This is a genomic window from Serratia sp. 25CWL12 (assembly GCF_055790885.1).
The window spans coordinates 57,672-173,014 of sequence record NZ_CM147698.1; the positions used below are offsets into that span (position 1 = coordinate 57,672).

At 50.1% G+C, this 115,343-nt stretch carries 104 protein-coding genes, 1 other RNA gene and 5 pseudogenes (1 of these 110 only partly in view); 55 read left to right on the plus strand and 55 right to left on the minus strand.

Annotated features, from left to right (window positions below; genetic code table 11):
• A protein-coding gene (gene dusA, locus ACX9GV_RS00240; protein WP_072011650.1) for a tRNA dihydrouridine(20/20a) synthase DusA crosses the window boundary here: on the plus strand, positions 1-995 show its 3' portion. It extends 37 nt beyond the left edge of the window; only the last 995 of its 1,032 coding nucleotides appear in the window; its start codon lies off the left edge, out of view; it ends in the stop codon at positions 993-995.
• 277 nt (positions 996-1,272) lie between these two features.
• On the plus strand, positions 1,273-1,491 hold the full coding sequence (pspG, locus tag ACX9GV_RS00245; RefSeq protein WP_023490528.1) for an envelope stress response protein PspG: 219 nt from the start codon (positions 1,273-1,275) through the stop codon (positions 1,489-1,491).
• A gap of 166 nt (positions 1,492-1,657) precedes the next feature.
• On the opposite strand, the gene ACX9GV_RS00250 is transcribed toward pspG, so the two are convergent.
• Positions 1,658-2,647 (minus strand): NADPH:quinone reductase, encoded by a 990-nt coding sequence (locus ACX9GV_RS00250; protein ID WP_473196650.1) that lies wholly within the window; start codon positions 2,645-2,647, stop codon positions 1,658-1,660.
• Between the two features lie 200 nt (positions 2,648-2,847).
• Here ACX9GV_RS00250 and dnaB point away from each other — a divergent pair, with 200 nt between their 5' ends.
• The gene (gene dnaB, locus ACX9GV_RS00255) at positions 2,848-4,260 is read left to right on the plus strand and encodes a replicative DNA helicase (RefSeq protein WP_037384198.1); all 1,413 of its coding nucleotides are present in this window, start codon (positions 2,848-2,850) and stop codon (positions 4,258-4,260) included.
• A gap of 17 nt (positions 4,261-4,277) precedes the next feature.
• Positions 4,278-5,357 (plus strand): alanine racemase, encoded by a 1,080-nt coding sequence (gene alr / locus ACX9GV_RS00260; protein ID WP_473196651.1) that lies wholly within the window; start codon positions 4,278-4,280, stop codon positions 5,355-5,357.
• A 42-nt stretch (positions 5,358-5,399) separates the two neighbouring features.
• Here alr and ACX9GV_RS00265 read toward each other — a convergent pair whose 3' ends face one another.
• Positions 5,400-6,167 carry a transporter substrate-binding domain-containing protein gene (locus tag ACX9GV_RS00265; RefSeq protein WP_473196652.1) on the minus strand — a complete coding sequence of 256 codons (768 nt, stop codon included), beginning with the start codon at positions 6,165-6,167 and terminating at the stop codon, positions 5,400-5,402.
• Between the two features lie 314 nt (positions 6,168-6,481).
• On the opposite strand from ACX9GV_RS00265, the gene ACX9GV_RS00270 reads away from it, so the two are divergent.
• The 3 genes from ACX9GV_RS00270 (at position 6,482) to ACX9GV_RS00280 (ending at position 8,622) form a co-directional block, all read left to right on the plus strand.
• A complete protein-coding gene (locus tag ACX9GV_RS00270; RefSeq protein WP_023490533.1) occupies positions 6,482-6,949 on the plus strand; it encodes an Lrp/AsnC family transcriptional regulator in 468 nt (155 codons plus the stop codon).
• 83 nt (positions 6,950-7,032) lie between these two features.
• Positions 7,033-8,226: an amino acid aminotransferase gene (locus tag ACX9GV_RS00275; RefSeq protein WP_473196653.1), complete on the plus strand. Its 1,194-nt coding sequence runs from the start codon at positions 7,033-7,035 to the stop codon at positions 8,224-8,226.
• A gap of 33 nt (positions 8,227-8,259) precedes the next feature.
• On the plus strand, positions 8,260-8,622 hold the full coding sequence (locus ACX9GV_RS00280; protein ID WP_473196654.1) for an MmcQ/YjbR family DNA-binding protein: 363 nt from the start codon (positions 8,260-8,262) through the stop codon (positions 8,620-8,622).
• Between the two features lie 72 nt (positions 8,623-8,694).
• Here ACX9GV_RS00280 and uvrA read toward each other — a convergent pair whose 3' ends face one another.
• Positions 8,695-11,526 carry an excinuclease ABC subunit UvrA gene (uvrA, locus tag ACX9GV_RS00285; RefSeq protein ID WP_473196655.1) on the minus strand — a complete coding sequence of 944 codons (2,832 nt, stop codon included), beginning with the start codon at positions 11,524-11,526 and terminating at the stop codon, positions 8,695-8,697.
• A gap of 287 nt (positions 11,527-11,813) precedes the next feature.
• On the opposite strand from uvrA, the gene ssb1 reads away from it, so the two are divergent.
• The 7 genes and pseudogenes from ssb1 to ACX9GV_RS00320 all read left to right on the plus strand — a co-directional run bounded on the left by ssb1 (position 11,814) and on the right by ACX9GV_RS00320 (position 18,965).
• The gene (gene ssb1 / locus ACX9GV_RS00290; protein ID WP_473196656.1) at positions 11,814-12,350 is read left to right on the plus strand and encodes a single-stranded DNA-binding protein SSB1; all 537 of its coding nucleotides are present in this window, start codon (positions 11,814-11,816) and stop codon (positions 12,348-12,350) included.
• A gap of 286 nt (positions 12,351-12,636) precedes the next feature.
• Positions 12,637-12,876 carry an HTH-like domain-containing protein gene (locus tag ACX9GV_RS00295; RefSeq protein WP_473196657.1) on the plus strand — a complete coding sequence of 80 codons (240 nt, stop codon included), beginning with the start codon at positions 12,637-12,639 and terminating at the stop codon, positions 12,874-12,876.
• A 52-nt stretch (positions 12,877-12,928) separates the two neighbouring features.
• Positions 12,929-13,107, plus strand: a pseudogene (locus tag ACX9GV_RS00300) (type I restriction-modification system subunit M N-terminal domain-containing protein); the annotation flags it as partial.
• A 6-nt stretch (positions 13,108-13,113) separates the two neighbouring features.
• Entirely contained in the window at positions 13,114-13,383 is a 270-nt protein-coding gene (locus ACX9GV_RS00305; RefSeq protein ID WP_473197937.1) for a restriction endonuclease subunit S, read from the plus strand.
• Entirely contained in the window at positions 13,376-16,036 is a 2,661-nt protein-coding gene (locus ACX9GV_RS00310; protein WP_473196658.1) for a TrlF family AAA-like ATPase, read from the plus strand. The genes ACX9GV_RS00305 and ACX9GV_RS00310 overlap by 8 nt, the downstream gene beginning before the upstream one ends.
• Positions 16,037-16,062: 26 nt before the next feature.
• The gene (locus tag ACX9GV_RS00315; protein ID WP_473196659.1) at positions 16,063-17,283 is read left to right on the plus strand and encodes an RNA-binding domain-containing protein; all 1,221 of its coding nucleotides are present in this window, start codon (positions 16,063-16,065) and stop codon (positions 17,281-17,283) included.
• Positions 17,284-17,603: 320 nt separating this feature from the next.
• Positions 17,604-18,965, plus strand: a complete 1,362-nt coding sequence (locus tag ACX9GV_RS00320) for an NCS2 family permease (RefSeq protein WP_473196660.1) — start codon at positions 17,604-17,606, stop codon at positions 18,963-18,965.
• A 79-nt stretch (positions 18,966-19,044) separates the two neighbouring features.
• Here ACX9GV_RS00320 and ACX9GV_RS00325 read toward each other — a convergent pair whose 3' ends face one another.
• Together ACX9GV_RS00325 and yefM are read right to left on the minus strand one after the other, a co-directional pair.
• Positions 19,045-20,793 carry a SulP family inorganic anion transporter gene (locus ACX9GV_RS00325; protein ID WP_473196661.1) on the minus strand — a complete coding sequence of 583 codons (1,749 nt, stop codon included), beginning with the start codon at positions 20,791-20,793 and terminating at the stop codon, positions 19,045-19,047.
• A gap of 280 nt (positions 20,794-21,073) precedes the next feature.
• Positions 21,074-21,285, minus strand: a pseudogene (yefM, locus tag ACX9GV_RS00330) (YoeB-YefM toxin-antitoxin system antitoxin YefM); the annotation flags it as partial.
• A 26-nt stretch (positions 21,286-21,311) separates the two neighbouring features.
• Here yefM and ACX9GV_RS00335 point away from each other — a divergent pair.
• Both ACX9GV_RS00335 and ACX9GV_RS00340 read left to right on the plus strand, forming a co-directional pair.
• Positions 21,312-22,289, plus strand: coding sequence for a calcium/sodium antiporter (locus ACX9GV_RS00335; protein ID WP_473196662.1), 978 nt, complete (start codon positions 21,312-21,314; stop codon positions 22,287-22,289).
• Positions 22,290-22,780: 491 nt separating this feature from the next.
• The gene (locus tag ACX9GV_RS00340; protein WP_473196663.1) at positions 22,781-23,956 is read left to right on the plus strand and encodes an acyltransferase family protein; all 1,176 of its coding nucleotides are present in this window, start codon (positions 22,781-22,783) and stop codon (positions 23,954-23,956) included.
• A 240-nt stretch (positions 23,957-24,196) separates the two neighbouring features.
• On the opposite strand, the pseudogene ACX9GV_RS00345 reads toward ACX9GV_RS00340, so the two are convergent.
• Positions 24,197-24,563 (minus strand): annotated as a pseudogene (locus ACX9GV_RS00345) (LysR substrate-binding domain-containing protein); the annotation flags it as partial.
• Between the two features lie 38 nt (positions 24,564-24,601).
• Here ACX9GV_RS00345 and ACX9GV_RS00350 point away from each other — a divergent pair.
• Positions 24,602-24,865: pseudogene (locus tag ACX9GV_RS00350) on the plus strand (LrgB family protein); the annotation flags it as partial.
• A gap of 31 nt (positions 24,866-24,896) precedes the next feature.
• On the opposite strand, the gene ACX9GV_RS00355 reads toward ACX9GV_RS00350, so the two are convergent.
• The 13 genes from ACX9GV_RS00355 to acuI form a co-directional block, all read right to left on the minus strand.
• Entirely contained in the window at positions 24,897-25,589 is a 693-nt protein-coding gene (locus ACX9GV_RS00355) for a CTP synthase C-terminal region-related (seleno)protein (RefSeq protein ID WP_473196664.1), read from the minus strand.
• A gap of 200 nt (positions 25,590-25,789) precedes the next feature.
• A complete protein-coding gene (fis, locus tag ACX9GV_RS00360) occupies positions 25,790-26,086 on the minus strand; it encodes a DNA-binding transcriptional regulator Fis (RefSeq protein WP_023491481.1) in 297 nt (98 codons plus the stop codon).
• A gap of 7 nt (positions 26,087-26,093) precedes the next feature.
• Positions 26,094-27,071, minus strand: a complete 978-nt coding sequence (gene dusB, locus ACX9GV_RS00365) for a tRNA dihydrouridine synthase DusB (protein ID WP_037384187.1) — start codon at positions 27,069-27,071, stop codon at positions 26,094-26,096.
• Between the two features lie 336 nt (positions 27,072-27,407).
• A complete protein-coding gene (locus ACX9GV_RS00370) occupies positions 27,408-28,145 on the minus strand; it encodes a carbonic anhydrase (RefSeq protein ID WP_473196665.1) in 738 nt (245 codons plus the stop codon).
• A 191-nt stretch (positions 28,146-28,336) separates the two neighbouring features.
• Positions 28,337-29,218 (minus strand): 50S ribosomal protein L11 methyltransferase, encoded by an 882-nt coding sequence (gene prmA, locus ACX9GV_RS00375; RefSeq protein WP_473196666.1) that lies wholly within the window; start codon positions 29,216-29,218, stop codon positions 28,337-28,339.
• A gap of 12 nt (positions 29,219-29,230) precedes the next feature.
• Positions 29,231-30,676 carry a sodium/pantothenate symporter gene (gene panF, locus ACX9GV_RS00380; RefSeq protein ID WP_473196667.1) on the minus strand — a complete coding sequence of 482 codons (1,446 nt, stop codon included), beginning with the start codon at positions 30,674-30,676 and terminating at the stop codon, positions 29,231-29,233.
• A complete protein-coding gene (locus ACX9GV_RS00385) occupies positions 30,666-30,908 on the minus strand; it encodes a YhdT family protein (RefSeq protein ID WP_023491476.1) in 243 nt (80 codons plus the stop codon). Before ACX9GV_RS00385 ends, panF begins: the two co-directional genes overlap by 11 nt.
• A 215-nt stretch (positions 30,909-31,123) precedes the next feature.
• Positions 31,124-32,467, minus strand: coding sequence for an acetyl-CoA carboxylase biotin carboxylase subunit (gene accC / locus ACX9GV_RS00390; RefSeq protein WP_023491475.1), 1,344 nt, complete (start codon positions 32,465-32,467; stop codon positions 31,124-31,126).
• Positions 32,468-32,478: 11 nt separating this feature from the next.
• On the minus strand, positions 32,479-32,937 hold the full coding sequence (accB, locus tag ACX9GV_RS00395; RefSeq protein ID WP_023491473.1) for an acetyl-CoA carboxylase biotin carboxyl carrier protein: 459 nt from the start codon (positions 32,935-32,937) through the stop codon (positions 32,479-32,481).
• 155 nt (positions 32,938-33,092) lie between these two features.
• Positions 33,093-33,545, minus strand: coding sequence for a type II 3-dehydroquinate dehydratase (gene aroQ, locus ACX9GV_RS00400; protein ID WP_473196668.1), 453 nt, complete (start codon positions 33,543-33,545; stop codon positions 33,093-33,095).
• A gap of 277 nt (positions 33,546-33,822) precedes the next feature.
• Positions 33,823-34,431 (minus strand): protein-methionine-sulfoxide reductase heme-binding subunit MsrQ, encoded by a 609-nt coding sequence (gene msrQ, locus ACX9GV_RS00405; RefSeq protein ID WP_023491471.1) that lies wholly within the window; start codon positions 34,429-34,431, stop codon positions 33,823-33,825.
• Positions 34,432-35,433: a protein-methionine-sulfoxide reductase catalytic subunit MsrP gene (gene msrP, locus ACX9GV_RS00410; RefSeq protein ID WP_473196669.1), complete on the minus strand. Its 1,002-nt coding sequence runs from the start codon at positions 35,431-35,433 to the stop codon at positions 34,432-34,434. It abuts the gene before it with no gap.
• A 226-nt stretch (positions 35,434-35,659) separates the two neighbouring features.
• Positions 35,660-36,637 (minus strand): acrylyl-CoA reductase (NADPH), encoded by a 978-nt coding sequence (gene acuI / locus ACX9GV_RS00415; protein WP_023491466.1) that lies wholly within the window; start codon positions 36,635-36,637, stop codon positions 35,660-35,662.
• A 257-nt stretch (positions 36,638-36,894) separates the two neighbouring features.
• On the opposite strand from acuI, the gene csrD reads away from it, so the two are divergent.
• The 9 genes from csrD (at position 36,895) to tldD (ending at position 50,212) form a co-directional block, all read left to right on the plus strand.
• Positions 36,895-38,865: an RNase E specificity factor CsrD gene (gene csrD / locus ACX9GV_RS00420; RefSeq protein ID WP_037384181.1), complete on the plus strand. Its 1,971-nt coding sequence runs from the start codon at positions 36,895-36,897 to the stop codon at positions 38,863-38,865.
• Positions 38,866-39,192: 327 nt separating this feature from the next.
• Entirely contained in the window at positions 39,193-40,236 is a 1,044-nt protein-coding gene (gene mreB, locus ACX9GV_RS00425) for a rod shape-determining protein MreB (protein ID WP_023490121.1), read from the plus strand.
• A 90-nt stretch (positions 40,237-40,326) separates the two neighbouring features.
• Positions 40,327-41,337, plus strand: coding sequence for a rod shape-determining protein MreC (mreC, locus tag ACX9GV_RS00430; RefSeq protein WP_023490120.1), 1,011 nt, complete (start codon positions 40,327-40,329; stop codon positions 41,335-41,337).
• On the plus strand, positions 41,334-41,822 hold the full coding sequence (gene mreD, locus ACX9GV_RS00435) for a rod shape-determining protein MreD (protein ID WP_023490119.1): 489 nt from the start codon (positions 41,334-41,336) through the stop codon (positions 41,820-41,822). The genes mreC and mreD overlap by 4 nt, the downstream gene beginning before the upstream one ends.
• Positions 41,823-41,832: 10 nt before the next feature.
• On the plus strand, positions 41,833-42,417 hold the full coding sequence (locus tag ACX9GV_RS00440; protein WP_473196670.1) for a Maf family protein: 585 nt from the start codon (positions 41,833-41,835) through the stop codon (positions 42,415-42,417).
• Positions 42,418-42,516: 99 nt separating this feature from the next.
• Complete coding sequence (rng, locus tag ACX9GV_RS00445) at positions 42,517-43,986, plus strand: ribonuclease G (protein WP_023490117.1); 1,470 nt, start codon at positions 42,517-42,519, stop codon at positions 43,984-43,986.
• A 100-nt stretch (positions 43,987-44,086) separates the two neighbouring features.
• Entirely contained in the window at positions 44,087-47,902 is a 3,816-nt protein-coding gene (gene yhdP, locus ACX9GV_RS00450; protein ID WP_473196671.1) for an AsmA2 domain-containing protein YhdP, read from the plus strand.
• Positions 47,899-48,759, plus strand: coding sequence for a deaminated glutathione amidase (gene nit1 / locus ACX9GV_RS00455; protein WP_473196672.1), 861 nt, complete (start codon positions 47,899-47,901; stop codon positions 48,757-48,759). The genes yhdP and nit1 overlap by 4 nt, the downstream gene beginning before the upstream one ends.
• Positions 48,760-48,766: 7 nt before the next feature.
• Positions 48,767-50,212: a metalloprotease TldD gene (tldD, locus tag ACX9GV_RS00460; RefSeq protein WP_023490114.1), complete on the plus strand. Its 1,446-nt coding sequence runs from the start codon at positions 48,767-48,769 to the stop codon at positions 50,210-50,212.
• A 96-nt stretch (positions 50,213-50,308) separates the two neighbouring features.
• On the opposite strand, the gene ACX9GV_RS00465 is transcribed toward tldD, so the two are convergent.
• Together ACX9GV_RS00465 and ACX9GV_RS00470 are read right to left on the minus strand one after the other, a co-directional pair.
• Positions 50,309-51,652 carry an APC family permease gene (locus tag ACX9GV_RS00465; RefSeq protein ID WP_023490113.1) on the minus strand — a complete coding sequence of 448 codons (1,344 nt, stop codon included), beginning with the start codon at positions 51,650-51,652 and terminating at the stop codon, positions 50,309-50,311.
• 11 nt (positions 51,653-51,663) lie between these two features.
• Positions 51,664-52,566 carry an acetamidase/formamidase family protein gene (locus tag ACX9GV_RS00470; RefSeq protein WP_473196673.1) on the minus strand — a complete coding sequence of 301 codons (903 nt, stop codon included), beginning with the start codon at positions 52,564-52,566 and terminating at the stop codon, positions 51,664-51,666.
• A 541-nt stretch (positions 52,567-53,107) separates the two neighbouring features.
• Between ACX9GV_RS00470 and ACX9GV_RS00475 the strand changes: the two genes are divergently transcribed.
• Positions 53,108-53,560, plus strand: coding sequence for a ribonuclease domain-containing protein (locus ACX9GV_RS00475; RefSeq protein WP_023490111.1), 453 nt, complete (start codon positions 53,108-53,110; stop codon positions 53,558-53,560).
• Between the two features lie 4 nt (positions 53,561-53,564).
• Positions 53,565-53,870: a barstar family protein gene (locus ACX9GV_RS00480; protein ID WP_023490110.1), complete on the plus strand. Its 306-nt coding sequence runs from the start codon at positions 53,565-53,567 to the stop codon at positions 53,868-53,870.
• Positions 53,871-53,903: 33 nt separating this feature from the next.
• On the opposite strand, the gene yjgA is transcribed toward ACX9GV_RS00480, so the two are convergent.
• Positions 53,904-54,452, minus strand: a complete 549-nt coding sequence (gene yjgA, locus ACX9GV_RS00485; RefSeq protein WP_473196674.1) for a ribosome biogenesis factor YjgA — start codon at positions 54,450-54,452, stop codon at positions 53,904-53,906.
• A gap of 254 nt (positions 54,453-54,706) precedes the next feature.
• Between yjgA and pmbA the strand changes: the two genes are divergently transcribed.
• Positions 54,707-56,047, plus strand: coding sequence for a metalloprotease PmbA (gene pmbA, locus ACX9GV_RS00490; protein ID WP_473196675.1), 1,341 nt, complete (start codon positions 54,707-54,709; stop codon positions 56,045-56,047).
• A gap of 125 nt (positions 56,048-56,172) precedes the next feature.
• Here the strand turns inward: pmbA and mtgA are convergent, their stop codons facing one another.
• From mtgA to mnmL, 4 genes are all read right to left on the minus strand, one after another.
• Positions 56,173-56,904, minus strand: coding sequence for a monofunctional biosynthetic peptidoglycan transglycosylase (mtgA, locus tag ACX9GV_RS00495; RefSeq protein ID WP_037384254.1), 732 nt, complete (start codon positions 56,902-56,904; stop codon positions 56,173-56,175).
• Positions 56,905-57,012: 108 nt separating this feature from the next.
• Complete coding sequence (locus ACX9GV_RS00500) at positions 57,013-57,360, minus strand: hypothetical protein (RefSeq protein ID WP_473196676.1); 348 nt, start codon at positions 57,358-57,360, stop codon at positions 57,013-57,015.
• Between the two features lie 330 nt (positions 57,361-57,690).
• On the minus strand, positions 57,691-60,030 hold the full coding sequence (gene arcB, locus ACX9GV_RS00505; protein ID WP_473196677.1) for an aerobic respiration two-component sensor histidine kinase ArcB: 2,340 nt from the start codon (positions 60,028-60,030) through the stop codon (positions 57,691-57,693).
• A 157-nt stretch (positions 60,031-60,187) separates the two neighbouring features.
• The gene (mnmL, locus tag ACX9GV_RS00510) at positions 60,188-61,114 is read right to left on the minus strand and encodes a tRNA modification radical SAM protein MnmL/YtqA (RefSeq protein ID WP_473196678.1); all 927 of its coding nucleotides are present in this window, start codon (positions 61,112-61,114) and stop codon (positions 60,188-60,190) included.
• A 763-nt stretch (positions 61,115-61,877) separates the two neighbouring features.
• Between mnmL and gltB the strand changes: the two genes are divergently transcribed.
• Positions 61,878-66,338 (plus strand): glutamate synthase large subunit, encoded by a 4,461-nt coding sequence (gene gltB / locus ACX9GV_RS00515; RefSeq protein ID WP_473197938.1) that lies wholly within the window; start codon positions 61,878-61,880, stop codon positions 66,336-66,338.
• A gap of 13 nt (positions 66,339-66,351) precedes the next feature.
• Positions 66,352-67,770 (plus strand): glutamate synthase small subunit, encoded by a 1,419-nt coding sequence (locus ACX9GV_RS00520; RefSeq protein WP_473196679.1) that lies wholly within the window; start codon positions 66,352-66,354, stop codon positions 67,768-67,770.
• 101 nt (positions 67,771-67,871) lie between these two features.
• Here the strand turns inward: ACX9GV_RS00520 and ACX9GV_RS00525 are convergent, their stop codons facing one another.
• Positions 67,872-68,777 (minus strand): LysR family transcriptional regulator, encoded by a 906-nt coding sequence (locus tag ACX9GV_RS00525; RefSeq protein ID WP_473196680.1) that lies wholly within the window; start codon positions 68,775-68,777, stop codon positions 67,872-67,874.
• Positions 68,778-68,909: 132 nt separating this feature from the next.
• Between ACX9GV_RS00525 and ACX9GV_RS00530 the strand changes: the two genes are divergently transcribed.
• Genes ACX9GV_RS00530 through ACX9GV_RS00550 form a run of 5 tightly spaced genes read left to right on the plus strand, consistent with a single transcriptional unit; the run spans position 68,910 to position 76,325 of the window.
• The gene (locus tag ACX9GV_RS00530; RefSeq protein ID WP_473196681.1) at positions 68,910-70,610 is read left to right on the plus strand and encodes an L-lactate permease; all 1,701 of its coding nucleotides are present in this window, start codon (positions 68,910-68,912) and stop codon (positions 70,608-70,610) included.
• 12 nt (positions 70,611-70,622) lie between these two features.
• Positions 70,623-71,453, plus strand: a complete 831-nt coding sequence (locus ACX9GV_RS00535) for a (Fe-S)-binding protein (RefSeq protein WP_473196682.1) — start codon at positions 70,623-70,625, stop codon at positions 71,451-71,453.
• Positions 71,437-72,870, plus strand: a complete 1,434-nt coding sequence (locus ACX9GV_RS00540) for a LutB/LldF family L-lactate oxidation iron-sulfur protein (protein ID WP_473196683.1) — start codon at positions 71,437-71,439, stop codon at positions 72,868-72,870. Before ACX9GV_RS00535 ends, ACX9GV_RS00540 begins: the two co-directional genes overlap by 17 nt.
• A 3-nt stretch (positions 72,871-72,873) precedes the next feature.
• Positions 72,874-73,521, plus strand: a complete 648-nt coding sequence (locus ACX9GV_RS00545; protein WP_023489383.1) for a LutC/YkgG family protein — start codon at positions 72,874-72,876, stop codon at positions 73,519-73,521.
• Positions 73,521-76,325, plus strand: coding sequence for an FAD-binding and (Fe-S)-binding domain-containing protein (locus ACX9GV_RS00550; RefSeq protein WP_473196684.1), 2,805 nt, complete (start codon positions 73,521-73,523; stop codon positions 76,323-76,325). The genes ACX9GV_RS00545 and ACX9GV_RS00550 overlap by 1 nt, the downstream gene beginning before the upstream one ends.
• 120 nt (positions 76,326-76,445) lie before the next feature.
• Here ACX9GV_RS00550 and sspB read toward each other — a convergent pair whose 3' ends face one another.
• The 5 genes from sspB to zapE all read right to left on the minus strand — a co-directional run bounded on the left by sspB (position 76,446) and on the right by zapE (position 80,215).
• Positions 76,446-76,943 (minus strand): ClpXP protease specificity-enhancing factor, encoded by a 498-nt coding sequence (gene sspB, locus ACX9GV_RS00555; RefSeq protein ID WP_023489381.1) that lies wholly within the window; start codon positions 76,941-76,943, stop codon positions 76,446-76,448.
• A gap of 5 nt (positions 76,944-76,948) precedes the next feature.
• Entirely contained in the window at positions 76,949-77,590 is a 642-nt protein-coding gene (sspA, locus tag ACX9GV_RS00560) for a stringent starvation protein SspA (protein WP_023489380.1), read from the minus strand.
• 360 nt (positions 77,591-77,950) lie between these two features.
• Positions 77,951-78,343 carry a 30S ribosomal protein S9 gene (rpsI, locus tag ACX9GV_RS00565; RefSeq protein WP_023489379.1) on the minus strand — a complete coding sequence of 131 codons (393 nt, stop codon included), beginning with the start codon at positions 78,341-78,343 and terminating at the stop codon, positions 77,951-77,953.
• Positions 78,344-78,358: 15 nt separating this feature from the next.
• Complete coding sequence (rplM, locus tag ACX9GV_RS00570; RefSeq protein WP_023489378.1) at positions 78,359-78,787, minus strand: 50S ribosomal protein L13; 429 nt, start codon at positions 78,785-78,787, stop codon at positions 78,359-78,361.
• 300 nt (positions 78,788-79,087) lie between these two features.
• A complete protein-coding gene (zapE, locus tag ACX9GV_RS00575; protein ID WP_473196685.1) occupies positions 79,088-80,215 on the minus strand; it encodes a cell division protein ZapE in 1,128 nt (375 codons plus the stop codon).
• Positions 80,216-80,447: 232 nt separating this feature from the next.
• Here zapE and zapG point away from each other — a divergent pair, with 232 nt between their 5' ends.
• From zapG to degS, 3 genes are all read left to right on the plus strand, one after another.
• On the plus strand, positions 80,448-80,846 hold the full coding sequence (gene zapG / locus ACX9GV_RS00580; RefSeq protein ID WP_023489376.1) for a Z-ring associated protein ZapG: 399 nt from the start codon (positions 80,448-80,450) through the stop codon (positions 80,844-80,846).
• Between the two features lie 271 nt (positions 80,847-81,117).
• Positions 81,118-82,488, plus strand: a complete 1,371-nt coding sequence (gene degQ, locus ACX9GV_RS00585) for a serine endoprotease DegQ (protein WP_473197939.1) — start codon at positions 81,118-81,120, stop codon at positions 82,486-82,488.
• 89 nt (positions 82,489-82,577) lie between these two features.
• The gene (gene degS, locus ACX9GV_RS00590) at positions 82,578-83,633 is read left to right on the plus strand and encodes an outer membrane-stress sensor serine endopeptidase DegS (RefSeq protein WP_473196686.1); all 1,056 of its coding nucleotides are present in this window, start codon (positions 82,578-82,580) and stop codon (positions 83,631-83,633) included.
• A 52-nt stretch (positions 83,634-83,685) separates the two neighbouring features.
• Here degS and murA read toward each other — a convergent pair whose 3' ends face one another.
• From murA to mlaF, 7 genes are all read right to left on the minus strand, one after another.
• Positions 83,686-84,945, minus strand: coding sequence for a UDP-N-acetylglucosamine 1-carboxyvinyltransferase (gene murA / locus ACX9GV_RS00595; protein WP_473196687.1), 1,260 nt, complete (start codon positions 84,943-84,945; stop codon positions 83,686-83,688).
• 52 nt (positions 84,946-84,997) lie between these two features.
• Positions 84,998-85,252, minus strand: a complete 255-nt coding sequence (gene ibaG / locus ACX9GV_RS00600) for a BolA family iron metabolism protein IbaG (RefSeq protein WP_037384164.1) — start codon at positions 85,250-85,252, stop codon at positions 84,998-85,000.
• 241 nt (positions 85,253-85,493) lie between these two features.
• Positions 85,494-85,796 (minus strand): lipid asymmetry maintenance protein MlaB, encoded by a 303-nt coding sequence (gene mlaB, locus ACX9GV_RS00605; protein ID WP_473196688.1) that lies wholly within the window; start codon positions 85,794-85,796, stop codon positions 85,494-85,496.
• Positions 85,796-86,425, minus strand: coding sequence for a phospholipid-binding protein MlaC (gene mlaC / locus ACX9GV_RS00610; protein ID WP_023490502.1), 630 nt, complete (start codon positions 86,423-86,425; stop codon positions 85,796-85,798). The genes mlaB and mlaC overlap by 1 nt, the downstream gene beginning before the upstream one ends.
• 17 nt (positions 86,426-86,442) lie before the next feature.
• On the minus strand, positions 86,443-86,988 hold the full coding sequence (gene mlaD, locus ACX9GV_RS00615; RefSeq protein ID WP_023490501.1) for an outer membrane lipid asymmetry maintenance protein MlaD: 546 nt from the start codon (positions 86,986-86,988) through the stop codon (positions 86,443-86,445).
• Positions 86,989-86,992: 4 nt separating this feature from the next.
• A complete protein-coding gene (mlaE, locus tag ACX9GV_RS00620) occupies positions 86,993-87,775 on the minus strand; it encodes a lipid asymmetry maintenance ABC transporter permease subunit MlaE (RefSeq protein ID WP_023490500.1) in 783 nt (260 codons plus the stop codon).
• Positions 87,776-87,779: 4 nt separating this feature from the next.
• Positions 87,780-88,595 (minus strand): phospholipid ABC transporter ATP-binding protein MlaF, encoded by an 816-nt coding sequence (gene mlaF, locus ACX9GV_RS00625; RefSeq protein ID WP_473196689.1) that lies wholly within the window; start codon positions 88,593-88,595, stop codon positions 87,780-87,782.
• Between the two features lie 485 nt (positions 88,596-89,080).
• On the opposite strand from mlaF, the gene ACX9GV_RS00630 reads away from it, so the two are divergent.
• From ACX9GV_RS00630 to ACX9GV_RS00685, 12 genes are all read left to right on the plus strand, one after another.
• Positions 89,081-90,067: a calcium/sodium antiporter gene (locus ACX9GV_RS00630; RefSeq protein WP_473196690.1), complete on the plus strand. Its 987-nt coding sequence runs from the start codon at positions 89,081-89,083 to the stop codon at positions 90,065-90,067.
• A 64-nt stretch (positions 90,068-90,131) separates the two neighbouring features.
• Complete coding sequence (gene kdsD, locus ACX9GV_RS00635; protein WP_473196691.1) at positions 90,132-91,118, plus strand: arabinose-5-phosphate isomerase KdsD; 987 nt, start codon at positions 90,132-90,134, stop codon at positions 91,116-91,118.
• 17 nt (positions 91,119-91,135) lie between these two features.
• The gene (gene kdsC / locus ACX9GV_RS00640; RefSeq protein WP_023490496.1) at positions 91,136-91,690 is read left to right on the plus strand and encodes a 3-deoxy-manno-octulosonate-8-phosphatase KdsC; all 555 of its coding nucleotides are present in this window, start codon (positions 91,136-91,138) and stop codon (positions 91,688-91,690) included.
• Entirely contained in the window at positions 91,687-92,265 is a 579-nt protein-coding gene (gene lptC, locus ACX9GV_RS00645; RefSeq protein ID WP_473196692.1) for an LPS export ABC transporter periplasmic protein LptC, read from the plus strand. Before kdsC ends, lptC begins: the two co-directional genes overlap by 4 nt.
• On the plus strand, positions 92,234-92,773 hold the full coding sequence (gene lptA / locus ACX9GV_RS00650; RefSeq protein WP_023491990.1) for a lipopolysaccharide ABC transporter substrate-binding protein LptA: 540 nt from the start codon (positions 92,234-92,236) through the stop codon (positions 92,771-92,773). The genes lptC and lptA overlap by 32 nt, the downstream gene beginning before the upstream one ends.
• Positions 92,774-92,779: 6 nt before the next feature.
• Positions 92,780-93,505, plus strand: coding sequence for an LPS export ABC transporter ATP-binding protein (lptB, locus tag ACX9GV_RS00655; protein ID WP_473196693.1), 726 nt, complete (start codon positions 92,780-92,782; stop codon positions 93,503-93,505).
• A 51-nt stretch (positions 93,506-93,556) separates the two neighbouring features.
• Positions 93,557-94,993, plus strand: coding sequence for an RNA polymerase factor sigma-54 (gene rpoN / locus ACX9GV_RS00660; protein ID WP_473196694.1), 1,437 nt, complete (start codon positions 93,557-93,559; stop codon positions 94,991-94,993).
• A 23-nt stretch (positions 94,994-95,016) separates the two neighbouring features.
• On the plus strand, positions 95,017-95,304 hold the full coding sequence (hpf, locus tag ACX9GV_RS00665) for a ribosome hibernation promoting factor (protein ID WP_023489730.1): 288 nt from the start codon (positions 95,017-95,019) through the stop codon (positions 95,302-95,304).
• A gap of 207 nt (positions 95,305-95,511) precedes the next feature.
• Positions 95,512-95,973, plus strand: a complete 462-nt coding sequence (gene ptsN / locus ACX9GV_RS00670; RefSeq protein WP_152554902.1) for a PTS IIA-like nitrogen regulatory protein PtsN — start codon at positions 95,512-95,514, stop codon at positions 95,971-95,973.
• Positions 95,974-96,069: 96 nt separating this feature from the next.
• Positions 96,070-96,924, plus strand: coding sequence for an RNase adapter RapZ (rapZ, locus tag ACX9GV_RS00675; protein ID WP_023489728.1), 855 nt, complete (start codon positions 96,070-96,072; stop codon positions 96,922-96,924).
• The gene (npr, locus tag ACX9GV_RS00680; RefSeq protein WP_023489727.1) at positions 96,921-97,193 is read left to right on the plus strand and encodes a PTS phosphocarrier protein NPr; all 273 of its coding nucleotides are present in this window, start codon (positions 96,921-96,923) and stop codon (positions 97,191-97,193) included. The genes rapZ and npr overlap by 4 nt, the downstream gene beginning before the upstream one ends.
• 86 nt (positions 97,194-97,279) lie before the next feature.
• Entirely contained in the window at positions 97,280-98,407 is a 1,128-nt protein-coding gene (locus ACX9GV_RS00685; protein WP_473196695.1) for an iron-containing alcohol dehydrogenase, read from the plus strand.
• A gap of 164 nt (positions 98,408-98,571) precedes the next feature.
• On the opposite strand, the pseudogene ACX9GV_RS00690 reads toward ACX9GV_RS00685, so the two are convergent.
• From ACX9GV_RS00690 to ACX9GV_RS00730, 9 genes and pseudogenes are all read right to left on the minus strand, one after another.
• Positions 98,572-100,487, minus strand: a pseudogene (locus ACX9GV_RS00690) (BglG family transcription antiterminator).
• Between the two features lie 95 nt (positions 100,488-100,582).
• Complete coding sequence (dagF, locus tag ACX9GV_RS00695) at positions 100,583-101,323, minus strand: 2-dehydro-3-deoxy-phosphogluconate aldolase (RefSeq protein ID WP_473196696.1); 741 nt, start codon at positions 101,321-101,323, stop codon at positions 100,583-100,585.
• Positions 101,320-102,438, minus strand: coding sequence for a DgaE family pyridoxal phosphate-dependent ammonia lyase (locus tag ACX9GV_RS00700; RefSeq protein ID WP_473196697.1), 1,119 nt, complete (start codon positions 102,436-102,438; stop codon positions 101,320-101,322). The genes dagF and ACX9GV_RS00700 overlap by 4 nt, the downstream gene beginning before the upstream one ends.
• Entirely contained in the window at positions 102,422-103,561 is a 1,140-nt protein-coding gene (locus tag ACX9GV_RS00705) for an amidohydrolase/deacetylase family metallohydrolase (RefSeq protein WP_473196698.1), read from the minus strand. The genes ACX9GV_RS00700 and ACX9GV_RS00705 overlap by 17 nt, the downstream gene beginning before the upstream one ends.
• A gap of 48 nt (positions 103,562-103,609) precedes the next feature.
• A complete protein-coding gene (locus tag ACX9GV_RS00710; protein ID WP_023489801.1) occupies positions 103,610-104,260 on the minus strand; it encodes a DUF4310 family protein in 651 nt (216 codons plus the stop codon).
• Positions 104,261-104,271: 11 nt separating this feature from the next.
• A complete protein-coding gene (locus tag ACX9GV_RS00715) occupies positions 104,272-105,048 on the minus strand; it encodes a DUF4311 domain-containing protein (protein WP_037384152.1) in 777 nt (258 codons plus the stop codon).
• 362 nt (positions 105,049-105,410) lie between these two features.
• Positions 105,411-105,707, minus strand: a complete 297-nt coding sequence (locus ACX9GV_RS00720; protein WP_473197940.1) for a DUF4312 family protein — start codon at positions 105,705-105,707, stop codon at positions 105,411-105,413.
• Positions 105,707-106,072: a glycine-rich SFCGS family protein gene (locus ACX9GV_RS00725; protein ID WP_037384149.1), complete on the minus strand. Its 366-nt coding sequence runs from the start codon at positions 106,070-106,072 to the stop codon at positions 105,707-105,709. The genes ACX9GV_RS00720 and ACX9GV_RS00725 overlap by 1 nt, the downstream gene beginning before the upstream one ends.
• A 26-nt stretch (positions 106,073-106,098) precedes the next feature.
• The gene (locus tag ACX9GV_RS00730; protein WP_473197941.1) at positions 106,099-106,434 is read right to left on the minus strand and encodes a glycine dehydrogenase; all 336 of its coding nucleotides are present in this window, start codon (positions 106,432-106,434) and stop codon (positions 106,099-106,101) included.
• A 402-nt stretch (positions 106,435-106,836) separates the two neighbouring features.
• Here ACX9GV_RS00730 and rnk point away from each other — a divergent pair, with 402 nt between their 5' ends.
• Complete coding sequence (gene rnk / locus ACX9GV_RS00735; RefSeq protein ID WP_023489321.1) at positions 106,837-107,247, plus strand: nucleoside diphosphate kinase regulator; 411 nt, start codon at positions 106,837-106,839, stop codon at positions 107,245-107,247.
• Positions 107,248-107,421: 174 nt separating this feature from the next.
• Here rnk and cybC read toward each other — a convergent pair whose 3' ends face one another.
• The 5 genes from cybC to ACX9GV_RS00760 form a co-directional block, all read right to left on the minus strand.
• Complete coding sequence (gene cybC, locus ACX9GV_RS00740) at positions 107,422-107,808, minus strand: cytochrome b562 (protein ID WP_473196699.1); 387 nt, start codon at positions 107,806-107,808, stop codon at positions 107,422-107,424.
• 81 nt (positions 107,809-107,889) lie between these two features.
• On the minus strand, positions 107,890-108,465 hold the full coding sequence (gene dolP / locus ACX9GV_RS00745) for a division/outer membrane stress-associated lipid-binding lipoprotein (protein WP_023489319.1): 576 nt from the start codon (positions 108,463-108,465) through the stop codon (positions 107,890-107,892).
• Positions 108,466-108,474: 9 nt separating this feature from the next.
• Positions 108,475-109,065 carry a DnaA initiator-associating protein DiaA gene (gene diaA, locus ACX9GV_RS00750; RefSeq protein WP_473196700.1) on the minus strand — a complete coding sequence of 197 codons (591 nt, stop codon included), beginning with the start codon at positions 109,063-109,065 and terminating at the stop codon, positions 108,475-108,477.
• Positions 109,066-109,210: 145 nt separating this feature from the next.
• A complete protein-coding gene (locus ACX9GV_RS00755; RefSeq protein ID WP_473197942.1) occupies positions 109,211-109,564 on the minus strand; it encodes a YraN family protein in 354 nt (117 codons plus the stop codon).
• On the minus strand, positions 109,561-111,555 hold the full coding sequence (locus ACX9GV_RS00760; RefSeq protein ID WP_473196701.1) for a penicillin-binding protein activator: 1,995 nt from the start codon (positions 111,553-111,555) through the stop codon (positions 109,561-109,563). Before ACX9GV_RS00760 ends, ACX9GV_RS00755 begins: the two co-directional genes overlap by 4 nt.
• A gap of 62 nt (positions 111,556-111,617) precedes the next feature.
• On the opposite strand from ACX9GV_RS00760, the gene rsmI reads away from it, so the two are divergent.
• Positions 111,618-112,481: a 16S rRNA (cytidine(1402)-2'-O)-methyltransferase gene (gene rsmI / locus ACX9GV_RS00765; protein WP_023489306.1), complete on the plus strand. Its 864-nt coding sequence runs from the start codon at positions 111,618-111,620 to the stop codon at positions 112,479-112,481.
• Positions 112,482-112,522: 41 nt separating this feature from the next.
• An RNA gene (rnpB, locus tag ACX9GV_RS00770) (RNase P RNA component class A) lies at positions 112,523-112,900 on the plus strand.
• Between the two features lie 87 nt (positions 112,901-112,987).
• Here the strand turns inward: rnpB and ACX9GV_RS00775 are convergent.
• On the minus strand, positions 112,988-113,689 hold the full coding sequence (locus ACX9GV_RS00775; RefSeq protein WP_473196702.1) for a pirin family protein: 702 nt from the start codon (positions 113,687-113,689) through the stop codon (positions 112,988-112,990).
• 107 nt (positions 113,690-113,796) lie between these two features.
• Between ACX9GV_RS00775 and ACX9GV_RS00780 the strand changes: the two genes are divergently transcribed.
• Positions 113,797-114,702 carry a LysR family transcriptional regulator gene (locus ACX9GV_RS00780; protein WP_023489308.1) on the plus strand — a complete coding sequence of 302 codons (906 nt, stop codon included), beginning with the start codon at positions 113,797-113,799 and terminating at the stop codon, positions 114,700-114,702.
• Between the two features lie 201 nt (positions 114,703-114,903).
• Here ACX9GV_RS00780 and ACX9GV_RS00785 read toward each other — a convergent pair whose 3' ends face one another.
• The gene (locus tag ACX9GV_RS00785; RefSeq protein ID WP_473197943.1) at positions 114,904-115,299 is read right to left on the minus strand and encodes a DoxX family protein; all 396 of its coding nucleotides are present in this window, start codon (positions 115,297-115,299) and stop codon (positions 114,904-114,906) included.
• Positions 115,300-115,343: the final 44 nt, after the last annotated feature.

Genomic DNA, 115,343 nt, shown 5'->3' on the forward strand with positions numbered 1-115,343 from the left:
CTAGCGTAATAGCTGAAAAATCAGCTCAGTTTCCCTCTCACCGTTTCTCCATCGCGCCAATGCTCGATTGGACTGACCGCCATTGCCGTTACTTCCACCGTCTGTTGACTCAGCAAACTTTGCTGTACACCGAAATGGTGACCACCGGTGCGATTATCCACGGTAAAGGGGATTATCTGGCTTACAACCAGGAGGAGCATCCTGTTGCGTTGCAACTAGGCGGGAGTGATCCCAGCGCTCTGGCGCATTGTGCCAAACTGGCACAACAGCGTGGCTATGATGAGATCAATCTTAACGTGGGTTGCCCATCAGATCGGGTGCAGAATGGGATGTTTGGTGCCTGTTTGATGGGGCAGGCTGACTTGGTGGCTGACTGTGTTAAGGCAATGCGCGATGCAGTTTCAATCCCGGTGACGGTAAAGACCCGTATTGGTATTGATGAACAGGATAGTTATGAGTTCTTGTGCCACTTTATTTCTACGGTGGCGGGGCGCGGCGAGTGCGAGACGTTCACTATTCACGCCCGTAAAGCCTGGCTTTCCGGCCTGAGCCCGAAAGAAAACCGTGAAGTTCCCCCACTGGATTATCCCCGCGTCTATCAGTTAAAGCGTGATTTCCCGGCACTGAGCATTGCGATTAATGGTGGGGTAAAAACCCTGGAAGAAGCCAAACAGCATCTGCAACATCTGGATGGCGTGATGATGGGGCGCGAGGCGTATCAAAACCCTTCGATTTTGGCCGCTGTCGACCGTGAAATATTCGGTTCCCAGAGTGAAGTGAAGGATAGTATTGCGATTGTTGAAGCACTCTACCCCTATATTGAGCGTGAACTGGCGAACGGGACTTATCTGGGCCATATTACCCGCCATATTCTCGGCCTGTTCCAAGGGGTGCCCGGAGCCAGGCAGTGGCGTCGTCACCTGAGTGAAAATGCCCATAAACCGGGTGCAGATGTCAACACTGTTGAACAGGCATTAGCCTTGGTGCGTCGCTAGCGGGTGGGGAGTCGGTATCAAATAGCGTCTAATTCGCCAATATTTTTAACCAAAAGTTGGTTTTTTTGACCATGAGCCAATCCTAATTCATTTAATTTGACCGGCTGTGTTTATCTGGCAACCTGTAGATGGCGGGTATTACCGCCATAGCATGTGACTTTCGGCAAGTTGGCCTGTTTCTTGCTTGGTTAATAACAATATTAATAACAATGCTAATAGCAATATATTTGTTAATAACCATACAAACAGCACAACCTGATTTCCTGAGGAGCAACCTATGCTGGAACTATTTTTTCTAATTGGCTTTGTGGTCATGCTGGTGGTGACAGGTGTTTCATTGTTAGGCGTGATTCTTGCCCTGTTTGTGGCGATGGCTTTCATGCTGCTGGGGGGGATGGTTGCCATGGTGATTAAACTGTTGCCCTGGCTGATCCTGGCGGTGATTGTGGTATGGATATATCGTGCAATAAAGAAACCTCAGCCGCGCGGTTATTAATACTTTCCATATCATCAAAACCGTCTATTGCGCCAAGCGCCTGACCACTTTTGCTGTAAAGGTTCGTCATGCGTCAGTGCATCACGGGGCAGAGTTCGATATCTGCCCTTGGTGATGATGGGTTGCTGACGATTTGCCGGTAATTGACCAGACTAACCTTGCCGCATTAAAGCCCGGGAATTAACAGACTGGACCCACTGGTTTTGCGGCTTTCCAACACTTGGTGTGCCCGCTGGGTATCAGCTAGCGCGAATTTCTGCTCTGGTTTCACGTCAACTTTGATCACCCCGCTACCAATCAACGAGAACAACTCGTTACTGGCAAACTGTAATTCCTGGCGGTTGGTAATGTAGCCATTGAGCGATGGTCGAGTGACATACAGTGAACCTTTCTGATTAAGCAAACCGAGATTGACGCCAGTCACTGGCCCGGATGCATTGCCGAAACTCACCATCAACCCACGGCGTTTCAGGCTGTTGAGGGAAGCTTCCCAGGTATTCTTGCCTACAGAGTCATAGACGACATTGACCTTCTCGCCATGGGTCAACTCTGCAACGCGTTCAGCGATATCTTCCTGGTGATAATTGATGGTTGCCCAGGCTCCCGCATGTTTTGCCAGTTCGGCTTTTTCGTCGGAACCGACACTGCCGATCAGTTTGGCGCCTAATGCCTTGGCCCATTGGCAGGCGATTAACCCAACGCCACCCGCCGCGGCATGGAATAGAAAGATTTCCCCAGGTTTAATTTCATAGGTTTGACGTAACAGATAATGCACCGTTAACCCTTTGAGAAAACAGGCGGCACCTTGCTCAAAACTCAGGTTATCGGGCAGGATCACTACTTTTTCCAGTGGAACGTTGTGAATTTCGCTGTAGGCACCCAGCGATGATTGGGCATAAACCACCCGATCGCCGGGTTTGACGGCACTCACCCCCGGTCCCACTTTTAGCACCACACCTGCAGCTTCGGTACCTAGCCCACTGGGTAAGTGCGCCGGAGGATAGAGACCGCTACGGATATAAGTATCAATATAGTTGATACCAATGGCTTTGTTCTCAATCTGAACTTCGCCAGCAACGGGATCGACAGGTGTAAAATCAACTAACTGCAACACTTCCGGGCCACCGATGGTGGAGAACTCAATGCGCTTTGCCATGTTGTTACCTCGATTAATCCTCTGATTTTGTTCTATGCACGTCTTGCAGGTGATGCGCCTTAATTGTTTAATTCACCGTGGTGCCGTGAGTATGTCATTAAGGATATAGCCATAGGTGATGGCGCAAGAATCGTGGATAAAAATCACGTATACTCTCGCATCAGGATCCATTATTGGCAACGGGATAAAAAATAGCTTTCATGGCAGGTAAAAAACCCCCTTTTAAGACCAACACCAACGAACCCAGAGATCGCCAGATGGAAGGGCTGAAGATGCCGCCACATTCGTTGGAGGCTGAGCAGTCCGTATTGGGTGGGTTGATGCTGGATAATGAGCGCTGGGATAACGTCGCCGAGCGGGTCGTTGCCAATGATTTCTTTAGCCGCCCACACCGGTTGATCTTTACCGAGATGCAGCGTCTGCTGGAGATGGGGCGGCCCATCGATCTGATTACGCTGTCCGAATCATTAGAACAGAAAGGCGATCTGGATTCAGTAGGGGGCTTTGCCTACCTGGCTGAATTGTCGAAAAACACCCCTAGTGCGGCGAACATCGGTGCTTACGCGGATATTGTGCGTGAGCGTGCGGTAGTGCGTGAAATGATCTCCGTCGCCAATGAAATTGCCGATGCTGGTTACGATCCCCAGGGGCGTAGCAGTGAAGATCTGCTCGACCTGGCGGAATCCCGCGTCTTCCAGATTGCTGAAAATCGTGCCAGCAAAGATGAAGGGCCAAAAGGTATCGAGCGTATTTTGGAAGATACGGTTGCCCGCATCGAACAGCTCTACCAACGCCCCCATGATGGCGTTACCGGGGTATCCACCGGCTATGGTGACCTGGATAAGAAAACCGCCGGCCTGCAGAAGTCGGATCTGATTATTGTGGCTGCCCGTCCTTCGATGGGGAAAACCACTTTTGCCATGAACCTGTGTGAAAATGCGGCCATGATGCAGGATAAACCGGTGCTGATCTTCAGCCTGGAGATGCCTGGCAACCAGATTATGATGCGTATGCTGGCTTCTTTGTCGCGGGTGGATCAGACGCGTATTCGTACCGGTCAGTTGGATGATGAGGATTGGGCACGTATCTCCAGCACCATGGGGATCTTACTGGAGAAGCGCAATATGTATATTGACGACTCCTCTGGCCTGACCCCCACCGAAGTGCGCTCTCGTGCACGGCGTATTTTCCGTGAACATGACGGGCTTAGCCTGATCATGATCGACTATTTGCAGTTGATGCGTGTACCTTCACTGTCTGACAACCGTACGCTGGAAATTGCAGAAATCTCCCGCTCACTGAAAGCGTTGGCAAAAGAGTTGCAGGTACCTGTGGTGGCGCTGTCGCAGTTGAACCGTAGTCTGGAACAACGTGCGGATAAGCGCCCAGTTAACTCTGATCTGCGTGAGTCGGGTTCTATCGAGCAGGATGCCGACCTGATTATGTTCATCTACCGTGATGAGGTTTATCACGAAAACAGCGACCTGAAAGGGGTGGCAGAAATTATTTTGGGTAAGCAGCGTAATGGGCCTATCGGTTCGGTGCGTCTTACCTTTAACGGACAGTGGTCGCGCTTCGATAATTATGCGGGGCCGCAATATGATGATGAGTAATCAGCTAAGGAACTGAAATGAAAGCGGCAACCGCTGTAATCGACCGCCGTGCTCTGCGACATAATATGCAGCAGGTGCGTCGTCTGGCACCACAAAGTCGCTTGGTTGCTGTTGTCAAAGCAAACGCTTACGGACACGGTTTGCTGGAAACGGCCCACACGTTGCAGGATGCGGATTGTTATGGTGTGGCGCGCATTGACGAAGCCCTGATGCTGCGAGCGGGGGGGATAGTGAAGCCGATCCTGCTGCTGGAAGGCTTTTTTTGTGCCAGCGACCTGCCGATGCTGGTGGTGAACAATATCGAAACGGCGGTGCACAGCATTGAACAACTGGAAGCACTGGAGCAGTGTGAACTGGCTCAGCCGGTACGGGTATGGATGAAACTGGATACGGGCATGCACCGCTTAGGGGTGCGTCCGGAGCAAGCCGAGGCGTTTTATCAGCGGTTGAGTGTTTGCCACAATGTGGTGCATCCGGTGAATATCATGAGTCACTTCAGCCGCGCCGATGAACCGCAGGCGGGGGTGACGGAAAAGCAAATCGCCAGTTTTAACGCGTTTGTTGACGCTAAGCCGGGGCAAAAATCCATCGCTGCTTCCGGCGGGATCTTACTCTGGCCGCAGGCTCACCATGATTGGGTGCGTCCGGGTATTATTCTGTATGGCGTTTCTCCACTGGAGACACAGGATGCCAGCTGTTTTGGCTTGCAACCGGCGATGACGCTGAAGTCGAGTTTGATTGCGGTGCGTGAACATAAAGCCGGTGAACCGGTAGGCTATGGTGGCGCCTGGGTAAGTCCGCGCGATACGCGCCTGGCGGTGGTGGCCATGGGCTATGGCGATGGTTATCCGCGTAGCGCGCCTTCAGGTACGCCAGTATGGGTTAATGGGCGCGAGGTGCCGATCGTTGGCCGGGTCTCCATGGATATGATCTCGGTCGATCTGGGGCCAGATGCCAGCGATAAAGTAGGCGATGAAGCGGTATTTTGGGGCAATGAACTGCCGGTTGAGCGGGTTGCGGCTTGCAGCGGTGTCAGTGCCTATGAGTTGATCACCAAACTGACTCAGCGTGTGGCAATAGAATATCTTGGCGAGTGAGTCATTGCCCGCCGCTAATAAAGCGGCGGGGATAACCGCAGGTTATTTATTAACGGCCAGCCAGTTATCGATAATTTTCTGATACTCCCCGGTGGCTTTGCTCAGGTGTAGCCACTGATCAACATACAACTTCCAGCTCATATCATCACGTGGCAGCATGTATGCCTTCTCTCCATATTGCATTGGCTTGTCTGGATCGACAGCGCAGAGTTGCGGATAGCGTTTCTGCTGATACAACGCTTCGGAAGCGTCGGTGATCATCACATCGGCTTTATGGTCCACCAACTGTTGGAATATGCCCATATTGTCGTGGGAAAGTGTCAGCTTGGCATCAGGCAGATAGGCGTGGACAAAGGCTTCGTTGGTGCCCCCAGCGGGTTCGATCAATCGCACGGTTGGCTGATTAATTTGGGCGATAGTGCGGTATTTTTTTACATCGCTACAGCGTACCAGCGGGATCTTGCCATCTGTCCCGAGCTGTTCAGCGAAGAACGCCTGTTGTTGGCGTTTCAGCGTCACCGAAATGCCCCCCATGGCGATATCACATTTCCCCGATACAAAGTCTGGCATCAGAGTTTTCCAGGTGGTTTTTACCCATTGCACCTTGGCACCCAAGCTGTTGGCTAACGACTCCGCCATCGCGATATCAATACCTTCATAGCTGCCATCCTCTTTCAGGAAGGTATAAGGTTTGTAGTCACCAGTGGTGCAGACCGTCAGAACTTTTTGCTGCAATACCTTGTCAAGATTGGATTGCGCACTGGCTCCGCCAGCAGCAAGCAGTAAGAGTAAACAGAGTCTTTTCTTCATATCATATCCTTGTGGAGCCCATCCTGTTTCAAACTGCCATCTGCCTAGGTACTCCGGTACTTGATGGCAGTGGGGCGCTGCAAACACAGCCGACAGCTTAAAATCATAGGGCAAATACATTCGTGGTTTTATGCGCTACTTAGCCGTCAATTGTTGTTGGTTTGCGTGATTTACCCATTTTTTATGCCATAGCGGAGTTGAGATACTGACTTTACTGCTAAGTAACTCGCAACATGGCAATGGAGCTGGTTTCAAGGCCAAAAAAACTGATAGGCTGTAACGTCAATATTTATTAACACACTTTACAGATGGCTATGTACAACATTGACGATTTCGATATGAAAATCCTGACTTTGTTACAGGCTAATGGCCGTCTGACAAACCAGGAGTTGAGTGATTTAGTCGGGCTTTCCGCCTCCCAGTGTTCGCGGCGGCGTATCAGCCTGGAGCAGGCCGAACTGATCAAGGGCTACCATGCCCGGCTGGCACCAGAAGCTGTCGGCCTGGGATTAGTCGGCATGATAGAGGTCAGCCTGATCACCCATAGCCAGGAACAGATAGACAGTTTTCATCAAATGTTGGGGGAAGTGGAGGCGATTGTTGATGCTTACAAGATTGCCGGTGATGCCGATTATTTGCTAAAAGTAGCTGTGGCTGACTTGCCTGCATTGAGCGGCTTTATCAGCCAGACGCTTTCCCGCCACAAGAGTGTGGCCCATATAAAAACAGCGGTGGTACTTGAGCGGATCAAGGAAGGCGGTTTACTTCCAGTCGTGAGATAAACAGCTCGGAAAATTTACCCCCCAGTGAAATCAGGCTGAACTTTATTGAACGGCCAACTAACCCAAATCAGGAGAACCAACCCGTGTTCCAGAATGTTGATGCTTATGCCGGTGACCCGATCTTGTCGCTGATGGAAAAATTTAAAAAAGATCCCCGTGCGCACAAGGTGAACCTGAGTATCGGTCTTTATTATAACGAGCAGGGCATCATCCCGCAGATGAAGGCGGTTGCTGAGGCGGAAACCCAGTTGAACAGCGTTGAGCAGGGGGCATCTGTTTATTTACCCATGGAAGGTCTGCAACCTTACCGCAGCGCAATCCAGCAGTTACTATTCGGTGCTGAGCATCCCATGCTGCAACAAGGGCGTATCGCCACCATCCAAACCGTAGGCGGCTCAGGTGCATTAAAGGTGGGGGCCGACTTCCTGAAAAAGTATTTCCCGGACTCGCAGGTTTGGGTAAGCGACCCGACTTGGGAAAACCACGTAGCCATTTTTGCTGGTGCGGGTTTTGAGGTGAATACTTACCCCTATTTCGACAGCGAAAACCTGACTGTGAAGTTTACGGCGATGCTGAATGCCCTGAAGCAACTGCCTGCCAAGAGCATTGCACTGCTACACCCTTGTTGCCACAACCCGACGGGATCAGACCTCACGGCACAGCAGTGGGACCAAGTGGTTGATGTGATTAAAGAACGCGAATTAATACCGTTCCTCGATATCGCCTATCAAGGGTTCGGTGGTGGTATGGATCAGGATGCTTATGCTATCCGCGCGATTGCCGCCGCAGGTTTGCCATGCCTGGTGAGTAACTCGTTCTCGAAAATCTTCTCGCTTTACGGTGAGCGGGTAGGGGGGCTTTCTGTGGTGTGTGAAAGCAGTGAGGCCGCTGAACGTGTGCTGGGGCAACTGAAAGCGGCGGTGCGCCGTAACTACTCCAGCCCGCCGAATTTTGGTGCACAAGTGGTGGCAAAAGTGCTCAATGATCCGCAATTGAACAGCGAGTGGCTGGCAGAAGTGGAGTCTATGCGCCAGCGTATTTTAGAAATGCGTAAAGTGTTGGTCACTACGCTCAAGAGCGCGTTGCCACAACGTAATTTTGATTACCTGCTGGAGCAGCGTGGCATGTTCAGTTACACCGGCTTTAGCGCGGCACAGGTTGAACGCTTGCGTGAAGAGTTTGGTGTCTACTTGATCCACAGTGGCCGCATGTGTGTGGCAGGGCTGAATCATAATAACGTTCGTCAGGTGGCGGAGGCCTTTGCTGCGGTGCAGTAAAGGCGGCCCGGGCTGTTATCAAAGGAGATCACCTTGAACAAACAGCAATTGCTGGATTACTGCCTGACTAAACCGGGCAGTGAACAGGATTATCAGAGCGACTGGCAGGCCGATCGGGTCAGAGTCGCGGAGAAAATGTTTGCTCTTATTGGTGAAGCCTATGGGCGGCCCGTGATCTCATTAAAGTGCGACATAGAGCTGGCGGAACAGCTGCGTGAGCAACATGCTGAAATTATTCCTGGTTACTACTTAAATAAAGCGCATTGGAACAGTATCTACCTGGATAGCGCTTTGCCAGACTCACAGTTTTACCAACTGATTGATATGTCATATCAACTGGTGGTGGCGGGGTTATCGAAGAAGAAGCGCCAGGAACTGGGAATCTGTATATCCTGAATAATTCGCTTTGTATTTAAGTATTACGGGTATAACGAAAACCGCTCCTGCTTGATACAGGAGCGGTGACCATCACTTTTTATTCAGTATCGGCTTCAGGAAGCGCGCCGTATGGGATGCTTTGCAGTTCGCCACGGTTTCTGGCGTGCCAGCAACCAGAATTTCACCGCCGCCGCTGCCACCTTCCGGGCCCAGATCGACAATCCAGTCTGCGGTTTTAATCACATCCAGATTATGCTCAATCACCGCGATGGTATTGCCTTGATCGCGTAACTGATGCAGCACCGCCAGTAACTGCTGGATATCAGCAAAATGCAGGCCAGTGGTCGGTTCATCAAGGATGTATAGTGTCTGCCCGGTACCGCGTTTTGACAATTCACGCGCCAGTTTCACCCGTTGGGCTTCACCACCAGACAGAGTAGTGGCCGACTGACCCAAGCGGATATAGGACAGGCCCACTTCCATCAGTGTTTGCAGCTTACGCGCCAGTGCTGGCACCGCATCGAAGAAATCGCGTGCCTCTTCAATGGTCATTTCCAGCACTTCGTGGATATTCTTGCCTTTGTATTTCACTTCCAAGGTTTCGCGGTTATAGCGCTTACCTTTACATTGGTCACAAGGAACGTAGATATCCGGCAGAAAATGCATTTCTACCTTGATCACCCCATCCCCCTGGCAAGCTTCACAGCGACCACCTTTAACGTTAAAACTGAAACGGCCCGGCGTATAGCCACGGGTGCGTGATTCCGGCACACCGGCAAACAGTTCACGTACTGGTGTGAAGATACCGGTGTAAGTGGCTGGGTTAGAACGCGGTGTCCGGCCAATGGGGCTCTGGTCGATATCAATCACTTTATCGAAATGTTCCAACCCGCTGACTTCACGATAAGGGGCGGGTTCGGCAATCACCGCGCCATTGAGCTGGCGTTGGGCAATAGGGAACAGCGTATCGTTAATCAGCGTGGATTTCCCTGAGCCGGAAACCCCGGTAATGCAGGTAAACAGCCCAACCGGCAGGGTTAACGTCACATCTTTCAGGTTATTGCCGCGAGCACCGGTCAGCTTTAACACTTTGCTAGGGTCGGCAGGTACCCGTTGTGCTGGAATGGCGATTTCACGTTTGCCACTCAGGAACTGGCCAGTTAATGAGTCCGCTTGTGCCATGATATCGTCAACGCTGCCCTGAGCGACCACCTGCCCGCCGTGCACACCGGCACCGGGGCCGATATCGATCACATGGTCTGCGGCACGGATGGCATCTTCATCGTGTTCTACCACGATCACTGTGTTACCCAAATTACGCAGATGAATCAAGGTTTCCAACAGGCGTTCATTATCACGTTGGTGCAGGCCAATGGAGGGCTCATCTAACACATACATTACGCCCACCAGACCCGCACCAATTTGGCTGGCCAGACGGATACGTTGCGCCTCGCCACCGGACAAGGTTTCTGCAGAACGGGACAGTGACAGATAATTCAAGCCAACGTTAACCAGGAATTTCAGGCGGTCACCAATCTCTTTCAATACTTTTTCGGCGATCTGGGCGCGTTGGCCACTCAGCTTCATATTCTGGAAGAAGGTCATGGCATGGCCGATGCTGAGATCGGAGATCTCTGGCAAGGTGGTATCTTCCACAAACACATTACGTGCTTCTTCACGTAGGCGTGTACCGTGACAGGTAACACAAGGGCGGTTGCTGATAAACTTGGCCAGCTCTTCGCGCACCGCACTGGATTCGGTTTCTTTGTAGCGCCGTTCCATATTGTGCAGCACACCTTCAAACGGATGGCGTCGCACGGTGGTATCACCGCGATCATTGATATATTTGAATTCAATGGTTTCTTTGCCAGAACCATTCAGTACCGCTTGCTGAACCTGGCGACTCAGGCTGTTGAATGGCGCTTCCACATCAAAATCATAATGATCCGCCAGTGAGCGTAGCATCTGGAAATAGTAGAAATTGCGGCGATCCCATCCGCGAATCGCCCCACCCGCCAGTGACAGTTCCGGATTATGCACCACACGTTCAGGGTCGAAGAACTGTTGTACCCCAAGTCCATCACAAGTGGGACAAGCCCCTGCCGGGTTGTTAAATGAAAACAGACGGGGTTCCAGCTCACTCATACTGTAGCCGCAAATTGGGCAAGCAAAATTAGCGGAAAACAGCAACTCTTCGGCTTGTTCATCGTCCATATCGGCAACCACTGCCGTACCGCCAGAGAGCTCCAAGGTCGTCTCAAAGGATTCAGCCAGACGTTGCGCTAAATCGTCACGGACCTTGAAACGATCCACCACCACTTCAATGGTGTGCTTTTTTTGCAATTCCAGCTTGGGTGGATCAGAAAGGTCGCACACCTCACCGTCAATACGCGCCCGGATATAACCTTGGGCCGCCAGGTTTTCCAATGTTTTGGTATGCTCACCTTTACGATCTTTCACTATCGGTGCCAGCAACATCAGGCGTTTGCCTTCTGGCTGGCTGAGCACGTTATCCACCATTTGGCTAACGGTTTGTGCCGCCAGCGGAACCTGATGCTGTGGGCAGCGCGGCTCACCAACGCGGGCAAATAGCAGGCGCAGATAGTCGTGAATTTCGGTGATGGTGCCGACGGTAGAACGCGGATTATGTGAAGTGGACTTCTGTTCGATTGAAATCGCGGGCGAAAGCCCTTCAATATGATCGACATCCGGCTTTTCCATCAGCGACAGGAATTGGCGTGCATACGCGGAGAGTGATTCGACATAACGCCGTTGCCCTTCGGCATACAGGGTATCAAAGGCCAGTGATGACTTGCCCGAACCAGACAGGCCGGTAATGACGATCAGCTTGTCACGCGGGATAATCAGATTGATATTTTTGAGATTATGAGTACGAGCACCACGAACTTCGATATTGTCCATTTACACTTCCCGGCTTGATAATACACCGCACCCGATCAGGTTTTTTTGCCCGCTATTTTGTGGTTCAGGGAGCCAAAAAAACGGCACGGCCAGTACGAAACGCATAATTATGGCATAAAAAAGCCTGAATGAATATCCAGTATGTGAATGCAATAAAGTTGGTTACAGAGACAATAATGGAACATACTTCGCAGGTATAATCTAAGCATATGGCATGCTACAATTTGTAGCTTAGACTTAGCAAAACGTGGTTTAGAGCCACTTAATGACTCATCAGGAGATTCAACATGGCCAGCAGAGGCGTAAACAAAGTAATTCTGGTCGGGCATCTGGGCCAAGACCCTGAGGTTCGTTACATGCCTAATGGTGGCGCAGTGGCCAACATCACTTTGGCGACCTCTGAAAGCTGGCGTGACAAAACCACTGGCGAGCAGAAAGAGAAAACCGAATGGCACCGTGTGGTGTTGTTTGGCAAGCTGGCTGAAGTAGCGGGTGAATATCTGCGTAAAGGTTCTCAGGTTTATATCGAAGGTGCCCTGCAAACCCGTAAATGGACCGATCAGGCCGGTGTAGAAAAGTACACTACTGAAATTGTGGTCAATGTGGGTGGCACCATGCAAATGCTCGGTGGCCGCCAAGGTGGTGGTGCCGCACCTGCGGGTGGGCAGCAGCAAGGGAGTTGGGGGCAGCCTCAGCAACCACAAGGCAGCAACCAGTTCAGCGGTGGTCAGTCCGCTCCGGCTCCGGCGCGCCCTGCACCAAGCAGCCCGCCAGCCACCAGCAATGAACCGCCGATGGATTTTGACGACGATATTCCGTTTTAGGATGACATAAAGTAATTATTGTTAAGTAATTCTCGAGCTGGTTTTTTAACTGGTTGTTTTTAATGTAAATATTAAATTCTCAAGCCCTTTAGATGTGTAAGCATTTGAAGGGCTTTTTGTTTTTGTAATGGCCTACCGAAACTGCGCAAATCCTCCAGCCGTTTGATAAAGAGATACTGCCATCTGGGAGGAACTAAGGGCGTGATGAACAAAGGAATTGCGATCCTCTGGTTTTTTATATAAATTAGCTAAATTATCTAGCGCCTATAGTCGTGCAGGCTAAAAAATGAACGAAAACGAGATTTACGAGCACATTAAGAAAGTCCTAGCGGACGCTCCTCGCAATCAATATACCGCCGAACTTCATCTGCAAATGATCAAATATGCTGATGATCTGAAGCACATCACTGCCAAAGAGTTTTGTGAAGGGGTAGGCTTGCGAAGTAGCTTCGGCACGGAATTTAGCAAAATGCGCAATCTGACTCAGCGCCTGAAAGCTGCCGGGCTCGATACAGCCAAACTGTAACGACTCAAATTTAATTGTGCCGGGCCAATGCTCGGTACTGTAAGGAATAATCATGGCCATTAAGAAAACCGAACTTTACTCATGTCTTTGGGCTAGTTGCGACGAGTTGCGTGTTGGCATGGATAATGAGATGGACGCTCCTAGGTCAGTTAGTACAAAGACTACGTACTGACCATGGCGTTTATAAAATACGTTTCTGACAAATACAAAGGCGATCTGTTCTATTTGCTTGATAATATGACAGAGAGGTTGAAGCACAGCTCCTCTAGCGGAGGAACAAGGCTGCCTGTCACACAAGAAAAAATGGAATCTACCAAGGCCGTTTGCCCACCAGAAGAAGAACAAACTGCTATCGCCACTATTCTCTGCGATAGGGACGAAGAGATCCATGCACTGGAACAACGCATTGGCAAAAACCGACAAATCAAACAAGGCATGATGGAAGAGTTGCTGACAAGGAAGACGCGTTTGGTGCAACCACTAAATAAGGAGTCACAACATGACTGACCAACAGCAAAGTTATAAAAAAGCTCGCTTTTTTAAATGTGCGTTGCAGGTAAATCCAGCGGGTTACATTCAATACCGTGGTCAACAGCAGAGCCTGTCTGAATCTGACTATAACCAGCAGTTGTTAAATGCTGCACTCGAGGCTGGCATTGAGGTTATCGGTTTGGCTGATCATGGATCGATAAATGGATATGAAGAAATAAGAGATTTATTTCAATCGCATAACATCGTGGTGTTTCCCGGTTTTGAAATTGCCTCCAGTGAAAAAATTCACTTAGTCTGTTTGTTTAGCGAATCCACCACAGCAGATTTAATAAAAATGCATTTGGGCGCGCTAGGCGTAGATATTCATCAGCCTGCTGCGCCTGTACAGAAGTCTGCAATTGATATTATCAATTATGTCAATGAAAAAGACGGCTTCATATACGCTGCGCACTGTACCAATGACGACGGTGTATTAAAGCGTCGGATGAACCATGTTTGGCAACATAAAGGGCTACTGGCTGCTCAAATTCCAGGTTCGATCGAAGATTTGCGTGGTGTTGAAAGCGATTTTTACCGCAAAGTATTCCTGAACAAAGATGGTAGTTATAAGCGTGAGCGGGAAATGGCGGCGATTAACGCTGCTGACGTTGAGGCGCCTGAAAAAATTAAAGAAGCTGGGGCTTCCTGTTTAATCAAGATGACCAAGCCTTGTTTTTTTTCGTTTAAACAAGCATTTTTGGATGCAGGCTCAAGGGTTCGTTTAAATTCCGATAAGCCGGAAAACTATGCTTCTGCTATCGAGCGCATTCGCTTTGTTGGCGGTTATCTGGACGGCGTTGATATTGAATTGTCAGACCACCTTAATGCAGTCATTGGCGGGCGAGGTACGGGCAAATCAACCTTGTTAGAGTGTATTCGCTACGCATTCGCGTTGGAGCCTAAGACTCAAAACGCGTTAAGACAGCATAAGAGTGTGATCGATACCAACCTTGGCAAAGAGCGGGGGTTGGTTGAAATTACGCTACGCTCAGCCGTGCTGCATGGTCGTAAATTCACGGTGAGTCGAAAGTATGGCAATCAACCTGTGGTGGTGGATGAACAAGGCAATGTTTCACCTTACCACCCCACCGATCTGCTGCCGGGCATAGAGCTTTACGGGCAAAATGAAATCTATGAAATGACCCGCGATGAACATAGCCGTAATCAACTCATCGAACGCTTTTTGGAGGGGGAACACGAGCAATTTGATGCCGATATTGCCAAGGTGCTGGCGAAACTTAAAGAAAATCGTGAATCCATCAAGCGTGCCCTGAGTCAAAAAGACGATGTTGAAGCAGAGGTGGAACGCTTGCCCAAGCTGTTGGATCAAGCCAAGCAGTATCAAGCATTAGGGATTGAAGAAAAACTGAAAATTATTCCTAAGCTTGAAAAAGAAAAGCAGTTGAAAGCGCGCATTGATGAAGATGTGACTCGTGTAAAAGATGCCATTGAAGCCCTTAGAGACAGCTTGCCCGATACGGTATTTTTAAGTGATAGCGCATTGGATGGCTTGCATCATGCTGATTTATTTAGGCAGCAGCGAGTTGTGTTGGACGCCTTAAAAACAGCTGTACAGCAAGCGCTAGGGCAATTGGAACAACTTGCATTGAACGCAGATACACAGCTGGCACCGCTTAAGCAGTCATTGTTGGAAAAACAGCAGACTGAAGAGCAGAATTTAGAAAAAGCCTTTAAAGATATTCCCGCAAGCCAAGGTAAAACGGGGCGTCAAATTGGTGCAGAGTATCAGACGCTACTGAAGCAAATTGAGCAAATCCGGCCGAAGCAAACCACGTTGCAAAATCGACAATTACAAATTGACGAGTTATACGGCCAGCGCAAAAAGCTATTGCTAGAGTTGGATCAGCATACTAGCGCCAGAGCATCCAGTATTTTGAAGTCAGTAAACCGTTTAACGCAAAAGCTGGAGCAAAAGGTTCGGCTTACTTTGCAGCCGGAAGGGAACCGCCAAGCGTTTGTGGATTTTCTTAGCGAATGCAGTTTAGAGGGCGTAGGGCCTAGGCGCTTGGCTTGGGTGTTGGATGGCGATTTTTCACCCAGTAATCTCGCAGCCACTATTCGCCAGGGAGAAGCAGAATTAGCCAAGAACTTTAGCATCACCGGTACTGTTATTACAGCCTTAACCCGTCTGCCAGAAGTAAAGCTATTAGAGCTGGAAGAGCTCCAATTGCCCGATACTATGGCCATTGAACTGAATGTGACCCATGGCGAGCGAGAGGCAGTATTTCGGCCTATTGATGACTTATCGACGGGACAGCAGTGTACCGCTGTTTTGCATCTGTTGCTTTTGGATAATCTAGACCCTTTGATTTTGGATCAACCGGAAGACAATTTGGATAACGCATTTATTGCCGAACGCATTGTCGCAGAACTTCGCAGAGCAAAACTAAGCCGCCAATTTCTGTTTGCCACACATAATGCCAATATCCCAGTATTCGGTGATGCAGAATGGATAGGTGTGTTAAGTGTTGAAGATAACAAAGGGATGATTTTGCCAGAGCAGCAAGGTGCTATTGATGTACCCAAAGTTCAAGAGCTGGCAGCCGATATTTTGGAGGGTGGCAAAAGTGCGTTCAATCAGCGCCGTGAGAAATATGGTTTTAATTGAGCACTCAATCCACTTGGGAGAGAAGTATGTTAAAGACAGAATTATTAGAAATTATTGCCAATGGTGAAAACTCAGGTGTTGAGTTTAAGAGGGACGATATTCGCCCTGAACAACTGGCAAAAGAAGTGGTGGCTATGGCCAACTTCCAAGGTGGAAGAATTCTACTTGGCGTCGAAGACGACGGGGTGATAAGCGGTGTTCAAAGGGGGGATCTCGAAGAGTGGGTGATGAATGTTTTTCAGAACAAAATCCACCCTATGATTTTGCCCTTTTATGAAGAGGTAAAGTTGGACGAGGACAAAATAGTTGCGGTAGTGAGCTTTCCTATCGGTATTTCAAAGCCTTATGTCGTTCGTCACGGTGGTAAAGAAGAAATTTACATTCGTGTAGGAACGACGTCCAGACTGGCTACCAGAGAACAGCAAATGCGGTTGTTTGAATTGGGCGGTATGTTACACACTGAAGTGATGCCCGTACCTCGCACAGATATCAGTTGTTTGGATGATGCGCGGTTGATGAATTATGTTAGGGATATCTTGAGTGATCCCGATGTGCCGCAGTCTCCAGAGGAATGGCAAGCAAGGTTGCTTGGGCTTGGTTTTTTAACGGAGGCGGCAGGTAACATTTGCTGCACAATCGCTGGGTTGGTGTTGTTTGGCAAAAGCCCGCGCCGTTATTTAAAGCAAGCTGGGTTAAGAGTAATGGTATTTAGTGGCGAAGATAAGGAATATCAGGCAGCACTGGATGAAATTATTGATGGCCCAATGGTTGGTCGCTGGGATCTAGATAATGGAGATAAACATCTAGTTGATGGCGGAATTATTGAACGCTTCATGGAGGTGATGACACCCTTTATCTCTCAGGAGTCTAGTGAGATAAATGAAGAGCTAAGACGGGAAATAAAGTGGTTTTATCCACTTGAGGCTGTTAGAGAAGTATTGATTAACTCACTGGCGCACCGTGATTGGACGCGTTTTGTTGAGATTGAAGTGTCTGGATATTCGAATCGTCTTGAAGTGATCAGTCCGGGTGCTTTGCCTAATTCGATGACGGTGGAAAAAATGAAGGCTGGCCAGCGTTCGCCCAGAAATACAATTGTAATGGAAGTGTTACGTGATTACAGATATGTCGATTATCGCGGAATGGGCGTAAGAACAAAAATAATTCCGTTGACTAAAGCGTTAACAGGCAATGACCCCGGGTTTGAATTAACTGAGGATCATTTAAAAACGGTTTTATACCGTTAGCCAAGGATGAGAAATATTTGCTTGGTCGTTGTTTGATTGGCATGGGGAACAAGCATCTGATTGATAAGAGTTGAGGATGAGTAAGGTTGGTCAGCGTGAACGCGTTACCTAAAGTCGTATCGTTCAGTTTTTAGGTTATCGCTATTTAGGCGATTGGCAGGAGCGTGCCAATAATAAAAACATTGAAGTGGATGTCTTGGGTTGATTAGACACTATCTAAGGTTGGATAATCGTTTGCCTTAAAAGTACCTCTTGATAACCGCTGCCGTTTGAATGGCGACGGGTAGAGAGGTGGACAATAAAACACAGGGGATAACAACATGTCGAATTCTCAAGCGAATAACGCCGGGAAACCAAAGGGCGTGCTTGACGGATATTTTCAGCTTTCAGCACGTGGTACCAACGTGCGTCAAGAGGTGGTAGCAGGCCTGACCACCTTCTTGGCAATGGTTTATTCAGTAATCGTGGTCCCCAGTATGCTCGGTAAAGCCGGTTTTCCACCAACGGCCGTGTTTGTGGCGACCTGTCTGGTTGCAGGGCTGGGCTCATTGCTGATGGGGTTGTGGGCTAATTTGCCAATGGCGATTGGTTGTGCGATTTCATTGACCGCATTCACCGCCTTTAGCTTGGTCTTGGGTCAGCAGATCTCCATTCCTGTCGCGTTGGGGGCGGTATTTTTGATGGGGGTATTGTTTACCTTTATCTCGGTAACGGGTATCCGCACCTGGATTTTGCGTAATTTACCTATGGGGGTGGCTCACGGTACAGGGATTGGTATCGGGCTGTTCTTGTTGTTGATCGCTGCTAACGGTGTCGGTCTGGTGGTGAAGAACCCACTGGATGGTTTGCCGGTGACATTAGGGGCTTTCACCTCGTTTCCGGTGGTGATGACATTAGTGGGTTTGGCGGTTATTTTTGGCTTGGAAAAATTGCGTGTGCCAGGCGGGATCCTGCTGGTGATCGTGGTCATCTCGGTTGTTGGCCTGATTTTCGACCCGGCAGTGACATATCAGGGGCTGTTCGCTATGCCAAGTTTGGCAGATGCTGATGGTAATTCACTGATTTTTAGCCTGGATATCAAAGGGGCTTTGCAACCGATAGTATTGCCAAGCGTGTTGGCGTTGGTGATGACGGCGGTGTTTGATGCCACTGGGACCATCCGAGCGGTGGCTGGGCAGGCCAATCTGCTGGATAAAGATGGCCAGATTATCAACGGGGGTAAAGCATTGACCACTGACTCCCTGAGCAGCATTTTTTCCGGGTTGGTGGGTGCTTCACCTGCGGCGGTTTATATCGAATCTGCTGCAGGTACTGCCGCTGGTGGTAAAACTGGTTTGACAGCAACCGTGGTTGGGTTGTTGTTCTTGTTGATCCTGTTCTTGTCGCCACTCTCTTACCTGGTTCCGGTCTATGCCACAGCACCCGCATTGATGTATGTGGGGTTGTTGATGCTGAGTAACGTCACCAAACTGGATTTCAACGACTTTGTTGATGCGATGTCGGGTCTGTTGTGTGCAGTATTTATTGTGCTGACCTGTAATATCGTTACCGGCATTATGCTGGGCTTCAGCTCGCTGGTGATTGGCCGCATATTCTCAGGCGAGTGGCGTAAACTGAATATTGGTACTGTATTGATTGCCATTGCATTGGTGGCGTTTTATGCGGGTGGTCGGGCGATTTAAACCTGGTTTGCTGCAGGGCCGTTGTTCGGCCCTGCTGTTCTTTCTTCTCTACTGATATTTCCTCTGCCAAGGCGTGATATTACTCGCTAGCCACTGGTATCGGTGCGCTGGTTGTTGGGTGATGATCCCCTTTCGCTTTGTACTCTTTACTTTGAATCAAACGCAATGCCAGATACAGGTCGGGCACCAGAATCAGGTCCTGCTCTTTATTGTCAGAGTGTTTTATGCGGAACCAACGTGTCAGCTCGGTACGTCGGCCAGCCAGCACCAGAGTTATACCGCGCAATTTAAGTTCCCGTTTTAACTCATCGATAGCGGCGAGTACGCTGATATCTGGATGGGTGAAGCTGGCTACGGCGTCAATCACCACCCAACGGGATTGGAAAGGCGTGCCGTCCACCAGATTGGTGACTCGCCGTTTAAAGTAGGCCACATTAAAATAGGTCAGTGGCGAGTTAAAACGGTACATGATGACGCCATCCACCGGTTTAATACCATTATTGTTACCAATCGAATGGATCATTCCGTCATTATTGACCCCGAGCAACTGCTCGGTAGGGCGGAAAACGGTTTTTAAAAACTGTAATAACCCCAATAGTACAGCAAGACCAATACCGGGGATAATCCCCATCAGCAGTACGCTGATGAAGGTAAACAGGGCCAGATAAAACGCCGGACGGTTGCGTTTACGTAGCCGAGTAATGCTACGCATATCCAGCAACGACCAGGAGGCGTAAATCAGTATCACGCCCAGCACTGCTGTGGGGATAAACTGTAAAGGTTGGCGACAGAATATCACCACTAAGCCGATTGCCAGTGCAGCAATGATGGAGACCAATTGGCTTTTGCCACCATTGGCATCATTCACAGCGGTACGGGAGTTTGCCCCGCTGATGGCGAACCCTTGTGATAGCCCGGAGACGATATTAACTAACCCCAACGCACGGAACTCACTGTCGGCATCAACCTCGTACCCGTTTTTGGCGGCGAAACTGCGTGCGGTGAGCATCATACTGACAAAGCTGACTACCGCCAGGTTTAACGCCGGTAGCACCAGTTCACGCAGTAAACCTGGTTTAAAGTCAGGCCAGGTTACCATGGGCAATCCACCACCGCTAAAGCCTGCTGATACAGTTTCCACCCCAAAGCGTGGCAAATTAACCAGCCAGGTCAGCCCGGTGGTCAGGATGACGGCGAATAACGGAGCTGGCCAATTAGGCCGGGCGCGGTGTATCCCCAGCAGGATCAACAGTGTCAGTAGCGAGACACCGATGGTGGGCCAGTGACTGTTGAGTAAATTGCTTGGTAGAGCGTAAATGCGCTCAATCAGTTCACTGGATGGCGCGGAGAACCCAAATATCTTACTGATTTGATTGACAATAATTGTTAGTGCCACGCCATTGAGTAACCCATGCAATATCGGGTGTGACAAAAGGTCGGCAATAGCACCCAGCTTGAAACGGCTGGCGATAAGGCACCAGGTGCCCATCATCAAGGTCATAATGATGGTTAATTGCCAATGGAGTTCGCTATTGCCTGCCGCCAGGGGGGTGACGACGGCGGCAATGACTGCACAGGTTGCCGCATCAGGCCCGACGATCAATTGCCGTGATGAACCGAATATGGCGTAGGCAATCATCGGTAGAATACAGGAGTAAAGCCCAACGATGGCGCCGACACCGGCTAATTCGGCGTAGGCAATCGCTACCGGTAACGCCACGGCGGCAACAGAAAGGCCTGCTTGAATATCAGGTTTTAGCCAAGTGCGCTCATAAGCGAACAGGTTCACTAGCCCGGGGGCTACTTTTTGCAGAGATTTCCACCGCATAGATGCTCTATCTGACATAGTTAATAATGTTTTTCTCAGGCTGTTGACTCCACAGACGGACTATACCTGAGGGGCAATCAGCCGATTTTTAATCAAGTCCTGGTGAATATTTATCAAAATTATCACCAGTATAGCAGAGGTTTCGTCGTGTCATTACGGCATTGGGCCATGCACAAAGGGCAGCGTTGGGGCCATATTTTACTTTGGTGATGGCCAGTAGTCGCGGTAGCAAGCAACCCAGGCTTGGGCACAGTGGGAAAGATAGTTGCCATGGCACCATATCAATAATTTCACTTTCTACACCTCACCACTTTTGAGACTCTCGATGGAGTCCATCAATCTGCGAGCATTCTTGGGTGAACGCAGTAAATAAGCCGTTTCTTCCAGCGAGTTGTACTCTTCCAGTGACATCAACACACAAGATTCGCCATGCTGACGGGTGATCAACACCGGTGCTCTATCTTCAATCCGATCAAATTTCTCGCTTAACATTCTATAATTAGGTGTACCTAAAACTCGTGGATAAAAATATGCTACTAGCGACGTTTGCCATCATGGTTGGTTTTGCAGTGCTGGTTTGGAGTGCTGACAAATTTGTCGAAGGTGCAGCCGCCAGTGCCAACTATGCGGGAATGCCACCGTTATTGATTGGTATGATCGTTGTGGGATTTGGTACATCGGCTCCCGAGATGGTGGTATCAGCCATGGCTGCAATGGAAGGTAATCCTGCTCTTGCTCTTGGTAATGCACTTGGCTCAAATATTGCCAATATTACCTTGATATTGGGTATTACAGCGATTATCGCCCCTATCGCGGTTCATTCGAACATCATTCGTAAAGAGTTGCCCATTCTCTTGCTAGTCACAGCAGTGGTGGGAGCTATGTTATGGAACCAACAAATAGGCGTTGCGGAAGCGTGGGGACTGATCGGCGGGTTTGTATTGCTGATAGGTTGCTCAATCTGGTGCGCATTTCGTTCAAAAGGTGACCCTTTAGAACAAGAAGTCGAGCAAGAGATCTCAACAAATGTGACAACGCTCAAGGCGGCTATTTTTTGGCTGATCTTGGGTTTAGCACTATTAATCGTCAGTTCCAGAATTCTGGTTTGGGGTGCGGTTGAAATTGCCCAGCAACTCGGTGTCAGTGATCTGCTGATTGGATTAACTATTGTTGCTTTTGGGACGTCTCTTCCTGAGTTGGCAACATCAATTGTGGCTGCTCGGAAAGGTGAACATGACATCGTAGTCGGGAATATCGTTGGCTCCAATATGTTTAATTCATTAGCGGTCATTGGTATAGCAGGCACCATTGAACCAATTACCAATATTGGTGCTGAAGTTTTCTGGCGTGATTGGACATCAATGCTATTTGCCACTGCGCTCTTGATGTTAATAGTGCGTTCTGGTAAATCACAAAGCATCAAGCGTGGCGAAGGTGTCTTGCTTTTACTGTGTTATCTTGGCTACAACACTTATCTGCTCTACGGAGCACTGTAAATCCTACCAGACATAGGTTTTTTGCTCGTCAGTCTATTTGACAGCTAGCATCAAACCCGTTTCCTTCTCGCCTTAGGGCATCTAGCAAGAAAGCCCTTACATATCTCTGGGTGAATCATTAATTTAACTAATCATTTTTGGCTTTTTTTTTCTGAACTGTGATAAGAATAACATCAAGCAATTCTGTTTACAGGTACACATAGACCTAAAATGATTCGAGTTGCTTGTAGATGGCAAACACCAGAGTCCACAGGAGCATAGCCCGCTATGTGATATGGACCAGTCTGCTGGGATACATCGGTCAGGAAGCGATTTGAAGGCCGCTTAGCGGTAGCCCGTAGAGAAAATCACAGGGGCGTAATTTCGAGTATATTCAGTGTCATTAAAGCGAAAAGTGAAAGTATTCCAATAAGTTCAACTTGTTTTGGATGAGTTTGATTACGGTTCAAGTGCAGCATATATCCCCTTTTTTATCAGGACGATTCCATATAATGTCAAATAACTCCCATTCTCATCAGCGTCTGCTCTCTCTGGATGTTTTACGAGGCATGACAATCGCAGGTATGATCTTGGTCAATAATCCCGGTTCTTGGAGCTATGTTTATACTCCTCTCAACCATGCCCCCTGGAATGGATTGACACCAACCGATCTGGTTTTCCCTTTCTTTATGTTTATTATGGGGATATCTACCTATATTTCCCTGCAAAAAAGCCAGTTTTCCCTCGACTCATCTAATATAGTGAAAATTCTGACCCGTACCTTGGTTATTTTTATGATTGGGCTGTTGATTGCCTGGTTCGCACTTTTTCTCAGAACATCATACAAGCTAACTATTGAAGGGATCGGGTTCTGGCAACGTATGGGGCCATCACTGTGGAATTTTGAACACATCCGCATTTTAGGTGTGATGCAACGATTGGCTATCTGTTACGCCGTGACGGCAATGATCGCGCTCCTGGTTAATCACAAGTACATCCCGCATATTATTGTCACCCTGTTGCTGGGATATTTTGCTATTTTGTTCGCAGGGAATGGGTTCGAACAAAGTGAGCAGAATATTGTTTCGCGGCTCGACCAAGCGGTGCTTGGCGTTAATCATATGTACAAAGATGCCGGGCTAGCGATTGATCCTGAAGGGCTGCTAAGTACGCTTCCGGCCATCGCTCATGTTCTGTTGGGTTTTTACTGCGGTAAAATTCTTTCACAAGTTCAGGATATTCGGCAGAAGGTTCAAACACTGTTTATTATTGGTACCACTCTGACATTCATCGGTTTTTTACTCAGCTATGGTTGTCCGATTAATAAAAAAATTTGGTCGCCGACTTTTGTCTTGGTGACTTGTGGTTTGGCGGCCTCTTTACTCGCATTATTGATGTGGATTATTGATATCCAGGGTAAGACCACTTGGAGTCGCCCATTTGAGTCATTTGGCATCAATCCGTTATTTATTTACGTCAATGCGGCTTTTCTTTCTTTACTGTTAAACACCATTCCGTTTGGCCACTATGACTCGTTGAGCACCATTCATCTGTTTGTCTACGAAGGGATGTTAAGACCGGTATTAGGTGACTATCTGAGTTCATTAGCTTACGCTTTGTTATTTCTTGGCATCAACGGAGCCATAAGTTCGGTACTGTATCGCCGCCAAATCTATATCAAAATATAATCTTGCGATAGGTCTGAGCCTGTCCGTCATGAACAGGCTCAGACATGCATGACAGGATCACCGGTACTTTCATTGCCTGTGATTATCTGTCAGCTTATTGATATGGAAAATGCTTATGACATTTTTCAATCCGCTGTTTGTAGCAGTAATTCATAGACTGAAAGACTTATGTAGCCATTACTGGAGGGTGACCGCTCCAAACGGATTTATCTGTCATCCTAGTCACCAAGTTGGCTATGCTCCTAGGGCTTCCATCGCCGCCAAGAAATCCCACTGACCACTGCGTACAACAATATCAGGTTCGAAATCCGCCCGTTGGAACGCCGTCATCAACATTTTATACAGCGCGAAATCTTCGTTATAAATCAGAATCGGCCACTTAGCCAATTCGCTGATATTGATACAGGTTCGGTTGTGCCAGTGCCTAGATTTTGGCACTACCATACAAGTAGGGACAGGAAGATTAATGACGGATCTGCGCTGGTGGGCAAGATGGTCAGCGCCAGATCCAATTCACCGGACAGGACGGCTTGTTCAACTGACTGGCCCCTAGTTCACAGATCTCCCGTTGAATAGTCTGGCGAAATTGCCTGATTAAATCGGTAATTTATCATTTGTTGCCATTGGCTTTCTCTTAGCGTGGGGGGGCTCACAGCGGTGTTGGTGGCGCTGTTTGTGGTGATTACCGGTGTGTTTGGTATGGTTGTGAAGGACATTCTATTTTTGCGCCTGAGTGTGCGCAGTGGCCTGGCTAAAGGGGCGGGTCTGGGGGCGTCATCCCATGGTGCCGGAACCGCCCGAGCCTATGAAATGGGCCAGCAAGAAGGCATGGTATCCAGTTTAGTGATGATGTTGGCGGGGGTTATCACCGTTATTGCGGCACCACTCATTGGTCACCTTATGTGGTGAGGCGATGGGGGGCAGAATCCCCCCAAAAGATTTAGCGAGCAGCCTGGATCAGGGAGACAACCAAGGGAGATAACTCACCGCGTAGCGCCGCTCGCTCCGATTGGAACAGGGTGGCAGCATAAAAACGGTGCCCCGGTAGCTCTATGGAACGAACATCCCCTTGAGGATCATGACCACTGATGATCAACGGATGCTTTTCCAGGTCAGCAACAAACTCAGGGTTAACACCAAAGTTGCAGTGATAACCTTCGTGGATTTCCTGCTTGCCATAAGCGTTGGCGATTATCGTGTCAGGCTGGAGCAGAATAGTACCGCTCTTTTCCACCAGTGAACAACTCAACGGTGCGATCACCAAACGACCACCGTTATCGGTTTCTGCATGTCCGGCATCATGCCAACCCATCGCATTACGCGCATACTCAATCACCGCATACTGAAATCCGCCACATGACCCTAGAAAGGGGATGTCTTGCTCGCGGGCATAGCGGATGCTCATAAAAACCCCGTCATCATGGTGATAGGGGCTGCCGGGTACCACCCAGATAGCATCATAATCCTGCAAGACTGCGGTATTGTTCAGTGTTTCTGTGGGGATCCATTGGGCTTGAATATCAACATCAAGGTGGGAAGCGGTAAGTTGGATGGCGATGGGGATCGCCTGATGGGCAACAATAGTGGGTTGGTAATCACCAATCAGTGCGAGACGAACTTGAGATTTGCTCATTTCCTTTTTCCTACGCAGGTAAAAAAGGATGTTACAGCACTGTTAATTGTTAGTCTGCATCTTTTTTAGCAACAGAGCACAAAATGTGTTGAGGAATGCAATGTCTGCCCAAGTTCACGCAAATCACCGTGATAACAAACAAAAAGGCGCTTCACCCTATAAGGAAAAGCGCCTTTTATCAATAGGTTAACTGACTAGTATCAGTTCATACCATATTTTTTCAATTTCTTACGCAGTGTACCGCGGTTGATACCCATCATCAGGGCTGCACGAGTCTGGTTGCCACGGGTGTATTGCATCACCATGTCCAATAGTGGCTGCTCCACTTCAGCCAGTACCAGCTCATATAACTCATTAACATCTTGACCATTTAATTGAGCAAAATAGTTCTTCAGTGCTTGCTTAACCGAGTCACGCAGAGGCTTTTGAGTCACTTGATCCTGTGAATTTACAGTTGAAACGGTCAGTACGTCAGAATTTACGCGTTGTTCGAACATAGTTCTGTCAGCTCTTTGTTACGCTAAGATTTTCGAAATATGCCTCCAACGCCTCCAGCTGTTCGCTGGCATCCTCAATGGCGTTGAATGTGCGCCGAAACTGGTCATTCGGGGCATGCTCCTGTAAGTACCAAGAGACGTGCTTTCGAGCAATTCGGAATCCCTTGCCTTGGCCATAAAAGCCGTGCAATTCCCGAATATGCTCTAACAACAAGTGCTTCACGTTGCCAAGTGGCATCGGTGGTAGCAACTCCCCTGTGTCCAGATAATGCTGGATTTCCCGGAAGATCCAAGGTCTCCCCTGAGCAGCACGGCCTATCATCAGGGCATCGGCCCCAGTGTAGTCGAGTACTGCTCTGGCTTTATGCGGGTCAGTAATGTCGCCATTCGCGATAATCGGAATGGTGACACGCTGCTTAACTGCTCGAATGCTGTCATACTCCGCGCTGCCGTTAAACAGACAGGCACGGGTGCGGCCATGAATAGTCAGGGCCTGTATGCCACAATCCTCGGCCAGTTGGGCAATCTCTACACAGTTACGGTGTTCTGGCTCCCAGCCAGTACGGATCTTCAGTGTTACCGGCACATCCACCGCGCTAACTACCGCGAGGAGGATCTGTTTAACCCGTTCCGGGTACTGCAGTAATGCAGAGCCGGCAAGTTTACGGTTCACTTTCTTGGCTGGGCACCCCATATTGATGTCGATGATTTGGGCACCGCTGGCCACATTAATGCGCGCCGCCGCCGCCATATCATCAGGATCACATCCGGCTATCTGTACCGAGCGGATCCCGGGTTCATCACTATGTACCATACGCAAACGCGACTTATCTGTACGCCACACCTCTGGATTGGAGGAGAGCATTTCAGATACCGTCATCCCAGCCCCCATTGCATGACACAAGGTTCTGAATGGGCGATCTGTGATACCGGCCATCGGAGCCGCAATCAGGCAATTTGTTAACTGGTGGTGTCCAATGCGCATTGACAAAGAATAACCATACTGTGTCTGCAAGGGCGCGTATATTACGCATTTTTTCGCTGAGATGAAAGGCCAAACTTTGACCAATTTACTGCAATTTATCAATAAAAATGCGCAACACAGTGAACGATAGGGATATTGTTTTTATTTAACAATGAATTACGCAGTTTTGTTTGTTTTTTGCACAATAAAATATTCTCCACTCAACAAGATATTATCTTGGCATCCAGTAACGCGGCCCCAAGTTTATACAAGTTGCAGGGATGTTAGCAGCGTGAGTACATGTGGCCCATCCTTGGGCCCTGCCTGAGCAAAGGCAGGGCTAATCTCAGTCCACTATCAATCGACAATAACACGGCCATTCAGTGGTTGTACCGGGCGATTATTGGCATGGTGGATAACGCCACGGAACTGACTGATTTGCTCGGCAGAAGCGCTTACAGGCTGTTCCAGCACCAACCAACTAACACCTTCAGAACAAGGTGGCGTGGTCAGCGAACCACTGAAGCGATAGAATTTAAAGGTTTTAGGCAATAGGGCCTTGAGATCGACTGGTTTGTTTAACACAGCAGGTTGGTCAACCGCCGTTGGCATTTGTTGCCAGGCTTGCGCCAACTGCGGATTGGCTTTTCCTTCTTGGAACATCAGTGCCAATACAGCCAGAGCGCCTGCTTTATTTTTGTAAACAAAGTGACCTTCCAGCGGGAACTGCTTGCCATCGATTTCATTTTCGCTTGGTGCGTGGAAATGGAATTGCTGCAGCGTGAAGGTGTCGTTATCTAAACGTAACGTGTTCCCTTCACTGACATTGATCTGAATGGTATGGCCATTATTGACGATTTGCTGTTTACCTGGCCGAAAAGCCAGTTCAAGCTTACCGTGATGAGTTTTCAATGCGCCTTGAATATTGACCGGAGATTGATTCTTACCAGTTTCACACAGTGAAAAATCTGGCGAGAGTTTACCCCAATGAGCGGGGTCTTCCTGCCCTTCATAACTCCAATGTGCATGCTGCTCTGCGGCACAAATTGAGAAACTGGCCGCCAATAGGGCCGCTAACAATACTTTTCCTTTCATTGCGTTATCCTTTCTAACGAAAATGTCGATTACTCTGGTCAGATAGCCTCGCTGGGGCCGCTATCATTATGTCGTGAGGAAGAATACGCTTAGCGTGCTTAATAATAAATTGGCTGTTTGTCCTAAAATAGGAGAAAACCATCATAATTTATTGAAATTACGATGGTTTATTCTGATGGAAATAAGTGTAACTATTTGCGTTGGCCGGTAATCCGGCACCACTCTTCACGCTCGCTGACCGGATCAAGCTTGAATTGCTGTTGGTAGGCTTGTGCCACACTGTCCGCTTGAGTCGCCAGCACACCAGAGAGCCCAAGGTGGCCATTCGGTTTCACCAGTTCGCTAATAATGGGGGCCAATTCGCGCAGTGGGCCTGCTAGAATGTTGGCGACGACGACATCAGCCTGTAGATTGCTGGGTTGCTGTTGGGGTAAATAGAGCTCCAAACGTTCAGAGACGCCATTACGCTGGGCATTATCGCGACTGGCTTGAATCGCTTGGGGGTCGATATCAATGCCAATGGCGCGCGCGGCACCCAGTTTTAGTGCCGCAATTGCCAGGATGCCAGAACCGCAACCGAAGTCGATAACGGTTTTCCCGTTCAGGTCCAGGCCATCTAACCACTGTAGGCACAGCGCCGTCGTGGGGTGGGTACCGGTACCGAATGCCAACCCAGGGTCGAGCATCACATTCACCGCATTAGGGTCAGGGACTTCGCGCCAACTGGGGCAAATCCACAAGCGTTCACCGAAGCGCATCGGGTGGAAGTTATCCATCCATTCGCGCTCCCAATCTTTATCTTCCAATTGCTCGATTTTGTGCAGGAAACCGCTACCCAACAACGGGTGCTGTTCGAGCATCGCCACCACTTCACTCATATCGGTTGCTGCATCAAACAGACCGATGATATCTGTATCTCCCCACAGCAGGGTTTCACCGGGTAAAGGCTCAAATACCGGGTTATCGTGGGTGTCCTGAAAGGTTACCGATACGGCACCGCTTTCAACCAGCGCATCGCTCAGGTCTTCTGCCTGGCTGCCGCTGGTGTTCAGTTTTAGTTGGATCCAAGGCATAACAATCTCTCTTTAAGAGGGTAAGGATGACGCCATCTGGCGCTTTTCGCCGTAGGCGTTACCGAGATAAAACGCCAACAGACTCAGCAGCAGCGAAGGCACAATAGGGTGTAGTCCGGCCAGTTGCAGCTTGAAGCTGGCTAATAGCGTATAGCATAACGCACCAACGACCATTGAGCTAAGTGCTCCCTGTGCATTAGCCCGCTCCCAGTACAATCCCAATACCAGTGGCCACAGGAATACCGCTTCTAGCCCACCAAAGGCCAACAGGTTGAGCCAGATGATCATTTCAGGCGGTCGCCAGGCCGCCAGCAGCACCAGTAATCCCAGGACTAAGGTGGTAACACTGGAGAAGCGCTTGATCCTGGTCTCATTTTGCATCTGCTGTGGGCGGATCCCTAGATAGAGATCTTTGATAATCGTGGCGGATGATTGCAATAACTGCGCATTGATGGTCGACATGATGGCGGCCATCGGTGCCGCCAGGAAGATGCCAGCGGCGTAAGGAGGGAGCACCGTGATCATCAGTTTGGGGATCACCTGGTCAGGGATGGTCAGATCGGGAAGGACGGCACGCCCTAGCGCTCCCGCCAGATGCATACCCAACATCAGCACCGCCACCACGATAGTGCCGAGGATCATGCCACGGTGCACGGCTTTACTGTCGCGATAAGAAATGCAACGCACGGCGGTGTGTGGTAAGCCAATAACCCCGAAGCACACCAGGATCCAGAATGAAGCCATAAACGGCAGACTGAGGATCTGCTCAGCCCCTTGTGGGGTGACCAACGCCGGATCGATCTGTTGCAGTTTATCTACCGCACTGTGCAAACCCCCAGCGGCATGGATCACGGCAACCAGTAGCAAGATGGTGCCTAACAGCATCACCAGCCCTTGCATGGCGTCGTTGAGCACACTGGCACGGAAACCGCCCAGCGAGGTGTACAGCGCAATACTGACGCCAAAAATCAACAAGCCGGTATCGTAAGGAATACCCGCCGCAGTTTCCAACAGGCGCGCACCACCAATAAACTGTACGGTCATGGCCCCCAAGAAAGCGACCAGCAGGCTTAGGCTGGCCAGCCATACCAACAGACGACTTTGATAGCGGGCAAACAGCATATCGTTCAGTGTGATGGCCTGGTAACGCCTTGCCAGAATAGCAAACTTTTTACCGAGTACGCCGAGTGAAAGCCACACCGCAGGGAGTTGGATCATCGCCAGCAACACCCAGCCCAGACCGTATTTATAGGCAGCACCGGGTCCACCGATAAACGAACTGGCGCTGATATAGGTGGCGGTCAATGTCATTGCCAGAACAAAGCCCCCCATCGAGCGGCTGCCGAGAAAATACTCACTGAGGAAGTTACCTTTCTGGCGGCGATGATAGGCATAAAACGATAAGCCAAATACCAGTAACAGATAGGCGATTAGCGGCACAATGACTTCAATCTGCACGATTATCCTCCAGCGAGATATCGCGGAAGATGCCACGTACCATCAGCCAACACAGGCCGATAAACAGCAGTGGCAATAACAGACAAGCCATCTCGAACCAGTGCGGTAGACCGGTGATGCCAATGGCGTTGTCTGGCAGGTAAGCCGCCAGCGACCAGGCCAGCAGATAAAGTAGTGTCAAGCCCAGGGCCCAGCGTGCTTCACGGTGAGCTTGAACAAAGCGGGGTTCCATCCGTGCCTCCAAGGGTTTACGGTTATGGGTTGGCAAAGGAGGGGATTTTACGACAAGGGGCGCTTTTGCCAAGCTGTAATCTTATCAAGAGCGATAAAAAAACCGGTTAATGGTGGGCTGATTGAAGGGAAAACCGGGGGTATAGCGATAAATAAAAAAACACCGCCTCAAATTTGAGACGGTGTTTTTAATGACTGACTAACGGATTAGCCGATTTATTGCAGTCCGAGCTTCTTCTCCAGATAGTGGATGTTGGTGCCACCATGCTGGAAGTTTTCGTCACTCATGATCTTTTGCTGCAGTTCCACATTGGTCTTGATGCCATCAATGATCAACTCAGCCAGGGCGTTTTTCATCCGGGCAATAGCGACATCTCGGCTCTCACCGTAGGTGATCAGTTTGCCGATCATTGAGTCATAGTACGGCGGTACAGTATAACCGGCGTAAATATGAGATTCCCAACGAACGCCAAAACCACCAGGGGCGTGGAAACGGGTAATTTTACCTGGGCTTGGCAGGAAGGTATTCGGGTCTTCGGCATTGATACGACACTCTATCGCATGGCCATGAACCTTCACTTCTTTCTGCTTGATCGAAAGCGGCTGACCGGCAGCGATACGCAGTTGCTCTTTGATCAGGTCAACGCCAGTGATCATCTCAGTCACCGGGTGTTCCACCTGAATACGGGTGTTCATTTCAATAAAATAGAACTCGCCGTTTTCATACAGGAACTCAAAGGTACCTGCACCACGGTAACCGATCTCCATACAGGCTTTTGCACAGCGCTCACCGATATAACGGCGCAGTTCCGGGGTGATCCCGGGAGCTGGTGCTTCTTCGACCACTTTCTGGTGGCGGCGTTGCATAGAGCAGTCACGTTCAGCCAGATAGATAGCATTGCCCTGGCCGTCAGCCAATATCTGAATTTCGATATGGCGTGGGTTTTCCAGGTATTTTTCCATATAAACCATGTCGTTATTGAAAGCCGCTTTGGCCTCCGCTTTCGTCATGGAAATGGACTGCTCGAGATCTTTTTCACTGCGCACAACGCGCATACCACGGCCACCACCACCACCAGAAGCTTTGATGATCACCGGGTAACCAATGCGCTTGGCGAAGGCGCGGTTTTTATCCATGTCCTCAGTCAGTGGGCCATCAGAGCCGGGTACGCATGGAACACCTGATTTTTTCATCGCATTGATGGCGGAAACTTTATCCCCCATCAAACGGATGGTTTCAGCGCGAGGGCCGATGAAAATAAAGCCCGAGCGCTCAACTTGTTCAGCGAAGTCGGCATTTTCAGACAGAAAACCATAGCCTGGGTGGATAGCCACCGCACCGGTAATTTCAGCAGCCGAGATGATTGCTGGAATATTCAGATAGCTTTTGACCGATGGAGCCGGGCCAATACAGACGGTTTCATCCGCCAGCAGGACATGTTTTAGATCGCGATCTGCACTTGAGTGAATGGCAACAGTTTTGATACCAAGCTCTTTACAAGCACGCAGAATACGAAGCGCAATCTCGCCACGGTTGGCGATAACAATTTTATCAAGCATGGTGCGCCTCGTTATTCGATGACGACCAATGGCTCGTCATATTCAACCGGCTGGCCGTTTTCTACCAGGATAGCTTTGACCACACCGGATTTATCCGCTTCGATCTGGTTCATCATTTTCATTGCTTCAACGATGCACAGTGTATCCCCGGCGTTGACAGTCTGACCGACTTCTACAAACGCTTTGGCATCAGGGCTAGGCGTACGGTAGAACGTGCCGACCATTGGGGAACGAACGATATGACCACTCATGGCTGCTGGTGCTGCAGGCGTTTCTGCGGCAGCAGGTGCACTGATGGTGGCCGGGGCAGGTTGAGGGGCTGGCATGGCGTACTGTTGCATTGTCGGGAAAGCCTGCACAGGTGCAGCACGGCTAATGCGAACTGACTCTTCGCCTTCAGAAATTTCCAGTTCAGAAATGCCTGATTCTTCAACCAGCTCGATCAGTTTCTTGATTTTACGAATATCCATGAGTGTGATTCCGTACTCTTTTGGTGTCTACCCGTGGTTCTTCAAGCGGTAGCTGGCAACGTCCTTCACGCCCCTCCCTTACCGGATTGACCCGGTTACAGAAAATGGGCTCTGTTGCTGCCTACCTACCCTTTGAATCGACTTGGGTATAACAATTAATGGGTTTTTAACAAACGGTTAACCGCTGCCTGTAACGCAAACGTATAGCCCTCGGCACCGAGACCGCAAATCACCCCTACCGCGATATCGGACAGGTAAGAGTGATGACGGAATGGCTCGCGGGCATGCACATTGGACAGATGGATCTCGATAAACGGGATCTGTACCGCCAACAGTGCATCACGCAACGCCACGCTGGTATGCGTGAACGCCGCTGGGTTAATCAAAATAAAATCAGTATTACCCTGTGCCTGATGAATGCGATCAATTAATGCAAACTCGGCATTGGATTGCAGATGACTCAAGGTGATATCTAAAGCGAGTGCCTGGTTTTCCAATCCATTAACGATCTCTGTCAGTGTCGTGCTGCCGTACTTTTCCGGCTCACGCGTCCCCAGCAGATTCAGATTGGGGCCGTTTAGAAGCAAAATGTGAAACTTATCCGCCATTGTGCTGGTATCTCCGGCAATAAAACCATCATCGTAAAAAATAACCTGATGTCACCCATTTGTCACCTGTTACCGGGGGTTTTTATGCCAACGGTAGGGACAAGGTCAGGCATTATAATGATATCGTAGCAATTCGCAGCTAAATAGTGGTCTTATCAGCGAAGATATTCAACCCTAAATCAGCAAACAATGCATACTGCTACTGGATTATGAGGGGTAGAACACAGAAAAGTTCCGTATTTTAGCGGGGGATTGGGGCAAATAATCTTGTCGTTCTCTATGACTTAGGGCGCCACCATAAACGAAATTTCTTATAGCGCAACGCCAATAACAGTAGTGCCAATGTGGCATAGATCACCGGTGGTGGTGAGACGGTTTTCACCGACCATAAGTAATGAATGGGAGCGAGAATCGCCACCAGATAAACCAGGTTGTGCAGTTTTTGCCATTTTCCCGCTAATTGGCGTTGTGCCCATAATGTTGAGGTGGCGGCCAGCGCGAGCAGGATTAGCCAGCAGATCATCCCCAGGGTCAGATAGGGGCGGGTGACTAACTCATGCCCTAACAGGTTGATATTACTTAGCCCCAACTCCAGTGTCGAATAGCTCACCAGATGCAGGGTTGCCCAGGCAAAACACCACAAACCCAGCAGCCGGCGGGTACGCATTAACAACGGTTGCCGGGTGTAGCGGGCGAGTGGGGTCACCAGTAGTGTGGCCAGCAGCAATTTTAACGCCATCCTGCCAGTAAAGTGCTGAATGTCTTTGGCTGGATCAGCGCTTAACCCACCGTGCATGACTGCCAGGACCAGCCAAAGGAATGGCAGTAAGGCCGCCAACGTGATCAGCACCTTGAGTCCGGTAATCTGTTTGGCGGTTAAACGCATTTAGAAATTCTCCCGTAAATCGAGACCGCGATAGAGCGAAGCTACCTGGTCTGCATAGCCATTAAACAGTAACGTGGGTTGGCGCTGTACATCCAGAACGCCTCCAGCACCAATAAAACGTTCGGTTGCTTGTGACCAGCGCGGGTGGTCGACATGGGGATTCACATTGGCGTAAAAGCCATATTCATCGGGGGCAGACAGATTCCAAGTGGTGGGCGGCTGTTCACGTGTCAGGCTGATTTGCACAATGGACTTGATGCCTTTAAAGCCATACTTCCAGGGCGTAACCAGGCGCAGCGGGGCCCCATTTTGTGGTGGCAGTATCTTGCCATAAACGCCGACGGCTAACAGGGTAAGAGGATGCATCGCTTCATCAAGCCGTAAACCTTCAACATAGGGATACTGCAGGCCACCACCGATAAAGCGATCTTTCTGACCGGGCATCTGCTCTGGGTCATACAGGGTCTGAAAGGCGACATAGCGGGCGTGACTATTGGGTTCGGCCAGCTTGAGTAGCTTACCCAGTTCAAAACCGATCCAAGGTATTACCATCGACCAGGCTTCGACGCAGCGCATACGGTAAATACGCTGTTCCAAGGGAAAACGCTTGATCAGGTCATCAATATCTAGCGTGATGGGTTTACCCACTTCGCCATCGATCTTCACCTGCCAGTTGTCAGTTTTCAGCGAGCCGGCATTGGCCGCGGGATCGGCTTTATCCAGACCGAATTCATAGAAGTTATTGTAACCAGACACTTTGTCTTCCGGTGTCAGGGCCAGTTTGGCTTGCCAGACTTCAGGGGTGCTGAACGTCAGGGGTTTTCCCGGTGGCGCTTTAGGTCGATCGTTGCCTTTGAACCAAGATAATAAGTCGGCCCGACTCGGGGTGGGTAACGCCAGTGAGGCGGCGCTGAGCCCTAACGCCTGGAGTATTTTTCGCCGTTGGTAAAATACACTCTCTGGGGTGACGTCGGCTTCGGTCAGTTTTTGTGGTTGTTTCATGTTTGGTTTCATTTTTGGTTTCCCACCTGTCTTGTCCCGCAATGTATGGCTAAGTATAAAATCAAGTGGGGAAAGCAGGCGTGTCAGAAGCATAATGATTATATAAACATTATGTGAAGATTGGCTGTTTGCCTAAGAACTTGGTGCTTATACCCCTTGTTATGCAAGCTGCAGTAAACTTTGCAGCAGCTTGTATGACAAGGGGGTGTAGAGCGACTCGCAGCTGTCAGCGGACCTTTACCAAGGTACGGCCTGTCACCTGGTTATTGATCAGGGCGGCCGCGGTAGCAGGGACATCTTCCAGTTGAATTTCCTGAGTTGCCTGTTGGTAGAAACTCTCCGGCAGGAGGGTGGCCAGGCGTTCCCAGGCCATTTGGCGGCGATGTAACGGGGTTTGTACCGAATCCACCCCTTGCAGACGAACATTGCGCAGAATAAAGGGCATCACGGTGGTGGGCAGTTGGTAGCCCCCCGCTAGCCCACAGGCAGCAACGGTGCCGTTATAATTCATCTGTGCCAATACGCGAGCCAGTAATTTGTCGCCAACCGTATCAATGGCTCCCGCCCAGAGCTGTTTCTCCAATGGACGTGGTAATTCAAGATAGTCGCTGCGTGGCAAAACGGTTTTGGCTCCCAGTGAGTGTAAATAGTCGGTATTGCTACTGCGGCCACTGATCGCGGTGACGTTATAGCCCAGTGCAGCAAGCAGGGCGACAGCGGTACTCCCTACGCCACCACTGGCTCCGGTGACCAGAACATCACCATTGTTGGGGGTAACTCCCCCCTCTTCCAGCGCCATCACGCATAACATGGCGGTCAGACCCGCAGTGCCGAGGATCATCGCCTGGCGTTCACTCAGCCCTGATGGCAGTAGTGATAGCCATTCGGCGCAGACACGGGCCTGTTCTGCCAAGCCCCCCCAGTGATTTTCACCGACACCCCAGCCAGTGAGGATAACCTGCTGACCCGGTTTAAAACGTGGGTCTGTACTGCTGTGAACCTTTCCGGCAAAGTCGATACCCGGCACCATGGGAAAATGACGAATGACCTTTCCTTTGCCGGTAATGGCCAGCGCATCTTTATAGTTAAGGCTTGACCAGTTGATATCGACCAGCACCTCACCCTCTGGTAATTGAGCGCTGTCTATCTCTGTCACTTGCGCCAGGACTTGATTGTCTCGTTGTTCCAATAACAATGCACGCATGTCATTATTCCCCTTGTTTTTTATTCTCTATACTTAAAGTTACTGCAGGTGATAAGGGGCAGCAATGCCTTTGAGCAAGATCCGGCTTTTTACATTCAGGTTGATTGAAAGGGTCGGTAGGTAATCACGGGTGAGCAAAAAAAATAGTTTGCACAATTTTATTTGTTCGATTGGCGCAGGTAGTCAGCAACTCTTCATCTTGAAGGGTGGCGAGAAAAGCTGACTCTTTATTTAATCATCACGGGCAAGGTACAAGGATGAGATTCACCACCAAACTCTCTGCATTAATTACTCTGCTGGTGGTATTGGCGATGTTTTTAGTGTTGATTGGGTGTTCATACAGTTTCTTCTCTATCACGCAAGAACGTATGGAACGTCGCTTTGAAGCCTTGGCAACGTCTTTTGATCAGGCTATGTTGCTCGGCCAGATATCAGACTTGAACATCTGGGTACCGCAAGTGATGAAGCCGCTAGGGATAGCAACAATCGAAGTGGATAGCGAAAAACATCCCCTAGCAACAATCGAAGCGGATAGCGAAAATCACCCCCTTTTATCTTACAACGTACCTATGCCAACAACGCCATGGGGAACACTGATGGGCTATCGGCAAATTTCGTTGGAGTTGATGCATCATCCTGGTACCCAGTTGAAGATCACCTATCGTGATCCATTCGCGGTGAACGTATTCTCATTGCAATCCACCGGTGCGGTAACCCTGTCTATTATTGTCATGCTGATGATCCTGATGCTCAGTTTGCGCTGGTTACGTGAACAGGCGGAGGGTGAAGAGCGTCTTGAGCATCGAGCGCGACGCATTCTTAACGGTGAGCGGGAAGATGTATTGAAGGGCGATGTGCGTGAATGGCCCGCCAGTGTGAGTGGTGCACTAGACCGCCTACTAGCGGATTTGGCGGAAGCACGCGAGGAACGCAGCCGGGTTGATACCCTGATCCGCGCGTTTGCCGCACAAGATGCCAAGACGGGTCTGAATAACCGTTTGTTTTTTGATAATCAGCTCACGACGCTGTTGGAGGAGGAAGGGGCTCACGGGATTGTGATGATAGTGCGCTTGCCTGATTTCGATACCTTGCGTGAAGCTCATGGCAGCGCCGCAGTACAGGAGTTGATGTACTTGTTGGTGAACCTGCTTTCTACTTTTATCATGCGCTACCCTGCTGCACTGCTGGCCCGCTATTTTCACAGTGACTTTGCTGTTTTATTGCCGCATCGCACGCTAAAAGAGGCGGATGTGATCGCTGCCCAATTGATTAATGCTATCGATAGTTTACCACCAACGATGCAGATCGTTGATCGTGAAGCCTTCTTACATATTGGTATTGTCGCTTACCGTAGTGGGCAAACCACAGAGCAGATTATCGATCAGGCAGAACAGGCCAGCCGAAATGCCGTACTGCAAGGAGAGAATGGTTGGTATGTTTATGATAGTGATGTGCCTGAGAAAGGGCGTGGTAATGTTAAATGGCGCACTTTGCTCGAACAGGTACTGGCCCGTGGTGGGCCGCGTCTTTATTTGCAACCGGCGATCACCATCCAGGGAGATGTGCATCACCGTAAGGTGATGAGCCGTATCTATGATGGTACACAGGAGTTACTGCCTGCGGAGTATCTACCGCTGATCGAGCAGTTTGGCTTGGCAGAGAGTTATGACCGCCAGCATGTTAGTCGCATCATTCCGTTATTGGCGTTATGGCCGGAAGAGGATCTGGCATTTCCCCTGTGTGTTAGCTCATTATTGCAGCGTAGTTTTCAACGTTGTTTGCGCGATATGCTGTTACAGTGTGAAAAAAGTTACCGTAGGCGAATTCTGATTGAACTTGCTGAGGCAGATGTGTGTCAACATATCGACCGTTTGCGTCAGGTGTTACGATTGATTACGGGCTTGGGTTGTCGCTTGATTATTTCTCAGGCTGGATTAACGCTGGTCAGTATCTCTTATATCAAGTCGTTACCGGTGGAGATTGTTAAACTTCACCCGGGGTTGGTGAGGAGTATTGATCGGCGTGATGAGAACCAACTCTTTGTGCAGAGTTTGGCTGGGGCTTGTGAAGGTACTCAGACTAAGGTTTTTGCTGTGGGGGTTCGTTCGCGCAATGAGTGGCAGACGTTGAAAGCCTGTGGAGTTCACGGTGGACAGGGTGATTTTTTTGCTCTGGCGGAACCTATCGACGTGAGTTGTAAAAAATATTCACGTCATTATCGTGTTTAACCTGATGATCGGGTAAAAATTAACGTAGAATAGAGACTCTTTTCCCGTGAGTGTCAGTGGTTGCTTTTTTTACCGTTGGTTATCAGGAGAAATGTGAGATTTTATGCGCTGTGTTACCCCGTTGGGTACGTTTATCGGGTGGGGAGCTGGGCCTGTGTTGTTGGGTTTCAGTACTCGTTTGCTTTTCGTACATGCAGTCATAGGTCAGTAATGCAGACTATTTTTCACCGAAGTAGAACATTTTTGCGCCTTGTCGCTGCTTCGAGTGGTTGGTAAAGTAGGCGGATCTTATTTTCCGCCCTCAGATTGCAGGATTATCCTTTCGTTATGTTTAAGAAATTTCGTGGCATGTTTTCTAATGACTTGTCCATCGACTTGGGTACCGCCAATACCCTGATTTATGTTAAAGGACAAGGCATTGTATTGAATGAACCGTCTGTCGTGGCGATACGCCAGGATCGTGCAGGTTCACCCAAGAGCGTTGCAGCCGTAGGTCATGAAGCCAAGCAGATGCTGGGGCGTACCCCTGGTAATATCGCGGCTATCCGCCCGATGAAAGACGGTGTTATTGCCGACTTCTTCGTGACGGAAAAAATGTTGCAGCATTTTATTAAACAGGTTCATAGCAACAGTTTTATGCGCCCAAGCCCACGTGTGCTGGTTTGTGTACCGGTTGGTGCCACTCAGGTTGAACGTCGGGCAATCCGTGAGTCTGCTCAAGGCGCCGGTGCACGGGAAGTATTCCTGATTGAAGAACCCATGGCTGCTGCTATCGGTGCTGGCTTGCCTGTCTCTGAAGCGACTGGCTCCATGGTGGTGGATATTGGTGGTGGTACTACCGAAGTGGCGGTGATCTCGCTCAATGGCGTGGTGTATTCCTCTTCCGTGCGTATCGGCGGTGACCGTTTTGATGAGGCCATCATTAATTATGTGCGCCGCAACTACGGCTCATTGATCGGTGAAGCAACGGCAGAACGCATCAAGCACAGCATCGGTTCGGCTTACCCTGATGATGAAGTGCGTGAGATTGAGGTGCGTGGCCGTAACTTGGCAGAAGGTGTGCCGCGTGGCTTTACGATGAATTCCAATGAAATTCTTGAAGCACTGCAAGAGCCGCTGACGGGGATCGTCAGTGCGGTCATGGTTGCGCTGGAGCAGTGTCCGCCAGAATTGGCGTCTGACATTTCTGAGCGTGGTATGGTGCTGACCGGTGGTGGTGCATTGTTGCGTAATCTGGATCGTTTGCTGATGGAAGAGACCGGCATTCCGGTTGTGGTGGCAGAAGATCCATTGACTTGCGTGGCTCGCGGTGGTGGCAAGGCGTTGGAAATGATCGACATGCATGGCGGCGATTTGTTCAGCGAAGAATAGCTTGCAGCCCAGAGTGGAGGGAGTGTAACAGATGGCGTTAACGGCATCTGGTGCTCTCCTCTATCTGTTGTCGAGGAACGCGCATAATTTATGAAGCCAATTTTTAGCAGGGGACCTTCCCTGCAGTTACGCCTTTTTCTGGCAGTGATCGTGGCTCTGGTCCTGATCGTTGCTGACCGCCGACTCGGTACCTTCGGTAAAATACGTAATTACATGGATACCGCTGTCAGCCCTTTTTATTTTTTGGCCAATGGGCCGCGTAAGCTTTTGGACAGCATGTCTGAAACGTTGGCTACTCGCCAACAGTTGGAACTGGAAAATCGTGCTCTACGGCAGGAACTGTTACTGAAAAACAGCGATACCCTTCTTCTTGGTCAATTCACACAGGAAAATGCTCGTTTGCGTGAACTATTAGGTTCTCCTTTACGTCAGGATGAACAAAAAATGGTCGCGCAGGTGATATCTACTGACACTGATCCTTATACCGACCAAGTGGTGATCGACAAAGGTTCCGACAACGGGGTGTATGTCGGTCAGCCGGTTATCAGCGATAAAGGCGTGGTTGGGCAGGTGGTGGCCGTGGCGAAAATGACCAGTCGTGTCCTGCTGATTTGTGATGCTTCCCATGCTCTACCTATCCAGGTGTTGCGTAACGATATCCGCGTTATTGCTGCGGGTAGCGGTTGTACGGATGACTTGCAACTGGAACATTTACCGAGTAATACCGATATCCGTGTTGGCGATGTTTTGGTGACTTCCGGTTTAGGTGGTCGTTTCCCCGAGGGGTATCCGGTCGCGGTGGTTTCTTCGGTGAAGGTGGATAATGAACGTGCTTATACCGTGATTCAGGCACGACCTACGGCAGGCTTACAACGTTTGCGTTATTTATTGTTGCTGTGGGGGGCAGATCGTAATGGTGTGATGCCATTAGCGCCCGACGAAGTACATCGTGTTGCCAATGACCGTTTAATGCAAATGATGCCGCATGTATTACCCCCAGCGGATGCCATGGGGCCGCCAGCACCGCCGCCAGCGGCCGAAACCACGCAGCCCCAAAGTGTTCCTTCCAGCACGCCCACGGGCGCTGGAGCGCCTAGATGAACAGTTATCGCAGCCATGGGCGCTGGATAATCTGGCTGTCGTTTTTAATCGCATTAGTGCTGCAAATCATGCCATGGCCGGAGCAGATTTATATGTTCCGCCCCTCTTGGTTATTGCTGATCCTGACTTATTGGGTGATGGCTTTACCACATCGGGTTAATGTGGGGACGGGGTTTATTCTCGGGTTTATCATGGACCTGATCCTGGGGTCAACGCTCGGAGTGCGTGCGTTGGCGCTCGGGGTCATTGCCTACCTGGTAGCATTCAAATGTCAATTGTTCCGCAATATGGCCCTGTGGCAACAAGCGCTGGTGGTGGTGCTGTTATCATTGGCCATGGATGTGATTGTCTTCTGGGCTGAGTTTATGGTGATCAACGTTTCTTTCCGCCCGGAGATATTCTGGAGCAGTGTCGTCAATGGTGTGCTGTGGCCATGGCTATTCTTGCTGATGCGCAAGATTCGCCGTCAGTTTGCCGTACAATGAGGTGATATTGATGTCGTCGCTTTATCTTGCTTCCGCTTCACCGCGTCGGCGTGAGTTACTGACTCTGCTTGGCATTTCGTTTGACGTTATTTTGACGCATACGCAAGAGCAACGTCAGGAGAGTGAAACAGCGGAAAATTATGTTTGCCGTCTGGCGCAAGATAAGGCCCGTGCCGGTGTGCTTCTGGCACCACCAGATCGGCCTGTGTTGGGGGCGGATACCATTGTGGTGCTGGATGGCGAGATACTGGAAAAACCTCAGGATGAGCAACATGCGGCGCAAATGCTGGCGGCATTATCAGGTAGGCAACATCAGGTGATGACGGCAGTGGCGATTGCTGACCAGCGGGACGTGCTGTGCCAACGGGTGGTGACTGAGGTGACATTTCGTACTTTGTTGCCGCAAGATATTCGCGACTATATCGCCACCGGTGAGCCGATGGATAAAGCGGGTGCCTATGGGATCCAGGGCAAGGGCGGCTGTTTCGTCAGAACGATAACCGGGAGTTATCACGCAGTGGTGGGCTTACCCTTGGTGGAGACACAGGAACTGTTCAATCATTTTATTGCATTACAAAAAGCAAGGGCCGGTTGATGGTATTGCATCCCCATAGTTGTTCACACTGCATAAAGTTGGCGATGGTGAAGAATCAAAGGTTAATGGCAACCCATACCCAGGCTCCGAGGAGAGAACATGACAGCTGAGTTACTGGTTAATATCACACCGGCTGAAACGCGGGTTGCCTATATTGATGGCGGTATTCTGCAAGAGATCCATATTGAGCGCGAAGCTAAGCGCGGTATCGTGGGTAATATCTACAAAGGGCGCGTCAGCCGGGTATTGCCCGGTATGCAGGCGGCTTTTGTCGATATTGGCCTGGATAAGGCAGCATTCTTGCATGCTTCCGATATCATGCCGCACACCGAGTGTGTCGCGGGTGATGAACAAAAGAATTTCAATGTACGTGATATTGCCGAATTGGTTCGCCAAGGGCAGGATCTGATGGTTCAGGTGGTGAAAGATCCGCTGGGTACTAAAGGGGCTCGGCTGACAACGGATATTACCTTGCCTTCACGTTATCTGGTTTTTATGCCCGGAGCCGCCCATGTGGGCGTTTCTCAGCGGATTGAAAGTGAGGCCGAACGTGAACGACTCAAGGCGGCGGTAGCGGGATATTGCGACGATTTAGGTGGTTTTATCATCCGCACTGCGGCTGAAGGCGTGGGTGAAGAGGAGTTGGCACAGGATGCGGCTTTTCTCAAGCGTCTGTGGACCAAGGTGATGGAGCGCAAAAAGCGTAACCAGACCAAGTGCAAACTGTATGGTGAGTTAGCGCTGGCACACCGCATTCTGCGTGATTTTGCCGGAGCGGCGCTGGATCGGATCCGTATCGATTCACGGCTGACCCATGATCAACTGGTGGAGTTCACCAGCGAGTATATTCCGGATATTAGCCACAAACTTGAACTATATGCCGGTAGCCAACCGATTTTCGATTTGTACGATGTGGAAAACGAAATTCAACGGGCGCTGGAACGTAAGGTTGAGTTGAAGTCCGGTGGTTATTTGATTATTGATCAAACGGAAGCGATGACCACCGTGGATATCAATACGGGGGCTTTTGTTGGTCACCGTAATCTTGATGAAACCATCTTTAATACCAATATTGAAGCCACTCAGGCGATTGCCAGGCAGTTACGGTTACGTAATCTGGGCGGCATTATCATTATCGACTTTATTGATATGAGTAATGAAGAGCATCGTCGCCGGGTATTGCATTCTCTAGAACAGGCATTGAGTAAAGATCGGGTAAAAACCACGATCAACGGTTTCTCTCAGCTAGGATTAGTAGAGATGACGCGTAAACGGACGCGTGAAAGCATCGAACATGTGCTGTGCAACGATTGCCCGACCTGTCATGGCCGAGGAACGGTGAAAACGGTAGAAACCGTCTGTTATGAGATCATGCGTGAAATTGTGCGCGTTCACCATGCTTACGATTCTGATCGTTTCCTGGTCTATGCGTCAGCCGCCGTGGGTGATGCATTAAAAGGTGAAGAGTCCCATGCTCTGGCGGAGGTCGAAATCTTTGTGGGTAAACAGGTTAAGGTGCAGATCGAACCGTTGTACAGCCAGGAACAGTTTGATGTTGTGATGATGTAGCGGGTTGGTTGTGCTGAAACACCTACCTGGTAGGGGCAGTAGACTGACTCGCTGGTGCAGAGAATTCACGTTGCCAGTCAACGGAAACAAGGAGAAGTGCGTGAGGCGACTGCCCGGGATCCTGTTAGCCACAGGCACCATTTTAATTGTTGTGGTGGCATTGCTGATCAGCGGGTTGCGTTTGGTGCTGCCTGAGCTGGACCGCTATCGCCCGCAATTGCTGGAAAAAGTGCAGGCCATCTCTGGGGTGCCGGTTGAAGCAGACTTTGTTCAAGGCAGTTGGGAAACTTTTGGGCCGACACTGGAAGTCCGCAATATCCACCTGACGCTACCGCAAAGTTCCCTGCAGATAGCCCGGGTGACGTTGGCGTTGGATGTGTGGCAGTCTTTGTTGCACTGGCGTTGGCGTTTCCGCGATCTGACTTTCTATCAGCTACAACTCGATCTGAACACCCAGCTCACCACTAGTGATGAGAACAGCAATGGGCTCCAGCCGGGCAGAGTCACCGATCTGTTTCTCTATCAGTTGGACCATTTTGTTCTGCGTGACAGCCGGATCTCGTTTCTGGCACCCTCCGGCTCGCCAGTTCAATTCCATATCCCGCAACTCACTTGGCTAAATAATCATAACCGCCACCGCGCAGAGGGGCAGCTTAGCCTGTCGACGCTCAATGGTCAGCATGGTGAGCTACAGCTGCGCCTGGACCTGCGTGATGAGGAAGGCTTACTCAATACCGGCACTATTTATCTGCAGGCCGATGATATTGACATGAAACCCTGGTTTAGTCGCTGGTTGAAAACGAACACCGGTCTGGAAAGTGCCAACTTCAGCCTTGCCGCTTGGTTACATCTCAAGTCGGGTCAAATTCGCAGTGGTGATGCTTTACTCAAGCAGGGGACCGCCAGTTGGTTGGCAGGCAGTGATCGCCACCATTTAGCGGTGGATAATCTGGCGTTGATGCTCAGTAACCAAGACAGTGGCTGGCAGTTGCATGTGCCGGAACTGAAGCTGAAAACTGATGGCCAGGCTTGGCCTCCGGGGGCTTTTACCGCCCTATGGCTGCCAGAACGTCGCCAACCCATCGGATCAAATCAGCAGGAAGAGCTGCGTATCCGAGCCAGCAATATTCAGTTGGAACGCCTTGAAGGGTTGCTTCCGGCTTTCTCATTCCTCAGCCCAACGTTGATGTCATACTGGCAACACCTGCAACCACAAGGCAAGTTACCGGCGTTGGCACTGGATATTCCGCTGCAGCAGCCAGAAAAAATCCGTTTTCAGGCCTGGTGGCAGGATCTGAATTGGCAGCCTTGGCAAGGTTTACCGGGGGGAGACCACTTTTCTGGTGAATTACAGGGGAGCACGGAACATGCCCGCCTGACCTTAGCGTTAAACAATAGCACACTACCCTATGGCGATATGTTTCGTGCGCCATTGTTGATAAGCCGTGCGCGGGGCTCATTAACTTGGCAGCACAGTGACCAGGGCTGGGAACTGGCGGGGCAGGGGTTGGATGTGCAAGCCAAATCGCTGTGGGCTAATGGTGATTTCAGTTACCAGCAACCGGTGAACGGGGAACCCTGGCTGGCGATTCTCGCGGGGATCCGTCTGTATGATGGCGCTGATGCCTGGCGCTATTTCCCCGAACCCTTGATGGGTAAACATCTGGTGGACTACCTGAGCGCAGCTATTCAAGGGGGGCAGGTAGACAATGCTTCACTGATCTATGCCGGTAATCCACAAAACTTTCCCTATAGGCAAAACGAGGGCCATTTCCAGGTATCTGTCCCGTTGCGCCATGCCACTTTCCAGTTTCAGCCGGGTTGGCCAGCGTTGCATGATCTGGCTATTGATCTTGATTTCTCCAACCAGGGTTTGTGGATGCAGGCTCCGAAGACGCTGTTGGGTAATGTCGTGGGTAGCAATATCTCTGCGGTGATCTCTGATTACCTGATGCAACGGCTAGTTATTGATGCCGAAGTCGCGGGTACAGGGCAGGCTATCCATGACTATTTCCTACAGACGCCATTGGATGATTCAGTTGGAGCTGCTCTGGATGAATTGCAGGTAGGGGGGAATGTCAGTGGGCGCTTACATCTTGATATTCCACTTAATGGTGAGCAGGTGATTGCTAAAGGTGAAGTGACGCTCAATAACAACGCGTTATTGATTAACCCCCTAGGCAGTCAGTTAGAACAAGTCAGTGGTAAATTCCGTTTCAATAACGGTAACCTGGAGAGTGATACCCTGGCTGCTAATTGGTTCGGGCAACCGCTGGCGGTCAACTTTACTACTGAGGACGGGGCTCACAACTATAAAGTTAACGTTGCTATGAAAGGTAACTGGCAACTGGCCAAGCTTGAGGGGCTATCCCCTGAGCTGGCTAAATCGCTCGCCGGCAATGCCGGTTGGCAAGGGAAGGTAGCGATTAATCTGCCTCACCAAACAGGTCAGCCCAGTTATAATATTGATGTTAATGCCGACCTGAAAAAAGTAAGTAGTCACTTACCTGCTCCACTGAGTAAAGCAGCCGGCGAAGCATTACCGGTTAGTGTTAATGTTAATGGTGGCCTGAACGGGTTTATGCTCAAAGGGAATGTTGGTAAGCAGAATCATTTTAATAGTGAGTGGTTACTGTCAAAACAACAGGTGAACTTGACGCGCGCAGTGTGGGACGACAATACGACGGTGACGCCCGCCTTACCCAAGGATAAATCGTTAGTCCTTAATTTGCCGACAGTGGATGGTGAACCATGGTTAGCGTTAATGGCTCCGGCAAAAAAACAGCGCAGTGGCTCAGACAACATGGGGAGTTTTAATTTCCCGGCCATGCTGATACTCAATACCAGCCAATTACAGTTGGGTGGACAACTGTGGCGTGATATCCACCTCGCGGTGGAACAGCAACTGGCGGGTGTGATGGTAGTTGCTAAAGGCAAAGAGCTGGATGGCCGCTTGTCGATACCGGACAATGGCCCATGGCGTGCGGATTTCGCTTATCTTTATTATAACCCGCAGTTTTCCAATGATAACAACGGTACTGGCCCGAGTAACCTATTTGCCACCTCTGAGAAGATCTCGTTCCGCGGGTTGCCCTCTTTGATATTGCGCTGTAAATCCTGCTGGTTTATGGGGCAGAACCTGGGGATGGTAGAAGCTGATATTAAGCATCTGGATGACAAATTAGTATTGGAGCATGGCGTGGTGGATACCGGCTATGGTCGGATGAACGTCACAGGTTTGTGGAAACAGAGTAGCCAGGAGGAGCGAACTGCGCTGAAAGGTAAACTACAGGGCAGTAAAATTGATCAGACCGTCGGTTTCTTTGGCATAACCATTCCATTGAAGAATGCGCCTTACAATATTGATTTTGATCTGAATTGGCGTGGGCAACCCTGGAAGCCGCAGTTCAATACATTAAACGGCATGCTGGACATTGACTTGGGTAAAGGCCAGAGTGATGTTATTGAGACGGGGCGGGCTGGGCAGTTATTGCGTCTGGTCAGCTTTGATGCTTTGTTACGCAAATTGCAGTTCGATTTTAGCGATATCTTTGGTAGCGGGTTTTACTTTGACTCAATACGCGGCACGGCCAGTGTGAAAAATGGCATAATGCATACGGATAACTTGTTGATTGATGGCCTGTCCGCTGATATTGGCATGAGTGGGCATATTGATCTGGTCAATCGGCAGATTGCCATGCAAGCAGTGATTGCCCCAGAAATTTCTGCGACAGTGGGCGTGGCGACGGCCTTTGTGATTAACCCGATTGTTGGGGTCGCGGTATTTGCTGCTTCGAAAGTGTTGGGCCCCTTGTGGAGCAAGATTTCGTTTATTCGTTATGACATTACCGGTAGCCTCGATCAACCCAATATTAATGAGGTGTTACGGAAGCCAAGGGAGGAGAAGGCACAATGAAAAATACCAATGTTGCGTTGCTACAACTGTGTAGTGGTGAACAGGTACGAGATAACCTGGCCCAGATAGAGCAGCAGATTAAGCAACTCGGTACTGGGGTTAAACTGGTTATGACACCAGAGAATGCCTTACTGTTTGCCAACACCGCTGCTTATCGTGAGCATGCAGAACAGCAAGGGGATGGACCATTGCAGCAGGCCGTGCGTGAAATGGCCCGCCGTTATCGGGTGTGGTTGTTGGTAGGGTCGATGCCGCTAATTAGCCGCGAAGACCCACAGCGTATTACCTCCAGTAGCTTACTGTTTGATGATCAAGGTGAAATCCGTGGTCGTTACGATAAAATGCACATGTTTGATGTGGATATTAACGATGTGCATGCACATTACCGTGAATCTGACGCCTATCAGCATGGTCACCAATTGACGGTGGTTGACACCCCGGTGGGCCGTTTGGGCATGACAATCTGCTATGATCTCCGTTTCCCCGGTCTGTTTCAGGCATTGCGGGCACAAGGGGCTGAGTTAATCTCGGTGCCTGCGGCATTTACCCGTGTGACTGGTGAGGCGCATTGGGAGATCTTACTGCGTGCTCGTGCTATCGAGAACCAGTGTGTGATCCTGGCACCAGCTCAGGTTGGCCGCCACGGTACCACGCGCCGTACCTGGGGACATACCATGGCAGTCGATGGTTGGGGCAATGTGTTGGCAGAAAACGCCGATGGGGTCTGTGCGCTGAAGGTGCGTGTGGATCGCAGTAAGTTACAAACAATACGCAGCCAGATGCCCGTAATGCAACACAATAGATTCCAGCCAACGCTGATTGCACCGGCTGAATCCCTTTCCGCCAATAAAGAGTGAAAAAACTATGAGCCTGACGTTTGTCAGTGAGCAGTTACTCGCTGTGAATAAGCTGAGTCATCAAGACCTTTTCTCCGCATTGGGGCAACTGGCTGAACGCCGCCTTGATTACGCCGACCTCTATTTCCAATCCAGCTATCATGAAGCTTGGGGAATTGAAGATGGCATTATCAAAGAGGGCTCATACCATATAGATCAAGGTGTTGGTGTGCGTGCGGTGAGCGGTGAAAAGACCGGTTTTGCCTATGCCGACCAGCTAACGTTGAATGCGTTGAACCAAAGTGTTCAGGCGGCACGCAGCATTGTGCGTGACGGTGGCAACGGCAAAGTGCATACCCTGGGTGAAATCAGCCATCAGGCGCTGTATCCACTGCTTGATCCGCTACAAAGCCTGCCGCGTGAAGAGAAAATTGCCCTGCTGCATCGGGTGGATAAAGTGGCACGCGCGCAAGATAAACGGGTGCAGGAAGTTACGGCCAGTATTACGGGTGTTTATGAACAAGTGCTGGTGGCAGCAACCGATGGCACTTTGGCTGCGGACGTTCGGCCATTGGTGCGCTTTTCCGTTAGTGTGCTGGTGGAAGAGGATGGCAAGCGCGAACGTGGCTCCAGTGGCGGCGGTGGTCGTTTTGGTTATGACTATTTTCTGCAAAGCGTTGAGGGTGAAATCCGTGTTGACGCTTATGCCAAAGAAGCGGTGCGTATGGCCTTGCTCAACCTCTCCGCCGTGGCCGCGCCTGCTGGTACCATGCCGGTGGTCTTGGGGGCAGGTTGGCCTGGCGTGCTGTTGCATGAAGCTGTCGGGCATGGTTTGGAAGGTGATTTCAACCGCCGTGGTACTTCGGTATTCAGTGGGCAGATGGGCAAGCAGGTGGCTTCTGAACTCTGTACCGTGGTGGATGACGGCACGATTCAGGGGCGTCGAGGGTCGTTGTCTATTGATGATGAAGGGGTGCCAGGTCAGTACAATGTGTTGATCGAAAACGGTATTCTTAAAGGTTATATGCAGGACAAACTCAATGCGCGTTTGATGGGGGTGGCCCCTACTGGTAATGGTCGCCGTGAGTCTTATGCCCATTTACCGATGCCGCGCATGACCAATACTTATCTGTTGGCGGGGAAATCTACACCGGAAGAGATTATCGCCAGCGTCGATTATGGCTTATATGCGCCAAACTTTGGTGGAGGTCAGGTGGATATTACCTCTGGCAAGTTTGTGTTCTCCACGTCAGAGGCTTATTTGATCGAAAAGGGTCGCATTACCACCCCGGTGAAAGGGGCTACGCTGATTGGTGCGGGTATTGAGGCGATGCAACAGATTTCGATGGTAGGTAACGATTTGGCGCTGGATCAAGGCGTGGGTGTTTGCGGTAAAGAGGGGCAAAGTATACCGGTTGGCGTTGGGCAACCGACGTTGAAGCTTGATTCTTTAACCGTTGGTGGCACTGCGTAATAATCACCGGGCCTCGACACGACATGTCGAGGCCCGATGCAAGTACCGTTCAAAAACGTATTACCGCTTTGCCCGGCAATTTATCGTTATAGCGGGTTAATCTTCCAAATTTAGCACGGCTTTTCTCTTCAGAACCACCCGCAGCACAAAGTAGTAGACGATGCCCAAGCCCAGCCATTTCAGACCGAGGATTTTCGCTTCCATATCCATTTCATACAGCACAAAGCCGATGATGAGCAGACCAACGAACGGGAACAACAGGTGCTTCACCCACGCAGTGGATTTCTGACGGATAATGTAGTGGTTAATCACTGATAGGTGCAGCAGCATAAAGCCCATCAAAGCCCCGAAGTTAACCAGACGACTCAGGTTATCGATCCTGCCATCAAAATAGATCCCGGAAGCGAGAGAGATCACCGCAACCAGCAGCGTACTGACATAAGGGGTTTTAAACCGGGGGTGTACTTTTGCCAGGATCTGCGGCAATTGACGGTCACGTCCCATGGCAAATAGAATGCGTGAGATCGCCGCCTGTGCCACTAACGCATTGGCGATCCCCCAAGAGATTGCTGTTGCCCAGATAGTGGCCTGTTTTAGCCAGGTTCCCCCCGCCAGATTGGCGGTGTCATAGAACGCGGTATCCAGATTGGTGAAGCTTTTACCTGCAGCCAAGTCTGCCGCGATCCAGGTTTGCAGGATAAATAGTGTCCCTACCAGCAGCAAGGCATACAGGGAGGCTTTGCCTACAGCATCGGCGCCACCTTTACTCTCTTCAGATAATGTCGAAATACCATCAAAACCTAGGAAGGAGAGCACCGCAATGGAGACCGCTCCCATAACCAGCGGCAGGCTGAATTTTTCGGCATTATAGAGTGGGTTTAGCGTCAGCCCACCCGCCCCTTCGCCGGAATAGAGTGCAATCAGCCCCATCACCACAAAGATGGTCAGGATCACAATCTCAGCGACCAAAATGTAGCGGTTAGCCCGGGCAGTGAATTTAATCCCTACCAGGTTGACGGCACTGTTGATGACGATAAAGCTCACTATCCATAACCAGGACGGAACATCAGGCAGAATCGGCCTCAGAGCCGCCGCGCTGACGATATACAGTAGTGAAGGGACCAGAATGTAATCCAGCAGGATTAGCCAACCGGCAAAGAAACCGGCGGTTTCATGAATACCACGCTGCGCATAAGCATAAACCGAACCGGAAACCGGAAAGGCAAGGGACATTGACCAGTAGCTCATCGCGGTGAAGAACATCGCGACCATACCGATCAGATAAGCCAGTGCCACCATTCCGTTTGAGCCATCCCACACATAGCCGAAGACGCCAAAGGGGGCGATGGGCACCATAAAGATCATGCCGTAAATCACCAGATCTTTAAGTGTCAGGGTACGGTGCAATTCCTGTTTATAGCCAAATTGTTCTACAGACATGCTTCGGACTCCTAGTCCAGGCTGATGTTTAACTGGGTTGCCACGCTACGTGGTAGCGCGAAGCGGCAAGTTTTCAGTGGATCAACCACCTGACAGATTTGCAGGTCGCCAGTGATACTCAGCACATTGATGGCATCGGCGAGGGAAAGCTGACTGTGATCGGCGACAAAGTGTGCCATATTGTGTGTCGCCAATTTGGCCGCGTCATCCAGAGTTTTCGCCGAGGCCACGGTATAGAGTGCTTCTTGGGTACTGATCATTGGGGTGGGCAGGGCGCACTCTTTTACTACGGTCAAATTCACCACGACTTCACCTGGGATCTCCAGCCCACAGACTGACACTTCGCCATCGCCCATGGCGGCATGCAAATCACCAAGGGCAAACAGGGCACCAGGAACGTTCACCGGTAGCCAAAGTGTGCAGCCTTCAGTGATAATTTTGCAGTCCATATTACCGCCATGAGCATCAGGTGTTCCGCAAGGTACGGCTTCCCCTGCTGGGGCAACACCAATTACGCCAATCATCGGTTTTAATGGCCAGCGCACACCGCCTGGCAGTAGTGCGTATCCCTCTTCCAAGGGGATGGTACGAATTTGCGGTTGCTGGAGTTGATCGCCAATCACTCCCAGACCGGGAGCCGTGACCATCACCGCCTGGTTGCTGCGTGGGGTAATACGTTTGATTTCGACCCGCAATATATCGCCAGGCTCGGCATCTTGTACGTAAACTGGGCCAGTGGCTGGGTTGATTCGGCTCCAATCTAATTCGGTAAACGTGGCCTGCTCAGAAGCAATCTGATCTTCAAAGCAGTCACAGGTTTCAAAACAAACGTCACTGCCGCTGGCGATACTGATGACAGGGGCATTATCACGTGACATGGCGTAAACCACATGCGTGCGTGGGATCTTCTCCATGGTGATTCCTATTATTGTATTGATATTGTGTTGGTGGCATGAATCTCAATGTGTCGTTTCAACGCCACTTTCCTTGCCGGAACGGATTAATAAATCATATCCGTTGGGATGGAAGCAAGAGGCACTAACCGGGGCCAGATCGGGGTCAGAATCGCCATCTCAACTTAATTGGTGGGATATGCTTTAAATGTTTATCTCGACGAATTTTTAGCTCGAGTTAAGCTATTTTTATCGCATAACCGTTTGGCGAGTGGATGAAAATAGCCTAAAGTTTCTAATAGAGAATCAGAGCCATTTGAAGGTAAAGGGGGGCTCATCGCGATGAGATAAAAAGAAAGGTGACAGATTTAATCCTCAGATGGATTCAAGTGGGATATCCGCTGCAGCATGCATCAACCTGAGGATACAAGGTGTCAGGTGTGTTAGAAAGTGGCATGATTGATGGCGATATCTGTTGGTGCTGCCTGCCGTCAATGGCAGAGCAAATGTTACTGGGCTGTCATCCTTAATTCATTATTTTTTGCTATTAATCAGGGAATGTATGAGTAAACGTACGCTAATAGCGATGCTTATTGCTGCTGTCGCCGGTTTCAGTGTGCTATATGAGAATGAAGGGCGTGTTATCGCTCCTGTTTCTGCCCCGGCAGCAGCGGCAGAGAGCATCGATAAGCTGACAGAGCAGAAACGCGTGGTTAGCTATTTGCAGCAGCATCGGCGGCTGCCGGACTACTACATCACGAAAAAGCAGGCACGGGAGCAAGGCTGGAATTCCCGCAAAGGCGATCTCTGTTCTGTATTACCGGGTAAGGCTATTGGCGGTGACTATTTTTCAAATCGTGAACGGCAGTTACCTACTACCAACAAACGAGTATGGTACGAAGCGGATATTAACTATCAATGTGGTCACCGCGGGAGTGATCGGTTGTTGTATTCCAGTGATGGCTTGATTTTTGCCACCAATGACCATTATAAAAACTTCGTTCGAGTGGAGTGAGCCAATGGGGAAAGTAGAGTTTGATTTTAACCAGATACCAGACTTGCCAACATTCTATCGCCGCTTTGCCGAACAATTCGGCTTGGGTAAAAATGGCGAATTTGGTGCTAATCTTGATGCGTTATGGGATGAGGTGACTGGCGGTATTAATCTGCCGGTGGAGATTGAATTTCTCAATCTTAATGCTCGCCGCACACGCCGTTTTGGCGCCATTATTCTGTTACTTGAGGAAGCGGAGGAAGAGCTGGAGGGTAAACTGCGGTTCAATATGCGAGAGGTCAGCAATACGCTAACCCATCACCAGGGATGAGCATCATTCATTCCTGGTGAGGCGGTGGGTGAGTTATTGTTGCGCTTCAGCCAGATCGCGCAGGTATTGAAAGATTTGGCGGAATGATTTCGGCGGCTTGTTAGCAGCCTTCTCTTTTTGCGCATTACGCACCAGTGCACGTAATTGTTGACGATCGGCTTCTGGATATAACTCCAACACCGAGGGGATGGCATCGTCACCCTCTTCCACCAGACGATCCCTCAGCGTTTCCAACTTGTGGAACAGCGAAACCTGCTGGTTATGGCGGTTCTTCAATTTATCGAGGGCGGTTTTAATCGGTTCGACATCACGCGCACGTAGCATTTTACCGATCAGTTGAAGCTGGCGGCGTCGACCTTCTCTGGTGATCTTTTGTGCCAATTCTATGGCTGCGCGCAGATCTTCATCCAGCGGGATACGCTCCAGCGCATTTTTACCCAACTCGACCAGTTCGCTTCCCAAGTCTTTTAGTGTTTCAGCGTCACGTTTTATTTCGCTTTTACTGACCCAGATAATCTCGTCTTCGTCCTGGTTTTCGTTCTGCGGGACATCGTCGAGCCAGTCTTTAGGCAGTTTGTTCATGGCAGGCTCCGTTAAAAAGAGGCTAATCCTAACAGGTTGTCGGCTTTATGCGAAATTTCGTGCGGTTCCTGTTAGACTCAAACTCATCTATTCGAGTTCATTTCAGACTGCAATCTGGCATCATTTGAGCTTCCAATCTGGCATCATTTGAGCATAAATGTGCAGCCTGAAATAATTTTAGCGTGCTATTGGGTGTAAGATTATGCCGCTACGGCACTTTTTCCAACGATTCTCTGATCAATGATGGCCGACTGATGAAAGTAGTCACTCAAGTTGCAGAACAGCGCAAGGCGCTGGAACAAGCGGTTTCACAGGCTCTGGAGTTGGCGCGTGCCGGTTCCGATGGAGCAGAAGTTGCCGTGACCAAAACCACCGGTATTAGCATCAGCACCCGTTTTGGTGAGGTGGAAAACATTGAATTCAACAGCGATGGCGCATTAGGTATCACGGTTTATTGTCAAAACCGTAAAGGCAGTGCCTCGTCTACCGATCTCAGCCCAGACGCTATTTCCCGCACAGTCCAGGCGGCGTTGGACATCGCGCGTTATACCTCGTCAGATCCTAACGCAGGTCCGGCAGATAAAGAGTTACTGGCGTTTGATGCCCCTGATCTCGATCTTTTTCACCCCGCAGAACTGGATGCTGACCGAGGTATTGAACTGGCGGCTCGTGCCGAACAGGCTTCGTTGGCCGCCGACAAGCGGATTACCAATACCGAGGGCGGGAGTTTCAACAGCCATTACGGGATCAAGGTGTTCGGTAACAGTCATGGCATGTTGCAAGGTTACTGCTCTAGCCGCCATTCGCTCTCCAGTAGTGTGATTGCCGAGCAAGAAGGTGATATGGAGCGTGATTACGCTTATACCATTGGCCGCGCAATAGAAGATATGGCGAGCCCCGAGTGGGTGGGGCAGGAGTGCGCACGTCGTACATTAGCCCGTCTTGCACCTCGTAAGCTGGCGACCATGAAAGCGCCAGTATTGTTCGCTTCTGAAGTTGCAACCGGTCTGTTTGGCCATTTGGTGGGTGCCATCAGTGGTAGTAGTGTTTACCGTAAGTCCACCTTCCTGCTTGATTCGCTGGGCCAACAGATCCTGCCTGCGTGGCTGACCATTGAAGAACACCCACATTTGCTGAAAGGGTTGGCTTCAACGCCTTTTGATAGCGAAGGTGTTCGCACTCAACGCCGTGATATTGTCAAAGAGGGCGTGTTGCAGACTTGGCTCCTGACTAGCTATGCGGCACGTAAGTTGGGGTTGCGTAGCACTGGTCATGCCGGAGGGATCCACAATTGGCGCATAGCCGGGCAAGGGGATGATTTTGCTGGCATGCTTAAGCAGCTAGGGACAGGGCTGGTGGTCACTGAGTTAATGGGGCAGGGGGTCAGCGGTATTACCGGCGATTATTCCCGTGGTGCTGCCGGTTTCTGGGTTGAAAACGGCGAGATCCAATATCCTGTCAGTGAGATCACCATTGCCGGTAATTTGAAGGATATGTTACGCAATATTGTGAGTATCGGTAGTGATATTGAAACGCGTAGCAATATTCAATGTGGTTCTGTTCTGTTGCCAGAAATGAAAATCGCCGGGCAGTGATGCCCAACGATAATAAAATGTACCGGCATCGGTAATAAACATTGCTAATAAACATCAGTAGTTGAGTTGTCGAGTATTTAGCATCATAGGGGCGCACCAGAGCGCCCCTATGGTGAAATCGTCGGTCAATTCAGTTCATTTTCCTTGAGGAAGCTCTTTCCTCCGAGTTGCTGCATTTGGTGCAAAATCCATTGTTGTCGCTGAATCACATAGCGAGAAGGGGCATTCACTTTAAAACGATGCGGGTTAGGCAACACCGCTGCCAGCAAGGCCGCCTCGGAAGAGGTTAGGCGTATCGCGGGCTTGTTGAAAAAGCGTTGTGCTGCCATTTCTACACCAAAAATTCCGTCACCGAATTCGGCGATATTCAGGTAAACGGTTAAGATACGGCGCTTGGCCCAGGCAAGTTCAATACCTGTTGTTAATCCAGCTTCCAGCCCCTTGCGTAGCCAACTACGGCCATCCCACAAGAACAGGTTCTTTGCTGTTTGTTGCGATAGTGTAGAGGCGCCACGGATAGACGTCTGGTTTTTTTCATTATGGCTGATCGCCTTTTCGATGGCATCAATATCGAATCCCCAGTGGTCAGGGAACTTTTGATCTTCAGAAGCCATCACGGCCAAGGCCATATTGGGTGAAATATCATTCAGTGCAACCCAGTCGGAATGGGCCACATAACGGAAATTACCACTGAGCCAGGCGCTGACTTGTCGTTCCACCATTACGGCGGAAAATGGTACAGGCAGAAAAGCAAACAGGATAATGCCTGCCAACCATAAGCCCATGAGGGTTATGGCACCACGTTTTGCCCAAGACCACAGGCGAGGCAATAGGGTTTTGCGTGAAAGTATTCTCATTTCGTTAAATTCAACACTCACTTGTCTCGATATCATCGACAGAGAAAATCACCTTTTCCCTACCCAGGTTATCCATCACGTTATCAAGAGAGGGAACGATTCCAATGGTCAGACGTGAATTTTGGGCAATAAAACAAAGGGAAAGCAGATAAGTTCTATTGTTTTACCTATCTTATGCATTGGTTGAGTAAGTTTGGCTAAATATTTATCAGCCAAATATTCAGCACCATCATTAGTAAAATCACTCAAATTCTTTACCCCAGTGCATCCACCAAGAGCGATTACCCCACCCAATTGATTAGCATCTGTTTGTGATAGGCGATAAATTTCTCTTCGGATAATCGATGTCGCCGCAAAAAAAACGTCACATTGCCCGGGTATTTTATCGCTGGATAACTGTTTAATTATAGGTTGTTGCTCTCTTTTTTGTATAAAAAGCAACCACTGGTATACCAATATCATCTTATGCGATTAACGTAAGGAACACTTTATGGATCTGGGCACTATCATCAATAGCTAACCACTTAGCACGATACTCACTCGCTTGATTGCGGCTCTCCCGGTTAGGATGACCTATCAAGGTGGACTTAGTGTTTACAAATAATAAGTACATCACATTTTTTAATGAATCTTCTAACGAGAACACTTACATTTGCTATGTTGTTCACTGTATGATGTGCATGAGTTATTTAAGACCTGTTCGACAGAACATGCAATACCAATGTACAGGTAGTCGATTTCCCTGGTGTTGGCGCAATACTTCGCGCACCCCGGCTTCGGTCGGGGTCATTTTTTTTCAGCACTCTCCACCCAGGCACGTAACATCGCTACGTCATTGCGCCATTCTTGTTTCAACTCATCGACCCAATCCTGCACGTTATCCCACCAAGCTGGTAAGGTTGGCGTCTGGATCTGCTGTGCCAATTGCTGCAAATGTTTAAGTCCTATCGAACCGGCGGCACCTTTGATTTTATGCCCCTCTTCAGCGATCCCTTTTTGGTCGCGTGCGGTCATATTGGAATCCAGCAGCGCCAGATAACCTGGCATCATCTGTTCAAACATGGCCAGGCTTTGATGAATCAACTGAGGCCCAACCAGCTCTATGTATTGCTCCAACATAGTGGTATCCAGAAACGACTCATTAATCTGCATCGGTTCTTGCTCCGTTTTCTTTAGGGTATGTAGCGGTTGATGATCCCAATAATGTTTAATCATCGCGGTTAGGGCGGGTACTGATAACGGTTTGCTCAGCACATCGTCTATACCTGCAGCAAGATACTCTTTTTTGTCTTTCAATACGTTAGCTGTCAAGGCAATCAATGGGGGCAGGGTGCGGTGAGCATAACGCTCGCGTAATATGCGTGCGATATCCAGTCCAGTCATATCCGGCAATTGTATATCCAGCAATACCAGATCAAATTCATCAGGGTCAAACATCGCCAGCGCATCATGACCATTCATCGCGACTTCTACGCTGTTTCCCAGTTTTTCTAACACCGAGCAGGCAACGGTGACGTTCAGCTCAATATCTTCCACCAACAGGATATGCAGTGCTGGCAGTGGTAGCTCTTCCTCAACCTCTATCTGGTCCTCTGTCGGTTCCATGGCTGGAGAGACGATGGTCAAGGTAAAGCAGGAACCCTGCCCCGGTGCGCTTTTTACCGTAATATCCCCGCCCATACTCTGTGCCAGCCGTTTAGAAACCGCCAGACCGATACCGGTTCCCGTCGCTGGGTGGCCACCATGCTGGTCTTTGACCTGGTAGTACATGGCGAAAATTTTCTCTTGTTCTTCCAGCGGGATCCCCATGCCAGAGTCTTCCACTTCAAACACCAGCCGTTTTTGCTCCTCATACTTGATGCGTACCACGATTTGCCCCTGCTGCGTGAATTTCACCGCATTGCCGATCAGATTCCACAGGATCTGACGCAAGCGCGTGCCGTCAGCCATGACTTGGGCTGGTAGTGGCAGTTGCGGTTCCATCACCAATTGCAGCCCTTTGGGCTGGGCTAATAGGCCGGAAAGATTCTCCAGATCCGCTAGAAAACCGGTAAAATCGACGGGCTGATTATCAAGCTGTACTTTGTTGCGTTCGAGTTTATCCATCTCGATGACGTCATTGAAAATATTACCCAGGGTAATAGCGCTGACATGGATAGTTTTCAGGTATTTCAGTTGTTCGTCGTTCAATTCGGTATCGAGCAGAATGCGGCTTAATCCGACAATGCCGTTCAGCGGTGTACGCAGCTCATGGCTGATCGTGGATATGAAGGTGGTCTTTTCCCGGCTGGCGTTCTCTAAGGCGTCTTGGTAACGCTTGCGTTCGGTGATATCGCGGCCAAAGCCCATCAACCCGTGGCGTTTACCGACGCGGTCATAAAAGGGCACTTTACGTAGTTCAAAACAGGCTTTGCGCCCATCGGGATAGACCAGCCATTGTTCATAAGTCAGAGAGACATTGTGGTGGAAGACTTTTTCATCGGTTTCGATGATTTTTTCCGCGACCTCTTTGCTGTACACCTCAAAGGGGGTAAGACCAATCAATTGTTTTTCACTTTTGCCGGTTAACAGTTCCATTGCCCGGTTGCAGCCGGAGAACTGTCTATCTTCGTTACGGTAGTAAACCAAATCTGGTGAAGCATCGAGAAAGGAACGCAATAGAACGGACTGTTGTTCGAACTCCACCTGGGCAATTTCACGCTGTTCCATCTCTTTGGTCAGTTTATCCATCACCTGATGGCGTTCTGCTTCTGCCTTGATACGGTCAACAATTTCCTGATTGAGTTGGGTGATGTTCTCTGTCATCTGTTGATTCAGGGTGAGATCACGGTGGCGCATTTCTTCCAGTTTATCCACCAGCCGAGCCAAGCGTTGTCGCGACTCTTCCAGTTGTTCCACCACCACGGAAAGAAAATAGACTGCCAAAGGGGTGATGACTAAACCGAACAGGATAGAAGGGAGAATATCGTGCATTTCTACCCGACCACTCAACAGCATGGTGACCGCTATCTGTACCACCATGGCCAGAATCACCAGCGCGGAAGCCAGTAACAGCGAAAAGCGCACCAGCCCTAGTTTTACCATTAAATCAACATAATACTGCGCTAACATCCGGATTTGCTTCATGAGCTATTCCTAGCAGAGGTCAGTGGTTTTCAGTTGCAGTCAACAACGCGACATCATGATTGATGACAGATATAAATCATACCGCAAAATAGGGTGGAAATAAGCAACCTTACAATGAAGTGTGGGAGTGATTGCAAATTACTACCCGGCAGTCAGCCTAGGGATGATAGCGCTGCTCTGCACTCAGGGCTGACCCCTGCCCACCTTGGCTCAGGAGATAGCCCCCTACCGCCTGCATACCATTCCAGCGGTTTTCGCACCATAACGGGGCCAGTAAGGTGGGGCGGCGTGCACTGGCGGAAATACGGTGGTAAATAATCTCTTTAGGCGTATGGCGGATCATTTCACCGGCGCTGAAAGCATACTCTTCCAGGGCCAACTCGGGCAGACGCCCGGCCTGCCAGGCTCGTGCCATAATACTACCGGTGACAATATGTAGTGGGTGCAGCTTGATACCCTCAACCCCGCAGTCAATGACCGCTTGTAGTGTAGACAGGTGTTGCTGGTGTGTTTCCCCTGGTAGACCAACAATCAGGTGGCAGCAAACTTTCAGACCGCGTTGGCGTGCCAGGCGTGTGGTCTGCTGATAACTGGCGAAGTCGTGACCACGGTTGATGCGTTTGAGGGTCTTATCCTGTGCCGTTTGTAGCCCTAACTCCAGCCATACTTCAAAACCCTGTTCACGATAACTGGCCAGTAGATCAAGCGCCGCTGTGGGCACACAATCTGGCCGGGTACCGACACAGATACCGATGATATCTGCCTGCATCAGCGCTTGTTGATACATGTTGGCCAGCAGTGCGACTTCTGCATAGGTGCTGGTATAGGCCTGGAAATAGGCCAGATAGCATTTTGCCCGATTGACCTTTTTCGCCTGAATGGCTAACTGCGCGGCGATAGTTTGCTGTTGCATCTGTTCGTCGGCAAACGAGGCCACGTTGCAGAAAGTACAGCCTCCCCTTCCTAGCGTGCCATCACGATTCGGGCAGCTAAATCCACCATGCAGCGTGAGTTTATGGATCTTTTCACCGTAACGGCGTTGAAGATCGCTGCCAAACATATTGACTAACTGTGGCAACTGCATAATTCTGAGGTCTCTCTGTGTTTAAAGCGGGGGATGATGCCTGTCGTCATTTAAGTTGCAGAGAGGCGGGTAAGCCCGGTGTATTCTGCTTGTCATGTCAGTCCCCTAGGTATAACCAGAAACGGCTTTCCCTGCGATGACAGAGATCAACGCTTTTCTTTAAAGGCGGGGGATTACATAACTATTCATCATTAATGCAAATAAAGTCATTGCCGTGATAATGAAATTTGCTAATCCTCATCGTTGGGTTAAGTTATTTATGGCATAACAGTGAAAAATAGTTACAAATAATAATTACCATACCTTTATAAGAGTAATAATCTGAATATTACGCTTTAATCAGCATGCTTAAGAGATGTAATGGGAAAAACATAGTGATGTCGCTCACGTTTTTCACTCTGTACATCTGCATTTCCATTATGGTCAAAAATGCTAAAATATTTTATTTTTCAAATAAATAATTGCTATTTTTTGCATGAAAACCGCTGTGTAAGCAATATTTGACCTGAGTATTCTTTCTCGCTAAGTTGGGAGTCCGCTGGAAAGCTTTCTTGGCGGGCAAATATCTCGTCATAATTATGCATTAACTGAAGACCCCCTCTTAGAACAAGTCATCTACCACTTGTGAATCTTTTCACCAGAGGCCATTGATAGAGGGCGGAAAAGCAGATTGTCGATCTTGACCTTGCTGATTGGACTTCTTGGGAAGCCCCCTCGCAGTAGGTTGTAAGCGTTACACAGAGCCCGGGGAGGTTCATTGATGATGTTGTACGATAAATCCCAAGAGAGGGACAACTGTGGTTTCGGCCTGATTGCCCATATTGAAGGCGAACCTAGCCACAAGGTAGTGCGTACTGCGATCCACGCACTGGCTCGTATGCAGCACCGTGGTGCTATTCTCGCTGACGGTAAAACAGGGGATGGTTGTGGTTTGTTATTGCAAAAACCTGACCGTTTTTTCCGCATGGTGGCGGAAGATCGCGGTTGGCGCTTAGCTAAAAACTATGCAGTAGGGATGATGTTCCTCAGTCAGGACGAAGAGCAGGCCCGTGCCAGCCGCCGTATTGTTGAAGAGGAGCTGCAGAACGAAACACTGTCTATTGTCGGTTGGCGTGAGGTTCCCACCAACCCGGATGTGCTGGGTGAGATAGCGCTCTCTTCTTTACCGCGTATTGAGCAGATTTTCGTTAATGCTCCCGCAGGCTGGCGTCCACGGGATATGGAGCGTCGCCTTTTTGTCGCCCGCCGCCGTATTGAGAAGCGTGTGGAGGATAATGACTTTTATGTCTGCAGTTTCTCCAACTTGGTGACGATCTATAAAGGCTTGTGTATGCCTGCAGATCTACCGCGCTTCTATCTCGATTTGGCAGATCTGCGTTTGGAATCTGCTATTTGCCTGTTCCATCAGCGTTTTTCTACCAATACCGTGCCGCGTTGGCCTTTGGCGCAGCCATTTCGCTATCTGGCGCACAACGGTGAGATCAACACCATTACCGGTAACCGCCAGTGGGCGCGGGCTCGTGCCTATAAATTCAAAACGCCACTGATTCCGGATCTGCGCGATGCCGCGCCGTTTGTCAATGAAACCGGTTCTGACTCCAGTTCGCTGGATAATATGCTGGAACTGTTCCTCAGTGGGGGAATGGACTTAATCCGCGCTATGCGCCTGTTGGTGCCACCAGCTTGGCAAAACAACCCGGATATGGATGCTGACTTACGCGCCTTCTTTGACTTCAACTCGATGCATATGGAGCCGTGGGATGGCCCGGCAGGTATCGTGATGTCCGATGGCCGCTATGCAGCCTGTAACCTGGATCGTAACGGTCTACGCCCGGCACGTTATGTGATCACCAAAGATAAATTGATTACCTGTGCGTCAGAAGTGGGTATTTGGGATTACCAGCCCGATGAAGTGGTGGAAAAAGGCCGTGTAGGTCCCGGTGAGTTGATGGTGATTGATACTCGCACGGGTCAGATTTTGCATTCTGCTGAAACCGACAATGACCTGAAAAGTCGCCACCCCTATAAAGAGTGGATGGAGAAAAACGTTAAGCGTCTGGTGCCGTTTGAAGATCTGCCGGATGATCAGGTGGGCAGCCGTGAAATGGATGATTCCACCCTGGAGACTTACCAGAAGCAGTTTGGTTACAGCAGTGAAGAGCTTGAGCAGGTGGTTCGGGTGTTGGGGGATATGGGCCAGGAAGCAACCGGTTCAATGGGGGACGATACCCCATTTGCGGTGTTGTCCAGCCGTCCTCGCATTATTTATGATTACTTCCGCCAGCAGTTTGCCCAGGTGACTAACCCACCTATCGACCCATTACGTGAAGCGCATGTGATGTCATTGGCCACCAGTATTGGTCGTGAAATGAACGTGTTCTGTGAAGCCGAAGGTCAGGCCCACCGTTTGAGCTTTAAATCCCCGATTCTGCTGTATTCAGATTTCAAGCAGCTCACCACGCTGGAAGGTGAATACTATCGAGCCGATATTCTTGATCTGACCTTTGATCCGGCAGAAGCAGAATTGGAGCAGGTTATCCGTTCGTTGTGTGATGAAGCAGAGAGTAAGGTGCGTAGTGGGGCGGTATTGCTGGTGCTGTCTGACCGCGCTATCAGCAACCAGCGTTTGCCTGTTCCTGCACCGATGGCCGTGGGGGCGATTCAGACCCGGCTGGTGGAAAAGAGCCTGCGTTGTGATGCTAACCTTATCGTAGAAACCGCCAGCGCCCGTGATCCTCACCACTTTGCGGTGCTGTTGGGTTTTGGTGCCACCGCAGTTTACCCCTATTTAGCTTATGAAAGTTTAGCCAAGCTGGTAGATGACCGGGCGATCGATAAAAAACACCGCGATGTGATGCTGAACTACCGCAATGGCATCAATAAGGGGCTCTACAAGATCATGTCCAAAATGGGCATTTCCACCATTGCCTCTTACCGTTGCTCGAAGTTGTTTGAAGCGGTTGGCCTGCACCGTGAGTTGTCTGACTTGTGTTTTCAAGGGGTGGTCAGCCGTATTGGCGGTGCCAACTTTATTGATTTTCAACAAGATTTGCAGAATTTGAGCAAGCGCGCCTGGCTGAAACGTAAACCGTTGGAGCAGGGCGGGTTGCTAAAATTTGTTCATGGTGGGGAATATCACGCTTATAACCCTGATGTTGTCAATTCATTGCAGCAAGCAGTACACAGTGGCGAATACCGTGATTACCTGGCCTATGCCAAGCTGGTAAATCAACGCCCAATAGCCACGTTGCGTGACTTGTTGGCCATCAAACCGCAACAGACGGCTATTCCGGTTGAGCAGGTTGAAGCGGCTGAGTCACTGTTTAAGCGCTTTGATACGGCGGCGATGTCCATTGGGGCACTCAGCCCGGAAGCACACGAATCACTGGCGATAGCGATGAATAGCCTGGGGGGCTTCTCCAATTCCGGTGAAGGGGGTGAAGATCCAGCGCGTTATGGCACTAACAAAGTGTCTCGTATCAAGCAGGTGGCGTCCGGCCGTTTTGGTGTCACCCCGGCTTACCTGATTAACGCTGATGTGATCCAGATTAAAGTGGCTCAAGGGGCCAAGCCCGGTGAAGGGGGGCAATTACCCGGGGATAAAGTTACCCCTTACATTGCTAAATTACGTTATTCCGTACCGGGCGTAACGCTGATTTCACCACCTCCTCATCACGATATTTATTCCATCGAAGATTTGGCTCAGTTGATCTTTGATCTTAAGCAGGTCAACCCACAGGCCATGATTTCGGTGAAGCTGGTTTCAGAGCCGGGGGTCGGGACTATCGCGACCGGGGTGGCGAAGGCCTATGCTGATCTGATCACCATTGCTGGCTATGACGGTGGTACGGGGGCCAGTCCGCTTTCATCGGTCAAGCACGCAGGTTGCCCGTGGGAACTGGGGCTGGTGGAAACTCAGCAGGCGCTGGTGGCTAATGGTCTGCGTCATAAAATTCGCCTACAGGTGGACGGCGGCCTGAAAACCGGTGTTGATATTGTTAAAGCGGCGATCCTGGGGGCAGAAAGCTTTGGTTTTGGTACCGGGCCGATGGTGGCGCTGGGTTGTAAGTACCTGCGAATTTGTCACCTGAATAACTGTGCGACAGGGGTTGCGACCCAGGATGAAAAATTGCGCCGTGATCACTATCACGGTCTGCCAGAGCGGGTGGTTAACTATTTCCACTTTATCGCCCGTGAAACCCGCGAAATTATGGCGGAATTGGGTGTTAGCCAACTGGTTGACTTGATTGGCCGCACCGATCTGCTTAACGAACTGGATGGGATTACGGCGAAACAGAGCAAGCTGGATCTGTCGCCGTTGCTGCAAACCGCGACACCTCATGCAGGTAAAGCGCCGTTTTGTACCGAAAGCAGTAACCCGCCATTCGATCACGGCGTGCTAAACAAAGCGTTGCTGGCGCAGGCGTTGCCGCATGTTGAAGCTAAGCAAAGTAAGACGCTCTACTTTGATATCTGCAATACTGACCGTTCAGTTGGCGCAACCCTGTCAGGGGCGATTGCCGCGCGGCATGGTGACCAGGGCATCGCTGCCGACCCGATCAAAGTGCATTTTTCCGGGACTGCCGGCCAGAGTTTTGGTGTATGGAATGTCGGTGGGGTTGAACTGACCCTGACCGGGGATGCCAACGACTATGTGGGTAAAGGGATGGCCGGTGGCCGTATTGCCGTGCGTCCGCCGGTGGGGTCATTCTTCCGCAGTCATGAAGCGAGCATTGTGGGTAACACCTGCTTATATGGTGCCACCGGGGGCAAGCTGTTCGCGGCAGGCCGTGCGGGTGAACGTTTTGCGGTGCGTAACTCCGGCGCCATTACCGTGGTAGAAGGAATTGGCGATAACGGTTGTGAATACATGACCGGGGGGATTGTTTGTGTCCTCGGTAAAACCGGTATTAACTTTGGTGCGGGAATGACCGGCGGTTTCGCTTATGTCTTGGATGAAGACGGTGAGTTTCGTAAACGTGTTAACCCAGAACTGGTGGAAGTCTTGGCTGTTGACCAACTGGCCATCCATGAAGAACACCTGCGTGGTTTGATTACCGAACATGTCCAGGCGACCGGTTCATCACGCGCAGAAGAGATCCTGGCGAATTGGCCGGAATGGGCAGCGAAGTTTGCGCTGGTCAAACCGAAGTCCAGTGATGTGAAGGCATTGTTGGGTCACCGTAGTCGCAGCGCCGCTGAGCTGCGGGTTCAGGCACAGTAAGAGGTCATATTGAATGAGTCAGAATGTTTATCAATTTATCGACCTACAGCGTGTTGATCCGCCAAAGAAACCGCTGAAGATCCGTAAAGTCGAGTTTGTTGAGATTTACGAACCGTTTTCAGAAACCCAGGCGAAAGCACAAGCTGACCGTTGCCTGTCATGTGGCAACCCTTATTGTGAGTGGAAATGCCCGGTTCATAACTATATCCCCAACTGGCTGAAGCTGGCGAATGAAGGGCGGATTATGGAGGCGGCGGATCTGGCGCACCAGACCAACAGCCTGCCAGAGGTTTGTGGCCGCGTTTGTCCGCAAGATCGCTTGTGTGAGGGATCCTGTACGCTGAATAGCGAGTTTGGTGCCGTCACCATTGGTAACATTGAGCGTTATATCAATGATAAAGCCATCGAAATGGGGTGGCGGCCAGACATGACTCATGTTCATCCCAGCGGTAAGACGGTGGCTATCATTGGGGCAGGCCCGGCGGGCTTGGCTTGTGCGGATGTGCTGGCGCGTAACGGTGTGAAGGCGGTGGTTTATGATCGCCATCCAGAAATCGGTGGCCTGCTCACTTTTGGCATTCCCTCGTTTAAGCTGGAAAAAGAGGTGATGATCAAGCGTCGCGAAATTTTCAGCACCATGGGTATAGAATTCCAGCTCAATACGGAAATCGGTAAAGATATCGCCATGGATAAACTGCTGAGTGATTACGACGCGGTGTTCGTTGGTGTTGGCACTTATCAGTCGATGCGAGGCGGCTTGGAAAACGAAGCTGCTCCGGGCGTTTATGATGCACTGCCGTACCTGGTCGCCAATACCAAGCAGTTGATGAAGTATTCTACACAGCCGGATGAGCCTTATATCGATCTGTCCGGCAAACGTGTTGTGGTACTCGGTGGTGGTGATACCGCGATGGACTGCGTGCGTACCGCTATTCGCCAGGGGGCGACACAGGTTACCTGTGCCTACCGCCGTGATGAAGTCAACATGCCGGGGTCCCGGCGTGAAGTGAAAAATGCGCGCGAGGAGGGGGTTGAATTTAAATTCAACTTGCAGCCATTAAGCATTGAGGTGAATAGTGCTGGCCGTGTGGCGGGGATTAAAATGGTGCGCACACAATTAGGAGCTGCGGATGCCAACGGTCGCCAGGTTGCTGAACAAGTGTCCGGCTCAGAGCATGTGATTGATGCTGATGCGGTCATTATGGCCTTTGGGTTCCGGCCTCATTCGATGGGGTGGTTGAGTGAGCAAGGGGTACAGTTTGATGGGCAGGGCCGTATATTGGCACCGGAGTCCGTTGATTGTGCTTTCCAGACCAGTAATCCTAAAATCTTCGCTGGTGGTGATGCCGTTCGTGGTTCTGACTTGGTGGTCACGGCGATTGCCGAAGGGCGCAAGGCTGCTGAGGGGATCCTCAGTTATCTCGAGGTTTAGTAGTGTATTAAGCCCTCTTTTTGCAGAGAGTCTAAGCACAGCTCGACAAGGCAGAGGCACCTTTTGGGTGCCCTCTGCTCAACCGAGTTGGTGTCTGGTACTCAAACGAAATAGTGGGCGATTTCAAGATAACGTTGGCGGATATGTTCGATCAGCAGCCGGATCTTGCGGGGTGGCTGGCGGGTAAAAGGATAGACCGCATAGATACCAAGTTTCTTGCCGACCTGATCCAAAAGCAGTTCTACCAGGTCCCCATTCATTAGGTCGTGATAGACCAGACAGCGTGGCACATACACAATGCCATGTCCTCCTAGCGCGGCTTTGCGCAGGGCGCCAGCATTGTCAGTTGAGAAATTGCCAGAAACCGACAGCAGATAGTTACCATGCTTGCCTTTGAAAGCCCATTCTGATGCCCCGGTACTCTGGTAGAGGTAATGCAAACAGTTATGAGTGAGTAAGTCATTAGGTTCATGGGGGATGCCGAAGCGCCGCACGTAGGCTGGTGCCGCGCAGATCACCCATTGTGAATCCAAGATGTGACGGGCAATGAGGTTTGAGTCGTCCATAACACTGGTGCGGATCACCAGATCAAATCCTTCCTCCACCAGATTGACAAAACGGTTATCCAGCGACATGTCTACAGTCAATCCTGGGTGCTGTTGGCAGAATTCTGCCACCGCATCAGCCAGTAGCAACTCCCCTGAAATCGTCGGTACTGATATGCGCAGATGACCGGTGAGTTTTTCTCCGTATCCGGCAACCGCATCGAAGGTTTCAAGTGCGGCAGCCTTCACATTTTTCGCACCTTGATAGAGCGTTTTACCTGCTTCACTCAGGGTCAGTTTTCGGGTGGTGCGATAGAACAATTGCACCCCAAGTTGTTCTTCAAGGCGCCCAATTCGTTTACTAACCACTGAGTTTGTAAGGGAATACTGCTCAGCAACCTTGCTGAAAGAGCCGGCTTCTACAACGTGAGCAAACAGAATAAGGTCATCAGTACTGGCCATATTAATCCACTTTTGGAAAAAATATTATTCATTATCTCCATATATCGTTTAAATCGAACAGAGTAAAGTCACTTTTGCATAACAAAATAGCAACAAGGCGGGCGCAGTAGCGCCACCCTGAATAAGGATGCAATGATGACGGATACCCTACAGGCCTTGATGGCCTTTTCGCCTATCGTGGTAAGTGGCGTGCTTTTGGTCGGTTTTAATTGGTCAGCCAAGCGGACCATGCCGATTGCCTTTCTGTTAACTGTATTGATCGCCCTGTGGGGGTGGCAGATGAGCCCGAACAGGGTGCTTGCCTCGACCTTGCAGGGTTTGGTGATTACGCTGACCGTTTTGTGGATCGTATTTGGCGCCATTCTTATGCTCAATACGCTTCAACACACCGGTGCTATTACGGCGATCCGAAGCGGTTTTAGCCATATTTCACCAGATCGACGTATTCAAGCCATTATCATTGCCTGGTGTTTTGGTACCTTTATTGAAGGTGCGTCTGGTTTTGGCACGCCGGCCGCCATCGCGGCCCCTCTGTTGGTGGCGATTGGTTTTCCGGCGCTTGCTGCCGTGATGCTCGGCATGATGATTCAGTCAACACCGGTCTCTTTTGGCGCCCTGGGAACCCCGATACTGGTGGGGATTAACAAAGGGCTTGATAGCCAAGCCATTAGCCAAACATTGGCGGCGGGAGGAAGTAGCTGGGACATCTATTTGCAGCAGGTGACAACTTATGTTGCGCTGATCCACGCGAGCATTGGTACCTTTATGCCCGTATTGATGGTGATGATGTTGACCCGCTTCTTTGGGCCTGGCCGCAGTTGGCGTGAAGGGTTGGCCATTTTGCCATTCGCTATTTTTGCTGGGTTGGCCTTTACGGTGCCCTATGCTTTGACCGGTATACTGCTCGGCCCAGAATTTCCTTCACTGGTGGGTGGCTTGGTTGGGTTGGTCTTGGTAGTTACCGCTGCGCGTTATGGTTTTCTGGTGCCGAAAAAGCATTGGGACTTTGCGCCAGAATCTCAATGGCCTGCGGTGTGGCTCGGCTCTATCAAATTCGATCGAAAAGCGACTACCGAACGCCCTATGTCGTTAACATTAGCTTGGCTGCCTTACGTGCTGTTGGCTCTGTTGTTAGTGGCAAGCCGCATCATCCCTGAGTTTAAAACCTTGTTACTGTCAGTGAATCTGGCTTTCAACGATTTACTGGGCGAAAAAGGGGTCGGTGCCTCCATTGAGTTCCTTTACCTACCTGGCGGGCTTTTGGTGTTTTGTGCGGTGATGGCAAGCCTTATGCATTGTCGCTCACTGGCACCCGTGGGTAAGGCGCTGGGCGAGTCAGGGCGTACGCTGATCGGTGCTGGTTTTGTGTTGCTGTTTACTGTCCCTATGGTGCGTATTTTCATTAACTCAGGTGTTAATGGTGCTGATCTTGCCAGTATGCCGGTGGCTACCGCTAACTTTGCTGCAGGTTTGGTTGGCGAGTTTTTCCCTATGCTCAGTGCCACTATCGGCGCGTTGGGGGCCTTTATTGCTGGCTCTAATACCGTATCGAACATGATGTTTAGTCAATTCCAGTTTGAAGTGGCTCAGACTCTTGGGATTTCTACTGTGGTTATGCTGGCTCTGCAAGCGGTAGGTGCGGCAGCGGGTAACATGATCGCTATTCATAATGTGGTCGCTGCCTCAGCCACTGTCGGCTTGCTTGGAAGAGAAGGGGTGACGCTGCGCAAGACCGTGCTGCCGACGTTATCTTACCTTTTAGCGACCGGTCTTATCGGTTTGTTATTGATTTACGGTTTCCAGGTAACTGATGTATTGATGCAGTTAAAGTAAGGAGAGAACACGATGAAGGTCATGCGCGTATATCCTGCCAAGCCTGCTGATGTATACCTTTACGCGACCTGTTTGGTGGATCTGTTTGAACCACAAGCAGGAGTTGATGCGATCACTTTGCTTGAACGTGAAGGCGTCAATGTACACTTTGTGCCGAAACAGACCTGCTGTGGCCAACCTGCTTATACCTCGGGTTATGAGGACGAAGCGCGAGCGGTGGCAACCAGCCAGATGGCGTTGTTTCCTGAGCCTTGGCCTGTGGTGGTGCTTTCTGGCTCTTGTGGCGGAATGATGCACCATCATTATCGGCGGTTGTTTCCTGACAGTGGCGCAGTGGCCGCTTTTTGTGATCGCGTATTTGAGCTTACCGAGTTTCTGGTAAACGTTTGTCGGGTGCGCTGGTTTGGCGTGGGAGAGGCGCGAATTGTGATGCATACGGCTTGCTCGGCGCGGCGGGAGATGCAGGTGCATACCACAGCGCGCAGCCTGCTGGAGCAGTTAGCGGGGGTCACGTTACTTGAACAGGCTGAAGAGAGTGAGTGTTGCGGTTTCGGTGGTACCTTCTCGGTTCGACATCCGGCGATTAGCGAGGCGATGGTGGAAGACAAAGTTCGCCATCTGCAGAATACCGGAGCAGAAATGTTAGTGAGTGCTGACTGGGGATGTCTGCTGAATATCAAGGGGGCCTTGGCTTATCAGGGGAAGGTGTTACCCGCTCAGCATCTGGCCAGTTTTTTGTTGGCTCACAGCCAGCGGCAGGAGAGGGTTCCCAAAGAGAGTGAACAGAGCAACCCGGTATTGACTCATCACAAAGAGGGGGGAAAGGATGAGTACACAGGCTAAATTTTCACCCCGCAATTTCCATCCGCAGGCGGAGGCAGCGTTGGCGGATCCGGTGTTGCGTCAGAATTTTCGTGGAGCGATGGATTACCTTCGCACTAAACGACGAGAGGCGTTTGCTGACCCGGCGGAAGAAGCGGCAGTGCGTGATGCTGCTGAGCAGATCCGCCAGCGCTGTCTCTCGCATTTGCCGGCATTGCTGGAACAACTCGAAGCACGCTGTCAGGAGAATGGTATTCAGGTGCACTGGGCGCAGACGCCAGATGAAGCGAATACCATCATTTATGAGATAGCACAGCGTCACCAAGTGCAGACTATTGTCAAAGGTAAGTCCATGGTGAGCGAAGAGGTGGGCTTCAACCATGCGATGGCTGCTCATGGCATCCACTGCCTGGAAAGCGATATGGGGGAGTATATCGTCCAACTGGATGGTGACGCCCCTTCTCACATCATCATGCCGGCTATCCATAAGAACATACAGGAAGTCAGCGATACCTTTGTTGAACACCTTGATGGCTTTACCCCTACCCATGATGTGGATGCGTTGATTCAGACTGGGCGCAGGGCATTGCGTGAACAATTTCGCCGAGCCGATATGGGGTTATCGGGCGTTAATTTCGCGGTCGCTGAAACCGGTACCCTCTGTCTGGTGGAAAACGAGGGTAACGGCCGTATGTGTACCACCATACCGCGAGTACATGTCGCCATTACCGGAATTGAGAAAGTGGTGGCGTCGTTGAGTGATGTGCCCCCGCTGTACAGTGCGTTGACGCGATCGGCCACCGGTCAGGCTATCACCACCTATTTCAATCTGATCAGTGGTCCGCGTCGCCCAGGGGAGCTTGATGGCCCAGACGAGGTGCATTTGGTGCTGCTTGATAATGGCCGTAGCCAAGCTTATCAGGACCCGGCTTTGCGTCAGACCTTGCAGTGCATTCGTTGTGGTGCCTGCATGAATCATTGCCCAGTCTACACCCGTATTGGCGGCCATGCTTATGGTACGGTCTACCCCGGCCCTATCGGCAAGATAATCTCTCCTCATTTGCTGGGGCTTGAGAACACCCAACATCTGATCACCGCCTCCAGCTTGTGTGGCGCCTGTGGTGAAGTGTGTCCAGTACGTATTCCGATTCCTGATTTGCTGCAGCGCTTGCGGCGTGAAGCCAAACACCCTGCGGCACCAGGCCATTTACCGCTCGCTGGGCAGGGTAAAGCAGCCAAACCGATTGAACGTGTTTTGATGCGGGGGTTTGCCGTGCTAGCCACCCATCCGCGCCTCTATCATACTTTCACCGCGATTATCGCTCGTTTTCAGCGCCTGATACCGAAACACCTTGGCCCTTGGACGCGTTGTCGGCAGGTGCCTAAACCCGCGCCCAAGAGCCTGAATACTTTGCTGCGCCAACAAAGAAAGGAGTGACAGATGTCCAGTAAGGCCGCTATTTTAAACCGTTTGCGCAGCGCTAATGTTGCCCCGCTTCCTGTTTATCCCTCTCAGTGGCAACCTTGGACGGGGGCTGATGATAGTGCTAGAAGGCAACGTTTTTGTATGGCTATCACTGCAGCTCATGCTGAAGTCCTGAGCGTAAAGCACGGGTTGCTTGCTCAGAAACTAGGGGAGTGGCTCAACCGTGAGCAGATAACGACCCTGGTTTGTGGCCGAGGAGGACGCTGGGAGAACGCGGTGAATGAGGCTATACAGGGGTGTGACGTATTACGCCCTGAGGGAGAGTTTGCTGAGTGGAAAGAGGCGTTGTTTGACCGCTGCCAGGCGGGCATTACTCATTGTTATGCCGCTATTGCTGATACCGGCACGTTAATCTTGTTGCCGGACGCCGGAGAGCCACGTACGCTTTCGTTAGTGCCCCCCTGCCATATTGCTTTGCTCGCAGCCTCTACGCTTGTTGACAATTTTGCTCAATGGGTAGCGAATAACGCTTTCGAGCAGGGGATGCCGACAAATTTATTGCTGATATCCGGTCCATCGAAAACAGCCGATATACAGCAGACGTTAGCCTATGGCGCTCATGGTCCGAGTCGCTTACTGGTGATATTAGTGGAGGATTGTTGATGGGCTGGCATGATTTTGATACTGCATTACAAACACGAATTCCCGCCGAGCGCATCATTCGAGACCCGGATCTTCGTCTCGCCCATGGTACCGACGCCAGTTTCTATCGGTTGATACCGGAGCGCGTGGTACGCCTTGGCTCGCTGGATGAAGTTCGTTTTGTTTTGGGCGTGTGCCGAGAACTTAATTTGCCCTGTACTTTTCGTGCTGCGGGCACCAGTCTTTCTGGGCAGGCGCTCAGTGATTCGGTGTTGATCACGTTGACCGATGAATGGCGTGGCCAGCGTATTTTGGATGATGGCAGCCGTATTGCCCTGCAACCCGGGGTTATTGGTGCTGATGCTAACCGCTATCTGGCACCGTTTGGCCGCAAAATAGGCCCTGATCCTGCCTCCATCAATGCTTGTAAGCTCGGCGGTATCGCTGCTAATAATGCGAGTGGTATGTGCTGCGGTACGGCACAAAACAGCTACCATACTTTACATGCCATGACGTTGTTACTGGCGGATGGTACGTTACTGGATAGTGCTGATCCTCAAAGTCGTCTCGCCTTTGCTGCTGCGCGCCCGGATCTGATCAATGGCCTTGCGGCTTTGCGTGCTGAGGTTCTGGCCAATGAAGCCCTTAGCGCTAAAATTCATCATAAATACCGTCTTAAAAACACCACGGGATACGCTATCAATTCCTTGGTTGATTTTGAAGATCCCATCGACATATTGACTCATCTGATGATCGGTTCGGAGGGAACCTTAGGGTTTATCGCCGAATTGGTGCTTGATACCGTGCCAGAACATCCTTTCAAGGCGTCTGCGTTGTTGATCTTTAAAGACGCTGAACAAGCCTGTCTGGTGACTTCACGTCTGCGTCAGGAGCCTGTTGCGGCTGTGGAGTTGATGGATGGGCGCTCATTACGCGCTGTGGCCGGTAAGCCGGGTTTGCCCGACTCTATCAACGGCATGAGTCTTGCTGCCTGTGCCTTGCTGGTGGAGGTGCATGGGCAAAATGAGGCGCAATTGAACGCGCGCTGTGAGCAGGTAATGGCGTGCGTTGCCGCGTTTGAACCTTTGTCATCACTCCCTTTTACTCGAGACAGTGATCCGCTTTGGGCGATCCGTAAAGGGCTTTTCCCAGCGGTAGGTGCCGTGCGTACAACGGGTACCACGGTCATCATTGAAGATGTGGCTTTTCCTGTTGAGCGGTTGGCTGAAGGCGTGGTTGAACTACAACAGTTGTTCGACCATTTCGAATACCACGAAGCAATTATCTTCGGCCATGCGCTGGAGGGAAACCTGCATTTTGTCTTTACTCAGGGGTTTGAGGACCCAGATCAGGTGGTGCGTTACGGTAAATTTATGGATGCAGTTGCCGAATTGGTGGCGGTTCGCTTCGGGGGTTCCCTCAAGGCTGAGCATGGTACCGGACGCAATATGGCACCTTATGTGGAGTTGGAGTGGGGGCCGGAAGGGATGAGCTTGATGCGACGCATCAAGGCATTACTCGATCCAACAGGCCTGCTTAATCCTGGTGTGATTATCAACGATGATCCGCAGGCGCATTTGACTCATCTGAAACCGATGCCAGCCAGTGATGCCATTGTGGACCCCTGTATTGAATGTGGTTTTTGTGAAGCGGTGTGCCCCTCACGCACGCTATCATTGTCACCACGTCAGCGTATTGTGCTCTATCGGGAACTAGCTCGGCGTGAACGTAGTGGGGAGTCCACTGAACAACTTGCCAAGCTTTTTGACTATCAGGGCGTGGAAACCTGTGCCGCGACCGGATTATGTGCTGACCGTTGCCCCGTGGGCATCAACACCGGCACCTTGATAAAAAAACTGCGTAGTGAAAAATATCGCCGTTTTGTCCCTATTGCTCGCTGGAGTGCGGTGCATTTTGCCGGTATCACCAGTGTGGCTCGCAGCACACTGAAGCTCAGGGGGATAGTCAGTAAAATCGTGGGTGAACGCCCGCTGGCAGGTCTGGTTAATGGTGTACGGCGTATGAGTGGGCAGCGTACTCCCGCTTGGCTGCCGACGTTGCCGGGGCCGAGTCGTTACCAGTTACAAAGTGAAAAGGTGCTGCTCAGTGAAGAGGCGGAGCGGGCAGTGGTTTATATGCCTTCGTGTGCGAGTCGTGTCTTTGGGCAACAGAACGACGCACCGGCTTTACCCGAAGTGGTAAAATCGCTGCTCGCCAAAGCAGGCTGTCGGGTGATTGTTCCAACAGGTCTTGATGGGCTTTGTTGCGGCATGCCGTTTGACAGTAAAGGAATGAGCGAGATTGCAGAAACCAAACGTCAGGGGTTGGCTGAGGCGTTGTGGCAGGCAAGTGAGTCAGGCCGCTGGCCAGTGCTGTTGGATACCAGTCCCTGTGTTCAGCGGTTACTGGTAGGTGAACGAGCGGAAGGGAATGGCAGGGGGCTGCGGGTTTTTGAACCGGCTGCTTTTGTGCTTGAGCATCTGATGCCTTATCTAACAGTGACGCCCATTGATGAAACGGTGATGCTGCATGTGACTTGTAGCAGCCGGCGCATGGGTTTGGAGAGCACCATGCTTGCGGTAGCCAAAGCTTGTGCCCGAGAAGTGGTCGTGCCGGAATTCATCCAGTGTTGCGGTTTTGCGGGTGATAAGGGGTTGATGACACCTGAGTTAAACGCCTCTGCGCTATCGAGCTTGCGCCATCAGGTGCCTACTGACTGTCGCCAAGGTTTTAGTAATAGCCGTACCTGTGAGATGGGGTTGAGCCAGCATGCCGGTATCCCCTATAACAATATTTTGTATTTGGTGGATCAGGCTGCTGATTGACCCATTGGGTTTTGGCGATTGCCAAGGTGATCGTCAAGCATGCTTGCAACTGTGGGATTTAAAGGTATTCAGGAATGCATAGCGTCCAGGCTTTATGTTCTGGACGCTAGCTATTTCAGGTTACTTCACCACTCGTAACGCTGGGCGGCCACCACGAGGAGGTGGTGGTGGCTCATCATCAGTGTGATGGTTATCATCGCTATCTGGGCGATCACCATCAATCAATGACATCAGATTCCCTGCTGGCGTTGCTGGCTGGTCTATCTCACCGAGGTTATCTTCGATTTCGTAGGCAGCTTCCGGTTCAAACAGGGTACCTGCACCGTTTTCTCGGGCATAAATCGCCAGTACGGCACCCATCGGCACCTGAACCTGGCGAGGAATGCCACCAAAGCGGGCGTTAAAGCTGACTTCTTCATCAGCCAGTAGCAGGTTGCCGACCGCGCGCGGCGCAATGTTGAGCACAATCTGACCATCGCGGGCAAACTCGATAGGAACCTGAACGCCAGGATACATGATGTCCACCACCAGATGAGGGGTCAGTTGATTATCCAACAGCCAGTCATAGAATGCCCGTAACAGGTAAGGGCGGCGTGGGGTCATTTGCGACATATCCATAACACTTAGACTCGAGTTTGGAGCCGCATTTCGCGCTCGGCTTCAGTAAGGGAGGCCAGGAATGCGTCACGCTCGAAGACGCGGGTCATGTAGCCTTTCAGCTCTTTGGAGCCAGCACCGCTCAGTTCAATACCCAATTGCGTCAAACGCCACAACAATGGGGCGAGGTAACAATCGACCAGGCTGAACTCTTCACTCATAAAATAAGGGGTTTGAGCGAAGATAGGCGCAATGGCCAGCAGTTCTTCGCGCAGTTGACGGCGTGCTGATTCAGCTTCCTGTGCGTTGCCCTGCTCGATTTTGTACATCAGCGAGTACCAGTTTCGCTCGATACGCAACATCATCAAACGGCTTTCACCACGCGCCACAGGATAGACCGGCATAAGCGGTGGGTGAGGGAAACGCTCATCAAGGTATTCCATGATGATACGTGATTCATACAGAGTCAGTTCACGATCAACAAGTGTCGGTACGGTTTGGTAAGGATTGAGGTCAATCAGATCCTGCGGCAGATTGTCCGGTTCAACCTGCTCAATCTCGACGCTGACCCCTTTTTCCGCCAGTACGATACGTACTTGATGGCTAAAGATGTCGGTCGGGCCAGAAAACAGCGTCATTACCGAACGTTTGTTGGCAGCGACAGCCATGAAAACCTCCAAGTTTTATCTAGAAAATATGGCAAATAGCCAAATACCCATTACCTTGCATGCTACTCACTCTATGCTGCTGATGGCGATGATGAATACCCGTCATCATTCAGGCCACAGATAAACCAGAGGTCAAGAACACGGCCTCAAAGGTAGACTCGCAGTAGCTGCGTAGTGAACAGGGGCAAAAGTGGATAATAGTTTACCAGATTTTGATTTTTTTGTGGGGGGCATGCAGTGATTTCATGTGGAATTATCTGTATGACCGCGAAATTTGGTTGTTTTAATTTATTGTAACAATAAAAAAACCCGGTGAAGCACCGGGTTTTCGCGTAAATCGTACTGTCGAAACAGTAGAAATTAACGCTTGGAGAACTGCGGACGGCGACGTGCTTTACGCAGACCGACTTTCTTACGTTCAACCTGACGAGCGTCACGAGTGACGAAGCCAGCTTTACGCAGTTCAGAACGCAGAGTCTCGTCATACTCCATCAGTGCACGGGTGATACCGTGACGGATAGCGCCAGCTTGACCGGAGATACCACCACCTTTAACAGTGATGTACAGATCCAGTTTGCCAACCATATCGACCAGTTCCAGTGGTTGACGAACTACCATGCGGGCAGTTTCGCGACCAAAGTACTGTTCCAGGCTGCGCTGGTTGATAACGATGTTACCGCTGCCCTGCTTGATAAAAACGCGAGCGGCGGAGCTTTTGCGGCGACCAGTGCCGTAGTATTGATTTTCAGCCATTGCCTATAATCCCGATTAGATGTCAAGAACTTGCGGTTGCTGTGCCGCGTGATTGTGCTCAGTGCCAGCGTAAACTTTCAGTTTACGGTACATTGCACGACCCAGCGGGCCCTTTGGCAGCATGCCTTTAACCGCGATTTCAATCACACGCTCAGGACGGCGGGCAATCATCTCTTCAAAGGTCGCTTCTTTGATACCACCGATGTGGCCAGTGTGGTGATAGTACACTTTGTCTGTACGCTTGTTGCCGGTAACGGCCACTTTTTCTGCGTTCAGAACGATGATGTAATCACCGGTATCAACGTGCGGGGTATATTCCGCTTTATGCTTGCCGCGTAAACGACGAGCCAGTTCAGTCGCTAGACGGCCTAAGGTTTTACCGTCTGCATCAACAACATACCAGTCGCGTTTGACGGTTTCTGGCTTAGCTGTAAAAGTTTTCATTAAAAAGCTTACCCAATAATTTAGTTACACGTAGGTGTTCACCCAACGCTTAAAAACAGTTGAGGCTCACACGACCATCAAGTCCAGCAAACCTACCCCTTCGAATAGCCATTGCCGGCACTATAAAGTTTTTGGGAAAAAAACTTTGTTGTAACGTGGGGTCGCAGGATTATAGAGAAGTCACTATCAAAGATCGAACAGTTTTTGATTTTGAGCACAATTATTTGTGTCGCGGGGGGAACTATGCCCCTTTAGACTGGATAATGGGGCGGATGTCAAAAAAAGCCCCATTACTCAGTATTACGGCAGGTGGGGTAACTTTAGGTATTCCTCACTCTGCATCTCCTGCAAGCGCGATAAACAGCGTTGGAACTCGAACTTTAGCTGTTCCCCCTGATAAATTTCAAACATAGACCCCTCGGCACTGATCACCAGGTTGACGTGGCGTTCATAAAATTCATCAACTAGCGCCAGAAAGCGGCGAGCGGTGCTCTCGTTCAGTGGCCCCATCACGCGGACATTGTATAGCATCACGCTGTGGTAAAGGCGTGACAAGGCGATGTAATCCAATTGGCTGCGCGCTTCTTCACACAATGTATGGAAATCAACGGCCAATACGCCATCCACGGCGTGCAGAACTGGGAGGGGGCGATGATTGATTTGTAACACCAACCCAGCATTACCCATGTTGCCTGCCAGCCTGAGGAACATATGGTCCATTGCCTCTTGCGTCTGCTCAGTGAGCGGGGTCAAGTAGAGATGCGCTTGTGTCAAGGTGCGCAAACGGTAATCGATGCCAGCATCCACGTTCATGACCTCACAATGCGCTTTGATCAACGCAATGGCGGGCAGGAAACGTGCGCGTTGCAGACCATGGCGGTACAGATCGTCTGGCTGAATGTTTGAGGTGGCGACCAGCGTGATACCTCGGGCGAATAAGGCTTGCAGTAGTGTTGCCAGCAGCATGGCGTCAGTGATGTCAGAAACAAAAAACTCATCAAAACACAACACATCTGTTTGTGCCTTAAAGCCATCGGCAATGATTTCCAACGGGTTTTCATGCCCCTGTAATGCCATCAGTTCTTCATGCACCCGCAACATGAAACGGTGGAAGTGCAAGCGTAGTTTGCGGTCATCTGGCAAGCTGTGGAAGAACAAGTCCATCAGCCAGGTTTTACCACGACCCACACCGCCCCACATATATAAGCCCTGCACCGGGCGTGGGTGTGTCGTTGCGGGCCCTTTGCCCAGCCAGTGGCTGAGTTTCCAGCGACTCCCTCCTTTGGTCGCAACGTCAGTCGGCCGGTGTTGCAAGGCTTGATAAATATGATCCAACTGCGTAACAGCCTGGTGCTGGACCGCATCGGCCTGATATTGCCCCGCGTCCAGAGCCTGCTGGTAGCGTGATAATGGTGACTGTACTTGCATTTATTCAAAAATCCCTAAGAACATTGAGAATTAATTTAGCAAATTTTCGTGGCGGATAGCTGCAACTTCACTGCCTGTTTATGGTATTTATCAGCACTATATCCAAAGGAAAAACCAATAAACATCAGGTAAAGGTTTAACAAGATTCCACTTAGACAAGGTTAACGGTTATAGTGGATATTATTAAGTAAAAAAATCCCTGCGGAACAACGAAGTTAACATAGGAGTCATTATGACCTGGGAGTATGCGCTGATTGGTTTGGTGGTCGGTATCGTCATTGGTGCGGTAGCGATGCGTTTCGGTAATAGTAAATTACGGCAACAAAAAGCCCTGCAGAGCGAGCTGGATAAAAGTAAAACCGAATTGGAAGAGTATCGTAAGGAACTGGTAGGCCATTTCGCACACAGTGCCGAGTTGCTTGATAACATGGCGCGTGACTATCGTCAGTTGTATCAGCATATGGCGAAAAGCTCTAATCACTTGTTGCCGGATCTTCCCGTACAGGATAACCCATTTCGCTATCGCTTGACTGAATCAGAAGCAGATAACGATCAAGCACCTGTGGAGATGCCGCGTGACTACTCTGAAGGGGCATCTGGTTTGTTGCGTGGTACAACAAACCGCGATTAATTTCGGCCAATGGGAATATTTCCATTACGGTTGAACGTCTCTTTTTCCACTGCGAGGTCCATTTCTGGGCCTCGCCATTTGTCACATGCCCATGCTGTTCGAAACGCATGAGGATGGTCATAATTTGTGCATCGGTATCAGGGTGGCTTATCATTGATTGATAGCCCTGTGAATACTTTGCGCAAATTTACAGTCTTACACTTCACTGACATGTTACTGTTGCTTTATTATCATTATTTCACCTGCAGGTATAAAGAGAGAGTTCTTAATGATGAAGAAACCATCTTTAATTCTTAGTGCATTAGCAATAGGTATGAGCTTGGCGTTTGCTTCTGTTCCAATGGTCAACGCCGCAATGCCTGTAGCTGTTGAAGGGCAACCACTGCCAAGCTTGGCACCGATGTTGGAGAAAGTACTGCCTGCTGTAGTGAGTGTGCGTGTGGCAGGTACTCAGGTGCAACGCCAACAATTACCTGAGCAGTTTAAATTCTTTTTTGGACCGAATGGACCTTCGCAACAGGGAGGCTCACGTCCTTTTGAAGGATTGGGGTCCGGTGTCATTATTGACGCCGCAAAGGGTTATATTTTAACCAATAACCATGTGATTAATAACGCTGATAAAATTAGCGTGTTACTCAATGATGGCCGTGAATATAGTGCCAAGCTGATTGGTCGTGATGAGCAATCTGATATTGCATTGTTGCAGGTTACTGATGGCAAAAATCTGACAGCGATAAAAATGGCGGATTCCGATCAACTGCGTGTCGGTGACTTTGCTGTGGCGGTAGGGAACCCCTTTGGTCTCGGTCAGACAGCAACATCAGGGATTATCTCGGCACTGGGTCGTAGTGGCTTGAATCTGGAGGGGCTGGAAAACTTTATCCAGACCGATGCCTCTATCAACCGTGGTAACTCCGGTGGCGCGTTGATTAACCTGAATGGTGAATTGATCGGTATCAACACCGCGATCCTAGCACCAGGCGGTGGCAATGTCGGGATCGGTTTTGCCATTCCTAGCAACATGGCACAAAGCCTGAGTAAACAATTGATCGAGTTTGGCGAAGTGAAACGCGGCCTGCTGGGTATCAAAGGGAGTGAAATGACCGCCGATATGGCGAAAGCGTTCAATTCCGAAGCGCAGCGCGGTGCTTTTGTCAGTGAAGTATTGCCAAAGTCGGCCGCAGCCAAAGCAGGTATCAAGGCTGGTGATATTCTGATTTCTCTGGACGGCAAGCCTATCAGCAGTTTCGCTGAACTTCGAGCCAAGGTAGGTACCACTGCTCCAGGCACTAGCGTTAAAGTGGGCCTACTACGTGAAGGTAAATCGATGGAGCTTTCTGTTACGTTGGATAACAGTGAAAGTGCATCAACCAATGCCGAGACTTTGTCGCCTTCCTTGCAAGGGGCATCCTTGAGTAATGGCGTTTTACCCAACGGCGATAAAGGCGTGAAGATTGACAACGTTGATAAGGGTACCCCAGCGGCACAAGTCGGCCTGCAAAAAGGGGATATGATTATCGGTGTCAACCGTATACGTGTCGAGGATCTCGCGGCGTTGCGTAAGCAGATGGAGAACAAACCTGCAGTCATAGCGCTGAATATTGTACGCGGTGACGAAAACATCTACCTGTTATTGCGTTAACTTGTTCAAAAACTGGGCTCAGTGGCATACTGTGCCCAGTTAACTCGTGTTATCCTTCCGCAATCGTTCCATTTATGCACTGAAACTCCATGTTTGCTAAGTTATTACGTTCTATTGTTGTTGGTTTGATTGTCGCTGGCCTGTTGCTGGTGGTCATGCCCGTGTTGCGTTCTTCCAGTAATCTATTTACCAGCAAATCTGAGAGTACCAGTGATGAAGTCCCTCTTAGCTTCAATTCTGGTGTGCGCCGCGCAGCCCCGGCAGTGGTTAATATTTATAATCGCAACATAAGTGGAGCAACTAATCTGCTTTCGCTGGGTTCCGGTGTGATTATGAATGATCGCGGCTATATCATCACCAATCGTCATGTAATCAAAGATGCCCAGCAAATCACCGCCGTGTTGCAGGACGGTCGTCGCTATGAAGCGTTATTAGTGGGTGCAGACAGCTTAACCGACTTGGCGGTATTAAAGATCGATCCAGGTAATTTACCGGTTATCCCTATCAACAAGGCGCGTCCAGCCCATGTTGGTGATGTTGTCCTGGCGATAGGCAACCCCTATAACCTGGGGCAGACGGTAACTCAAGGCATCCTCAGCGCTACTGGCCGAGTCAGTTTGAGTACCACTGGCCGGCAAACTTTTCTGCAAACCGATGCTTCAATTAACCGCGGCAATTCTGGTGGTGCCTTGGTGAACTCACTGGGTGAGTTAATGGGCATCAATACGCTGACTTACGATAAAGTTACTAATGGTGAGACTCCTGAAGGATTAGGTTTTGCGATTCCGGTAGAGTTGGCCACTAAAATTATGGATAAGTTAATCCGTGATGGGCGAGTGATCCGTGGGTATTTCGGTATTCAGGGGAAGGATATGCCGATTCGCCCCATCAGTAGCAATATTGAGCACCTGCAAGGGATCAGTGTGACTGAGCTTGCCGCTAATGGTCCCGCAGCTAGAGCAGGGTTCCACATCAACGACATCATCATCAACGTGAATAACAAACCTGCGATCTCCGTATTGGAAACCATGGATCAAGTAGCAGAGATCCGCCCGGGTACCGAGATCCCGGTGGTAGTATTGCGTGATGGTCAGCGTATGACACTGACTATGATGGTGGGGGAATTCCCGGAAGATAATACCTAAACGTTTTTGTTGCATCGGGGCACGCGGGTGTGCCCCGATCATGACAAGTCTATTACTCGCCTTTTATGCGCTCAATATTGGCACCCAACGCACGCAGTTTGTCTTCAATACGTTCGTAGCCACGATCAATATGATAGATACGATCAACTGTCGTCACGCCTTGTGCAATACAACCAGCTAATACCAGACTGGCGGAAGCACGCAAGTCAGTTGCCATTACTTGTGCACCTGAAAGTTGCTCTACGCCATGGCAGATCACGGTATTGCTTTCTATTTCGGCGATGGCCCCCATACGGATCAACTCAGGAACGTGCATAAAACGGTTCTCGAAAATAGTCTCGGTGATTACGCCGGTTCCTTCTGCCACTAGATTCAGCAAGCTAAACTGTGCCTGCATGTCGGTGGGGAAACCAGGATGTGGGGCTGTGCGTATGGTCACCGCTTTGGGGCGTTTGCCATGCATGTCCAGGCTGATCCAGTCTTCACCGATCTCAATATCAGCGCCTGCCTCACGCAGTTTGGCTAACACTGCATCCAGTGTATCTGGACGGGTATTGCGGCACAGCACCTTACCACCGGAAACGGCGGCGGCAACCAGGAAGGTACCGGTTTCAATACGGTCTGGTAGCACACGATAAACCCCACCACCGAGGCGTTCAACACCCTCAATAGTGATTCTATCGGTGCCTGCACCACTGATTTTGGCACCCAGCGTATTGAGGAAGTTGGCAGTATCAACAATTTCCGGTTCACGGGCCGCATTCTCAATAATGGTGGTGCCTGTCGCTAAGGTTGCCGCGCTCATGATGGTGACGGTGGCACCTACGCTGACTTTGTCCATAACGATATGTGCGCCTTTCAAGCGACCTTCCACCGAAGCCTTGACGTACCCTTCTTCCAGCTTGATTTCAGCACCCAGTTGTTCCAGGCCGGTAATATGTAAATCAACCGGGCGAGCGCCGATAGCACAGCCGCCAGGTAGAGATACCTGACCACGGCCAAAACGTGCTACCAATGGCCCTAGAGCCCAGATCGAGGCCCGCATGGTTTTTACCAGGTCATACGGCGCACAAAATTCATTGACTTGGCTGGCATCAACAAACACTGAGCCGTTACGCTTGGTTTTGGTACCTAGCTGGTTGAGTAGTTTGAGGGTGGTATCGATGTCCTTGAGTTTCGGGACATTCTGCAGCTCAACGGGCTCTTCTGCCAGTAGGGCGGCAAACAGGATCGGCAGGGCAGCATTTTTTGCCCCGGAAATGGTGACTTCACCACGAAGACAGGTTCGACCCTGCACACGAAATTTATCCATTTGACTACTCTCTATTATCTATTCTGAGCTGCCTGCCTAGCGGCAAACAGCCTTAAAATCCGTTGAGTTTGCGATCCCGCTTCCACTCTTCAGGGGTGTACGTTTTGATGGATAAAGCATGAATGCTATTATCCGCAATGTACTCCATCAGCGGTGCATAGATGGCTTGCTGTTTTTTGACACGGCTCATGGTGGCGAACTGTTCGCTTACTGCAACCACCTGAAAGTGGCTACCATCGCCAGTAACATGGACTTCATCCAGTGCTAATGCGTTCATCAGCACCTCTTCAATTTTGCTATTTTCCATAGTATTCGGTTCTGTATAGTATTGAGTTTTGTATAGTATCGAGTTTTGTATAGTGTTCAGTTCGGTATTGGCCCTGATATCAGCCAATTGACCCTATGTCCGTCGTTATTTAAGCAGCAGGGTTATGGCGCGGCTCCCGGGGATTTCCTCCGGGAGCCGCGCAAGATCTGTTTAAAAACGCTTAATGTTTTTGTTGCAACGTGCATAAACCTGGCGTAACTCACTGTAAGCAGAAACAGCGCTAATGAGTGGTTTCAACGGGAATGATCTGTTGTAAATTGTAGAGATTGATCAGTGTTTGTAACCGTTCAGTGATCCCCAAAATTTTCAATTCAACCCCTTGCAGGTGCTGTTGCTGGCGTAAGTGCAACAATAATGCCAAGCCACAGGAGTCGACTCGTTGTAGTTGAGCCACATCAATGGCGGTTTTATCCGCCAACAGTATCTCACGTTGTTGCCAGAGTGGCAGTAACGTTTCACGATCAAGCTCGCCACGCAACACTAAAGTTTGCTGTTGTGACACCCAGCTTAACGCTTCAGCCATCAGCTTTTCCGATCCAGCGTAATGGGCTGTTTAGCTGCCGCTTGCAGTTGCTGAGTCAGTCCCTCAATCCCTTTAAGACGTAACGTTGCGGCCCATTCATTCTGCTTAGTGGTGATCATACTCACCCCTTCGGCAATCATATCATAGGCCTGCCAATAGCCGGTCTTGCTGTTCTTTCGCCATTGGAAATCCAGACGTACCGGGGGACGCCCTCCGTTATCAATGATAGTCACACGGATGGCAATAATATCGGCATTATCCACGGGCTGCTGGCGATCAATCTGGTAGGTTTGATTTTCATACATCGCCAGTGCCTGACCATAGGCCTGTTCCAGATACGCTTGGAAAGCGGTGAAATAGGCTTCACGCTGTGCTGGGGTGGCATCTTTATAATAACGCCCCAAAACCAGAGCACCTGCGTACTTAATTTGAACAAACGGCATTAACTCTTCACGTACGATAGCACGCAGGTAATTAGGATCCTGCTTGATCTTTGCTTGCTCGTTTGTCAGGCGAGTGAAGGTTTTCGCCGCAGCATCTTGCATCAAGCTATAAGGATTAGTTTGGTCAACTGCGTTAGCCAGCGGCGCAACCATCAACAAAGCAATCATCAGTAAACGTTTAAACATCCAGTTGTCCTCTATTATTAATGAATGTTAGCGGGTGGAGGAGGGGCATTAGTTGCCGGTTCCGTTACTGTATCCGGCTTATCGCTACTTGCCGGGGTATTACTTTTGTACAGGAACTGGCCGATTAAATCCTCCAGAACTATAGCTGACTTGGTGTCTTGAAGCGTCCCACCATCCTGCAAGATGCTGGTGCCCATCTCAGGGTCTTCAAAACCTACGTTCAGTGCCAGATATTGCTCACCCAACAGACCGGAAGTACGAATGGCCAACGAACTGGTATCCGGGATCTGGTTGTAGCGGGTTTGAATATCCAGTGCCACGAGAGGGGTATAGGTTTTCGGGTTGAGAGAGATATCCGCTACCCGGCCAACCACTACCCCACCAATTTTCACGGGAGAACGCACTTTCAAACCACCAATATTATCGAATGTGGCGTAAATGCGGTAGGTCGGTTCATTACCGATCGATTTGATATTCGCCACCTGGAGACAAAGGAAGACGATAGCACACAGTGCCACTAGCATGAACGCACCAACCCAGATTTCACTCTTCTTCGTTTGCATTGTATCAATTCCCAAACATCAGTGCCGTCAGCACAAAGTCCAATCCCAACACCGCCAGTGACGAATGTACTACGGTACGTGTCGTTGCCCGACTAATTCCTTCAGAAGTCGGTATCGCATCATAGCCATTGAAAATCGCAATCCAGGTCACGGTAATCGCAAACACCACACTCTTAATCAGACAGTTGAGTAAATCTTTACGCCATTCAACCGCCTCTTGCATGGCTGACCAGAAGAAACCACTGTCGATCCCTTTCCAATCGACACCGACGATGGAGCCTCCCCAGATACCGACAGCCACAAAAATCATTGTCAGTAGCGGCATGCTGATCAGGCCAGCCCAAAAACGTGGAGCCACAATACGCCGGAGTGGGTCAACGGCCATCATTTCCAGGCTGGAGATCTGCTCAGTGGCTTTCATTAAGCCAATTTCAGCCGTTAGTGCAGAGCCTGCACGGCCAGCGAACAATAGGGCGGTAACCACTGGCCCCAGTTCACGCAGTAACGATAATGCGACCATCATACCCAGACTGGCTTCTGCGCTATAGGTGGTCAGTACCAAATAGCCTTGCAGCCCTAAAACCATGCCGATAAAGACACCGGAAACCATGATGATCAACAGTGATTGAACGCCAACGCTATACAGCTGTTTAAGCAACAGCGGCCACTGTCGGCGTGGCTCGGGGCGACCGACCAGTGCGTGAAACAGCATCAGTCCGGCGCGTCCCAAAGAGGCACTGGTATTGATGCCACGACGTCCTAATGACGCCAACGCCTGTAAAAACATGAGGTTATTTTCTCCCTTCCCCTAAAAGTTCGCTCAGATAATCACCTGCGGGGTAACGGAATGGCACAGGCCCATCAGCAATACCATCCAGAAATTGACGTACACGGGGGTCTGGATTGCTTTGCAATTGCTGTGGTGATCCTTCGGCAATCACATGGTGGTCCGCGACGATATAAGCGTAATCTGCAATACTTAACACTTCCGGTACATCATGTGAGACCACGATACAGGTGACGCCTAGCGCATGATTCAGTTCCGCGATCAGCTTCACTAATACTCCCATGGTGATGGGATCCTGACCAACGAAAGGTTCATCGAACATGATCATTTCTGGATCCAACGCGATAGCCCGAGCTAGGGCTGCACGCCGTGCCATACCACCGGAAAGTTCATTAGGCATCAGATCTGCCGCGCCACGTAGCCCAACTGCCTCTAACTTCATCATGACTGTGCTGCGCAGAATCGGTTCCGGCAGACAACTATGCTCACGCAGAGGGAACGCGACGTTTTCAAATACGGTCAGGTCGGTAAATAGTGCCCCGGATTGAAATAACATGCTCATCTTTTTACGCGATTCATAGAGTTGATGGCGGGATAAGGCGGGAATGTTGTCACCATCAAACCAGATTTCACCACTGTCAGGAACCAGTTGGCCACCGATCAAACGCAGCAGTGTTGTTTTACCGATACCGGATGGCCCCATGATGGCCGTTACCTTACCACAAGGAACGGTCAGATTGATGTCTTCAAATATCAGCCGACCGCCACGTGAAAAACACATATTGCGCACTTCGACTACATTCTCTGCCTTCTGATACATGTTTGTTGATCCTGTACAGGTCATGTTTGCCAAATCACTGGGTGCCAGCAAAGCAATATATCTTGTTCCCCGGCAAATTGCAGGAGGGTAAACTCGTTTGCCGCGTTACTTGGCTCAATTGAGGCCTCAGCCACCAGTGGCCAGTGCTATCGCTGTTAAAAAACGCCTGGCGTTTTGTCCTGAAGCGAGCTGTCATCCTGTTATGCGCACGATGGACTCTATTTTTACAAAAAAATAGCGCTATTTCGCTACCCATGATGTCATTAGTTTTACTTTTTGTCCCCAGACGGTCAAAATTAAGCAATAACGCAAAACAATCAAATTGTTTAACTTTTCGCCATTTAACACCTCTGTTGCTCGATCATTGCTGACGATGAGCAGTAAATAATCGGGTTATTACGGTATTGGTACCCAAATTGATTCAAGCGACAGCCAACGCATCTGAGACTTGAAGAGTGGCAAGTATACCCAATAAAGGACGCTGAATGTTTTTCGCGGTAGTGTTGTTAATTGTTGGTTTATTTTTATTGGTGTATGGGGCAGATAGGTTGGTGTATGGCGCGGCGGTCATCAGCCGTTCCCTGGGTGTCCCACCACTGATTATTGGCATGACTATTGTCGGTATCGGTACTTCGTTGCCGGAATTGCTCGTTTCGGTCACTGCTGCGTTGAATGGGCAGCCAGATATGGCTGTCGGTAACGTTTTAGGGTCGAATATCGTCAATATCTTATTGATTGTTGGGGGTGCAGCGCTTATCCATCCTTTGGCTGTACATTCTGAGGTATTGCGGCGTGAACTGCCGTTGCTGTTAGCGGTCACACTGTTATGTGGCTTTGTCCTGATTAATCATACCCTGAGTCGGTTGGATGGCGTGGTGTTGTTGCTTGCAGCGGCGGGATTTATCCTGCTGATGCTGAAAATCGCCAGGTTGGCGCAGCGCGAGGGCAACGATAGACTGACAGTAGAACAACTGTCAGAGTTGCCACAAGATAGCAGCAGTACCGTCGCGATACTCTGGTTGATTCTGGCCTTTGTTATCCTGCCACTGTCGTCAAAAATGGTGATTGATAATGCCACAGTGATTGCGCATTACTTTGATATGAGTGAATTGGTGGTTGGCCTGACCGTGGTGGCGATTGGTACCAGCCTACCTGAACTGGCGACATCTATCGCCGGTGCATTAAAAGGCGAAGATGATATGGCCGTCGGTAATATCATCGGGTCAAATATTTTTAACACCGTCATTGTGTTGGGTATCCCGGCGCTGTTGTCACCGGGCAGTATTGATCCTGCGGCTTTCCAGCGCGATTACTGGGTGATGTTGACCGCCAGCATGTTGCTTACCGTCCTTTGTATTGGTCGCAAACATCGTATCGGTCATCTGGCGGGGGCTCTGTTATTATGTGGATTTATTACGTATCTTGCAGTGCTGTTTTTCAACCCTTTCAGTTCATATGGCTTTGTCCTATAGCACCAAGAGAGAGCCAATACCGCCGTTCCTGACGGATAGCGGGTAAAAATCGATGGGAATGTGTATGTCATCTATCCAGTTGCAACCAGGTTTTGATTTTCAGCAGGCCGGCAAAGAAGTACTACAAATTGAACGCGAAGGTCTGGCTCAACTTGAGCAGTATATTGATGGGGATTTTACCCGCGCTTGTGAAGCGATTGTCGGATGCAGTGGTAAAGTGGTGGTGATGGGGATAGGCAAATCCGGCCATATTGGCAACAAAATTGCCGCTACCTTGGCCAGTACCGGCACTCCGGCGTTTTTTGTACACCCGGCGGAAGCCAGCCACGGTGATCTTGGCATGGTCTCAGCACAGGACATTGTGTTGGCTATCTCCAATTCCGGTGAGTCTAATGAGATTCTGGCATTGATTCCGGTCTTAAAACGCCTGCAGATCCGGCTAATTTGCATGACCAGCAACCCGGAAAGTGCCATGGGTAAAGCTGCCGATGTCCACCTTTGCATCAAGATCCCGCAGGAAGCTTGTCCGCTGGGTTTGGCACCCACCACCAGTACCACCGCCACGCTGGTGATGGGGGATGCTTTGGCAGTCGCATTGCTGAAAGCCCGTGGATTTACGCCGGAGGATTTTGCCTTGTCTCATCCAGGGGGGGCTTTGGGGCGTCGTCTGTTGTTACGCGTTAGTGATATTATGCACACCGGTGATGAGATGCCACACGTCAGTGCAGAAGCTTCCTTGCGAGATGCCTTGCTGGAAATTACGCGTAAAAATATGGGTATGACTGCTGTCTGCAATGACCTGATGAAAATTGCTGGTATCTTTACTGATGGTGACTTACGTCGGGTGTTCGATATGGGTATTGATCTCAACAATGCCAAGATCGCTGATGTCATGACCTCAGGGGGTATTCGAGTGCGGCCAAACATGCTGGCGGTTGATGCGCTTAACCTGATGCAACAACGCCATATTACTGCAGTGCTGGTTGCTGATGGCGACCAATTGCTGGGTGTGGTACATATGCATGATATGCTGCGTGCTGGCGTCGTTTAATACAAGGAACGAACTGAATGAGTTTGGTTGAAACCTGCTACGGGCCGGTAACTGAAGACGTAATGGCTCGTGCCGGTAAGATCCGTATGCTGATTTGTGATGTTGACGGTGTACTATCAGATGGTTTTATCTATATGGGCAACCAGGGTGAAGAGCTGAAAGTCTTCAATGTGCGCGATGGCTACGGTATCCGCTGCCTGAAAACATCCGGTATCGAAGTGGCTATCATTACAGGTCGCTCAGCTAAACTGTTGGAAGACCGGGCAAAAACGCTGGATATTACACACCTGTATCAAGGGCAGTCCGATAAGCTTTTGGCCTTCCGGGAACTGTTGGATAAACTATCAATGGTGCCGGAAGAGATTGCTTATATTGGCGATGATCTGATCGACTGGCCGGTCATGGCCCAGGTAGGGTTGGCAGTGGCGGTGGCGGATGCTCATCCTCTGCTGTTGCCGCGGGCTCATTATGTCACCCGCATTGCGGGTGGGCGTGGGGCCGTTCGTGAATTGTGCGATTTGATCCTTCTGGCCCAAAACAAGCTGGAGGGCGCCAAAGGGCTGTCGATATGAGTAGAGCCAAATTGGGTATCACCCTTATTTTATTGGTGATTGTGCTGGCGTTGATCGGCTGGAATATGACTGAGGTTAGCCATGACAGTGGCACCATACCGGTTAATAATCAGATGCCGACTTATCAGAGTCAACATACGGTGACGGTGGTTTATAACCCAGAAGGTAAGTTGAGCTATAAACTGGTGGCAGAAGAGGTTAATCATTACACCGAGGATGAAGTAACCTGGTTTACTCAACCGGTGATGACGTTATTTGATACTAATGCGCTGGCTACTTGGTCAGTACGTGCAGATCGTGCCAAGTTGACCAAAGATCGTATGCTGTATCTGTATGGTAACGTTGAGGTGAACAGTTTGACGACGACCTCGCAATTGGAAAAAATCAAAACAGATAATGCGCAGATTAATCTGATAACCCAAGATGTTTCTTCCGATGATGAAGTGACGCTGTTCGGGGCGAATTTTACCTCTAACGGAATGAGAATGCGTGGCAATCTGCGGGAAAAAACCGCTGAGCTGATTGATAAGGTTAAGACCAACTATGAAATTCCAAGTAAAAACACAACTCCGTAATCTATTGATCGTCAGCCTGGTTTTAACCGCCAGCACGTCAGCATTGGCGTTGAAATCTGATGCTGATCAACCGATCAACATCAATTCGTTGAAACAGTCACTGGATATGCAAACCAATGTCAGCACCTTTACTGATGAGGTGGTGATCAGGCAAGGGACGATTGAGATCAAAGCCGATAAAGTGGTGGTGACTCGTCCTGACGGTGATCAGAACAAAACCTTTATTGAGGCGTTCGGTAACCCGGTCACCTTCCAGCAGATGCAGGACGATGGCAAACTGGTGAAAGGCCATGCGCAGAAAGTGCGTTATGATGTTGCAATTCAATTGGTGACACTGACGGGCAATGCCTTCCTTGAACAGCTTGACAGCAACGTTCAGGGGGATCGTATTACATACCTGGTGCAGCAACAACAGATGCAGGCGTTTAGCGATAAAGGCCGACGCGTGACCACCGTGTTGGTCCCATCACAGTTGCAAGACAAAAACGCTCAAAAGAAGAGTAACTAATCACCTATGGCAACACTCATCGCAGAAAATCTGGCGAAAGCCTATAAAGGCCGTAAAGTCGTTGAAGACGTCAGTCTGAAAGTGAAATCTGGCGAAATTGTCGGTCTATTAGGGCCAAATGGTGCAGGTAAAACCACCACATTTTATATGGTGGTCGGTATCGTTCAGCGTGATGCCGGGCGTATTGTGATCGATGACGAAGACATCAGTATTTTGCCGCTGCATGCTCGCGCCCGCCGTGGTATTGGCTACCTGCCTCAGGAAGCCTCAATCTTTCGTCGATTGAGTGTTTACAATAATTTGATGGCGGTGTTAGAGATCCGCTCTGACCTCACACATGAGCAGCGTGATGATCGTGCCGTTGAGTTGATGGAAGAGTTCCATATCTCTCATCTGCGTGACAACCTGGGCCAGTCACTCTCCGGTGGTGAACGCCGCCGGGTGGAGATAGCCCGGGCACTGGCTGCTAATCCCAAATTTATCTTGCTGGATGAACCTTTTGCGGGTGTTGACCCGATTTCTGTTATCGATATCAAAAAGATTATCGAGCACCTGCGCGACAGTGGCTTGGGCGTATTGATTACTGATCACAACGTACGTGAAACATTGGACGTCTGTGAACATGCTTATATCGTCAGCCAGGGCAAACTGATTGCGCATGGTACGCCGGACATTATTTTAGCGGATGAACAGGTGAAGCGCGTTTATCTGGGCGAAGAGTTCCGCCTTTAGATTGCAGTCGTCCGTCCACAGTTCGCTGCTAATGGAAATAAACAGAAGATTATGAAGCAAGGTTTGCAACTCAGGTTGAGCCAACAGCTGGCGATGACCCCTCAACTACAACAGGCGATACGCTTGTTGCAGCTGTCTACGCTTGAGCTTCAGCAAGAGATCCAACAGGCGTTAGAGAGCAACCCGCTGCTTGAACAGTTTGAGGATCAGCATCAGGAAATTGATGCGAAAGAAACCGTCGATACTGAAGAGATGGATACCAGCACGGCGCTGGAGCAAAAGGATATGCCCGAGGAGTTGCCGCTGGATGCCACTTGGGATGAAATCTATACGGCGGGCACCCCGTCTGGTACCGGTACCGATTATCGTGATGATGAATTGCCGGTCTATCAGGGGGAGACCACACAAACCTTGCAGGACTACCTGATGTGGCAGGTGGAACTGACGCCGTTCTCTGATACTGATGCCGCGATTGCTACCGCGATTGTTGATGCTGTTGACGATACTGGTTATCTCACCGTATCGCTGGACGATATTCTCGAGAGTATTGGTGATGATAATGTGGCGATGGATGAGATTGAGGCGGTATTGAAGCGCGTACAGCGTTTTGACCCAGTCGGCGTCGCCGCTCGTGATCTGCGTGACTGCCTGCTGATCCAGTTGTCGCAATATGCTAAAGAGACCCCCTATCTTGAACAAGCCCGGTTGATCATCAGTGAACATTTAGATTTACTGGCTAATCATGACTTTCGTAGCTTGATGCGAACAACTCGGCTAAAAGAAGATACACTAAAAGAGGTGATGGTGTTGATCCAGTCTCTTGAGCCGCGGCCAGGGCAGTCGATCAACACCGGCGAGTCAGAGTATGTAATCCCTGATGTGCTGGTGCGTAAGGGGCAAGACCAATGGTTGGTGGAACTTAATACAGATAGTATTCCACGTCTGAAAATCAACCAGCACTACGCGGCAATGGGCAACAGTGTACGTAATGATGCAGATGGCCAGTTTATACGCAGCAATCTGCAAGAAGCGAAATGGCTGATTAAAAGCCTGGAAAGCCGGAACGAAACACTGCTCAAGGTGACACGTTGTATTGTTGAGCAGCAGCAGGCGTTTTTTGAACAGGGCGACGAGTTTATGAAACCCATGGTACTGGCGGATATCGCTCAGGCTGTGGAGATGCATGAATCGACAATATCGCGCGTGACGACGCAGAAGTTTCTGCACAGTCCGCGTGGTGTTTTCGAGTTGAAATATTTCTTCTCCAGTCATGTGAATACCGATAGTGGCGGTGAAGCCTCTTCAACGGCAATCCGGGCGTTAGTGAAGAAATTAATTGCGGCGGAAAATCCCGCTAAGCCGCTTAGCGACAGCAAACTGGCTACAATGCTTTCCAAACAAGGGATCATGGTAGCTCGGCGTACTGTCGCCAAGTATCGAGAGTCTTTGTCCATCCCGCCGTCCAATCAACGTAAAAAGTTGGTTTGACCTCAATAGAGAAGGAAGACATTATGCAGCTCAACATTACCGGACACCACATCGAAATCACCGAACCTATGCGTGAGTTCGTCAATAATAAATTTGCCAAACTCGAACAGTATTTTGACCACATCAATCAGGTGTATGTCGTACTCAGTGTGGAAAAGGTGCAGCAGATTGCGGAAGCAACGGTGCATGTGAATGGCGGCGAGTTGCACGCCTCTTCGGAAAAAGAAGATATGTACGCCGCGATTGATTGCCTGATCGACAAATTGGCGCGTCAATTGAACAAACATAAAGACAAACTAAAACAATACTGACATTCTGGGCTACCACCGTCGTATGCGGTGGTGGCCCATATCGTAGCTGAGTTGGCTACATAACGACCATCGGCACCTTATCTACTACAACGGCTGGTGCTGATAAGCCATCAGGGTTAAATAGGCGAAAACTGTTTTATCACCGCAATCAAGTTCACTTTTTTACTGATAAGAGCGCGGAGTGAGGCAGTTTTAAGTGAAAATAAGATGAACAACGAAATAATGCAATTAAGCTCGGTGCTAAACATCGAGTGCACCAAAAGCTCGGTACACTGCACCAGCAAGAAGCGAGCTTTGGAGATTATCAGTGAATTGGCCGCGACTCAGCTTAACCTGCCTTCACAGGTGGTTTTTGATGCGGTTCTCACGCGGGAACGAATGGGCAGCACAGGGATTGGTAATGGTATCGCCATCCCGCATGGCAAACTGGAAGAAGACACGTTGCGAGCGGTAGGTGTTTTCATCCGTCTTGACCAACCTATTGCCTTTGATGCCATTGATAATCAACCGGTGGATCTCCTTTTTGCATTACTGGTCCCGGCGGATCAATGTAAAACTCATTTGCATACTTTGTCGCTGGTCGCCAAACGATTGGCTGATAAAACGGTGTGTCGCCGCTTGCGGACGGCGCAAAGTGATGAAGAACTGTACCAGATTATCACCGAGTAAACATAGGCAGAGACTTCCCGTATGGAAAGCGCCTGTATTGTTTATTAAACCTAACCGTGGTGTTACCACCACGCTAATGTCAGGGAGAGTTGCCACATGGTGCTGATGATAGTCAGCGGCCGTTCCGGTTCAGGAAAATCTGTCGCCTTGCGGGCGCTGGAAGACATGGGTTTTTACTGCGTTGATAACCTGCCAGTGGTACTGCTGCCACAGCTTGCCCAAACATTGGCTGAGCGCAATAGTTCTGCCGCGGTGAGTATTGACGTGCGTAATATGCCGGAATCGCCGGAAGTTTTTGAGTATGCGATGACTCAGTTGCCAGAGAGCTTCTCGCCGCAACTCCTTTTCCTCGATGCTGATCGTAACACCTTGATCCGTCGTTACAGTGATACTCGTCGTCTGCACCCACTCTCGGCTAAAAACCTGTCATTGGAAAGTGCCATTGATGAAGAAAATGATCTGCTGGAGCCATTACGTTCGCGCGCTGATCTGATCATTGATACCTCTGAAATGTCAGTTCACGAGTTGGCAGAGATGCTGCGTACCCGCCTGTTAGGTAAGCGTGAGCGGGAACTGACGATGGTATTTGAATCCTTCGGCTTCAAGCATGGCATTCCTATTGATGCGGATTATGTATTTGATGTACGTTTTCTACCCAATCCGCATTGGGATCCCAAACTGCGGCCGATGACCGGTCTGGATAAACCGGTGGCGGCGTTTCTTGATCGTCATACGGAAGTTCACAATTTTATCTATCAGACGCGCAGCTATCTGGAACAGTGGTTGCCGATGTTAGAGACCAATAATCGTAGCTATTTGACTGTAGCGATTGGTTGTACCGGGGGTAAGCACCGTTCGGTTTATGTGGCGGAACAACTGGCGGATTATTTTCGTTCGCGCGGTAAGAATGTGCAGTCACGTCACCGCACGCTGGAAAAGCGTAAGCAATGACGGTCAGGCAAACGGTAGAGATCAAAAATCGCTTGGGGATGCATGCGCGGCCTGCCATGAAGTTGTTTGAGTTAGTGCAGAGCTTTGATGCCGAAGTGTTATTACGTAATGACAGTGGGACAGAGGCAGAGGCCAGCAGCGTGATTGCGCTGCTGATGTTGGACTCTGCTCAGGGTCGCCATATTGAGATCGAAGCCAGCGGGCCAGAGGAACAGCAGGCCTTGGCGGCGGTCATTGAACTGTTTAATTCCGGTTTTGATGAAGATTAACCTCCGTTATCAATGTTTGCTCTTTGTTGTTTATCTCTGATATTGACTTCTAGAGCTTGAGGTATGACAGGTATAAGGTGACGAACATGGCTTCAAGCCTGATGATTACCAACCGGCAAACCTGGTTTGGTCATGGCACTATCCAGCGTTTGATTCCGTTGCTGCGCAGTGAGCCGCAGCCAACATTACTTTTCACCTGCCGTTCATTTCTTAATGGGCCTATTTATGGCTCATTGGCGGATACACTGGCACCATGCTTAGTCGGTAGTGAGATTGTCGCTCATGAAGCCTCACCCCAGGAGATCGACCAATGGGTTACGCGCTGGCGTGGAAAAGTGCAGCGCGTGGTGGCCATTGGTGGCGGGAGCGTGCTTGATGCTGCCAAGGCGTTCTCTGCGCTGATCGAACATCCTTTACCGACCCTACGTTATATGGAGAAGGTCGGGGATAGCCAAATCAGTGGTGCCACATTGCCATTAATCGCCGTTCCTACCACCGCCGGTACCGGGAGTGAGGTCACGCAAAATGCGGTGATTACCGATACCGAGATCAGCAAAGTGAAAGCCTCTTTGCGGCACGCCAATTTTGTCCCCCAAGTGGCGATCCTTGACCCCGAACTGTTAACAGGGACACCAGATAACCTATTGGCCTGTTGTGGCATTGATGCTTTCACGCATCTGTTGGAGTCTTATCTCTCTGACAAGGCCAGTAACTGGTCTCGAGAGATGTCGCTGGTGGGTATCCGTCACTTTCTGTCGGCCTGGCCTGATCTGAATCGGAGTGATAAAGCGCGAGAGGCGATGATGCAGGCTTCCTATCTTGGTGGTTTGACGCTGAGCATGGCAGGGTTGGGGGTGATCCATGGTATTGCTGGCGAGATCGGCGCCCTGCGAGATTATCACCATGGGCAGGTGTGTGGGCGTTTACTGCTACCTTTTCTTGAACTGCTGGCTGAAAGTGCACACCCGCAACAGCGCCTGTTAATGGCGGAGCTGGCCTTGCGATTGTTTCCACAACAGCAGGGTGCTCCAGAACGTTACCTGAGTGACTTTATCATCCACCATGCCATTGCTCCTTTCTGGCAGCAGGACCTTCCTCTCAGCCAACAGGCGTTTGCCACGGTATTGGAGAAATCCAACAGTAAAAATTCCTGGGTGACTTATTCCACAGAACAAAGAGCGCTGATGATTGAACGGGCGTTTCTGGTTGAATGACAATAAATATAATTAGGGTAGAGCGAACATGAGTCTGATTAACTGGATACTGGTGGGTATTGTGCTGGGCCTGCTCATTGGGGCGTTGATCAAGGTGTTGAGCAATAAGAAGGAGGAATAAGGCCAGCAGTTTTCTCCTTTATTCCCTAAGCGTATCGAGTGGCTTAAATTCGGCTCAGGCAGTCTAGGGCAACGGCTTTAAAACTTTCGAAATTATCGCTGCCCAACAAGCGGGTCATCGAACGTTCACGCACAAAGGTGACAAACAAATCATAGATTGCCATGGCTTCTTCATAATCATCTTTGCTGATCGCCAGCAGGAAAATGACATGAGCCACTTCTCCTTCCCCCAAGAGATCCCTTGAGGGGCCAGCAAGGTGACCACCACGGTTTTTTTTGCCAGTAGCCCCAGAGAGTGTGGTAAGGCAATCCCTTCCCCTAACAGAGTAGAAACGATGGCTTCTCGTTCGACTACCGAAGGGTAAAAATCACTGCCAACATAGCCTTCTTGCTCTAACTGAGAACAAACCTTGGTAAACAACTGTTGTTGAGAAAGCGGTTCATCAATAACCATGAAATGGTCGGCATCGAAGAACTTTTCCAGCATATAGGGTCTGGTACGATCCACCAGGACCAACTTACCAAGCTGTTCTAACTGATATTCGGTAGGGAATGGCGACATCACGACAATCGGTTTGTTCTTTTCATTGATACGGGCATTGGAAATAATAAAATCCTCTTCAATATGGTTGAGAATCTCATAATCGCGCAGTGAAATGGTGCGTGTGATCACCAGTTGCGGATATTTGCGTGCGATTTGAGCCTGGATCATCCGTATCGTCGAGTTACCGGTATCGCATACCAACATCACTTGTGGATGGCGTTCGTAACCAATGTTGTAGTGCCGCTCAAGACCGACACCGATATGCAGCACCAGATAGCCGATTTCGTTTTCGCTCAAGGTATAAGGCGTGTGTTTACCCCAACTGGAGATGGCCGCCAGTGTCACATCATAGGCCATGGGATAATGCTGCTTAATATTTGCTAACAGCGGATTGGGGATGTTGATCTGGTATTTCACCCGGGTGATCATGGTTTTGATATGGGTGAGCAGGTCTGCCCGTAATTGCTTATCGCCTTGTAGGTTGTAGTTATAGTGCGAGTTGATATAGGAGAGAATGTAATCTCCCAACGCCTCTTCATCATCCGCATTGATTTTGCTGGGTTGTACATTTTGCACCTGCCTGGCGGCAATATTGACGCGCAAATAGGCTTCTTCCGCTGAGGAGATCGCCTTGCCCGCGGCGTTGCGCAGTTCACCAGCCAGCCAGGTTGATGCTTTACGTACCGCTTCGTCGCCGTCTTCCACCTCAAATTCTTGGAGTGGATAGCCATCGATGATGCGCCGTAGCGCAACGGCACAATAGAAAATCAGGTATTGTTCGCCTTCATCCGTTAGGCGGATAGCGTATTGGGACAGCAAGGGATGTAGTGAGCTGGCAAAGGTAGCGACTTGCGGTTGGTGAAGGATGTTATTGTTCAGCAAGGGGCTTTCCGCATCGGTCAGATGCAACTGAAACAGCAGGTTGGTCAGGCAGGCACGGATCGCCATTTCTGAACCAAACAACTTCATGCCATAGCGTGGTTTGGTCTCAATGGTTAATTGGTAATGTGCCAGCCGTTCTCTCACCTCAGCCATATCGTTTTGCAGCGTACCGCGGCTAACAAACCATTCATCGGCCAGATCCTCCAGCTTCATCGAGAAAGCTGAGGTCAGAAAACGGATCAACAGATAATTTACTCGCTCTTGTGCGCTGCGCGGAGTGGCCTGCTTTTTGTGCTTTTTCTGTTGCAAGGCACTAAACAGGGTTTCATCGTCTACCTGTAGACGATAGCCAGCGCCACGGCTATGCACAAAGTGTGCGCCGTAGTTTTTCAGTATCTCGTTTAGCGCCGTGATATCCGTGCGTACTGTGCGGGTAGAGACGGCAAAACGCTTTGCCAACTCGTCCTGAGGTAACACCTCGGACTGCAAGGCATCAAACAGGTACGCCAGGCGTGGATAGGGGAACCTTACCATTCTATTTCCTATCAATGAGCCTGCCTAACGGTGTCAGGCAGGCAATGGTGTGACTGCATTGCTATACAAGTTATGTCTTGTCGTACCGCTGATGTTTACCCTAGCAGTTTTTTGCTGATTTCCAACAAAGTTTTAACATCCTGAGGGCGGGTATTGCCAGTGGTGGAATCAATGATTGAACTGTAGATGTGCGGGATCACCTGCTTGACACCCGCTTGCAGCGCAATCTCAAGGATGGGCTCAAAGTTTTCCAGGTCAATACCACCAGTGGGTTCCAGCATAAAGTCATGTTCGGCACAAGCTTTTGCCACGTACTGGTATTCGTCCTGGTGTTTCAAACCGCCCATAGGGAAATATTTAATCGAGCTACCTCCCATATCTTTCAGTAACGCAATGGCAGTTTCCACGGGTACGATGCCATCCGCCGCCAGTGCACTTAATGGCCCGGTTGAAATCTTGACCCAACCCACGCGACCAGTGGGTGAAACCAGGCCGTTAACCACCGTGTCACTTTGCCCAAGCAGAGCGCGGCTGGTACCCACACCGGTAAACACCTGGTTGACATGCTGTGGTTGAACCTGTTGAGCGATCAGGCTGACCATCGCTGACTGTTTCGGGTCACCAGCACCTAATCCGATAGAGAGCGCATTGTCAATCAGGCGGGCATAACGGCTCATATCCGCCACGGCGCTGTCCACATCCGGATAGTTTTTGGAAAGTACGCCCACCAGCACATGCCCTTGCGCGGCGTCATAGATTTCCTGCGCATTATCTTTTGACCCTGCTAACACGTTAAGACAAACACGATCTTTATAATAATTCGGTTTCAGTTTCATGCTGATTGCTCCGTAAACAGATTTTTAATGCAGGTAAAAACGGTCATCAATTGCTGTTGGTTAACGCTGCGGACATCCACTTCAATTTTGCCTTCGTTGGCCTTGTAGCCACGGAAATAGATAGCAATATCGCCGGTTTTCAATGCCTGGACGATATCCACGGTGGACATCCCCAGTACCGCTTCATCAAAGGTAATTTCAACTCGGGCGATATCGCGCCCGGCACTGTCCCAGACAGTTTTGGCACTAATGCCATTCAGGGTATTCAACTGGGTAATAAACGGTGTCATCAACTCAACCATTTGCGCGCCAGTGGTTTGTTCAAGCGTCAGATAGCTTTCAATCGCCTGTGTCAGGCCAATAATGCCCTCTTTGCCTACCTTCATGGCACGACCAATACCGTTGGACTGCTGTTTCACCCATTCCACATATTGCTTCTTGCCGATCACCAGACCGCTGGTGGGGCCTTCGATAGCTTTGGCACCACTGTAAATCACCAGGTCTGCGCCCATCTGGTAGTAACACATCAGATCTTCTTCTGCAGCAGCATCGACTATCAGCGGTAGATTATGGTTTCGTGCTACCACGGCGGCCTGCTCAACGGAGAGAATACTTTTTTGCACGCAGTGATGGGATTTCACATACAAAATGGCGGCGGTTTGCGCGGTGATGCAGGCTTCGAGCTGCTCTGGGGAACATTCGTTGGCATAGCCCGCTTCCACCACTTTGCCACCACCGAGTGCCACCATGGTATCTACCGGGGCGCCGAAGTTGACATTATGACCCCGAGGCAACACGATCTCGCGCGGCTCATTGACCGGTGCCGAATGCAGATTGACTAACAGATTGGCGTTATTTTTGACGATCACTGCCGCTACCGATTGGGCGATACCCGCAGACGCACAAGAAACAATCACCGCATCTTCCACATTCAGCAGGTTGGCAATATAGGCCCCAGTCTTATTGACCAGATCTTTGATTTCAAAGTAATGATTCAGGCCGTAGTTTACGGCGTCAATCACCTCCTGGCGTGGTGTAGAAACACCGAGAATGGTCATACGACCCGAAGTATTGATCACCTGCTTTAAATTATATTTTTTATAGATTGAAGACATGAGCCGCTTTTCCTTCATCGGTTAATAGGACTTCACCAGCCACAATGGCGGCCAGTGGTACCAACAGTTGTTCACCATGGACTGACTCCCCTTCAGAGTCAGCGAACACCTGTGGTGCTGTGTGGATGTCAAAAATGGTCAGGTCGGCATCAAAACCCGGGTGCAGTTGCCCTTTGCTCGTCAACTGTAGTGCTGCGGCGGCATTTTCTGTCACGCAGCGAATCACCTGTTGCAGAGAAAGCCCGATGGTAAAGAATTTTGACATCACGGTTGCCAGGCTATGCACTGGGCCAGCCATGCGGTTACGGCAGTAAATATCGGAACTGATAGTGTGCGGAAGGATCCCCAGTGCGATGGCCTGCCGGGCAACCTCAAAACTGAAACTGGCGCTACCGTGACCTACATCCAGCAAGACGCCACGTTTTAATGCACGCTCGATGGAGGCGCGTAACTTGCCTGCGGGAGTCAGAATACGGTTTGGTTTGCCGTTGTAGCAGTGAGTAATGATGTCACCTTGGGTCAGCAAATCGGCAATTTCATCCAGATCGGGCGGATTGTTGCCAATATGCACCATCAGTGGCAATGAGTGATTCTCCTGCTGGATCTCTTTTGCCATCACCAGCGGTTTGATACCGTTCTGACCCACGACGCTGTTACTCATGCGCGCTTTGATGCCAATAACGAAACCGCTCTTGTCATTGATGGCCTTGTTGACCTGTTCCTTATTGATATCGGTTATATCGGCCAGTTCATTTTGTCTTAACAGGCCGATACGGGAGATATTGAGGAAGGCAAAAACGTTGGTTTTAGCACTGCGTGTCAGGGCATAAAACTCATCAATGTCATCAGTTCCTGTACTACCGGCATCGACTACCGAAGTGACACCGGCTGCCACGCCAACGCGATCCGGCTCATCATGATAAATCGGTGAGGAGGGATAACAGTGTACGTGGCTATCGATCCAGCCAGCGCTCAGGCGATGAATGCCCGCCAGATCCAGTAACTTGTGAGCGTGAGCGTCTTCAGGCAGTTGCCCTATAGTGGCGATTTTACCCCCCACAATAGCTACATCGGCCAAGGTGTCATCCACCAGTCTGGCGCGCCGAATGATGAGGTCATACATACGAGGTACTCCTTTCCCCCTGGGCGGTGAGCCAGGGGGAAATTAAGATTAAGAAATAGCTACCGGGAAAATCGCCCCTAATATCATGGCACCCAAGATGGCTCCACCGGTGATAGGTTTACCCCAGATGTAAAACAGCAGTGCGCCGAGCAAAGAACCGACACCAATGGGGATTGACGCGGCCATGGCAGACAAGATGATCAACGGCCCAAGGAAACGCCCGGAGGAGTTACCCGCACCCATCATCACGTCGGCGCCGTAGGTTGAGTTACTCTGGTTGATGGTGAACTTACGGGCGAGAATAATCAGATAACCGATCGCCAGGCCAATCACTAAGCCCGTTACCAGCGATGCAGCAAAGTTGGCAACCGGAAAAACAATGCCTGCACCTAATAACAGTGCAGGGACACCAAGACCCACCCCGGTCTGGATCGCACCACCGATATCCAGAATACCCACCAGTGAACCTTCGATGATGCGGGCAAACAGGAAGCTGGCACCGAACGCCGCCACTGCACCGTAAACTCCGGTATCCATCCCAGCGCGCAGCATGGAAACAAAAGCTACTTCGTTAAACGCGCCAATACCGTACAGGTAATACATATGTGTACCGGCGAACACGCCAGATGAGAGTAGGCCAACAAAAATCGGAAATGACCAGTCGGCATACCAGAAGCCTTTTTGAGTCTGTGCTTCCATGAGTTAGCTCCTTATTTACCGCTCAGGGTATTGTGAATGGCGTCCAGCCAGCCAGGGATGCCCAGACTGAAGGATTGCAGCAGTTTGATATCAAAGCCACGGAAGAAACCGCTCAGCACGAACAGCAGGACAATCACCGCCATCATGATTTTGGTCACTTTATTCCAGCCGCTTTCTTCCACACCTTTACCGATCAGGATCCCTAACACCAGGCCGGGAACGGCATTACCCATGATTAACTGTGCCAAACCACCGAAAATAGTGCCCCAGAAACCCGAGCGTTTACCGGCTTCGATGGCCGCCAGCCAGAAGATCACCGGCATTACGGTATTGACCAGCAGGTTAGCCGCAGGCACCAAAACTTTGATTGCGGTGACCTGCAAAGCGGCAGGGACTGCCGAAGCCGTGGTGTTGAGGAACGCCACCACCAAAATGCCAATAATGCCGCAGGCAATGGCCATTTTTTTCGGGTCGTGCAGTGTTTCTGCCACATTACGGTTCTTGATCATCAAGGCCGCGGCACCCCAGTTGGGAATAATGCGGTGGTCAACATCCTGCGTGAAGGCACCCGCCGCCACAGACGATGCCCAGGCGTTGAAGAAGAAACCAAGACCAAAAGAGAAGTGAGATGCAGGGTCTCCTTCGCAGGAGTTCAGCTCACCCAAGGTGCGGAAAGCACCCATACCCTGTGTCGTCGGAGCATGGAACATACGTGCGGCACCGGCTCCTACGCCGACACCTACCAGCCCGCCGATAATAATCGACTTAAATAAGATGATTAGAAACATCATAATACCCTTTTTATGTTATACACTTTATTCTTCAAGCTGCCTGGGCGTCGGCTGCGGTTACTCGCTTCATCCATGAGACTCACCCCTTACAGGGCTGCCGCCAGCGGCGTTCAAATCTGCTTCGCGCAGATTGGTTGTTCACCCTAGTCACATAGTTATCTATGCTCCTAGGGATTAATGAACCTTATCCATGAGGTTCACCCTGAGGACCAGCGTAAGCGCTGTTCAAATGGGTTCCTGACCGATTTTTTGCTCAGTTGCCGCCTACAAGCAACTCGAATTATTTTGTGTATATATCCCCTGGAACTTATAAGTGGTGTCAATGGCTCATAACTTAAAAAATTAGGGGAGTAACGTTTTTATTTTGTGACAAAGACCACCTGTTCCGTATTGATGATGGTGACAGTCACGGTTATTTCCAAAGAAACGCTATAGCTTTTCCTTTCACGCGGTAGAAAGAAGAAAAGAAATTTTTCTTTGGTTATTTTTTCTTCCGCTTTTAATATGCTGACGTCCTGCGGCTCAATGCGCAGCAGAATATTATTGGTGGATTTTAAAATCGCACCCTGCACATTCGCTAACGCAGAGGCAAAGGCTTTTGCTTTAGTATCGCCTTTTCCCTCTACCTTTACTGACGTTGTGTAGAGCTCTTTCATCATGCATTGCCATATTTTTTGATATAGGCTTCTACCAGGCGCTGGCCTAACTCCTCTTTATCCATAAAGCCAAAGCCTAATACGTTATATCCCTCATTAATTGCCGTGACACCTTCTTCAACAGAGCGCATACCATATTTCGCTTTATAGCCATATTTATTCTGGGCAGTAATGGCTCCGGCTCCGCCACTACCACAGAAAGAAATACCCAACTGGGCGTTTTCTGCTTTCATCACATCACCCAGTTTCATATCTGCCGCCATGCCAGGGATTACGATGGCTTTGGCCCCCGCATTTTCGATGCCCAGGCCTACTTTTTGCCCTTTACCCAGACGGTCGCCGATAACTACTGTGATTTGTGTCATGGTGTATTCTCCTGATTAAACGATATTTATTGGTTATTATCTTTAGCTACTTCAAAATGGACAGAAAGTAGATACGCTTCCTCTATCGGTAAGGTGGGGAATTTGTCCACCACCTGTTCTGCTAGTTGCATTGATTCAGCAGATATTTCATCAAACAGTGATTTATCAACTTCAGGTAATGGTTCACCGGTTATTGAGCGCAATACCATCGCACGGATATGTGACTCCAGCATTTGCTGTTGTACTGCATTGGTGTAAATATTATTTGCATTCAGCATGGTGCTGATATCAGCCAATACCTGCGTGGTTATTGCTGAGGCCTTGCTAATATCAACCTGTGCTATTTTATTTACCGAAGCTATCCCTTCATTCACTTTTCAGTCACCTCTGGATATTGATCTGGACAGATGCTTTTTTTGATGCCTTTACCCTAACCGCAGGAGAATTTATTGTGTAGTCCGTTTTTTTCCAGTTCGAACTGGAAATTAAGTGGCAGCCGGGGATCGGTTTCTCAAAACCAGGGGGAGAGGATTATTTTGTGTGGTATTTCAGTGCCATGGCAGGGCGTTAGCCGCTGCGGAAATTATCGCCTAGGCTTCGTGATCGAGATCTCTTTCTTTTCTTGCCATTAAGGCCTACTATCATCAAGATAAGTCAGCATTTCCAACACCCCCGCGCCTAAAAGTGCGGGGGTGTTGCTTTGTGTTGTTTTTCCGAATTTATGAGCGCGAGAAGGGCGCCTTTTGATTGGACTGGAGAGTGGAATGAGCAAACCAACCATTACCATTAATGAGCTGGATGCGGAACGTCTGGATACACTGCTGGCACAGCCAGCTTTTGCTAACACTGATGTTGCAGTTGCACTGAATGCTGAACTGGATCGTGCTGATATTGTGCCGCCATCGCAAATTCCGCCCTATGTCGTCACCATGAACAGTTGTGTGCGTTTTCGGGATTTACATACCTCGGAGGAACATGTGCGCACGCTGGTCTATCCGGCTTCCCTCAAAGACAGCAACCAACAACTGTCGGTAATGGCCCCGTTGGGCGCGGCGCTGTTAGGCATGCATGTTGGCAAACAGATCAGTTGGACATTGCCAAACGGTGAGGAAGCGCAGATTGAGGTGTTGGAGCTGCTGTATCAACCGGAAGCAGCGGGCGAATATCACCGCTAAGGTGTCAATAGCTTCGCAGTTAATCGCTTTTCCTGGCTTCTAAAGCGCAAGGGCAGACTTTTCAGTCTGCCCTTCATAAGATCTCTACGCTTCATTCTTCAAGTTGCTTGCTGACAAGCAACTTGAATTGTTTTACTCGAATCGTTTTGAGCGTAGCTCATCACCGCCTATCGATTAGCGGAATTTCTTGTGGTTGACATCGCGGGTCTGTTTAAACTCTTGCGCTACTTTGCGTGCTTCTTCCAATTTGCCTTCATTCGCCAGCGCCATGGCTTGTTCAATCTGTGATGTCAGGGTTGACATCCCTTCGCGGAATTGTTGCATTTCAGGGCTGTTCTTATCTTTGCCTGCCAGTTTTGCTGGGGTACCTTGCTGAGAATCTATGGCAGCCTGATGCATTTTTTGCAGGCTCATCTTGAAGGTATCGATAGAGTCAGTTTTTAATACGATTTTGTAATTGGCCGCGAGCGCTCCCATACTTGTTTCCAAGTCGGCAGAAATCGCCCAAGAACTGGCAGCCAGTAGCGTCAGTGCCGTCATTACTTTAAATGTCTTTTTCATATTCACCTTCCGTTGTTGTGGTATTTGAACCCAGTTTAACTACCAATTGTAGTCTGCAGGTTTGCTTTTCTCACTTTTTGTTTACTTCACGTAGGTAAAAGCGGTGGTGACATGCTTTACCCCACTAACCTGGCTGGCAATTTTCGCCGCAGATTGTCCCTCTTTCTGTGTCACCAGCCCTAACAGAAAAACTTCGCCATTTTCGGTGGTCACTTTCACATTGGAGGATTTGACCGAATCACTGGTTAACAGCTCTGAGCGAACTTTGGTGGAAATCCAGGCATCTGAAGACGCGGTACCCAAACCGACCGGCGTCCCTTGGCGGATTTCATTATAGATGGCAGTGGCACCTTCAACGCCAAGGGCGATTTGCTTGGCACGGGTGGCGAGTTCGGTATTAGGGGCCTGACCTGTCAACAAAACCTTGCCTTGGTAGGCCGTAGCGACGACGCGGGCTTCTTTTTTCAGTTGTTGATCTTTGCGCACGGCATTCTCGATCCGGGCTGCCAATGTGGTGTCGTCTACCTGTGTTCCTACGCTACGTGGGTCGGTCGCCGTTTTGGTTGCAACAGCGGCACCACCGGCAACGACGCCAGCGATACAACCTTGTAACAACAAAGTGCTTAACAGCACCACAAATGTGGCTTTTAGCTTCATTTCTGCTCCTTAATCATCCTGGTGGGGGAACAATGTATTATCGATCAGGTCACATAGGCAGTTTACGGTAAGCATATGCATCTCTTGAATACGCGCGCTACGGTGAGAGGGAATACGTATTTCCACATCCTGCTGACCCAGTAAACCCGCCAACTCACCCCCATCGTAACCGGTAAGCGCAATAATGGTCATATCCCGCGTTACTGCAGCTTCAACCGCCTTCACAATATCACGGCTATTGCCCCGGGTAGAAATGGCCAGCAAGACGTCACCGGTGTTGCCCAGAGCGCGTACCTGTTTGGCATAGACCTCATCATGCAGGCGGTCATTAGTAATTGCTGTTAGCACTACGCTGTCGGCATTTAATGCAATGGCAGGCAAGCTGGGACGCTCACTTTCAAAACGGTTAATCATACTGGCAGCAAAATGTTGAGCATTGGCCGCCGAGGCACCATTGCCACAACACAGAATCTTGTTACCATCAAGCAGTGATTGCACCATGGTCATTGCTGCACAGGATATGGCATCAGGCAAGGCTTCTGCCGCTGCAATCTGGGTTTGGATACTTTCGGTAAAACAAGCTTTGATTCTATCTAACACGTTGTATTAATCCATATAAGTGCCTGGTTTATCAGGCTATTATACCCAGGTTCATTCAACTTGCTGGTCGCTGGTTACCGCTCGAATGACGACGAGTATTTATGAGTCATGTGAGCCAGAATGGTTGGCATCAGTCATACCATGATTAATCTGCGTTGAAGGCATTAGGTATCCACTCTAATTGGTTATCAGTAATGGCTAAAACATCAAAACGGCAAGGTGATGTGTCAAAACTGGCACCTCGTTTGGCCAGCCAAACAGCCGCAGCATGCAGCAAACGTTGTTGTTTACGGTAAGTTACGCTACTGGCCGCATCGCCAAAAGCCGCATTGCGCCGGTAGCGTACTTCAACAAACACCCAAGTTTGACCATCACGCATAATCAGGTCGAGTTCACCACCTCTTATCACGACATTGGCCGCCGTGAAGGTCAATCCCGCGCGTTCAAGATAATGGCGGGCTTGTAGTTCATAGCCCGCCCCCTTGGCGCGTTGACTCAGGAGACCGGTACGACCGAGCCTTGACGGTATTGCAGCCAAGTCAGTTTCCTGTTTATCACACAATTTTGTGAGGATGATAGCACACCGGTGGCCCCGGCCACCTGGAATCCAGGCAATTGGCGCATTTCAGCAAAGTGGTTGGCCAATGCCCAAGCATCCATCCCCATGGCATAGAGGCGCACCAGAGAATAGTCGTTGCGGAGTTGTCGGCTGACTTGCTGTTGCAACTGTGGATTGACACCGGCCAATAAAGGAATATCGCTGAACTGCACTCCTTCCATTTCCAGCCGGAAATCCGGGCCAGCACCTGCTTGATAACTACGCGAGCTGGCAAATATAGCCGGTTTGCTGCGAGAGTTGGTGGTCATATCGATCAACGGCTTAATCAGGGCTAGTTGATTTTGCCCTGCAACAATATAAACCGCATCAATCCCTCCACCGATGGTTGTTGAGGTCTCGCTGGGTTGAGCAGGGATAGTCAGACCTGCAATGGTAACAGACTGTTCTGCTGGTGCTGATACGGTGACGGGGGTACCACTCATGCGGATACCACCCCCATTGACCATCTGGCGCAATTCACCAGCCGAACCGATCTCTTGCCGCAGTACGGTTTGCCCCCCCAGTTTCTGCCACTCCTCGGCGAAGGCTTTGGCAATACGGACACCAAATGCGCCACGAGGGAGCAACAACAAGGGTTGGCGCTTCTGTTGTTCCCAAATATGGTGTGCAGCATCACGGGCTTCGTCTTCAGGAGACAAGGCAAAGTAACAGATATTGGGATTATCTTTGGGTTGCTCTGGTTGATTGAGAGCCAGTACGTTGAGCGGGGTCGGTGTGCCAGTAAGTTGTTCTACATCGGTTTTCAGCAATGGACCGACCACCAGAGTTGCCCCTTCCTGCTGCGCCTTAGCCAGTAAAGCGGGTAAAGGCTGGCTGGTAGTATCGTAAACTTTTACCTGACTACTGATAGTCATTGGGGTGGGAACCGCTGTGGCGGTTTCCACCGCAGTCACCGGGGCTGTATTTTCCGCCTCTGTTGCAGGCGAAACAGCACTTTCGGTGTTGCTACCGATAGCCGCCTGATCAGGATTATTGGTTGGTGCTTGAGTCTGGACCTGCATGGCGAGTGTTACGCCACTTTGGGCTGCGACAAAGCCTTGCTGGATAGCATCAGCAAACACTTTAGCTTGGCCGTTCAAGGGCAACAGCAAGGCGATATGTGAAGCGGAAGCTTGAGTAAAACTCTGCACATGGCTTAACTGGGTTGGCAGGCTTGTTGCGGCCGGGTTTTGTGGATAACGATTTTGCCAGTCTTTGATCCCGGCTTTCAGTAGTTCAGGATCCTGTCGGTTATCCTGATAGATATGCAGCAGATCCAACCAGCCTTGCAGCACGTTTTCATCGGCATTAATCACCAGACTGTTGAGCTCTGTTGGTTTCAGCGCCACTAATGTCTGCCAGGTTTTATCCAGGTTATCCTGATATGCCGGACCCTTCAGTAAGGGTTGCAGAGCAATATAGGTGCGGATTAACGCTAATGAGGCTTGCCCCTGGTGAGCGGTGATCTGAGCCTGATAGAGGCGCACCAACTGATTAGATGACAGCATACTGCTATCAACATGACTCAGAGTCTCTCGGGCAGAGGCATAATCTTTGCCGGCGACTTGTAATTCGGCGTTCAGTAATAGTCGTTCTCGTTGCTGTAGACTTGTCATGTCGTGCGGCAAGGTATTCAGTTGCTGGGTGGCTTGTGGCAGATTGCCTTCGCGAATTAACGCGCGAATAGCAAGTAATTGCCAGTCAGCCTTGTTATCATCAGTGCTTTGTTGCAACTGTTGCAGGTAATAATAGGCACTGGCTCTCGCTTCGCCCTGAATATTGGCAGGCGGAGTTTGCGGTGCTCGGCTAGGACAACCAGCTAATAGGAGGGCTACCAGCATCGCAGGTATTACACGCCCTACTTTGGAACGAACGAACGTTGAGGAAAGCATACTGTATCCAGTGATGTTCTTTTCAAGATGCTCAATATTAAATCGGCAATCCGGATGAGACAATGAATCAACACCAACAATCAGTTATTTCTGCATCAACGCTGTATGTGGTACCTACCCCTATCGGTAACCTGGGTGATATCACTTATCGAGCCCTGGAGGTACTGAAAAGCGTTGATTTGATTGCGGCAGAAGATACGCGTCATACCGGATTGCTGTTGCAACACTTTGCTATTAGCGCGCGGTTGTTTGCGCTACATGACCATAACGAACAACAGAAAGCGGATCAACTGCTGGTCAAATTGCAGGAAGGGCAGAGCATAGCATTAGTTTGCGATGCTGGCACACCACTGATTAATGACCCCGGCTATCACCTGGTGCGTCGCTGCCGTGAAGCGGGGGTGCGTGTGGTTCCCTTGCCGGGTCCTTGTGCAGCGATTACTGCACTTTGCGCAGCCGGTGTCGCCTCTGATCGTTTTTGTTATGAAGGTTTCCTGCCAGCTAAAACCAAAGGTCGCAAGGATACTTTGCTGGCATTGGCGACCGAACCACGGACACTGATTTTCTATGAATCGACCCACCGTTTATTGGACAGTTTGCAAGATATGGTCACTGTGTGGGGGCCGCAACGCTATGTGGTGTTGGCTCGCGAACTGACTAAAACCTGGGAATCCATTTACGGCGCCCCGGTGGGAGCGTTATTGGCATGGGTCCAGGAAGATGAAATGCGTCACCGTGGGGAAATGGTGCTGATTGTCGAGGGGCACAAAGTGCAAGAGGAGAGCTTACCCCCTGAAGCGCTGCGGACCTTGGCCTTGTTGCAACAGGAGTTACCCTTGAAGAAGGCAGCAGCATTAGCGGCAGAGATCCATGGGGTGAAAAAAAATGCGTTGTATAAGCATGGGTTGGAACATCAGGAAAAGTAAAACATTTGACCTGCTGTAACCGCCACGCTACTATCCGCGCCGGAGTTGACTAGACAATCGCCGCTTTATTGCCGTCCCCTTCGGGGAGACGAGTAAAGGGGAGGAAAGTCCGGGCTCCATAGGGCAGGGTGCCAGGTAACGCCTGGGGGGCGCAAGCCTACGACCAGTGCAACAGAGAGCAAACCGCCGATGGCCCGCGCAAGCGGGATCAGGTAAGGGTGAAAGGGTGCGGTAAGAGCGCACCGCGCGGCTGGCAACAGTTCGTGGCACGGTAAACTCCACCCGGAGCAAGGCCAAATAGGGGTTCGCATGGTACGGCCCGTACTGAACCCGGGTAGGCTGCTTGAGCCAGTGAGCGATTGCTGGCCTAGATGAATGATTGTCCACGACAGAACCCGGCTTATCGGTCAACTTTCGTTATACAGATAACCCCGTGTGGTATTCGCCATACGGGGTTTTTCTTTCTTTATATATATATTCCCCAACTTCCCCAACTCGCGATATCGCTACGCCAGCAAATCAATCAATAGCATACGTAGTGGTGTAACCGCCTGGATGGTCAGCTGTTTCTCTTCGCGGATAAATGCGCCATCCCCACAGTTGATAGGTTGGCTAGGGTGATGTTCGTCACTTACCGTTGCCGAGCCGTTGATTGATTGCAGGTAAGCGCGTGTTCCATTGAGCGCCACTGTCTTCTGTTCCCCAGGCTGTAGCTCCAGATGATGTATCCAGAGCTGTTGCCGTAGTTGCAGGCTGCCTTGTTCACCATCGGGTGAGGCCAGTAACGCATGAGGTTGCGTTGGCAGCTTCAGACGCTGTACCTGCTGGTTGCTGCGTGTCGGGCAGGCATCTAACCACAGGTGCATTTGGGTCAAGGGGGAGGTGTTACTGATATTCCGAGCGCTATAACTTAGCCCCGGGTGAGTCGCCAGCAACAGCGCTTCGCCCACTCCAGCCCGGATAGTATGGCCGTCATTGTCCCGGTATTCGATTTCACCTTGCAAAATCAGGCTCAGAATATCCACATTAGGATAGGTGCGTGGTTGGCATGAGGCTCCTGGTGCTAAGACTTCCTGGTTGAGTACCCGCAGTGAACCGTATCCCATCAGTTTGGGATCAAAGTAATGACCAAAAGAGAAGGTATAACGCGCTTGTAGCCAACCAAAGTCAGCTTGCCCACATTGTTGTGCTGTTCTACGGATTATCATGGCAATCGACTCTTTAAATTGATGGTTTATAGGGTAAGCATCTGGACGGCAGATTGTTAGCCAGTTAATCTGGTAGGCATATTCAAATTTCCTGAAAGAGAGATTCGATGGCCAGAGAGCGTGCGTTAACACTAGAAGCGTTGAGGGTCATGGATGCGATTGACCGCCGAGGCAGTTTTGCTGCTGCTGCCGATGAGCTGGGGCGGGTGCCTTCTGCATTGAGCTATACCATGCAGAAATTGGAGGAAGAGCTTGATGTGGTCCTGTTTGACCGTTCAGGTCATCGCACCAAATTTACTAATGTCGGTAGAATGTTACTTGAGCGTGGCCGTATCTTGCTTGAGGCAGCGGATAAACTGACCACCGATGCAGAGGCGCTATCTCGGGGCTGGGAAACCCATATCACCATTGTCAGCGAAACGTTGTCACCGGCTGCTAAATTGTTTCCATTGCTCGATAAGCTGGCGTTGAAAGCGGATACTCAGGTTTCGATTCTTACTGAAGTATTGGCTGGGGCTTGGGAGCGTTTGGATCAAGGGCGTGCGGATATCGTTATTGCACCGGATATTCACTTTCGCGCCTCTTCTGAGATTAACACGCGCAAATTGTATAAAGTCATGAGTGTCTATGTGGCGGCACCGGATCATCCGATCCATCAAGAGCCTGAACCGTTATCAGAACTTACCCGCGTCAAATACCGTGGGATCGCCGTGGCGGATACCGCGCGGGAAAGGCCAGTATTGACGGTGCAATTACTGGATAAACAGCAGCGTTTGACCGTGAGTAGCATTGAAGATAAACGCCGAGCTTTACTGGCCGGGCTGGGAGTGGCCACCATGCCCTATCCTATGGTGGAACAAGATATTGAACAGGGGCGTTTGCGAGTGGTGGGGCCTGAATACAAAAGGGAAGTGGACATCATCATGGCCTGGCGGCGTGACAACATGGGGGAGGCTAAATCCTGGTTTCTGCGTGAGATCCCGCGTCTGTTTGCCCGGCAGGAAAAGCAGTAATCTCTACTTTTATGCCTTAAGTAATTCAAGTTGCAGGAAGGTAAGCTGCAACTTGAACTCATTTATACTCTTCATTCTTCAAGTTGCTTGGGTGTTGGCTGTGCTCTGTCACCCCAGTCACATAGTGGACTATGCTCCTGGGGATTCCAGTGCTTGCCGCCTACAAGCAACACGAATTATTTTGAGTATAGATTGTTAAAATTACCACTTTTTGTTCAGCAGGCGGTCAATACTGAAACAGCCTGGGCCGACGATTGCCAGAACGATAAAACCGCCAGCAATGCTCAAGTTTTTCATAAACATCAGTTGGTGGACGCCTTCAGAAAACTGAGAGTGGAAGATAAAGGCGCTGAGAATAGTGAAACCAGCGGTGAATAGCGCCACCGTGCGGGTCAGGAAGCCGAACAGAATAGCCAAACCGCCGCCTAATTCCAGCAGGATGGTCAGTGGCAGTAAAAAGCCAGGCACTCCCATTGCTTGCATGTAGGCTTGCGTACCGGCATAGGCATCACCCATTTTGCCGTAACCAGCAACAATAAACAGGATAGGCATCAGAATACGAGCAACCAATAAACCTGTATCTTCTAATTTTTTCATCATTAACTCCAAAAAGCCAATCTTGGCTGTTATTGCATTATTAT

What these genes read in the sequence shown, in the direction of transcription:
- pspG (WP_023490528.1), top strand. Translation starts at nt 1,273, where the DNA reads ATGCTGGAACTATTTTTTCTAATTGGCTTTGTGGTCATGCTGGTGGTG.
- ACX9GV_RS00250 (WP_473196650.1), bottom strand. Translation starts at nt 2,647, where the DNA reads ATGGCAAAGCGCATTGAGTTCTCCACCATCGGTGGCCCGGAAGTGTTG.
- dnaB (WP_037384198.1), top strand. Translation starts at nt 2,848, where the DNA reads ATGGCAGGTAAAAAACCCCCTTTTAAGACCAACACCAACGAACCCAGA.
- alr (WP_473196651.1), top strand. Translation starts at nt 4,278, where the DNA reads ATGAAAGCGGCAACCGCTGTAATCGACCGCCGTGCTCTGCGACATAAT.
- ACX9GV_RS00265 (WP_473196652.1), bottom strand. Translation starts at nt 6,167, where the DNA reads ATGAAGAAAAGACTCTGTTTACTCTTACTGCTTGCTGCTGGCGGAGCC.
- ACX9GV_RS00270 (WP_023490533.1), top strand. Translation starts at nt 6,482, where the DNA reads ATGTACAACATTGACGATTTCGATATGAAAATCCTGACTTTGTTACAG.
- uvrA (WP_473196655.1), bottom strand. Translation starts at nt 11,526, where the DNA reads ATGGACAATATCGAAGTTCGTGGTGCTCGTACTCATAATCTCAAAAAT.
- ssb1 (WP_473196656.1), top strand. Translation starts at nt 11,814, where the DNA reads ATGGCCAGCAGAGGCGTAAACAAAGTAATTCTGGTCGGGCATCTGGGC.
- ACX9GV_RS00295 (WP_473196657.1), top strand. Translation starts at nt 12,637, where the DNA reads ATGAACGAAAACGAGATTTACGAGCACATTAAGAAAGTCCTAGCGGAC.
- ACX9GV_RS00305 (WP_473197937.1), top strand. Translation starts at nt 13,114, where the DNA reads ATGACAGAGAGGTTGAAGCACAGCTCCTCTAGCGGAGGAACAAGGCTG.
- ACX9GV_RS00310 (WP_473196658.1), top strand. Translation starts at nt 13,376, where the DNA reads ATGACTGACCAACAGCAAAGTTATAAAAAAGCTCGCTTTTTTAAATGT.
- ACX9GV_RS00315 (WP_473196659.1), top strand. Translation starts at nt 16,063, where the DNA reads ATGTTAAAGACAGAATTATTAGAAATTATTGCCAATGGTGAAAACTCA.
- ACX9GV_RS00320 (WP_473196660.1), top strand. Translation starts at nt 17,604, where the DNA reads ATGTCGAATTCTCAAGCGAATAACGCCGGGAAACCAAAGGGCGTGCTT.
- ACX9GV_RS00325 (WP_473196661.1), bottom strand. Translation starts at nt 20,793, where the DNA reads ATGCGGTGGAAATCTCTGCAAAAAGTAGCCCCCGGGCTAGTGAACCTG.
- ACX9GV_RS00340 (WP_473196663.1), top strand. Translation starts at nt 22,781, where the DNA reads ATGTCAAATAACTCCCATTCTCATCAGCGTCTGCTCTCTCTGGATGTT.
- ACX9GV_RS00355 (WP_473196664.1), bottom strand. Translation starts at nt 25,589, where the DNA reads ATGAGCAAATCTCAAGTTCGTCTCGCACTGATTGGTGATTACCAACCC.
- fis (WP_023491481.1), bottom strand. Translation starts at nt 26,086, where the DNA reads ATGTTCGAACAACGCGTAAATTCTGACGTACTGACCGTTTCAACTGTA.
- dusB (WP_037384187.1), bottom strand. Translation starts at nt 27,071, where the DNA reads ATGCGCATTGGACACCACCAGTTAACAAATTGCCTGATTGCGGCTCCG.
- ACX9GV_RS00370 (WP_473196665.1), bottom strand. Translation starts at nt 28,145, where the DNA reads ATGAAAGGAAAAGTATTGTTAGCGGCCCTATTGGCGGCCAGTTTCTCA.
- prmA (WP_473196666.1), bottom strand. Translation starts at nt 29,218, where the DNA reads ATGCCTTGGATCCAACTAAAACTGAACACCAGCGGCAGCCAGGCAGAA.
- ACX9GV_RS00385 (WP_023491476.1), bottom strand. Translation starts at nt 30,908, where the DNA reads ATGGAACCCCGCTTTGTTCAAGCTCACCGTGAAGCACGCTGGGCCCTG.
- accC (WP_023491475.1), bottom strand. Translation starts at nt 32,467, where the DNA reads ATGCTTGATAAAATTGTTATCGCCAACCGTGGCGAGATTGCGCTTCGT.
- accB (WP_023491473.1), bottom strand. Translation starts at nt 32,937, where the DNA reads ATGGATATTCGTAAAATCAAGAAACTGATCGAGCTGGTTGAAGAATCA.
- aroQ (WP_473196668.1), bottom strand. Translation starts at nt 33,545, where the DNA reads ATGGCGGATAAGTTTCACATTTTGCTTCTAAACGGCCCCAATCTGAAT.
- msrQ (WP_023491471.1), bottom strand. Translation starts at nt 34,431, where the DNA reads ATGCGTTTAACCGCCAAACAGATTACCGGACTCAAGGTGCTGATCACG.
- msrP (WP_473196669.1), bottom strand. Translation starts at nt 35,433, where the DNA reads ATGAAACAACCACAAAAACTGACCGAAGCCGACGTCACCCCAGAGAGT.
- acuI (WP_023491466.1), bottom strand. Translation starts at nt 36,637, where the DNA reads ATGCGTGCATTGTTATTGGAACAACGAGACAATCAAGTCCTGGCGCAA.
- csrD (WP_037384181.1), top strand. Translation starts at nt 36,895, where the DNA reads ATGAGATTCACCACCAAACTCTCTGCATTAATTACTCTGCTGGTGGTA.
- mreB (WP_023490121.1), top strand. Translation starts at nt 39,193, where the DNA reads ATGTTTAAGAAATTTCGTGGCATGTTTTCTAATGACTTGTCCATCGAC.
- mreC (WP_023490120.1), top strand. Translation starts at nt 40,327, where the DNA reads ATGAAGCCAATTTTTAGCAGGGGACCTTCCCTGCAGTTACGCCTTTTT.
- mreD (WP_023490119.1), top strand. Translation starts at nt 41,334, where the DNA reads ATGAACAGTTATCGCAGCCATGGGCGCTGGATAATCTGGCTGTCGTTT.
- ACX9GV_RS00440 (WP_473196670.1), top strand. Translation starts at nt 41,833, where the DNA reads ATGTCGTCGCTTTATCTTGCTTCCGCTTCACCGCGTCGGCGTGAGTTA.
- rng (WP_023490117.1), top strand. Translation starts at nt 42,517, where the DNA reads ATGACAGCTGAGTTACTGGTTAATATCACACCGGCTGAAACGCGGGTT.
- nit1 (WP_473196672.1), top strand. Translation starts at nt 47,899, where the DNA reads ATGAAAAATACCAATGTTGCGTTGCTACAACTGTGTAGTGGTGAACAG.
- tldD (WP_023490114.1), top strand. Translation starts at nt 48,767, where the DNA reads ATGAGCCTGACGTTTGTCAGTGAGCAGTTACTCGCTGTGAATAAGCTG.
- ACX9GV_RS00465 (WP_023490113.1), bottom strand. Translation starts at nt 51,652, where the DNA reads ATGTCTGTAGAACAATTTGGCTATAAACAGGAATTGCACCGTACCCTG.
- ACX9GV_RS00470 (WP_473196673.1), bottom strand. Translation starts at nt 52,566, where the DNA reads ATGGAGAAGATCCCACGCACGCATGTGGTTTACGCCATGTCACGTGAT.
- ACX9GV_RS00475 (WP_023490111.1), top strand. Translation starts at nt 53,108, where the DNA reads ATGAGTAAACGTACGCTAATAGCGATGCTTATTGCTGCTGTCGCCGGT.
- ACX9GV_RS00480 (WP_023490110.1), top strand. Translation starts at nt 53,565, where the DNA reads ATGGGGAAAGTAGAGTTTGATTTTAACCAGATACCAGACTTGCCAACA.
- yjgA (WP_473196674.1), bottom strand. Translation starts at nt 54,452, where the DNA reads ATGAACAAACTGCCTAAAGACTGGCTCGACGATGTCCCGCAGAACGAA.
- pmbA (WP_473196675.1), top strand. Translation starts at nt 54,707, where the DNA reads ATGAAAGTAGTCACTCAAGTTGCAGAACAGCGCAAGGCGCTGGAACAA.
- mtgA (WP_037384254.1), bottom strand. Translation starts at nt 56,904, where the DNA reads ATGAGAATACTTTCACGCAAAACCCTATTGCCTCGCCTGTGGTCTTGG.
- arcB (WP_473196677.1), bottom strand. Translation starts at nt 60,030, where the DNA reads ATGAAGCAAATCCGGATGTTAGCGCAGTATTATGTTGATTTAATGGTA.
- mnmL (WP_473196678.1), bottom strand. Translation starts at nt 61,114, where the DNA reads ATGCAGTTGCCACAGTTAGTCAATATGTTTGGCAGCGATCTTCAACGC.
- gltB (WP_473197938.1), top strand. Translation starts at nt 61,878, where the DNA reads ATGTTGTACGATAAATCCCAAGAGAGGGACAACTGTGGTTTCGGCCTG.
- ACX9GV_RS00520 (WP_473196679.1), top strand. Translation starts at nt 66,352, where the DNA reads ATGAGTCAGAATGTTTATCAATTTATCGACCTACAGCGTGTTGATCCG.
- ACX9GV_RS00525 (WP_473196680.1), bottom strand. Translation starts at nt 68,777, where the DNA reads ATGGCCAGTACTGATGACCTTATTCTGTTTGCTCACGTTGTAGAAGCC.
- ACX9GV_RS00530 (WP_473196681.1), top strand. Translation starts at nt 68,910, where the DNA reads ATGATGACGGATACCCTACAGGCCTTGATGGCCTTTTCGCCTATCGTG.
- ACX9GV_RS00535 (WP_473196682.1), top strand. Translation starts at nt 70,623, where the DNA reads ATGAAGGTCATGCGCGTATATCCTGCCAAGCCTGCTGATGTATACCTT.
- ACX9GV_RS00540 (WP_473196683.1), top strand. Translation starts at nt 71,437, where the DNA reads ATGAGTACACAGGCTAAATTTTCACCCCGCAATTTCCATCCGCAGGCG.
- ACX9GV_RS00545 (WP_023489383.1), top strand. Translation starts at nt 72,874, where the DNA reads ATGTCCAGTAAGGCCGCTATTTTAAACCGTTTGCGCAGCGCTAATGTT.
- ACX9GV_RS00550 (WP_473196684.1), top strand. Translation starts at nt 73,521, where the DNA reads ATGGGCTGGCATGATTTTGATACTGCATTACAAACACGAATTCCCGCC.
- sspB (WP_023489381.1), bottom strand. Translation starts at nt 76,943, where the DNA reads ATGGATATGTCGCAAATGACCCCACGCCGCCCTTACCTGTTACGGGCA.
- sspA (WP_023489380.1), bottom strand. Translation starts at nt 77,590, where the DNA reads ATGGCTGTCGCTGCCAACAAACGTTCGGTAATGACGCTGTTTTCTGGC.
- rpsI (WP_023489379.1), bottom strand. Translation starts at nt 78,343, where the DNA reads ATGGCTGAAAATCAATACTACGGCACTGGTCGCCGCAAAAGCTCCGCC.
- rplM (WP_023489378.1), bottom strand. Translation starts at nt 78,787, where the DNA reads ATGAAAACTTTTACAGCTAAGCCAGAAACCGTCAAACGCGACTGGTAT.
- zapE (WP_473196685.1), bottom strand. Translation starts at nt 80,215, where the DNA reads ATGCAAGTACAGTCACCATTATCACGCTACCAGCAGGCTCTGGACGCG.
- zapG (WP_023489376.1), top strand. Translation starts at nt 80,448, where the DNA reads ATGACCTGGGAGTATGCGCTGATTGGTTTGGTGGTCGGTATCGTCATT.
- degQ (WP_473197939.1), top strand. Translation starts at nt 81,118, where the DNA reads ATGAAGAAACCATCTTTAATTCTTAGTGCATTAGCAATAGGTATGAGC.
- degS (WP_473196686.1), top strand. Translation starts at nt 82,578, where the DNA reads ATGTTTGCTAAGTTATTACGTTCTATTGTTGTTGGTTTGATTGTCGCT.
- murA (WP_473196687.1), bottom strand. Translation starts at nt 84,945, where the DNA reads ATGGATAAATTTCGTGTGCAGGGTCGAACCTGTCTTCGTGGTGAAGTC.
- ibaG (WP_037384164.1), bottom strand. Translation starts at nt 85,252, where the DNA reads ATGGAAAATAGCAAAATTGAAGAGGTGCTGATGAACGCATTAGCACTG.
- mlaB (WP_473196688.1), bottom strand. Translation starts at nt 85,796, where the DNA reads ATGGCTGAAGCGTTAAGCTGGGTGTCACAACAGCAAACTTTAGTGTTG.
- mlaC (WP_023490502.1), bottom strand. Translation starts at nt 86,425, where the DNA reads ATGTTTAAACGTTTACTGATGATTGCTTTGTTGATGGTTGCGCCGCTG.
- mlaD (WP_023490501.1), bottom strand. Translation starts at nt 86,988, where the DNA reads ATGCAAACGAAGAAGAGTGAAATCTGGGTTGGTGCGTTCATGCTAGTG.
- mlaE (WP_023490500.1), bottom strand. Translation starts at nt 87,775, where the DNA reads ATGTTTTTACAGGCGTTGGCGTCATTAGGACGTCGTGGCATCAATACC.
- mlaF (WP_473196689.1), bottom strand. Translation starts at nt 88,595, where the DNA reads ATGTATCAGAAGGCAGAGAATGTAGTCGAAGTGCGCAATATGTGTTTT.
- ACX9GV_RS00630 (WP_473196690.1), top strand. Translation starts at nt 89,081, where the DNA reads ATGTTTTTCGCGGTAGTGTTGTTAATTGTTGGTTTATTTTTATTGGTG.
- kdsD (WP_473196691.1), top strand. Translation starts at nt 90,132, where the DNA reads ATGTCATCTATCCAGTTGCAACCAGGTTTTGATTTTCAGCAGGCCGGC.
- kdsC (WP_023490496.1), top strand. Translation starts at nt 91,136, where the DNA reads ATGAGTTTGGTTGAAACCTGCTACGGGCCGGTAACTGAAGACGTAATG.
- lptC (WP_473196692.1), top strand. Translation starts at nt 91,687, where the DNA reads ATGAGTAGAGCCAAATTGGGTATCACCCTTATTTTATTGGTGATTGTG.
- lptA (WP_023491990.1), top strand. Translation starts at nt 92,234, where the DNA reads ATGAAATTCCAAGTAAAAACACAACTCCGTAATCTATTGATCGTCAGC.
- lptB (WP_473196693.1), top strand. Translation starts at nt 92,780, where the DNA reads ATGGCAACACTCATCGCAGAAAATCTGGCGAAAGCCTATAAAGGCCGT.
- rpoN (WP_473196694.1), top strand. Translation starts at nt 93,557, where the DNA reads ATGAAGCAAGGTTTGCAACTCAGGTTGAGCCAACAGCTGGCGATGACC.
- hpf (WP_023489730.1), top strand. Translation starts at nt 95,017, where the DNA reads ATGCAGCTCAACATTACCGGACACCACATCGAAATCACCGAACCTATG.
- ptsN (WP_152554902.1), top strand. Translation starts at nt 95,512, where the DNA reads ATGAACAACGAAATAATGCAATTAAGCTCGGTGCTAAACATCGAGTGC.
- rapZ (WP_023489728.1), top strand. Translation starts at nt 96,070, where the DNA reads ATGGTGCTGATGATAGTCAGCGGCCGTTCCGGTTCAGGAAAATCTGTC.
- npr (WP_023489727.1), top strand. Translation starts at nt 96,921, where the DNA reads ATGACGGTCAGGCAAACGGTAGAGATCAAAAATCGCTTGGGGATGCAT.
- ACX9GV_RS00685 (WP_473196695.1), top strand. Translation starts at nt 97,280, where the DNA reads ATGGCTTCAAGCCTGATGATTACCAACCGGCAAACCTGGTTTGGTCAT.
- dagF (WP_473196696.1), bottom strand. Translation starts at nt 101,323, where the DNA reads ATGAAACTGAAACCGAATTATTATAAAGATCGTGTTTGTCTTAACGTG.
- ACX9GV_RS00700 (WP_473196697.1), bottom strand. Translation starts at nt 102,438, where the DNA reads ATGTCTTCAATCTATAAAAAATATAATTTAAAGCAGGTGATCAATACT.
- ACX9GV_RS00705 (WP_473196698.1), bottom strand. Translation starts at nt 103,561, where the DNA reads ATGTATGACCTCATCATTCGGCGCGCCAGACTGGTGGATGACACCTTG.
- ACX9GV_RS00710 (WP_023489801.1), bottom strand. Translation starts at nt 104,260, where the DNA reads ATGGAAGCACAGACTCAAAAAGGCTTCTGGTATGCCGACTGGTCATTT.
- ACX9GV_RS00715 (WP_037384152.1), bottom strand. Translation starts at nt 105,048, where the DNA reads ATGTTTCTAATCATCTTATTTAAGTCGATTATTATCGGCGGGCTGGTA.
- ACX9GV_RS00720 (WP_473197940.1), bottom strand. Translation starts at nt 105,707, where the DNA reads ATGAAAGAGCTCTACACAACGTCAGTAAAGGTAGAGGGAAAAGGCGAT.
- ACX9GV_RS00725 (WP_037384149.1), bottom strand. Translation starts at nt 106,072, where the DNA reads ATGACACAAATCACAGTAGTTATCGGCGACCGTCTGGGTAAAGGGCAA.
- rnk (WP_023489321.1), top strand. Translation starts at nt 106,837, where the DNA reads ATGAGCAAACCAACCATTACCATTAATGAGCTGGATGCGGAACGTCTG.
- cybC (WP_473196699.1), bottom strand. Translation starts at nt 107,808, where the DNA reads ATGAAAAAGACATTTAAAGTAATGACGGCACTGACGCTACTGGCTGCC.
- dolP (WP_023489319.1), bottom strand. Translation starts at nt 108,465, where the DNA reads ATGAAGCTAAAAGCCACATTTGTGGTGCTGTTAAGCACTTTGTTGTTA.
- ACX9GV_RS00760 (WP_473196701.1), bottom strand. Translation starts at nt 111,555, where the DNA reads ATGCTTTCCTCAACGTTCGTTCGTTCCAAAGTAGGGCGTGTAATACCT.
- rsmI (WP_023489306.1), top strand. Translation starts at nt 111,618, where the DNA reads ATGAATCAACACCAACAATCAGTTATTTCTGCATCAACGCTGTATGTG.
- ACX9GV_RS00775 (WP_473196702.1), bottom strand. Translation starts at nt 113,689, where the DNA reads ATGATAATCCGTAGAACAGCACAACAATGTGGGCAAGCTGACTTTGGT.
- ACX9GV_RS00780 (WP_023489308.1), top strand. Translation starts at nt 113,797, where the DNA reads ATGGCCAGAGAGCGTGCGTTAACACTAGAAGCGTTGAGGGTCATGGAT.
- ACX9GV_RS00785 (WP_473197943.1), bottom strand. Translation starts at nt 115,299, where the DNA reads ATGAAAAAATTAGAAGATACAGGTTTATTGGTTGCTCGTATTCTGATG.